At 53.9% G+C, this 115,343-nt stretch carries 104 protein-coding genes, 5 tRNA genes, 3 rRNA genes and 2 pseudogenes (2 of these 114 cut by a window edge); 71 read left to right on the top strand and 43 right to left on the bottom strand.

The window, feature by feature from the left end; translation table 11 throughout:
- Together glnD and map are read right to left on the bottom strand one after the other, a co-directional pair.
- On the bottom strand, window positions 1-1,950 hold the 5' portion of the coding sequence (gene glnD / locus ABFV38_RS03990) for a bifunctional uridylyltransferase/uridylyl-removing protein GlnD (RefSeq protein ID WP_053077067.1). The gene continues 726 nt to the left of window position 1, outside the view; the window shows 1,950 of its 2,676 coding nt (coding positions 1-1,950); the start codon lies at window positions 1,948-1,950; its stop codon lies beyond the left edge, outside the window.
- Between the two features lie 63 nt (window positions 1,951-2,013).
- Entirely contained in the window at window positions 2,014-2,808 is a 795-nt protein-coding gene (gene map, locus ABFV38_RS03995) for a type I methionyl aminopeptidase (protein ID WP_045907833.1), read from the bottom strand.
- Between the two features lie 321 nt (window positions 2,809-3,129).
- Here map and rpsB point away from each other — a divergent pair, with 321 nt between their 5' ends.
- The 20 genes from rpsB (at window position 3,130) to tilS (ending at window position 26,614) form a co-directional block, all read left to right on the top strand.
- Window positions 3,130-3,855, top strand: coding sequence for a 30S ribosomal protein S2 (gene rpsB / locus ABFV38_RS04000; RefSeq protein WP_013095653.1), 726 nt, complete (start codon window positions 3,130-3,132; stop codon window positions 3,853-3,855).
- Window positions 3,856-3,972: 117 nt separating this feature from the next.
- Window positions 3,973-4,824: a translation elongation factor Ts gene (gene tsf, locus ABFV38_RS04005; protein ID WP_014830708.1), complete on the top strand. Its 852-nt coding sequence runs from the start codon at window positions 3,973-3,975 to the stop codon at window positions 4,822-4,824.
- Between the two features lie 150 nt (window positions 4,825-4,974).
- Window positions 4,975-5,700, top strand: a complete 726-nt coding sequence (gene pyrH, locus ABFV38_RS04010; protein WP_234084214.1) for a UMP kinase — start codon at window positions 4,975-4,977, stop codon at window positions 5,698-5,700.
- A gap of 167 nt (window positions 5,701-5,867) precedes the next feature.
- Window positions 5,868-6,425 carry a ribosome recycling factor gene (frr, locus tag ABFV38_RS04015; RefSeq protein ID WP_008501909.1) on the top strand — a complete coding sequence of 186 codons (558 nt, stop codon included), beginning with the start codon at window positions 5,868-5,870 and terminating at the stop codon, window positions 6,423-6,425.
- A gap of 93 nt (window positions 6,426-6,518) precedes the next feature.
- On the top strand, window positions 6,519-7,718 hold the full coding sequence (gene ispC, locus ABFV38_RS04020) for a 1-deoxy-D-xylulose-5-phosphate reductoisomerase (protein WP_348958557.1): 1,200 nt from the start codon (window positions 6,519-6,521) through the stop codon (window positions 7,716-7,718).
- Window positions 7,719-7,904: 186 nt separating this feature from the next.
- A complete protein-coding gene (gene ispU / locus ABFV38_RS04025) occupies window positions 7,905-8,663 on the top strand; it encodes a (2E,6E)-farnesyl-diphosphate-specific ditrans,polycis-undecaprenyl-diphosphate synthase (RefSeq protein WP_047651476.1) in 759 nt (252 codons plus the stop codon).
- Between the two features lie 12 nt (window positions 8,664-8,675).
- Window positions 8,676-9,533, top strand: a complete 858-nt coding sequence (cdsA, locus tag ABFV38_RS04030) for a phosphatidate cytidylyltransferase (RefSeq protein WP_045907836.1) — start codon at window positions 8,676-8,678, stop codon at window positions 9,531-9,533.
- Window positions 9,534-9,544: 11 nt separating this feature from the next.
- Entirely contained in the window at window positions 9,545-10,897 is a 1,353-nt protein-coding gene (gene rseP, locus ABFV38_RS04035) for a sigma E protease regulator RseP (protein WP_348958559.1), read from the top strand.
- A gap of 31 nt (window positions 10,898-10,928) precedes the next feature.
- Entirely contained in the window at window positions 10,929-13,346 is a 2,418-nt protein-coding gene (gene bamA / locus ABFV38_RS04040) for an outer membrane protein assembly factor BamA (protein WP_045907837.1), read from the top strand.
- 122 nt (window positions 13,347-13,468) lie between these two features.
- The gene (gene skp, locus ABFV38_RS04045) at window positions 13,469-13,963 is read left to right on the top strand and encodes a molecular chaperone Skp (RefSeq protein WP_045907838.1); all 495 of its coding nucleotides are present in this window, start codon (window positions 13,469-13,471) and stop codon (window positions 13,961-13,963) included.
- Window positions 13,964-13,966: 3 nt separating this feature from the next.
- On the top strand, window positions 13,967-14,992 hold the full coding sequence (gene lpxD, locus ABFV38_RS04050) for a UDP-3-O-(3-hydroxymyristoyl)glucosamine N-acyltransferase (protein ID WP_023345460.1): 1,026 nt from the start codon (window positions 13,967-13,969) through the stop codon (window positions 14,990-14,992).
- A 102-nt stretch (window positions 14,993-15,094) separates the two neighbouring features.
- A complete protein-coding gene (gene fabZ / locus ABFV38_RS04055) occupies window positions 15,095-15,550 on the top strand; it encodes a 3-hydroxyacyl-ACP dehydratase FabZ (RefSeq protein ID WP_010426706.1) in 456 nt (151 codons plus the stop codon).
- A gap of 3 nt (window positions 15,551-15,553) precedes the next feature.
- On the top strand, window positions 15,554-16,342 hold the full coding sequence (gene lpxA, locus ABFV38_RS04060) for an acyl-ACP--UDP-N-acetylglucosamine O-acyltransferase (RefSeq protein ID WP_348958562.1): 789 nt from the start codon (window positions 15,554-15,556) through the stop codon (window positions 16,340-16,342).
- On the top strand, window positions 16,342-17,490 hold the full coding sequence (lpxB, locus tag ABFV38_RS04065) for a lipid-A-disaccharide synthase (RefSeq protein WP_045907840.1): 1,149 nt from the start codon (window positions 16,342-16,344) through the stop codon (window positions 17,488-17,490). Before lpxA ends, lpxB begins: the two co-directional genes overlap by 1 nt.
- Entirely contained in the window at window positions 17,487-18,083 is a 597-nt protein-coding gene (rnhB, locus tag ABFV38_RS04070; protein ID WP_045907841.1) for a ribonuclease HII, read from the top strand. The genes lpxB and rnhB overlap by 4 nt, the downstream gene beginning before the upstream one ends.
- 38 nt (window positions 18,084-18,121) lie before the next feature.
- Window positions 18,122-21,604: a DNA polymerase III subunit alpha gene (gene dnaE, locus ABFV38_RS04075; RefSeq protein WP_235403430.1), complete on the top strand. Its 3,483-nt coding sequence runs from the start codon at window positions 18,122-18,124 to the stop codon at window positions 21,602-21,604.
- Window positions 21,605-21,616: 12 nt separating this feature from the next.
- Complete coding sequence (accA, locus tag ABFV38_RS04080; protein ID WP_008501895.1) at window positions 21,617-22,576, top strand: acetyl-CoA carboxylase carboxyl transferase subunit alpha; 960 nt, start codon at window positions 21,617-21,619, stop codon at window positions 22,574-22,576.
- Window positions 22,577-22,676: 100 nt separating this feature from the next.
- Window positions 22,677-24,809, top strand: a complete 2,133-nt coding sequence (locus ABFV38_RS04085; RefSeq protein ID WP_348958565.1) for a lysine decarboxylase LdcC — start codon at window positions 22,677-22,679, stop codon at window positions 24,807-24,809.
- Window positions 24,810-24,874: 65 nt separating this feature from the next.
- Window positions 24,875-25,264: a VOC family protein gene (locus ABFV38_RS04090; protein WP_023293230.1), complete on the top strand. Its 390-nt coding sequence runs from the start codon at window positions 24,875-24,877 to the stop codon at window positions 25,262-25,264.
- A gap of 60 nt (window positions 25,265-25,324) precedes the next feature.
- Entirely contained in the window at window positions 25,325-26,614 is a 1,290-nt protein-coding gene (gene tilS / locus ABFV38_RS04095) for a tRNA lysidine(34) synthetase TilS (protein ID WP_348958568.1), read from the top strand.
- A gap of 28 nt (window positions 26,615-26,642) precedes the next feature.
- Here tilS and rof read toward each other — a convergent pair whose 3' ends face one another.
- Both rof and ABFV38_RS04105 read right to left on the bottom strand, forming a co-directional pair.
- Complete coding sequence (gene rof / locus ABFV38_RS04100; protein ID WP_024907532.1) at window positions 26,643-26,903, bottom strand: Rho-binding antiterminator; 261 nt, start codon at window positions 26,901-26,903, stop codon at window positions 26,643-26,645.
- Window positions 26,890-27,090: a YaeP family protein gene (locus ABFV38_RS04105; protein ID WP_008501889.1), complete on the bottom strand. Its 201-nt coding sequence runs from the start codon at window positions 27,088-27,090 to the stop codon at window positions 26,890-26,892. Before ABFV38_RS04105 ends, rof begins: the two co-directional genes overlap by 14 nt.
- A 196-nt stretch (window positions 27,091-27,286) precedes the next feature.
- Here ABFV38_RS04105 and ABFV38_RS04110 point away from each other — a divergent pair, with 196 nt between their 5' ends.
- Genes ABFV38_RS04110 through nlpE form a run of 3 tightly spaced genes read left to right on the top strand, consistent with a single transcriptional unit; the run spans window position 27,287 to window position 28,984 of the window.
- Window positions 27,287-27,832: a YaeQ family protein gene (locus ABFV38_RS04110; RefSeq protein ID WP_021240481.1), complete on the top strand. Its 546-nt coding sequence runs from the start codon at window positions 27,287-27,289 to the stop codon at window positions 27,830-27,832.
- Window positions 27,829-28,251 (top strand): alternative ribosome rescue aminoacyl-tRNA hydrolase ArfB, encoded by a 423-nt coding sequence (arfB, locus tag ABFV38_RS04115; RefSeq protein ID WP_348958571.1) that lies wholly within the window; start codon window positions 27,829-27,831, stop codon window positions 28,249-28,251. Before ABFV38_RS04110 ends, arfB begins: the two co-directional genes overlap by 4 nt.
- Before the next feature lie 34 nt (window positions 28,252-28,285).
- Window positions 28,286-28,984 (top strand): envelope stress response activation lipoprotein NlpE, encoded by a 699-nt coding sequence (nlpE, locus tag ABFV38_RS04120; RefSeq protein ID WP_235403433.1) that lies wholly within the window; start codon window positions 28,286-28,288, stop codon window positions 28,982-28,984.
- Between the two features lie 47 nt (window positions 28,985-29,031).
- Here nlpE and proS read toward each other — a convergent pair whose 3' ends face one another.
- The 6 genes from proS to metN all read right to left on the bottom strand — a co-directional run bounded on the left by proS (window position 29,032) and on the right by metN (window position 34,611).
- Window positions 29,032-30,750, bottom strand: a complete 1,719-nt coding sequence (proS, locus tag ABFV38_RS04125) for a proline--tRNA ligase (protein WP_048028425.1) — start codon at window positions 30,748-30,750, stop codon at window positions 29,032-29,034.
- 112 nt (window positions 30,751-30,862) lie between these two features.
- A complete protein-coding gene (gene tsaA / locus ABFV38_RS04130) occupies window positions 30,863-31,570 on the bottom strand; it encodes a tRNA (N6-threonylcarbamoyladenosine(37)-N6)-methyltransferase TrmO (RefSeq protein WP_235403434.1) in 708 nt (235 codons plus the stop codon).
- Window positions 31,567-31,971 (bottom strand): Rcs stress response system protein RcsF, encoded by a 405-nt coding sequence (gene rcsF, locus ABFV38_RS04135; protein ID WP_008501883.1) that lies wholly within the window; start codon window positions 31,969-31,971, stop codon window positions 31,567-31,569. Before rcsF ends, tsaA begins: the two co-directional genes overlap by 4 nt.
- 106 nt (window positions 31,972-32,077) lie before the next feature.
- Window positions 32,078-32,893 (bottom strand): methionine ABC transporter substrate-binding lipoprotein MetQ, encoded by an 816-nt coding sequence (metQ, locus tag ABFV38_RS04140; protein ID WP_014168729.1) that lies wholly within the window; start codon window positions 32,891-32,893, stop codon window positions 32,078-32,080.
- 40 nt (window positions 32,894-32,933) lie between these two features.
- Entirely contained in the window at window positions 32,934-33,587 is a 654-nt protein-coding gene (locus ABFV38_RS04145; protein ID WP_003856130.1) for a methionine ABC transporter permease MetI, read from the bottom strand.
- Window positions 33,580-34,611: a methionine ABC transporter ATP-binding protein MetN gene (metN, locus tag ABFV38_RS04150; RefSeq protein ID WP_348958573.1), complete on the bottom strand. Its 1,032-nt coding sequence runs from the start codon at window positions 34,609-34,611 to the stop codon at window positions 33,580-33,582. The genes ABFV38_RS04145 and metN overlap by 8 nt, the downstream gene beginning before the upstream one ends.
- Before the next feature lie 188 nt (window positions 34,612-34,799).
- On the opposite strand from metN, the gene gmhB reads away from it, so the two are divergent.
- From gmhB to dkgB, 8 genes are all read left to right on the top strand, one after another.
- Window positions 34,800-35,366, top strand: coding sequence for a D-glycero-beta-D-manno-heptose 1,7-bisphosphate 7-phosphatase (gmhB, locus tag ABFV38_RS04155; RefSeq protein ID WP_348958575.1), 567 nt, complete (start codon window positions 34,800-34,802; stop codon window positions 35,364-35,366).
- Window positions 35,367-35,734: 368 nt separating this feature from the next.
- Window positions 35,735-37,276 (top strand): 16S ribosomal RNA (locus ABFV38_RS04160).
- Window positions 37,277-37,345: 69 nt separating this feature from the next.
- Window positions 37,346-37,422, top strand: a tRNA-Ile gene (locus ABFV38_RS04165).
- A gap of 107 nt (window positions 37,423-37,529) precedes the next feature.
- A tRNA-Ala gene (locus tag ABFV38_RS04170) sits at window positions 37,530-37,605 on the top strand.
- A 171-nt stretch (window positions 37,606-37,776) separates the two neighbouring features.
- Window positions 37,777-40,680 (top strand): 23S ribosomal RNA (locus ABFV38_RS04175).
- 73 nt (window positions 40,681-40,753) lie between these two features.
- A 5S ribosomal RNA gene (gene rrf / locus ABFV38_RS04180) occupies window positions 40,754-40,869 on the top strand.
- Together the 16S, 23S and 5S rRNA genes with 3 tRNA genes alongside form the textbook arrangement of a ribosomal RNA operon.
- A gap of 56 nt (window positions 40,870-40,925) precedes the next feature.
- Window positions 40,926-41,002, top strand: a tRNA-Asp gene (locus ABFV38_RS04185).
- 160 nt (window positions 41,003-41,162) lie between these two features.
- Entirely contained in the window at window positions 41,163-41,966 is an 804-nt protein-coding gene (dkgB, locus tag ABFV38_RS04190) for a 2,5-didehydrogluconate reductase DkgB (protein ID WP_348958577.1), read from the top strand.
- 29 nt (window positions 41,967-41,995) lie between these two features.
- Here the strand turns inward: dkgB and yafC are convergent, their stop codons facing one another.
- Complete coding sequence (gene yafC / locus ABFV38_RS04195; protein ID WP_045909864.1) at window positions 41,996-42,901, bottom strand: DNA-binding transcriptional regulator YafC; 906 nt, start codon at window positions 42,899-42,901, stop codon at window positions 41,996-41,998.
- Between the two features lie 104 nt (window positions 42,902-43,005).
- Here yafC and ABFV38_RS04200 point away from each other — a divergent pair, with 104 nt between their 5' ends.
- The 3 genes from ABFV38_RS04200 to ABFV38_RS04210 all read left to right on the top strand — a co-directional run bounded on the left by ABFV38_RS04200 (window position 43,006) and on the right by ABFV38_RS04210 (window position 45,968).
- Window positions 43,006-44,181: an MFS transporter gene (locus tag ABFV38_RS04200; RefSeq protein WP_248220793.1), complete on the top strand. Its 1,176-nt coding sequence runs from the start codon at window positions 43,006-43,008 to the stop codon at window positions 44,179-44,181.
- A gap of 136 nt (window positions 44,182-44,317) precedes the next feature.
- Window positions 44,318-45,118, top strand: coding sequence for an endonuclease/exonuclease/phosphatase family protein (locus ABFV38_RS04205; protein WP_025912579.1), 801 nt, complete (start codon window positions 44,318-44,320; stop codon window positions 45,116-45,118).
- A gap of 76 nt (window positions 45,119-45,194) precedes the next feature.
- Window positions 45,195-45,968, top strand: a complete 774-nt coding sequence (locus ABFV38_RS04210) for a class I SAM-dependent methyltransferase (protein ID WP_252073873.1) — start codon at window positions 45,195-45,197, stop codon at window positions 45,966-45,968.
- A 52-nt stretch (window positions 45,969-46,020) separates the two neighbouring features.
- Here ABFV38_RS04210 and mltD read toward each other — a convergent pair whose 3' ends face one another.
- Both mltD and gloB read right to left on the bottom strand, forming a co-directional pair.
- Window positions 46,021-47,385 (bottom strand): murein transglycosylase D, encoded by a 1,365-nt coding sequence (gene mltD / locus ABFV38_RS04215; protein WP_045909861.1) that lies wholly within the window; start codon window positions 47,383-47,385, stop codon window positions 46,021-46,023.
- 68 nt (window positions 47,386-47,453) lie between these two features.
- Window positions 47,454-48,212 carry a hydroxyacylglutathione hydrolase gene (gene gloB, locus ABFV38_RS04220; RefSeq protein ID WP_126534498.1) on the bottom strand — a complete coding sequence of 253 codons (759 nt, stop codon included), beginning with the start codon at window positions 48,210-48,212 and terminating at the stop codon, window positions 47,454-47,456.
- A gap of 32 nt (window positions 48,213-48,244) precedes the next feature.
- Here gloB and ABFV38_RS04225 point away from each other — a divergent pair, with 32 nt between their 5' ends.
- Window positions 48,245-48,961: a class I SAM-dependent methyltransferase gene (locus ABFV38_RS04225; RefSeq protein ID WP_348958580.1), complete on the top strand. Its 717-nt coding sequence runs from the start codon at window positions 48,245-48,247 to the stop codon at window positions 48,959-48,961.
- Here the strand turns inward: ABFV38_RS04225 and rnhA are convergent, their stop codons facing one another.
- The gene (rnhA, locus tag ABFV38_RS04230; RefSeq protein ID WP_223540539.1) at window positions 48,962-49,462 is read right to left on the bottom strand and encodes a ribonuclease HI; all 501 of its coding nucleotides are present in this window, start codon (window positions 49,460-49,462) and stop codon (window positions 48,962-48,964) included.
- A gap of 31 nt (window positions 49,463-49,493) precedes the next feature.
- Here rnhA and dnaQ point away from each other — a divergent pair, with 31 nt between their 5' ends.
- The 9 genes from dnaQ to ABFV38_RS04275 all read left to right on the top strand — a co-directional run bounded on the left by dnaQ (window position 49,494) and on the right by ABFV38_RS04275 (window position 58,588).
- Window positions 49,494-50,225, top strand: coding sequence for a DNA polymerase III subunit epsilon (dnaQ, locus tag ABFV38_RS04235; RefSeq protein ID WP_048029949.1), 732 nt, complete (start codon window positions 49,494-49,496; stop codon window positions 50,223-50,225).
- Window positions 50,226-50,357: 132 nt separating this feature from the next.
- A tRNA-Asp gene (locus ABFV38_RS04240) sits at window positions 50,358-50,434 on the top strand.
- A 379-nt stretch (window positions 50,435-50,813) separates the two neighbouring features.
- Window positions 50,814-51,533 (top strand): FCD domain-containing protein, encoded by a 720-nt coding sequence (locus ABFV38_RS04245; RefSeq protein ID WP_045909857.1) that lies wholly within the window; start codon window positions 50,814-50,816, stop codon window positions 51,531-51,533.
- Complete coding sequence (locus ABFV38_RS04250; RefSeq protein ID WP_262823420.1) at window positions 51,530-52,543, top strand: ABC transporter ATP-binding protein; 1,014 nt, start codon at window positions 51,530-51,532, stop codon at window positions 52,541-52,543. Before ABFV38_RS04245 ends, ABFV38_RS04250 begins: the two co-directional genes overlap by 4 nt.
- The gene (locus tag ABFV38_RS04255; RefSeq protein WP_047746241.1) at window positions 52,540-53,622 is read left to right on the top strand and encodes an oligopeptide/dipeptide ABC transporter ATP-binding protein; all 1,083 of its coding nucleotides are present in this window, start codon (window positions 52,540-52,542) and stop codon (window positions 53,620-53,622) included. Before ABFV38_RS04250 ends, ABFV38_RS04255 begins: the two co-directional genes overlap by 4 nt.
- A 2-nt stretch (window positions 53,623-53,624) precedes the next feature.
- Window positions 53,625-55,139: an ABC transporter substrate-binding protein gene (locus tag ABFV38_RS04260; protein ID WP_176252847.1), complete on the top strand. Its 1,515-nt coding sequence runs from the start codon at window positions 53,625-53,627 to the stop codon at window positions 55,137-55,139.
- Window positions 55,140-55,157: 18 nt separating this feature from the next.
- Window positions 55,158-56,099: an ABC transporter permease gene (locus ABFV38_RS04265; RefSeq protein WP_008500268.1), complete on the top strand. Its 942-nt coding sequence runs from the start codon at window positions 55,158-55,160 to the stop codon at window positions 56,097-56,099.
- 2 nt (window positions 56,100-56,101) lie between these two features.
- On the top strand, window positions 56,102-56,977 hold the full coding sequence (locus ABFV38_RS04270) for an ABC transporter permease (protein ID WP_048225758.1): 876 nt from the start codon (window positions 56,102-56,104) through the stop codon (window positions 56,975-56,977).
- A gap of 9 nt (window positions 56,978-56,986) precedes the next feature.
- On the top strand, window positions 56,987-58,588 hold the full coding sequence (locus ABFV38_RS04275) for a gamma-glutamyltransferase family protein (protein ID WP_248221634.1): 1,602 nt from the start codon (window positions 56,987-56,989) through the stop codon (window positions 58,586-58,588).
- 56 nt (window positions 58,589-58,644) lie between these two features.
- Here the strand turns inward: ABFV38_RS04275 and ABFV38_RS04280 are convergent, their stop codons facing one another.
- Window positions 58,645-59,415, bottom strand: a complete 771-nt coding sequence (locus ABFV38_RS04280) for an amidohydrolase (protein WP_045909852.1) — start codon at window positions 59,413-59,415, stop codon at window positions 58,645-58,647.
- A gap of 108 nt (window positions 59,416-59,523) precedes the next feature.
- Complete coding sequence (gene fadE, locus ABFV38_RS04285; RefSeq protein ID WP_348958584.1) at window positions 59,524-61,968, bottom strand: acyl-CoA dehydrogenase FadE; 2,445 nt, start codon at window positions 61,966-61,968, stop codon at window positions 59,524-59,526.
- A 239-nt stretch (window positions 61,969-62,207) separates the two neighbouring features.
- Here fadE and lpcA point away from each other — a divergent pair, with 239 nt between their 5' ends.
- Both lpcA and ABFV38_RS04295 read left to right on the top strand, forming a co-directional pair.
- Complete coding sequence (lpcA, locus tag ABFV38_RS04290) at window positions 62,208-62,786, top strand: D-sedoheptulose 7-phosphate isomerase (RefSeq protein ID WP_010427884.1); 579 nt, start codon at window positions 62,208-62,210, stop codon at window positions 62,784-62,786.
- A 46-nt stretch (window positions 62,787-62,832) separates the two neighbouring features.
- Entirely contained in the window at window positions 62,833-63,600 is a 768-nt protein-coding gene (locus ABFV38_RS04295; protein ID WP_008500262.1) for a class II glutamine amidotransferase, read from the top strand.
- Here the strand turns inward: ABFV38_RS04295 and dpaA are convergent.
- Window positions 63,571-64,311 (bottom strand): peptidoglycan meso-diaminopimelic acid protein amidase, encoded by a 741-nt coding sequence (dpaA, locus tag ABFV38_RS04300; RefSeq protein ID WP_167214374.1) that lies wholly within the window; start codon window positions 64,309-64,311, stop codon window positions 63,571-63,573. The two genes, ABFV38_RS04295 and dpaA, sit on opposite strands and share 30 nt — an antisense overlap.
- Before the next feature lie 298 nt (window positions 64,312-64,609).
- Here dpaA and ABFV38_RS04305 point away from each other — a divergent pair, with 298 nt between their 5' ends.
- The 8 genes from ABFV38_RS04305 (at window position 64,610) to dinB (ending at window position 71,817) form a co-directional block, all read left to right on the top strand.
- Entirely contained in the window at window positions 64,610-65,953 is a 1,344-nt protein-coding gene (locus tag ABFV38_RS04305; protein WP_348958587.1) for a Na(+)-translocating NADH-quinone reductase subunit A, read from the top strand.
- 3 nt (window positions 65,954-65,956) lie between these two features.
- On the top strand, window positions 65,957-67,192 hold the full coding sequence (locus ABFV38_RS04310) for an NADH:ubiquinone reductase (Na(+)-transporting) subunit B (RefSeq protein WP_252077509.1): 1,236 nt from the start codon (window positions 65,957-65,959) through the stop codon (window positions 67,190-67,192).
- Entirely contained in the window at window positions 67,185-67,979 is a 795-nt protein-coding gene (locus ABFV38_RS04315; RefSeq protein WP_348958589.1) for a Na(+)-translocating NADH-quinone reductase subunit C, read from the top strand. Before ABFV38_RS04310 ends, ABFV38_RS04315 begins: the two co-directional genes overlap by 8 nt.
- Window positions 67,972-68,610 carry an NADH:ubiquinone reductase (Na(+)-transporting) subunit D gene (locus tag ABFV38_RS04320; RefSeq protein WP_024909466.1) on the top strand — a complete coding sequence of 213 codons (639 nt, stop codon included), beginning with the start codon at window positions 67,972-67,974 and terminating at the stop codon, window positions 68,608-68,610. Before ABFV38_RS04315 ends, ABFV38_RS04320 begins: the two co-directional genes overlap by 8 nt.
- 6 nt (window positions 68,611-68,616) lie before the next feature.
- Window positions 68,617-69,213 carry an NADH:ubiquinone reductase (Na(+)-transporting) subunit E gene (gene nqrE / locus ABFV38_RS04325; RefSeq protein ID WP_348958592.1) on the top strand — a complete coding sequence of 199 codons (597 nt, stop codon included), beginning with the start codon at window positions 68,617-68,619 and terminating at the stop codon, window positions 69,211-69,213.
- A 10-nt stretch (window positions 69,214-69,223) separates the two neighbouring features.
- Complete coding sequence (gene nqrF, locus ABFV38_RS04330; RefSeq protein WP_032646969.1) at window positions 69,224-70,447, top strand: NADH:ubiquinone reductase (Na(+)-transporting) subunit F; 1,224 nt, start codon at window positions 69,224-69,226, stop codon at window positions 70,445-70,447.
- Window positions 70,447-70,650 (top strand): (Na+)-NQR maturation NqrM, encoded by a 204-nt coding sequence (nqrM, locus tag ABFV38_RS04335; protein WP_023615899.1) that lies wholly within the window; start codon window positions 70,447-70,449, stop codon window positions 70,648-70,650. The genes nqrF and nqrM overlap by 1 nt, the downstream gene beginning before the upstream one ends.
- A gap of 108 nt (window positions 70,651-70,758) precedes the next feature.
- On the top strand, window positions 70,759-71,817 hold the full coding sequence (gene dinB / locus ABFV38_RS04340; RefSeq protein ID WP_048029970.1) for a DNA polymerase IV: 1,059 nt from the start codon (window positions 70,759-70,761) through the stop codon (window positions 71,815-71,817).
- Window positions 71,818-71,872: 55 nt separating this feature from the next.
- Here dinB and pepD read toward each other — a convergent pair whose 3' ends face one another.
- Entirely contained in the window at window positions 71,873-73,330 is a 1,458-nt protein-coding gene (gene pepD, locus ABFV38_RS04345; RefSeq protein ID WP_032646976.1) for a cytosol nonspecific dipeptidase, read from the bottom strand.
- A gap of 260 nt (window positions 73,331-73,590) precedes the next feature.
- On the opposite strand from pepD, the gene gpt reads away from it, so the two are divergent.
- From gpt to crl, 3 genes are all read left to right on the top strand, one after another.
- Window positions 73,591-74,049 carry a xanthine phosphoribosyltransferase gene (gpt, locus tag ABFV38_RS04350; protein ID WP_003863205.1) on the top strand — a complete coding sequence of 153 codons (459 nt, stop codon included), beginning with the start codon at window positions 73,591-73,593 and terminating at the stop codon, window positions 74,047-74,049.
- Window positions 74,050-74,153: 104 nt separating this feature from the next.
- A complete protein-coding gene (frsA, locus tag ABFV38_RS04355) occupies window positions 74,154-75,398 on the top strand; it encodes an esterase FrsA (RefSeq protein ID WP_348958595.1) in 1,245 nt (414 codons plus the stop codon).
- Between the two features lie 57 nt (window positions 75,399-75,455).
- The gene (gene crl, locus ABFV38_RS04360; protein WP_045909842.1) at window positions 75,456-75,857 is read left to right on the top strand and encodes a sigma factor-binding protein Crl; all 402 of its coding nucleotides are present in this window, start codon (window positions 75,456-75,458) and stop codon (window positions 75,855-75,857) included.
- A gap of 136 nt (window positions 75,858-75,993) precedes the next feature.
- On the opposite strand, the gene phoE is transcribed toward crl, so the two are convergent.
- Entirely contained in the window at window positions 75,994-77,046 is a 1,053-nt protein-coding gene (gene phoE / locus ABFV38_RS04365) for a phosphoporin PhoE (RefSeq protein WP_008501878.1), read from the bottom strand.
- A 304-nt stretch (window positions 77,047-77,350) separates the two neighbouring features.
- Between phoE and proB the strand changes: the two genes are divergently transcribed.
- The 3 genes from proB (at window position 77,351) to ABFV38_RS04380 (ending at window position 79,906) form a co-directional block, all read left to right on the top strand.
- Entirely contained in the window at window positions 77,351-78,454 is a 1,104-nt protein-coding gene (proB, locus tag ABFV38_RS04370) for a glutamate 5-kinase (protein WP_021242883.1), read from the top strand.
- Between the two features lie 11 nt (window positions 78,455-78,465).
- Window positions 78,466-79,719 (top strand): glutamate-5-semialdehyde dehydrogenase, encoded by a 1,254-nt coding sequence (gene proA, locus ABFV38_RS04375; RefSeq protein ID WP_348958597.1) that lies wholly within the window; start codon window positions 78,466-78,468, stop codon window positions 79,717-79,719.
- A gap of 111 nt (window positions 79,720-79,830) precedes the next feature.
- Window positions 79,831-79,906, top strand: a tRNA-Thr gene (locus tag ABFV38_RS04380).
- A 434-nt stretch (window positions 79,907-80,340) separates the two neighbouring features.
- Here ABFV38_RS04380 and ABFV38_RS04385 read toward each other — a convergent pair.
- From ABFV38_RS04385 to ABFV38_RS04440, 12 genes are all read right to left on the bottom strand, one after another.
- Window positions 80,341-80,967: a histidine phosphatase family protein gene (locus tag ABFV38_RS04385; protein WP_063439704.1), complete on the bottom strand. Its 627-nt coding sequence runs from the start codon at window positions 80,965-80,967 to the stop codon at window positions 80,341-80,343.
- Window positions 80,968-80,973: 6 nt separating this feature from the next.
- Window positions 80,974-82,323 carry an iron-containing redox enzyme family protein gene (locus ABFV38_RS04390; protein WP_348958599.1) on the bottom strand — a complete coding sequence of 450 codons (1,350 nt, stop codon included), beginning with the start codon at window positions 82,321-82,323 and terminating at the stop codon, window positions 80,974-80,976.
- Window positions 82,324-82,510: 187 nt separating this feature from the next.
- A complete protein-coding gene (locus ABFV38_RS04395) occupies window positions 82,511-83,626 on the bottom strand; it encodes a nucleotidyltransferase family protein (protein ID WP_348958601.1) in 1,116 nt (371 codons plus the stop codon).
- Complete coding sequence (locus ABFV38_RS04400) at window positions 83,616-84,797, bottom strand: MFS transporter (RefSeq protein WP_348958603.1); 1,182 nt, start codon at window positions 84,795-84,797, stop codon at window positions 83,616-83,618. The genes ABFV38_RS04395 and ABFV38_RS04400 overlap by 11 nt, the downstream gene beginning before the upstream one ends.
- Window positions 84,794-85,852: a M14 family metallopeptidase gene (locus ABFV38_RS04405; protein WP_196352006.1), complete on the bottom strand. Its 1,059-nt coding sequence runs from the start codon at window positions 85,850-85,852 to the stop codon at window positions 84,794-84,796. The genes ABFV38_RS04400 and ABFV38_RS04405 overlap by 4 nt, the downstream gene beginning before the upstream one ends.
- Window positions 85,853-85,866: 14 nt before the next feature.
- Entirely contained in the window at window positions 85,867-86,577 is a 711-nt protein-coding gene (locus ABFV38_RS04410; protein ID WP_196352007.1) for an iron-containing redox enzyme family protein, read from the bottom strand.
- Window positions 86,570-87,622, bottom strand: a complete 1,053-nt coding sequence (locus ABFV38_RS04415; RefSeq protein WP_348958605.1) for a hypothetical protein — start codon at window positions 87,620-87,622, stop codon at window positions 86,570-86,572. The genes ABFV38_RS04410 and ABFV38_RS04415 overlap by 8 nt, the downstream gene beginning before the upstream one ends.
- Window positions 87,623-87,634: 12 nt before the next feature.
- Window positions 87,635-88,786, bottom strand: coding sequence for an aminotransferase class I/II-fold pyridoxal phosphate-dependent enzyme (locus tag ABFV38_RS04420; protein WP_348958607.1), 1,152 nt, complete (start codon window positions 88,784-88,786; stop codon window positions 87,635-87,637).
- Window positions 88,783-89,754 carry an NAD(P)-dependent oxidoreductase gene (locus tag ABFV38_RS04425; RefSeq protein ID WP_348958609.1) on the bottom strand — a complete coding sequence of 324 codons (972 nt, stop codon included), beginning with the start codon at window positions 89,752-89,754 and terminating at the stop codon, window positions 88,783-88,785. Before ABFV38_RS04425 ends, ABFV38_RS04420 begins: the two co-directional genes overlap by 4 nt.
- A 17-nt stretch (window positions 89,755-89,771) precedes the next feature.
- Window positions 89,772-90,548, bottom strand: coding sequence for a hypothetical protein (locus ABFV38_RS04430; protein ID WP_029739717.1), 777 nt, complete (start codon window positions 90,546-90,548; stop codon window positions 89,772-89,774).
- Window positions 90,549-90,561: 13 nt separating this feature from the next.
- A complete protein-coding gene (locus ABFV38_RS04435; RefSeq protein WP_196760027.1) occupies window positions 90,562-91,500 on the bottom strand; it encodes a U32 family peptidase in 939 nt (312 codons plus the stop codon).
- Between the two features lie 23 nt (window positions 91,501-91,523).
- On the bottom strand, window positions 91,524-92,579 hold the full coding sequence (locus ABFV38_RS04440; RefSeq protein ID WP_348958612.1) for a phosphotransferase: 1,056 nt from the start codon (window positions 92,577-92,579) through the stop codon (window positions 91,524-91,526).
- A gap of 397 nt (window positions 92,580-92,976) precedes the next feature.
- Here ABFV38_RS04440 and ABFV38_RS04445 point away from each other — a divergent pair, with 397 nt between their 5' ends.
- Window positions 92,977-94,257 (top strand): hypothetical protein, encoded by a 1,281-nt coding sequence (locus ABFV38_RS04445; protein WP_196352010.1) that lies wholly within the window; start codon window positions 92,977-92,979, stop codon window positions 94,255-94,257.
- A gap of 208 nt (window positions 94,258-94,465) precedes the next feature.
- Here the strand turns inward: ABFV38_RS04445 and ABFV38_RS04450 are convergent, their stop codons facing one another.
- Window positions 94,466-94,783: a zincin-like metallopeptidase domain-containing protein gene (locus ABFV38_RS04450; protein WP_348958615.1), complete on the bottom strand. Its 318-nt coding sequence runs from the start codon at window positions 94,781-94,783 to the stop codon at window positions 94,466-94,468.
- Window positions 94,784-94,929: 146 nt separating this feature from the next.
- On the opposite strand from ABFV38_RS04450, the pseudogene ABFV38_RS04455 reads away from it, so the two are divergent.
- The 3 genes and pseudogenes from ABFV38_RS04455 to ABFV38_RS04465 all read left to right on the top strand — a co-directional run.
- Window positions 94,930-95,046: pseudogene (locus tag ABFV38_RS04455) on the top strand (toxin); the annotation flags it as partial.
- Window positions 95,047-95,556: 510 nt separating this feature from the next.
- Window positions 95,557-96,177: pseudogene (locus tag ABFV38_RS04460) on the top strand (hypothetical protein); the annotation flags it as partial.
- A 440-nt stretch (window positions 96,178-96,617) separates the two neighbouring features.
- On the top strand, window positions 96,618-96,917 hold the full coding sequence (locus ABFV38_RS04465) for a hypothetical protein (RefSeq protein ID WP_025912594.1): 300 nt from the start codon (window positions 96,618-96,620) through the stop codon (window positions 96,915-96,917).
- A gap of 314 nt (window positions 96,918-97,231) precedes the next feature.
- On the opposite strand, the gene catA is transcribed toward ABFV38_RS04465, so the two are convergent.
- The 7 genes from catA to ABFV38_RS04500 all read right to left on the bottom strand — a co-directional run bounded on the left by catA (window position 97,232) and on the right by ABFV38_RS04500 (window position 103,247).
- Window positions 97,232-97,909 carry a type A chloramphenicol O-acetyltransferase gene (catA, locus tag ABFV38_RS04470; protein ID WP_348958616.1) on the bottom strand — a complete coding sequence of 226 codons (678 nt, stop codon included), beginning with the start codon at window positions 97,907-97,909 and terminating at the stop codon, window positions 97,232-97,234.
- A 63-nt stretch (window positions 97,910-97,972) separates the two neighbouring features.
- On the bottom strand, window positions 97,973-99,904 hold the full coding sequence (locus tag ABFV38_RS04475; RefSeq protein ID WP_348958618.1) for an EAL domain-containing protein: 1,932 nt from the start codon (window positions 99,902-99,904) through the stop codon (window positions 97,973-97,975).
- A gap of 17 nt (window positions 99,905-99,921) precedes the next feature.
- Window positions 99,922-100,416, bottom strand: a complete 495-nt coding sequence (locus ABFV38_RS04480) for a molybdopterin-dependent oxidoreductase (protein ID WP_048030045.1) — start codon at window positions 100,414-100,416, stop codon at window positions 99,922-99,924.
- A 127-nt stretch (window positions 100,417-100,543) separates the two neighbouring features.
- Window positions 100,544-100,780, bottom strand: coding sequence for a hypothetical protein (locus ABFV38_RS04485; RefSeq protein ID WP_145974644.1), 237 nt, complete (start codon window positions 100,778-100,780; stop codon window positions 100,544-100,546).
- A 35-nt stretch (window positions 100,781-100,815) separates the two neighbouring features.
- Window positions 100,816-101,403: a cytochrome b gene (locus ABFV38_RS04490; RefSeq protein WP_348958620.1), complete on the bottom strand. Its 588-nt coding sequence runs from the start codon at window positions 101,401-101,403 to the stop codon at window positions 100,816-100,818.
- Window positions 101,400-102,473, bottom strand: coding sequence for a catalase family peroxidase (locus ABFV38_RS04495; protein WP_348958622.1), 1,074 nt, complete (start codon window positions 102,471-102,473; stop codon window positions 101,400-101,402). The genes ABFV38_RS04490 and ABFV38_RS04495 overlap by 4 nt, the downstream gene beginning before the upstream one ends.
- 162 nt (window positions 102,474-102,635) lie before the next feature.
- Complete coding sequence (locus ABFV38_RS04500) at window positions 102,636-103,247, bottom strand: flavin reductase family protein (RefSeq protein ID WP_348958624.1); 612 nt, start codon at window positions 103,245-103,247, stop codon at window positions 102,636-102,638.
- 276 nt (window positions 103,248-103,523) lie between these two features.
- On the opposite strand from ABFV38_RS04500, the gene ABFV38_RS04505 reads away from it, so the two are divergent.
- Entirely contained in the window at window positions 103,524-103,817 is a 294-nt protein-coding gene (locus ABFV38_RS04505) for a hypothetical protein (RefSeq protein ID WP_071884809.1), read from the top strand.
- Here ABFV38_RS04505 and ABFV38_RS04510 read toward each other — a convergent pair.
- Both ABFV38_RS04510 and ABFV38_RS04515 read right to left on the bottom strand, forming a co-directional pair.
- On the bottom strand, window positions 103,814-105,598 hold the full coding sequence (locus ABFV38_RS04510) for a diguanylate cyclase (RefSeq protein ID WP_348958626.1): 1,785 nt from the start codon (window positions 105,596-105,598) through the stop codon (window positions 103,814-103,816). The two genes, ABFV38_RS04505 and ABFV38_RS04510, sit on opposite strands and share 4 nt — an antisense overlap.
- A 119-nt stretch (window positions 105,599-105,717) precedes the next feature.
- A complete protein-coding gene (locus ABFV38_RS04515; RefSeq protein ID WP_167214419.1) occupies window positions 105,718-106,827 on the bottom strand; it encodes an AI-2E family transporter in 1,110 nt (369 codons plus the stop codon).
- Between the two features lie 363 nt (window positions 106,828-107,190).
- Between ABFV38_RS04515 and mmuP the strand changes: the two genes are divergently transcribed.
- The 6 genes from mmuP (at window position 107,191) to tauD (ending at window position 113,126) form a co-directional block, all read left to right on the top strand.
- The gene (gene mmuP / locus ABFV38_RS04520) at window positions 107,191-108,591 is read left to right on the top strand and encodes an S-methylmethionine permease (RefSeq protein WP_348958628.1); all 1,401 of its coding nucleotides are present in this window, start codon (window positions 107,191-107,193) and stop codon (window positions 108,589-108,591) included.
- Window positions 108,578-109,510 carry a homocysteine S-methyltransferase gene (gene mmuM, locus ABFV38_RS04525; protein ID WP_348958630.1) on the top strand — a complete coding sequence of 311 codons (933 nt, stop codon included), beginning with the start codon at window positions 108,578-108,580 and terminating at the stop codon, window positions 109,508-109,510. Before mmuP ends, mmuM begins: the two co-directional genes overlap by 14 nt.
- A 206-nt stretch (window positions 109,511-109,716) precedes the next feature.
- Window positions 109,717-110,679, top strand: coding sequence for a taurine ABC transporter substrate-binding protein (gene tauA / locus ABFV38_RS04530; RefSeq protein ID WP_001018397.1), 963 nt, complete (start codon window positions 109,717-109,719; stop codon window positions 110,677-110,679).
- A gap of 10 nt (window positions 110,680-110,689) precedes the next feature.
- On the top strand, window positions 110,690-111,457 hold the full coding sequence (tauB, locus tag ABFV38_RS04535; RefSeq protein ID WP_069720213.1) for a taurine ABC transporter ATP-binding subunit: 768 nt from the start codon (window positions 110,690-110,692) through the stop codon (window positions 111,455-111,457).
- A complete protein-coding gene (tauC, locus tag ABFV38_RS04540) occupies window positions 111,454-112,281 on the top strand; it encodes a taurine ABC transporter permease TauC (RefSeq protein WP_048225831.1) in 828 nt (275 codons plus the stop codon). Before tauB ends, tauC begins: the two co-directional genes overlap by 4 nt.
- Window positions 112,278-113,126, top strand: a complete 849-nt coding sequence (gene tauD, locus ABFV38_RS04545; RefSeq protein ID WP_063620912.1) for a taurine dioxygenase — start codon at window positions 112,278-112,280, stop codon at window positions 113,124-113,126. Before tauC ends, tauD begins: the two co-directional genes overlap by 4 nt.
- 105 nt (window positions 113,127-113,231) lie before the next feature.
- On the opposite strand, the gene ABFV38_RS04550 is transcribed toward tauD, so the two are convergent.
- Together ABFV38_RS04550 and hemB are read right to left on the bottom strand one after the other, a co-directional pair.
- Window positions 113,232-114,932, bottom strand: a complete 1,701-nt coding sequence (locus tag ABFV38_RS04550) for a lysophospholipid acyltransferase family protein (RefSeq protein WP_111967273.1) — start codon at window positions 114,930-114,932, stop codon at window positions 113,232-113,234.
- 127 nt (window positions 114,933-115,059) lie between these two features.
- Window positions 115,060-115,343, bottom strand: the 3' portion of a protein-coding gene (gene hemB, locus ABFV38_RS04555) for a porphobilinogen synthase (protein ID WP_045909816.1). Its footprint extends 691 nt past the window's final position; 284 of the gene's 975 nt are visible here — the last part of the coding sequence; its start codon lies beyond the right edge, outside the window — the gene reads right to left on this strand; the stop codon is at window positions 115,060-115,062.

Raw genomic sequence — 115,343 nt, forward strand, 5'->3', positions numbered from 1 at the left:
CAGCGCCAGCGCCTGCAGCTGGTGGTGACGCACGCGCTCGCGCATATCCGGCGTGTTCTGCATCCCGCGACGCAGCTGTTTTTCGGTGGCGAAGTACAGCTCGCGCAGCAGGCTCTGCTTCCAGCTGTTCCATAACGTTTCGTTGGTGGCGCAGATATCGGCCACCGTCAGGCAGACCAGATAGCGCAGGCGGTTTTCCGTCTGGACCTCTTCGGCGAACTGTTTTATGACTTCCGGGTCCTGAATGTCACGGCGCTGGGCGGTGACCGACATCAGCAGGTGATGGCGCACCAGCCAGGCCACCAGCTGCGTTTCACGTGAGTTCAGGCCGTGCAGCTCGGCAAATTTCAGCACGTCTTGCGCGCCGAGCACCGAGTGGTCGCCGCCGCGACCTTTGGCGATGTCGTGGAACAGGGCGGCAATCAGGATCAGCTCCGGATGGGTCAGGCGCGGCCACAGCTCGACGCACAGCGGGTGGCGGGAGCGCGTCTCTTCTTTCGCAAAGCTTTCCAGCTTGAGCATCACGCGGATCGTGTGTTCATCCACCGTGTAGGCGTGGAACAGATCGAACTGCATCTGCCCGACGATGTGCGACCACTGCGGCATATAGGCCCACAGCACGCTGTGACGGTGCATCGGCAGCAGGCCGCGACTGACGGCACCCGGGTGGCGGAGCATGCTCAGGAACAGCGAACGGGCTTCCGGGATATAGCACAGCGGCTCCGTCAAATGGCGGCGCGCGTGGCGCAGATGGCGCAGGGTGGTGGAGTAGATCCCGGTGATGGTGCTGTTGCGCACCATGGTATAGAACATCCGCAGAATCGCTTCCGGCTCGCGGATAAACAGCGTTTCGTCGCGGAGATCGATAAGCGTGCCGCGCAGCTGGAATTCGTCATCAATCGGGCGCGGCTTTTCGTCGGCCGTCAGGGCCAGAATGGCCTCGTCGAACAGCTGCAACAGCATCTGGTTCAGCTCGGTCACCCGGCGGGTGACGCGGAAGAAATCTTTCATCATGTGCTCAACCGGCTCGTTACCCTCGCCCTGGTAATTCAGGCGCTGCGCCACGCTGAGCTGGCGGTCAAACAGCAGACGGTTATCGTAGCGCGTAACTTCCAGATGCAGGGCAAAGCGGATGCGCCAGAGCAGGTGCAGACACTCGTTAAGCTCGTTACGCTCCGCCTCGGTTAAAAAGCCGAAGCCAACCATCTCGTCCAGCGAGGTGGCGCCAAAATGGCGTCGGGCGACCCACTGTAGCGTGTGGATGTCGCGCAGGCCGCCGGGGCTGCTTTTAATGTCAGGCTCAAGGTTATAGCTGGTGCCGTGGTAGCGCTGGTGGCGCTGGTTTTGCTCCTCGACCTTCGCGGCGAAGAACTTTTCTGACGGCCAGAAGCCGTCGCTGAAGATGTGTTTTTGCAGCTCCAGGAACAGCGCGACGTCGCCAATCAGCAGGCGGGTTTCAATCAGGTTGGTGGCGACGGTCAGGTCCGACAGCCCTTCCAGCAGACACTCTTCCAGGGTACGCACGCTGTGGCCGACTTCCAGCTTTACGTCCCAGAGCAGGGTCAGCAGCTCGCCGATTTTTTGCGCCTGTTCGTCCGGCAGCTTTTTGCGGCTTAAGATCAGGAGATCGATATCGGAAAGCGGATGCAGCTCACCGCGGCCATAGCCTCCGACGGCAACCAGCGCAACATCGCTGATTTGTCCAAACCCATAATCGATCCACAGACGCTGCAGCAGCTGGTCGATAAATTCGGTGCGCGCCTCAATCAGCTGTTCTGCCGATATGCCCGCATCAAATGCGCTGCCCAGCCAGCGGTGAAAGACATCCATGTGCGCCTTGATGCCGGCACAGGTCAGCTCGTGCTGCGGCCAGACGCCCGGGTTATCGGGCTGGTCGGGGAGGGTGGGAAGGGCTGTGTTAGCATACTGTTCGGGTAAAAGATTACTCATCGTGCGCCACCCATAAGAAAAAGCTATAGCCATTAAAAAAGCCGGCATTTGCCGGCTTTTTTATCATTCGTCGTGCGTCAGTATCGCCGGGATGGTGTCATCCTTGCGCAACGTCATAATTTCGCAGCCGTTGTCTGTTACCACAATAGTATGCTCGTATTGCGCAGACAAGCTTCTGTCTTTGGTTTTCACCGTCCAGCCGTCTTTCATGGTCCGGATGCGGTAATCACCCGCGTTGACCATTGGCTCAATGGTAAAGGTCATGCCTTTTTGCAGCACCACGCCGCCGTCATCGGCATCATAGTGCAGAACCTGCGGCTCTTCGTGGAAGACGCGACCAATGCCGTGACCGCAGTACTCGCGCACCACGGAGAACCCTTCTGCTTCGACAAATTTCTGGATTGCCGCACCGATGGTGCGCAGGCGAATACCCGGTTTCACCATTTTCAGCGCCAGGTAGAGGCTCTCTTGCGTCACTTTGCACAGACGCTCGCCAAGAATGGTCGGCTTGCCAACGATGAACATTTTTGAGGTGTCACCGTGGTACTCGTCTTTAATGACGGTCACGTCGATGTTAACGATGTCGCCGTCTTTCAGCAGTTTTTCATCGTCCGGAATACCGTGACACACCACTTCATTAATAGAGATGCAGACGGATTTCGGGAAACCGTGGTAGCCGAGGCAGGCGGAAACCGCGTGCTGCTCGTTCACGATATAGTCGTTACAGATGCGGTCCAGTTCACCGGTGCTGACGCCCGGCTTCACGAACGGCTCGATCATTTCCAGCACTTCCGCGGCCAGACGACCGGCGATGCGCATCTTTTCAATTTCTTCAGGTGTCTTAATAGAGATAGCCATGTAATCTGTCCATCGGTGTCGATTTTTTCGACAATACTAGTCTAAGTGTCGTCAATGGTATCAGTCAGGCACGCTTCGTGCCAAATTGAGAATCATTAACAGCACACTCCGCCAACAACTGTTGGTTTCTGGTCGTGTTTTGTGGTATAAAGCGCGCCGGACTTCCGATCCATCTCAGATACACAGGCTGGACGGGAGCGACAAATCTCACTTTGTGTAACAACACACACGTATCGGCACATATTCCGGGGTGCCCTTCGGGGTCGGTAATATGGGATACGTGGAGGCATAACCCCAACTTTCAATATAGAGGTTTTAAACATGGCAACTGTTTCCATGCGCGACATGCTCAAGGCTGGTGTTCACTTTGGTCACCAGACCCGTTACTGGAACCCGAAAATGAAGCCTTTCATCTTCGGCGCACGTAACAAAGTTCACATCATCAACCTTGAGAAAACGGTACCAATGTTCAACGAAGCCCTGGCTGAGCTGAACAAGATCGCTTCCCGTAAAGGTAAGATTCTGTTCGTTGGTACTAAGCGCGCTGCAAGCGAAGCTGTGAAAGATGCTGCTAACAGCTGCGACCAGTTCTTCGTGAACCATCGCTGGTTGGGCGGCATGCTGACCAACTGGAAAACTGTTCGTCAGTCCATCAAGCGCCTGAAAGATCTGGAAACCCAGTCTCAGGACGGTACTTTCGACAAGCTGACTAAGAAAGAAGCGCTGATGCGCACTCGTGAACTGGACAAGCTGGAAAACAGCCTGGGCGGTATCAAAGATATGGGCGGCCTGCCAGACGCGCTGTTCGTAATCGATGCAGACCACGAGCACATCGCAATCAAAGAAGCTAACAACCTGGGTATCCCGGTATTCGCTATCGTTGATACCAACTCCGATCCGGACGGTGTTGACTTCGTTATCCCGGGTAACGACGACGCAATCCGTGCTGTTAGCCTGTACCTGAGCGCTGTAGCTGCTACCGTTCGTGAAGGCCGTTCCCAGGATCTGGCTTCTCAGGCGGAAGAAAGCTTCGTAGAAGCTGAATAATAAGGTTTTACCCCTTATTAGTACCGTGTATGAATAGGGGCCCATTACCGGCCCCTTTTTTCAATTTACACTGTTTGGCCCCCGGCCGGGCAGTTCACATCTCCCGAGGATTTAAGAATGGCTGAAATTACCGCATCCCTGGTAAAAGAGCTGCGCGAGCGTACTGGCGCAGGCATGATGGATTGCAAAAAAGCGCTGACTGAAGCGAACGGCGACATCGAGCTGGCAATCGAAAACATGCGTAAATCCGGTGCGATCAAAGCAGCTAAAAAAGCAGGCAACGTTGCTGCTGACGGCGTGATCATCACTAAAATCGACGGCACCTACGGCATCATTCTGGAAGTTAACTGCCAGACTGACTTCGTTGCTAAAGATGGTGGTTTCCAGGCATTTGCTAACAAAGTTCTGGACGCAGCGGTTGCTGGCAAAATCACTGACGTTGAAGTTCTGAAAGCACAGTTCGAAGAAGAACGTGTTGCGCTGGTTGCTAAAATCGGTGAGAACATCAACATCCGTCGCGTTGCTTCTCTGGAAGGCGACGTTCTGGGCTCTTACCAGCACGGTGCACGTATCGGTGTTCTGGTTGCGGCTAAAGGCGCTGACGAAGAGCTGGTTAAACAGCTGGCAATGCACATCGCTGCAAGCAAGCCAGAATTCGTTAAGCCAGAAGACGTGTCTGCTGAAGTGGTAGAGAAAGAGTACCAGGTTCAGCTGGACATCGCGATGCAGTCTGGTAAACCAAAAGAAATCGCAGAGAAAATGGTTGAAGGCCGCATGAAGAAATTCACCGGCGAAGTTTCTCTGACTGGCCAGCCATTCGTTATGGATCCAAGCAAGTCTGTTGCTCAGCTGCTGAAAGAGCACAACGCTGACGTAACTGGCTTCATCCGCTTCGAAGTGGGCGAAGGCATCGAGAAAGTTGAGACTGACTTCGCAGCAGAAGTTGCTGCAATGTCCAAGCAGTCTTAATGATTGAAAAGGAGCCGCCTGAGGGCGGCTTCTTTTTGTCACCCGTCACAGGAAATCAGACAGGCTCCAGTATCGCTGTACTGATTTGCGGCATATCATGTCGCCAGAATTAACCCCCATCTTAATCGTTGACAGTCTCAGGAAAGAAACATGGCTACCAATGCAAAACCCGTGTACAAACGCATTCTGCTTAAGCTGAGTGGCGAAGCGCTGCAGGGATCGGAAGGCTTCGGTATTGACGCAAGCATCCTTGATCGCATGGCACAGGAAATCAAAGAACTGGTCGAACTGGGCATCCAGGTTGGCGTGGTCATTGGCGGTGGCAACCTTTTCCGTGGTGCTGGTCTGGCGAAAGCGGGGATGAACCGCGTTGTGGGCGACCACATGGGTATGCTGGCAACCGTGATGAATGGCCTGGCGATGCGTGATGCGCTCCATCGCGCCTATGTGAACGCCCGCCTGATGTCCGCGATCCCCCTGAATGGCGTATGCGATAATTACAGTTGGGCAGAAGCTATCAGCCTGCTGCGCAACAACCGCGTGGTGATCCTCTCCGCCGGTACGGGTAACCCGTTCTTTACGACCGATTCCGCTGCCTGCCTGCGCGGTATCGAGATCGAAGCTGATGTGGTACTGAAAGCGACCAAAGTCGATGGCGTGTTTACTGCCGACCCGGCAAAAGATCCGTCTGCAACCATGTACGAACAGCTGAGCTACAGCGAAGTGCTGGATAAAGAGCTGAAAGTGATGGATCTTGCCGCCTTCACGCTGGCTCGTGACCACAAACTGCCGATCCGTGTCTTCAACATGAACAAACCTGGCGCACTGCGTCGCGTGGTCATGGGCGAAAAAGAAGGCACTTTGATCACGGAATAATTTCCGTTGACGATAAATACAGGTAAGATTCCGCTTTATTTTGTAGTGGTATCTTACCCGGGCGCGCCTTTGGCGTTGTCATGAATTAAACGCGACTATACTTAGCACACCTGTAGCGCTGTGCTGGCGGATAGTCTGCCTGAGACAAGTTTTCAAGGATTCGTAACGTGATTAACGACATCAGAAAAGATGCTGAAGTACGCATGGAAAAATGCGTAGAAGCGTTCAAAACCCAAATCAGCAAAATCCGTACTGGCCGTGCTTCCCCAAGCCTGCTGGATGGCATCATCGTCGAGTACTACGGTACGCCAACCCCTCTGCGTCAGCTGGCGAGCGTGACGGTAGAAGATACCCGTACGCTGAAAATCAACGTATTCGATCGTTCTATGGGCCCGGCGGTTGAGAAAGCGATCATGGCGTCTGACCTCGGTCTGAACCCAAGCTCTGCGGGTGCTGACATCCGCGTTCCACTGCCACCGCTGACCGAAGAGCGTCGTAAAGACCTGATCAAAGTGGTGCGTGGCGAAGCTGAGCAGGGGCGTGTCTCCGTGCGTAACGTTCGCCGCGACGCGAACGATAAAGTCAAAGCGCTGCTGAAAGAAAAAGAGATCAGTGAAGATGACGATCGTCGTTCCCAGGACGACATTCAAAAAATGACTGACGCTGCCATCAAGAAAATTGATGCGGCGCTGGCAGATAAAGAAGCGGAACTGATGCAGTTCTGATTTCTGTCGTACACTGATAAACGCCGTTCAGAGAGACTTAGGGTCTTGCTGGCGGCGTTTTGCTTTTATCTGGTCTAACTTTTCGGGCATCTCATGAAGCATTTAACACTCCTCGGCTCAACCGGCTCTATCGGTTGCAGTACTCTCGACGTCGTTCGCCATAATCCTGAACTTTACACCGTGACAGCGCTGGTGGCCGGTAAGAATGTGCAGCGAATGGTTGAGCAGTGCCTGGAGTTTACGCCCCGCTATGCGGTGATGGATGACGAAGAGAGCGCGCGCCTGTTGAAAGCACAGCTGCTTGAGAAGGGCAGCCGAACCGAGGTGCTGAGTGGTCAACAGGCGGCCTGCGAAATGGCGGCGCTGGATGACGTGGATCAGGTGATGGCGGCCATCGTCGGGGCGGCAGGATTATTGCCGACGCTTGCCGCGATTGATGCCGGTAAGGACGTTCTGCTGGCCAATAAAGAGTCGCTGGTGACCTGCGGACGCCTGTTTATGGAGGCGGTGAAGCAGCGCGGCGCTCGTCTTTTGCCGGTCGACAGCGAGCACAACGCGATTTTTCAGAGTTTACCGCAACCTTTTCAACAGAACCTGGGGTACGCTGACCTGGAGCAGAATGGCGTCGTGTCTATTCTGCTTACCGGGTCTGGTGGCCCGTTCCGTGAAACGCCACTGTCTGAACTGCGTGCCATGACGCCGGATCAGGCGTGCCGTCATCCGAACTGGTCGATGGGGCGTAAAATCTCCGTTGACTCTGCCACCATGATGAACAAAGGTCTGGAATACATTGAAGCGCGCTGGCTGTTCAATGCGTCAGCGAAACAGATGGAAGTACTGATTCACCCACAATCGGTGATTCATTCGATGGTGCGTTATCAGGATGGCAGCGTGCTGGCGCAGTTGGGCGAACCGGATATGCGTACGCCAATTGCCCATTCCATGGCGTGGCCGAATCGAGTGAAGTCCGGCGTGAAGCCGCTTGATTTCTGCAAGCTAAGTTCCCTGACGTTCAGTGAGCCAGACTACGACCGTTACCCTTGTCTGAAGCTTGCGATGACGGCCTTTGACCAGGGGCAGGCGGCGACAACGGCACTGAATGCAGCCAATGAAATTACCGTTGAAGCATTTCTGAATCAGCAAATTCGTTTTACCGATATCGCGGCGTTGAATTTAGCGGTACTGGAGATGATGGATTTGCGCGAACCACAGAGCGTTGAAGAGGTGCTGGCGGTGGATGCAGCTGCGCGTAATATTGCGCGCCAACAGGTGACACGTCTCGCAAGCTGGTGATAAAGCAACCACTAGTCGTCGTGCTATTTGTTAGCGTTGGGCTTCAGTGATATAGTCTGCGCCACCTGATCGCAGGTATTTGACTTTACGTGGTCAGGTGAGCCGTGGTTTGACACGGCTTTTTTATGTATCGGCTTCAGTATTCCTGAGTACCGTTAAATCCTTTTCAGGGACAAAAAACGCGTTATGTTGTCTGCGAATCAACCAATAAGCGAAAACTTGCCAGCGCATGGCTGCCGTCATGTAGCAATCATTATGGATGGCAATGGTCGCTGGGCGAAAAGACAAGGGAAAATACGAGCCTTTGGGCATAAAGCTGGGGCGAAATCTGTTCGCCGCGCCGTTTCTTTTGCCGCCAATAACGGCATTGATGCGTTAACGCTCTATGCTTTTAGCAGTGAAAACTGGAATCGACCACTGCAGGAAGTGACTGCGTTGATGGAATTGTTTGTGTGGGCGCTAGACAGCGAAGTAAAAAGCCTGCACCGCCACAACGTCCGCCTGCGTATCATTGGCGATACCAGTCGTTTTAACTCACGTTTGCAGGAACGGATTCGCAAAGCAGAAGCGCTGACGGAAAATAATACCGGTCTGACGTTGAATATTGCGGCGAATTACGGCGGACGCTGGGATATTATCCAGGGCGTTCGGCATCTGGCCGAACAGGTTCAGGAAGGGCTGTTGAGACCCGACCAAATTGATGAAGAGGCGCTGAGCAAGCAAATCTGCATGAATGAACAGGCACCTGTGGATTTGGTAATTAGGACAGGGGGGGAACATCGCATAAGTAACTTTTTGATATGGCAAATTGCCTATGCTGAACTTTACTTTACGGATGTTCTTTGGCCCGATTTTGATGAACAAGACTTTGAAGGTGCGCTGCATGCCTTTGCCAATCGAGAGCGTCGTTTCGGCGGCACCGAGCCTGGTGGCGATAACGCCTGATGGGGGTAGCTTTTGCTGAAGTATCGCCTGATTTCCGCTTTTGTATTAATACCCATTGTCATTGCGGCGCTGTTTTTACTGCCCCCGGTGGGATTCGCTATTGTTACGCTGGTGGTGTGCATGCTCGCCGCGTGGGAATGGGGACAGTTTAGCGGCTTTACCTCGCGCACGCAGCGAGTATGGCTTGCGGTACTGTGTGGCTTTATCCTGGCCATAATGCTGTTTACGTTGCCTGAATATCATCATGATATTCATCAGCCACTGGTGGCCGGTTCCTTGTGGATATCGTTGGCCTGGTGGGTGGCCGCGCTGTTGCTGGTGCTGTTTTATCCCGGCTCCGCGGCGTTATGGCGTCATTCAAAAGTGCTGCGACTGATTTTTGGTTTGCTCACCATTATTCCTTTTTTCTGGGGTATGGTTGCGCTGCGTGCCTGGCACTACGACGAAAACCACTACAGCGGTGCGATCTGGCTGCTTTATGTGATGATTCTCGTCTGGGGGGCTGACTCCGGGGCCTATATGTTTGGTAAACTGTTTGGCAAACATAAGCTGGCGCCGAAGGTTTCTCCGGGCAAAACCTGGCAAGGATTCATCGGCGGTTTGTTTACGGCCGCGATCATCTCCTGGGGCTACGGCGTCTGGGCGAATCTTGAAGTGGCACCGTCAATACTGCTGGTGTGCTCGATTTTTGCTGCGCTTGCCTCCGTGCTCGGTGATTTAACCGAAAGTATGTTCAAGCGTGAAGCAGGGATTAAGGACAGTGGACACCTGATTCCAGGGCATGGCGGTATACTGGATCGCATTGATAGCCTGACAGCGGCTGTTCCCGTGTTTGCGTGTTTGCTTTTACTGGTATTCGGGACGATTTAACGGAAGGTTTTATGCTGAGCATTCTCTGGAATCTGGCGGCGTTTATAGTTGCACTGGGTGTACTGATTACCGTGCATGAATTTGGCCATTTCTGGGTTGCTCGCCGCTGTGGTGTGCGCGTAGAGCGGTTTTCCATCGGTTTTGGTAAATCACTCTGGACGCGCACCGATCGCCACGGCACGGAATTTGTCATCGCCCTTATCCCGCTGGGCGGCTACGTCAAAATGCTCGACGAACGCGTCGAGCCTGTCGCGCCTGAGCTGCGACACAGCGCATTCAACAATAAAACCGTTGGACAACGCGCCGCCATCATCGCTGCCGGACCGGTAGCCAATTTCATCTTTGCGATTTTCGCTTACTGGCTGGTGTTTATCATCGGCGTCCCTGGCGTACGTCCGGTGGTCGGTGAAATTGCCCCCAACTCCATCGCGGCGAGTGCGCAAATTACATCCGGGATGGAACTTAAAGCGATTGATGGTATCGAAACCCCTGATTGGGATGCCGTGCGACTGCAGCTGGTTGCTAAAATTGGCGATCCGCAGACCACCATCAGCGTATCGCCGTTTGGGTCAGACGCCCGTCAGGACAAAGTGCTCGATTTACGTCACTGGCGTTTCGAGCCGGACAAAGAGGATCCCGTCGCTGCGCTGGGCATTCGTCCACGCGGCGCACAGATCGAGCCGGTATTAGCCGAAGTCCAGGCCAACTCGGCGGCGAGCAAAGCGGGTTTGCAAGCAGGCGACAGGATCGTTAAAGTCGATGGTCAACCATTAACAGAGTGGATGACCTTTGTTACTCTGGTGCGCGATAATCCGGGTACGTCTCTCGCGCTGGAAGTTGAAAGGCAGGGCAGTCCGCTTTCGCTGACGCTGATCCCGGATACGAAGTCGGTCGGCAAGAAGACAGAAGGGTTTGCAGGCGTTGTGCCAAAAGTGATCCCGCTGCCAGATGAGTACAAGACAATACGCCAGTATGGGCCGTTCAGCGCCATCCTTGAAGCCACGGATAAAACATGGCAACTGATGAAGCTGACGGTCAACATGTTGGGGAAATTGATAACCGGTGATGTGAAACTGAACAACCTCAGTGGGCCAATTTCGATTGCTCAGGGGGCTGGGATGTCAGCGGAATTCGGGGTGATTTACTATCTCATGTTCCTCGCGCTCATTAGCGTGAACCTTGGGATAATCAACCTGTTCCCGCTTCCCGTTTTAGACGGGGGTCATCTGCTGTTTTTAGCGATTGAAAAGCTAAAAGGCGGACCGGTATCCGAGCGAGTTCAAGACTTTAGTTATCGCATTGGCTCGATTTTGCTGGTGCTGTTAATGGGGCTTGCACTTTTCAATGATTTCTCTCGGTTGTAAGAGAGTTAGTTAGGAAGAACGCATAATAACGATGGCGATGAAAAAGTTGCTCATAGCGTCGCTGCTGTTTAGCAGCGCCACCGTATACGGTGCTGACGGGTTCGTAGTGAAAGACATTCATTTCGAAGGCCTTCAGCGTGTCGCCGTTGGTGCGGCCCTCCTCAGTATGCCTGTGCGCCCCGGCGATACGGTTAATGATGATGATATCAGTAACACCATCCGTGCTCTGTTTGCCACCGGCAACTTCGAGGATGTCCGCGTCCTGCGCGATGGTGATACGCTGCTGGTACAGGTAAAAGAACGTCCAACGATCGCCAGTATCACTTTCTCCGGCAACAAGTCGGTGAAAGATGACATGCTCAAGCAAAACCTTGAAGCATCCGGTGTTCGTGTGGGGGAGTCTCTGGACCGCACAACCCTTTCAGACATTGAAAAAGGTCTGGAAGACTTCTACTACAGTGTCGGTAAATACAGCGCCAGCGTGAAAGCGGTTGTCACTCCGCTGCCGCGTAACCGTGTTGACCTGAAGCTGGTCTTCCAGGAAGGTGTTTCTGCGAAGATCCAGCAGATCAACATTGTCGGCAACCACGCGTTCAGCACCGACGAACTGATCTCCACCTTCCAGCTGCGCGATGAAGTGCCGTGGTGGAACGTGGTGGGCGATCGTAAATACCAGAAACAGAAACTGGCGGGCGACCTTGAAACCCTGCGCAGCTACTATCTGGACCGTGGTTACGCGCGTTTCAATATCGACTCGACTCAGGTGAGTCTCACGCCGGACAAGAAAGGCATCTACATTACGATCAACATCACGGAAGGCGATCAGTACAAGCTTTCGGGTGTTGAGGTAAGTGGTAACCTGGCGGGGCATTCTGCTGAAATCGAATCGCTGACCAAAATTCAGCCAGGCGATCTCTATAGCGGTTCCAAGGTCACCAAAATGGAAGACAGCATTAAGAAGCTGCTCGGCCGCTATGGTTATGCCTATCCGCGCGTACAGACTCAGCCGGAAATCAATGACGCGGATAAAACCGTTAAGCTGCACGTGAATGTTGACGCGGGTAACCGTTTTTACGTGCGTAAGATCCGCTTCGTCGGTAACGACACCTCCAAAGACTCCGTTCTGCGTCGCGAAATGCGTCAGATGGAAGGCGCATGGTTAGGTAGCGATCTCGTTGATCAGGGTAAAGAGCGTCTGAACCGTCTGGGCTATTTTGAAACGGTGGACACCGACACCCAGCGCGTACCGGGCAGCCCGGATCAGGTTGATGTCGTTTATAAAGTGAAAGAGCGTAACACCGGTAGCTTCAACTTCGGTGTGGGCTACGGTACCGAAAGCGGCGTCAGCTTCCAGGTCGGCGTGCAGCAAGATAACTGGCTGGGTACGGGTTACTCTGTCGGAATTAACGGTACCAAAAACGACTACCAGACCTACTCTGAATTCTCTGTAACGAACCCATACTTCACCGTTGACGGTGTGAGCCTGGGCGGTCGTATCTTCTATAACGACTTTAAAGCAGACGATGCGGATCTGTCCTCGTACACCAACAAGAGTTACGGTGTGGACGGTACGCTTGGCTTCCCGATCAACGAATACAACACCCTGCGTGCGGGCTTAGGTTACGTGCATAACGACCTGTCCAATATGCAACCGCAGGTGGCGATGTGGCGTTATCTGGATTCTATTGGCCAATCGGCAAGCAAAAACAGCGATAACAACGGTTTCGCGGCGGATGACTTCACCTTCAACTACGGCTGGACCTATAACCGTCTCGACCGTGGCTACTTCCCAACCGAAGGTTCTCGCGTCAACCTGAACGGTAAAGTCACCGTGCCGGGCTCCGATAACGAGTTCTATAAGGTGACGCTGGATACCGCATCCTACTTCCCGATCGATGACGATCATAAGTGGGTGGTTCTGGGACGTACCCGCTGGGGCTATGGTGATGGTTTAGGCGGCAAAGAACTGCCGTTCTATGAAAACTTCTATGCGGGTGGTTCGAGCACCGTTCGTGGCTTCCAGTCCAACAACATTGGTCCGAAAGCGGTCTATTACGGCGGGAACGACAAAGATAACTGCGATAAGTCTTCCTCATCTGAAGTCTGTAGTTCTGACGATGCGGTGGGCGGTAACGCGATGGCCGTTGCCAGCCTGGAGTTCATCACCCCAACGCCGTTTATCAGCGATAAATACGCGAACTCCGTCCGTACGTCCTTCTTCTGGGATGCGGGCACGGTGTGGGATACCAACTGGCAGAATACGGCCCAGATGCGTGCGGCAGGTGTTCCTGACTACAGCGATCCGAGCAATATTCGCATGTCTGCCGGTATCGCATTACAATGGATGTCACCGCTGGGGCCGTTGGTCTTCTCTTACGCCCAGCCGTTTAAGAAATATGATGGAGATAAGTCGGAGCAATTCCAGTTTAACATTGGTAAAACCTGGTAATAATCCGCAGCAAAGGAATGCGTTGGCAGTGTAGCGCTGACAACTGGCGATCGGTAAAACGATCGCCTTGCCACGCAAAGAACGGTACCTTCTGGTGCCAATGGGATGGTAAGGAGTTAATTGTGAAAAAGTGGTTATTAGCTGCAGGTCTCGGTTTAGCGATGGCAACTTCTGCTCAGGCAGCAGACAAAATTGCAATCGTCAACATGGGTAATTTGTTCCAGCAGGTTGCACAGAAAACAGGTGTTTCTGCGACTCTGGAAAACGAATTCAAAGGCCGTGCAAGCGAACTGCAGGGTATGGAAAACGATCTTCAGTCCAAAATGCAGCGTCTGCAGCGTGATGGTTCTACCATGAAAGCAAGCGACCGCAGCAAGCTGGAAAAAGACGTAATGGCTCAGCGCCAGACGTTCTCCCAGAAAGCGCAGGCTTTCGAGCAGGATCGTCAGCGTCGTTCTAACGAAGAACGCGGCAAGCTGGTGACTCGCATTCAGACCGCTGTTAAAGCAGTGGCTGCCGATCAGAGCATCGATCTGGTTGTTGATGCGAACGCCGTTGCTTTCAACAGCAAAGATGTTAAAGACATCACTGCTGATGTTCTGAAACAGGTTAAATAAGTAATGCCTTCAATTCGACTGGCTGATTTAGCTCAGCAGTTGGATGCAGAATTACACGGTGATGGCGATATCGTCATCACCGCTGTTGCGTCCATGCAATCTGCTAAAGCTGGCACGATTACCTTCATGGTAAGCCCTAAGTACCGTGAGCAACTGGCTCAATGCCAGGCGTCAGCTGTTGTTCTGACGCAGGACGATCTTCCATTTGCCACTGTAAGCGCGCTGGTAGTGAAAAACCCCTACCTGACGTATGCACGCATGGCTCAAATTCTTGATACCACGCCGCAACCGGCCCAGAACATTGCTGCCAGCGCAGCGATTGATGAGACGGCCAGGCTGGGTAACAACGTCGCCGTTGGGGCGAATGCGGTTATCGAATCCGGCGTTGTGCTGGGCGATAACGTCGTCATTGGCCCAGGCTGCTTCGTTGGGAAAAATACGAAAATCGGCGCGGGGACCCGTTTGTGGGCCAATGTGTCCGTTTATCATGACGTGGAAATTGGCGAAAACTGCCTCGTTCAGTCCAGCACCGTGATTGGTTCTGATGGCTTTGGTTACGCTAACGATCGCGGTAACTGGGTGAAGATCCCGCAGCTTGGTCGCGTCATTATTGGCGATCGCGTGGAGATCGGCGCCTGTACCACCATTGACCGTGGCGCGCTTGACGACACGATCATTGGCAATGGTGTTATCATCGATAACCAGTGCCAGATTGCGCATAACGTTGTGATTGGCGACAATACCGCGGTTGCAGGTGGCGTCATCATGGCGGGCAGCCTGAAAATTGGCCGTTATTGCATGATTGGCGGTGCGAGCGTGATTAATGGCCATATGGAAATTTGCGACAAGGTGACCGTGACGGGAATGGGCATGGTAATGCGTCCTATCACTGAACCTGGCGTCTATTCCTCCGGCATTCCGCTTCAGCCCAACAAGGTATGGCGTAAAACAGCAGCTCTGGTGATGAACATTGATGATATGAGCAAGCGCCTCAAGTCCCTTGAGCGTAAGATCGATCAACAAGACTAAGCGTCATCCGTTGAACGCTATTTTTCCCGGCCTGTCGGCTTTCTAATAAACCGGCAGGCCGTGTTATTATTGTTATCAGTACATTTTGACAGGAAGAGTATTTTGACTACTGACACTCATACTCTGCATATTGAAGAGATTTTAGAACTTCTGCCGCACCGCTACCCGTTTCTGCTGGTAGACCGTGTGCTGGATTTTGAAGAAGGTCGTTTTCTGCGCGCAGTGAAAAATGTTTCCGTGAACGAGCCGTTCTTCCAGGGGCACTTCCCTGGTAAGCCTATCTTCCCGGGTGTGTTGATTCTGGAAGCGATGGCTCAGGCTACCGGTATTCTGGCGTTCAAAAGCGTCGGCAAACTGGAGCCAGGTGAGCTGTATTACTTCGCGGGTATTGATGAAGCGCGCTTTAAGCGCCCAGTCGTGCCTGGTGATCAGATGATCATGGAAGTCACTTTTGAAAAAACGCGTCGTGGCCTGACTCGCTTCAAAGGCGTAGCGCTGGTTGACGGCAAAGTTGTTTGCGAAGCGACGATGATGTGTGCTCGTAGCCGGGAGTCCTGATACGTGATTGATAAATCCGCCTTTATTCATCCTACCGCGATTGTGGAAACCGGTGCCATCATTGGTGCTAACGTCCACATTGGCCCGTTTTGTATTGTTGGACCCCATGTCGAAATTGGTGAGGGTACAGTACTGAAATCTCACGTTGTCGTGAATGGTCACACGACCATTGGCTGCAATAATGAGATCTATCAGTTCGCCTCCATCGGCGAAGTTAACCAGGATCTGAAATATGCTGGTGAGTCGACCCGTCTGGAAATTGGCGATCGTAACCGTATTCGCGAAAGCGTCACCATTCATCGTGGAACAGTACAGGGTGGTGGGGTGACGAAGGTGGGCAGCGATAACCTGTTTATGGTGAATGCGCATATCGCGCACGACTGTACCGTGGGTGACCGCTGTATTCTTGCCAACAACGCCACGCTGGCAGGACACGTATCGGTTGATGACTTCGCCATCATTGGCGGCATGACCGCAGTCCATCAGTTCTGCATCATTGGTGCGCACGTGATGGTCGGTGGATGCTCCGGTGTGGCGCAGGACGTCCCACCGTATGTGATTGCGCAGGGCAACCATGCCACGCCGTTTGGTGTGAACATCGAAGGCCTCAAGCGTCGTGGCTTTAGTCGCGAAGCGATTACTGCCATCCGCAACGCGTACAAACTGCTGTACCGCAGCGGTAAAACGCTGGAAGAGGCGAAGCCGGAAATTGCCGAACTGGCGAAAAAGCACCCGGAAGTGGACGCGTTCATGGAGTTCTTTGACCGTTCAACAAGGGGTCTGATTCGTTAATGGTCGACAGTCGTCCGCTTACGATAGCCCTGGTCGCCGGAGAAACCTCCGGCGATATTCTTGGTGCAGGTCTCATCCGTGCGCTTAAGGCGCGTGTACCCAATGCTCGCTTTGTCGGCGTTGCTGGCCCGCTGATGCAGGCTGAAGGCTGTGAAGCCTGGTACGAAATGGAAGAGCTGGCCGTGATGGGGATCGTTGAGGTGCTGGGACGGCTGCGCCGTTTGCTGCACATTCGTGCCGATCTCACCCGCCGCTTTACCGAACTCAAACCCGATGTGTTTGTCGGTATCGATGCACCTGATTTCAATATTACCCTCGAAGGGAACCTGAAAAAGCAGGGCATTAAAACCATTCACTACGTCAGTCCGTCCGTCTGGGCGTGGCGACAGAAACGCGTTTTCAAAATCGGACGGTCCACCCACCTGGTGCTGGCTTTCCTGCCTTTCGAAAAAGCGTTTTACGACAGATTTAATGTTCCGTGCCGTTTTATCGGTCATACCATGGCGGATGCAATGCCACTGGATCCGGATAAAAACGCGGCGCGCGACGTGCTGGGCATTCCCCATGATGTGCACTGTCTGGCCTTGCTGCCCGGCAGCCGTGGCGCAGAAGTGGAGATGCTGAGCGCTGATTTCCTCAAGACAGCGCAAATTCTTCGCCAGACGTACCCCGATCTCGAAGTGGTCGTGCCGCTGGTGAATGCCAAACGCCGCGAGCAGTTTGAGCGCATCAAAGCAGACGTCGCCCCGGATCTTCACGTCCGTCTTCTGGACGGGCAAGGGCGGGAAGCAATGTATGCGAGCGATGCCGCACTGCTGGCCTCCGGCACGGCGGCGCTGGAGTGTATGCTGGCGAAATGCCCGATGGTGGTCGGTTACCGCATGAAGCCGTTTACCTTCTGGCTGGCAAAACGTCTGGTGAAAACGGATTATGTCTCCCTGCCAAACCTGCTTGCCGGCCGCGAGCTGGTGAAAGAGCTGCTGCAGGATGAGTGCCAGCCGCAGGCGCTTGCCGAGGCGCTGCTGCCGCTGCTGGCCAACGGTAAAACCAGCCACCAGATGCACGATACCTTCCGCGAACTGCATCAACTGATCCGCTGTCATGCTGATGAGCAAGCGGCCGATGCGGTGCTGGAGTTAGCAAAATGATGGAATTTGTTTATCCTCACACCCACCTTGTGGCGGGCGTGGATGAAGTGGGTCGTGGTCCTTTAGTGGGGGCCGTGGTGACCGCTGCGGTGATCCTCGATCCGGCTCGGCCGATCGTCGGGCTGAACGACTCTAAAAAATTGTCTGAAAAGCGCCGGCTGGCGCTGTTTAGTGAGATTCAGGAGAAAGCGCTGGCCTGGAGCCTCGGGCGCGCTGAACCGCATGAGATAGACGAGCTGAATATTTTGCACGCCACGATGCTGGCGATGCAGCGTGCGGTAGCGGGGCTGAAAATCGCCCCTGAATATGTCCTGATTGACGGCAACCGCTGTCCGGCACTGCCCATGCCTTCAATGGCAGTGGTCAAAGGCGATAGCCGGGTCGCAGAAATTAGCGCAGCTTCTATTATTGCCAAAGTGACACGCGACGCCGAAATGGCCGCGCTGGACCTCACTTACCCTCAGTATGGTTTCGCCCAGCATAAGGGATATCCCACACCTTTCCACCTGGAGAGGCTGGCTGAACATGGCGCAACCGAACACCATCGGCGCAGTTTTGGCCCGGTGAAACGCGCCCTGGGACGGGTGTCCTGAATCATTACGCAAGCAATTAAGTAACGCGGAATCTGAAGATGGCTGAACCACGTTTCGTACACCTGCGGGTGCATAGCGACTACTCCATGATCGATGGGCTGGCGAAGACCGGGCCGCTGGTAAAAAAGGCGGCCTCCCTTGGCATGCCCGCGCTGGCGATCACCGATTTTACCAACCTGTGTGGCCTGGTGAAGTTCTACGGAACGGCGCACGGCGCGGGGATGAAGCCCGTCGTCGGTGCAGATTTTCATGTGCAGAGCGATCTCATCGGCGATGAAATGACGCAAATCTCCGTGCTGGCGATGAACAACACGGGTTATCAAAACCTCACCCTGCTTATCTCAAAAGCCTATCAGCGCGGCTATGGCGCGCTGGGGCCGTGGATCGACCGTGACTGGCTGGCCGAGCTGAACGAAGGGCTGCTGCTGATCTCGGGTGGCCGTATGGGTGACGTCGGCAAATGTCTGCTGCGCGGCAATAGCGCGCTGGTGGATCAATGCGTCTCGTTCTATGAAGAATATTTCCCGAATCGCTATTACCTGGAGTTGATCCGTACCGGCCGTCAGGATGAAGAGAGCTATCTTCATGCCGCGGTGGCGCTCGCAGAAGAGCGCGGGTTGCCCGTGGTGGCCACCAACGACGTGCGGTTCCTTGAGGCGGGTGATTTCGACGCGCATGAGATTCGCGTGGCGATCCACGATGGTTTCACCCTCGACGATCCGAAGCGGCCGCGTAATTACTCCGCACAACAGTACATGCGCAGCGAGGAGGAGATGTGTGAACTCTTCTCCGATATCCCCGAAGCGCTGGAAAACAGCGTAGAGATTGCCAAGCGCTGCAACGTCACCGTCCGCCTCGGCGAATACTTCCTGCCGCAGTTCCCGACGGGAGACATGACCACGGAAGATTTCCTGGTCGCGAAATCAAAAGAAGGTCTGGAAGAGCGTCTGGAATTCTTGTTCCCGGATGAAGAAGAGCGTAAAAAGCGTCGCCCTGAGTATGACGAACGCCTGGACATTGAACTCCAGGTGATCAACCAGATGGGCTTCCCGGGCTACTTCCTGATCGTTATGGAGTTTATCCAGTGGTCGAAGGATAACGGCGTGCCGGTCGGACCGGGGCGTGGCTCCGGTGCAGGTTCGCTGGTGGCGTATGCGCTGAAAATCACCGACCTCGATCCGCTGGAATTCGACCTGCTGTTCGAACGTTTCCTCAACCCGGAACGTGTCTCGATGCCCGACTTCGACGTCGACTTCTGCATGGAGAAACGCGATCAGGTGATCGAGCACGTGGCCGATATGTACGGCCGTGACGCGGTATCGCAGATCATTACCTTCGGTACGATGGCGGCGAAAGCGGTTATCCGTGACGTGGGCCGCGTGCTGGGCCACCCGTACGGGTTTGTCGATCGCATCTCTAAACTGGTGCCGCCCGATCCAGGCATGACGCTGGCAAAAGCCTTTGAGGCTGAACCGCAGCTGCCGGAAATCTACGAAGCGGACGAAGAAGTCAAAGCGCTGATCGACATGGCGCGCAAGCTGGAAGGCGTCACGCGTAACGCCGGTAAGCATGCAGGGGGCGTAGTTATCGCCCCGACTAAAATTACGGATTTTGCACCGCTATACTGCGATGAAGCGGGCCAACACCCGGTTACCCAGTTTGACAAGAACGACGTAGAATACGCCGGGCTGGTGAAGTTCGACTTCCTTGGTCTGCGTACGTTGACCATCATTAACTGGGCGCTGGAGATGATCAACGCCCGCCGCGAGAAGAACGGCGAGCCGCCGTTGGATATCGCGGCCATCCCGCTGGATGACAAGAAAAGTTTCGACATGCTGCAGCGCTCGGAGACCACCGCCGTCTTCCAGCTTGAATCCCGCGGCATGAAAGATCTGATTAAGCGTCTGCAGCCCGACTGCTTCGAAGATATGATCGCACTGGTTGCCCTGTTCCGTCCGGGCCCGCTGCAGTCAGGGATGGTAGATAACTTTATCGACCGTAAGCACGGGCGCGAAGAGATTTCCTACCCGGACGTTCAGTGGCAGCACGAAAGCCTGAAGCCGGTGCTGGAGCCCACCTATGGCATCATCCTGTATCAGGAACAGGTTATGCAGATCGCCCAGGTGCTTTCCGGCTATACCCTCGGCGGCGCGGACATGCTGCGTCGTGCGATGGGTAAGAAAAAGCCGGAAGAGATGGCCAAGCAGCGCTCCATCTTTGAAGACGGTGCGAAGAAAAACGGCGTTGACGGCGAACTGGCGATGAAAATTTTCGACCTGGTGGAGAAATTCGCCGGGTACGGATTTAACAAATCTCACTCCGCCGCCTATGCTTTGGTGTCGTATCAAACGCTGTGGCTGAAGGCACACTATCCTGCTGAGTTTATGGCTGCGGTAATGACCGCAGATATGGACAACACCGAGAAGGTGGTAGGGCTGGTGGATGAGTGCTGGCGCATGGGGCTGAAGATCCTGCCGCCGGATATCAACTCGGGTCTTTATCATTTCCACGTCAATGACGACGGGGAGATCGTTTACGGGATTGGCGCGATCAAGGGCGTAGGTGAGGGGCCGATCGAGGCGATCATCGAAGCGCGCAACAACGGCGGCTATTTCCGCGAGCTGTTCGATCTTTGCGCCCGTACCGATACCAAAAAACTGAACCGCCGCGTGCTGGAAAAACTGATCATGTCCGGCGCGTTCGACAGGCTGGGGCCGCACCGTGCCGCGCTAATGAACTCGCTGGGCGACGCCCTGAAAGCGGCGGATCAGCATGCAAAAGCGGAAGCCATTGGCCAGGCGGATATGTTCGGGGTGCTGGCGGAAGAGCCGGAGCAGATTGAACAGTCGTATTCCAACTGCCAGCCGTGGCCAGAACAGGTGGTGCTGGACGGCGAGCGTGAAACGTTAGGCTTGTACCTGACGGGTCACCCGATCAACCAGTACATTAAAGAAATTGAGCGCTATGTCGGCGGCCACAGGCTAAAAGACATGCATCCGACAGAACGTGGTAAAATCACCACGGCTGCGGGGCTCGTGATTGCTGCAAGGGTTATGGTCACCAAGCGCGGCAATCGTATCGGCATCTGTACGTTGGATGACCGTTCCGGGCGTCTGGAGGTGATGCTGTTCACCGACGCGCTGGATAAATACCAGCAATTGCTGGAAAAAGACCGCATACTTATCGTCAGCGGACAGGTCAGCTTTGATGACTTCAGTGGGGGGCTTAAAATGACCGCCCGCGAAGTGATGGACATTGACGAAGCCCGGGAAAAATATGCTCGCGGGCTTGCTATCTCGCTGACGGACAGGCAAATTGATGACCAGCTTTTAAACCGACTCCGTCAGTCTCTGGAACCCCACCGCTCGGGGACAATTCCAGTACATCTCTACTATCAGAGGGCGGATGCACGTGCGCGGTTGCGCTTTGGTGCAACGTGGCGTGTCTCTCCGAGCGATCGTTTACTGAACGATCTCCGTGGCCTCATTGGTTCGGAGCAGGTGGAACTGGAGTTTGACTAATACAGGAATACTATGAGTCTGAATTTCCTTGATTTCGAACAGCCGATTGCTGAGCTGGAAGCGAAAATCGATTCTCTGACAGCGGTAAGCCGTCAGGATGAAAAACTGGATATTAACATCGACGAAGAAGTGCATCGTCTGCGCGAGAAAAGCGTAGAGCTGACGCGCAAAATCTTTGCCGATCTCGGCGCATGGCAGGTGGCCCAACTGGCTCGCCATCCACAGCGTCCGTACACCCTGGATTATGTCCGCCTGGCGTTTGACGAATTTGACGAACTGGCAGGCGATCGCGCATACGCTGACGACAAAGCTATCGTTGGTGGTATCGCGCGTCTGGACGGACGCCCGGTGATGATCATTGGTCATCAGAAAGGTCGTGAAACCAAAGAGAAAATCCGTCGTAACTTCGGTATGCCAGCCCCAGAAGGCTACCGTAAAGCCCTGCGTCTGATGGAGATGGCTGAGCGTTTTAATATGCCTATCATCACCTTCATCGACACCCCGGGTGCCTACCCTGGAGTGGGCGCGGAAGAGCGCGGCCAGTCTGAAGCCATCGCGCGCAACCTGCGCGAGATGTCTCGTCTGAAGGTGCCGGTCATCTGTACCGTTATCGGTGAAGGGGGTTCCGGTGGCGCGCTGGCGATTGGCGTGGGCGATAAAGTGAATATGCTGCAGTACAGCACCTATTCCGTTATCTCCCCGGAAGGCTGTGCGTCCATTCTGTGGAAAAGTGCCGACAAAGCGCCTCTGGCTGCCGAAGCGATGGGCATCATTGCGCCACGTCTGAAAGAGCTTAAGCTGATCGATTCCATCATCCCGGAACCGCTGGGTGGTGCACATCGTAAGCCGGAAGTGATGGCCGCGTCCCTGAAAGCGCAGCTGCTGGCCGATCTGGCAGACCTGGACGTGCTGAGCAAAGAAGATCTGCTCAACCGCCGTTACCAGCGTCTGATGACTTACGGCTACGCGTAAGCTTCACAATTATCTGAAAAGCCGCACAATGTTGCGGCTTTTTTTATACCTGCGGTTTAGCCGGACTATGCTTAGCTAATGTTTTTTAAGGAGGAAGCCCATGAATATCATTGCCGTTATGGGGCCACACGGCGTCTTTTATAAAGATGAGCCGATTAAGGAGCTGGAGCAAGCCCTGCAGTCGCGCGGGTATCAGCTAATCTGGCCGCACAACAGCGCCGATCTGCTGAAGTTCATCGAGCATAACCCGCGTATCTGCGGCGTGATCTTCGACTGGGATGAATATGACCTCGAACTGTGCAGCGATATCAACAAGCTGAACGAATATCTCCCGCTGTACGCCTTTATCAATACCCACTCAACCATGGACGTCAGCGCCAATGATATGCGTATGGCGCTGTGGTTCTTTGAATATTCACTCGGCGTGGCGGAAGACATTGCGACCCGCATTCAGCAATACACGAATGAATATCTCGATAACATTACGCCACCGTTTACCCGGGCGCTCTTCACCTACGTGAAAGAGGGAAAATATACCTTCTGTACGCCGGGCCATATGGCGGGAACGGCCTACCAAAAAAGCCCGGTCGGCTGCCTGTTCTATGATTTCTTTGGTGGCAACACGCTGAAAGCGGACGTGTCCATTTCAGTCACCGAATTAGGCTCGCTGCTGGATCATACCGGCCCGCATCTGGAAGCTGAAGAGTATATCGCCCGCACCTTTGGGGCCGAGCAGAGCTATATGGTGACCAACGGTACCTCGACCTCGAACAAAATCGTCGGGATGTACGCCGCGCCTGCGGGCAGCACCCTGTTGATTGACCGTAATTGCCATAAATCGCTGGCGCACCTGCTGATGATGAGCGACGTCGTACCGCTCTGGCTGTCACCCACGCGTAACGCGCTCGGTATTCTTGGCGGCATTCCGCGCCGGGAGTTCACGCATGAAGCCATTGAAAGCAAGGTCGCGGCAGTGCCCGGTGCAAGCTGGCCTGTCCATGCGGTTATCACCAACTCGACCTATGACGGTCTGCTGTACAACACGAACTGGATCAAAAAGACGCTGGACGTGCCGTCGATCCACTTCGATTCCGCGTGGGTACCGTACACCAATTTTCACCCGATTTACGCGGGTAAGAGCGGCATGAGCGGTGAGCGCGTGCCGGGTAAAGTGTTCTTCGAAACGCAGTCGACGCATAAAATGCTGGCTGCGTTTTCCCAGGCTTCGCTGATTCACATCAAAGGCGAGTACGACGAAGAGACCTTTAACGAAGCCTTTATGATGCATACCACCACCTCACCGAGCTATCCGCTGGTGGCGTCTATCGAAACGGCCGCGGCGATGCTGCGCGGCAATCCGGGCAAACGTCTCATCAACCGTTCGGTGGAGCGTGCGCTGCATTTCCGCAAAGAGGTTCAGCGGCTGAAAGAGGAAGCCGACGGCTGGTTCTTTGATATCTGGCAGCCGGAAGAGATTGATGAGGCGGAGTGCTGGCCCGTCTCGCCCGGCGAAGACTGGCATGGTTTCCGGGATGCCGATAGCGACCATATGTTCCTCGACCCGGTAAAAGTGACGATCCTGACGCCAGGCATGGATGAGCAGGGCAAGATGAGCGAGGAAGGTATTCCGGCCGCGCTGGTCGCGAAATTCCTTGATGAACGTGGCGTAGTGGTGGAGAAGACCGGGCCCTATAACCTGCTGTTCCTGTTCAGTATTGGTATTGATAAAACCCGGGCGATGGGGCTGCTGCGCGGTCTGATGGAATTTAAGCGCGCCTACGATCTGAACCTGCGGGTGAAGAACATGCTGCCGGATCTCTCTGCGGAGGATCCTGACTTCTACCGTAACATGCGCATTCAGGATCTGGCCCAGGGGATCCACAGGCTGATCCGTCAGCACGATCTGCCGCGTCTGATGCTTCAGGCGTTTGATGTGTTGCCGGAGATGAAGTTTACCCCGCACAAGGCGTGGCAGCGCCAGGTGAGGGGGGAGGTCGAAACCGTCGAGCTGGAAAATCTGGTTGGACGCGTATCGGCCAACATGATCCTGCCTTACCCGCCGGGCGTACCGCTCCTGATGCCAGGAGAGATGATTACCGAGGAGAGTCGGGCCGTGCTCGATTTCCTGCTGATGCTCTGTTCGGTAGGGCGTCACTACCCCGGTTTTGAGACGGATATCCACGGTGCGAAGCGCGACGAAAACGGCGTTTACTGGGTGCGAGTCCTAAAATAAGGGCGACCGCTTGCATGGTGCGGGTTTTCGGTTGTAACGTTCAGGCATCATAAAAAGGAGAAGCTATGCTGGGTTTAAAACAGGTTCATCATATTGCGATCATTGCGACCGATTACGCGAAGAGTAAGGCCTTCTACTGCGACATTCTCGGCTTTACGCTGTTGAGCGAGGCGTACCGCGAGGAGCGCGACTCCTGGAAGGGCGATCTGGCGTTAAACGGGCAGTATGTGATTGAACTGTTCTCTTTTCCTTTTCCGCCTGCGCGTCCGTCCCGTCCGGAAGCCTGCGGCCTGCGCCATCTCGCCTTCAGCGTCGATGATCTGGATAGCGCAGTAAAACATCTGGAAGCGCACGGCGTGACGTGTGAAGCGATCCGCGTCGATCCGTTCACCGACAAGCGCTTTACCTTTTTCAACGACCCGGACGGCCTGCCGCTGGAGCTTTATCAGCAGTAATCTTCGTCCTGTGTGATAATGCCCGCTCAGTTTTCGGGCATTTTTTATGTGTAATTCCCTATGACCTTACCCGCTATCGCACACGCCGTTTCACCGTACCGCCAGCTGCTGGTGGGGTTTAGCGGTGGCCTGGATTCCACCGTTCTGCTTCATCGTCTTAAGTGCTGGCGCGATCGGGAGCCTGACGTCCAGCTGCGGGCGATACATATTCATCACGGATTAAGTCCTCACGCAGAGGAGTGGGTGGCGCACTGCGAAGCCTTGTGTGCGGCATGGGCGATCCCGCTCCTCGTCGAGCGCGTCACGCTGGTAGAGGAAGGGCTGGGCATCGAAGCGCAGGCGCGTAAAGCCCGCTATGCCGCGTTTGCCGGGGCATTACATGCTGGAGAAGCGCTGGTCACGGCCCAGCATCTGGACGATCAGTGTGAAACCTTTCTGCTGGCGCTTAAGCGGGGAAGCGGACCAGCGGGGCTTTCTGCCATGCCGGCGCGTTCGGTATTTGCCGGCACAACGTTACTGCGTCCGCTGCTTGGCGAGACGCGCGCCTCGCTTGAAGCCTGGGCGCGAGAACATCAGCTGAGCTGGATCGAAGATGAGAGTAACCAGGATGACGGCTATGATCGTAACTTTCTGCGTCTGCGCGTCCTCCCGCTATTGAGCGAGCGCTGGCCGCATTTCGCCGACGCGACGGCAAGAAGCGCTATGCTGTGTGCCGAACAGGAAACGCTGCTGGACGAGCTATTGAGTGACGAGCTGGCTGAACTGATTTCTAAAGACGGGGCGCTGGCCATTGCACCGCTGACAGCGATGAGCCCGGTACGTCGCGCCGCGCTGCTACGACGCTGGCTGGCCTCTCATTACGCTGCGATGCCGTCGCGGGCGATGCTGAGCCGTATCTGGGACGAGGTTGCCCTGGCGCGGGATGATGCTTCCCCGCGCGTCCATCTGAACGGTTTTGACGTAAGACGCTATAAAGGGGAACTCTGGTGGGTGAAATCAACGCCCTGCCTGACGGATGTGGTGCTTGACTGGCTTTCTCCTGAGCTTCCGCTGATATTGCCCGCTGAGGCTGGACGTGTCTCCCTCATACCGTCTGGTCATGTGCGGCCGCCGAAGCCCGGTGAACCGGTAACGGTACGCTTTAAGGCTGGTGGCATGCTGCATATTGTCGGGCGTAACGGAGGTCGGAAGCTGAAGAAAATCTGGCAGGAGTGCAACGTGCCGCCGTGGCTGCGCGACACCACGCCGCTGCTGTTCTATGGTGAAACGTTGATTGCTGCAGCAGGGGTTTTCATCACGGAAGCGGGATGGGCGGAAGACGGGGTCAGGTTTGAGTGGCAGAAAGCGTAACGGGCAACCTGGCTGCCCGTTAGTGTCATCAGGATTCGCTCACCACGACGGTGCCGATTTGCGGGTGGCTGAAGCTGGCTATTTTATCCAGACGCAGCTCACGCGTCGCACCGGCATCTTCCACTATCAGGTATTCCACGTTCTTACGTGAAACCAGATCGTTGGCTTTCGCCTTCAACACTTCGCCATCTTTTAGCTCCAGCGTCAGTAATAAATGATGCTGGCAGGCGAGTTCGAGGTTGTCATAGTCATCACAATTGATGGGTTGATAAGTATCATTCATCGACATAATCGCTCACCAGTAAATTCGCCGCAGCATACGCTGCTTTTTCCCTGACCGACTCTGAAAGGCTCTCATCAGAGGCCACTTCATTAAGCACTTTCAATACACAGCCCAACGCGTCCGGGACATACCCCAGATCTCCGCTGGCGATTTCCGCATACCGTTTGCGAATTAACTCACAATAATTATTCACATCCCCTCCCGCCAGCGCACTGACTTACTGTGAGATATCATTAAGCCTACGAAGATAAACTCGGTTTAGCAAGGTGACTATACCATACTCATTTAAGCAATATCAGCGCCTTGATAGCGGTGTATTTATTACCCCGTAACAGCCTTTTGCCGCGGTTTTCGCTACAATGTGCGCCTGATTCGAATGGAGTTCTCTCATGGCGCTGAAAGCGACAATCTATAAAGCAGTGGTCAATGTGGCCGATCTTGATCGCAACCAGTTCCTGGACGCCTCGCTGACGCTGGCACGCCACCCCTCCGAAACCCAGGAGCGCATGATGCTGCGCCTGCTGGCGTGGATTAAATACGCTGACGAGCGTCTGCAGTTTACCCGTGGGTTAAGCGCAGAAGACGAGCCTGAAGCCTGGCTGCGCAACGATCATCTGGGTATCGATTTGTGGATCGAACTCGGACTGCCGGACGAGCGCAGAATTAAGAAGGCCTGCACCCAGTCCGCTGAAGTGGCCTTATTCGCGTATAATCAGCGTGCTGCAGAGATTTGGTGGCAGCAAAACAAGAGCAAGTGCGGACAGTTTAAAAATCTCACCGTCTGGTATCTGGATGATGAGCAACTGGCGCAGCTGAGCGACTTTGCCAGCCGGACCATGGTGTTGCAGGCGACGATTCAGGACGGTGCAATCTGGCTTTCTGATTCTCAGAATAATCTGGAAATTCATTTAACGGCGTGGCAACCGGCCTCATGATCGTCTTGTCCCGAAACGTCAGCATTCCGGACAACGAGCTGGAGATCACCGCCATCCGTGCTCAGGGGGCCGGTGGGCAGCACGTCAACAAGGCCTCAACGGCTATCCATTTGCGTTTTGACATTCGGGCCTCAAGCCTGCCAGAGTATTATAAAGAAAGTCTGCTTGCTGCCAGCCATCACCTCATCACCAGCGATGGCGTGATGATGATCAAAGCCCAGGAATACCGCAGCCAGGAGCTCAACCGGGAAGCGGCCATCGCCAGGCTGGTGGCGGTCATCAAAGAATTAACGGCAGTACAAAAAAGCCGCCGGGCAACGCGGCCAACCCGCGCATCGAAAGAGCGTCGGCTGTCCTCGAAGGCCCAAAAATCCACAGTGAAAGCATTACGCGGTAAAGTTCGTCGCCCGACAGAGTGACGAAAGGGAACACAAATTTCATAAGGAATTCATTGTGAAAAAAGCATTATGGTCAGCGCTGGCAGTGAGTACGCTGTTTGCGCTTTTCGGGTGTAACAACCGTTCAGAAACGCAGGTTTTGCAACCCACGCAAACGGAAGAATTAAAACCAATGCAGCAGAGCTGGCGCGGCGTATTGCCTTGCGCGGACTGTGAAGGCATTGAAACGTCCCTGTTCCTGCAAAAAGACGGCACCTGGGTGATGAACCAGCGCTATCAGGGCGGGAAAGCGCCTTCTTCATTTGGAACCTATGGAACATGGGCACGTACGGCGGAGAAGCTGGTCCTGACGGATACCGCCGGCGAGAAAACCTTTTTCCGCGCCAAAGGCGAGGGGATGGAGATGCTTGACCGCGAAGGAAATCCTATTGAATCCCAGTTCAACTACACGCTGGCGCCGGTGAAAGCGGCTCTGCCCGCGACGCCGATGGCAATGCGCGGGATGTACTTCTATATGGCGGATGCGGCCATTTTTACCGACTGCGCAACTGGCAAGAAGGTCAGCGTGGCAAACAATGCCCAGCTTGAACGCGATTACGCTGTGGCGCGCGGCAATGACAGCAAGCCGATATTGCTGACGGTGGACGGTCACTTTACGCTGGAGCCAAACCCGGATAGCGGAGAGATGGTGAAAACGCTGGTGGCGGATAAAGACGCGAAATTTATTGCGGGCAAAGACTGTAACAGCAAATAAGCTGACGTAGCGCCATTAAAAAACCCCGCCTGAGCGGGGTTTTTTGTTTAGCCTTTGATGGCTTTCACCAGGTAATCAAGAATGTCGCCAGTCTTGATCATCTGTTTTTCGCCGCTGCGACGGTATTTGTATTCAATCTCGTCGCTATCGAGGTTACGGTCGCCGATCACGACGGTGTGTGGGATACCGATCAGTTCCATATCGGCAAACATCACGCCCGGACGCTCTTTACGGTCATCCATCAGCACTTCGATACCCTGCGCACGCAGCTCGGCATACAGCTTCTCGGCCAGCTCCTGCACGCGGTAAGACTTGTGCATGTTCATTGGCAGAATAGCGACCTGGAACGGTGCGATGTTGTCCGGCCAGACGATGCCGCGCTCGTCGTAGTTCTGCTCAATCGCTGCAGCTACCACGCGCGTCACCCCGATACCGTAGCAACCCATGGTCAGGATCTGGTTACGGCCATCTTCACCCTGAACGGCGGCGTTCAGCGCGCGCGAGTATTTATCGCCCAGCTGGAAGATGTGACCCACTTCGATACCGCGCTTGATCATCAGGGTACCCTGACCATCCGGGCTTGGGTCGCCTGCGACCACGTTACGGATGTCAGCCACTTCCGGCGTCGCCACGTCGCGATCCCAGTTGATGCCGAAGTAGTGTTTACCGTCGATGTTCGCACCAGCGGAGAAGTCGCTCATCGCGGCTACCGTGCGGTCAATAACAACAGGAACCGGCATATTCACCGGACCGAGAGAACCTGGCCCAGCATTGACCACGGCGCGGATTTCCGCTTCCGTGGCGAACGTCAGCGGGCTGGCGACCTGCGGCAGCTTCTCGGCTTTCACTTCGTTCAACTCGTGATCGCCACGCACCAGCAGGGCAACCAGCGGGTAAGCGCTCCCTTCGGTGGATTTAACCAGCAGGGTCTTAACGGTTTTTTCGATCGGTAAGTTGAACTGCTCAACCAGCTCGGCAATGGTTTTCGCGTTTGGCGTATCAACCAGCGTCATCTCTTGCGTTGCCGCAGCACGCGGTTCTTTTGGTGCCAGCGCTTCTGCAAATTCGATGTTCGCGGCGTAATCAGAGGAGTCAGAGAAGATCACATCGTCTTCACCGCTCTGCGCCAGAACCTGGAATTCATGGGATGCGCTACCGCCGATGGAGCCGGTATCAGCCTGCACCGCGCGGAAATCCAGACCCATGCGGGAGAAGATTTTGCTGTATGCCGCGTACATTGCGTCGTACGTCTCTTGCAGGGATTCCTGAGAGGTATGGAAAGAGTAGGCATCTTTCATCAGGAATTCGCGAGAGCGCATGACGCCGAAACGTGGGCGAACTTCGTCACGGAACTTGGTCTGGATCTGGAAGAAGTTCAGCGGCAGCTGTTTGTAAGAGCTCAGCTCATTACGAATCAGGTCGGTAATGACTTCTTCATGCGTTGGGCCGAGAACGAACGGACGCTCGCCGCGATCGACGAAGCGCAGCAGTTCAGGGCCATATTGTTCCCAACGGCCACTCTCCTGCCACAGGTCAGCGGGCTGAACCACAGGCATGGACACCTCGATAGCACCGGCGTTGTTCATCTCTTCACGCACGATGTTTTCGACTTTTTTCAGGACGCGCACGCCGGTCGGCAGCCAGGTGTATAACCCGGAGGCCAGCTTGCGGATCATCCCGGCGCGCAGCATCAGCTGATGGCTGATCACTTCGGCGTCGGCAGGCGTCTCCTTCAGAGTGGAGAGCAGATATTGGCTAGTACGCATGTTGTTACGGTTCCATTTCGACGATTGGAACAGGCTGAAACACCAGCCTGACACAAAAAAAGTGGTTTAGTTTACCAGTGTGGCAAAGATGCCAAAAGAGAGGAGAACAAAATTACCTGGGTTCCAGGGCAAACACTTCAAAACCTGCCCCGGTGACGCGCCAGCGAACGTTAAAATCCAGCAGCCAGACGGCGTACGTTTTTCCTGCTTCCTCTTCTTTACGGTAGGCCGGACGCGGGTCCTGTGCCAGCACTTCGGTGATGAAATCCCGTAAGCGAGGATAGCGTTTCTCCAGTTGACCGAGTTGCGAGGCGAGCTCAGGGGTAAAATACACCGGCATATCCGCCTGTGGAGCGTCCTGGGCATAGCTTGCACGCGCCTCCGGAAGGGCTTCGGCGAAGGGCAAATAGGGTTTGATGTCGATCACCGGCGTGCCGTCGACCAGGTCCAGGCTACCTAACTCGAGTATCACCTGATCTTTCTGGCAGCGTATGCCTTTCAGTTCAACCAGCGACATGCCAACCGGGTTTGGACGAAAGGTCGAGCGCGTCGCAAACACCCCCATTCTCGCATTTCCGCCAAGACGAGGAGGACGCACGGTAGGACGCCAGCCGCCTTCCATCGTCTGGTGAAACACGAACACCACCCACAGATGGCTGAACGCCTCGAGCCCGCGTACCGCATCGGCCTGATTATAAGGCGCAACCAGGTGAAGCTCACCGCGTCCGCTGGTGACAAGACCGGGCTGGCGGGGGACGGCGAACTTCTCTTTATAAGGAGAGTGGATAACGCCTATCTGCTCGAACTGAAATGCACTCATTTCGCCGTAATGTTCAGCGCAGAACCGATGCAAACCGCCTGACGGTAGCAGCCCGGCGTGCCGCTGGTGACTTCACAGCTGTGCAGCAGGACCGCGTTAGCTTTCATTTTTGCGGCATTAATCTGCATGCGTTTACGCGCAGTCGGAATATTCGGTGGTGAGTCCTGATTAGTCGCCTGACAGGATTCGCCGCTCACTTCGCCCAGTTCACGGAACGGTTTACCGACGAGTTCGTCCGCTTTCGTGATAATGCGAACCGGCGCAGGGCGAACCACTTTCGGTTTCGCAGGCTCGGTCTTTGGCGGGGTTGCCGTGCTTTGAACAGGTTCAACGGGAGATCTGCTTAGCATAGAACAGCCGCTCAGCATGAGTGCTAAAAGACAGATCGGTAAAGCACGCATAATATTTCCTCAATGGATAATCAAAACGTCAGATATTGAATCAGTTGACTGCACAAATGACAAGACGGGCATAAGCCCGTCCTGATGATATTACACTGAGGTGAGATTACCAGCCTTTAACAGCGCCGCCGTTAAACACTTTGTTGGCTTCCTGGTAAACTTCGTCTGACTGATAGGCCTGAACGAATTTCTTCACGTTTTCCGCGTCCTTGTTGTCTTCGCGAGTCACGATCAGGTTAACGTACGGGGAGTCTTTATCTTCAACGAAGATACCGTCTTTGGCTGGCGTCAGGCCAATCTGGCTGGCGTACGTGGTGTTGATAACGGCCAGAGCAATCTGCGCATCGTCCAGAGAACGTGGCAGCTGCGGTGCTTCCAGTTCAACGATTTTCAGATTTTTCGGGTTCTCGGTGACGTCCAGAACGGTTGGCAGCAGGCCAACACCGTCTTTCAGCTTGATCAGGCCCACTTTCTGCAGCAGCAGCAGGGAACGACCAAGGTTAGTTGGGTCGTTAGGCACGGCAACCTGAGAGCCCGGCTGCAGTTCGTCCAGTGATTTAATTTTCTTAGAGTAACCGGCAATCGGATAAACGAAGGTGTTACCGACACCAACCAGTTTATAGCCACGATCTTTGATCTGCTGGTCCAGGTATGGCTTATGCTGGAAGGCGTTCGCGTCGATATCCCCTTTGCTCAGAGCTTCGTTCGGCAGAACGTAATCGTTGAAGGTCACCAGCTCCACATCCAGGCCATACTTCTCTTTTGCCACTTTCTGAGCAACTTCCGCAACCTGCTGTTCTGCACCTACGATAACGCCCACTTTAATGTGGTTTGGATCCTTTTCGTCCTGACCGCAACCCACCAGTGCCAGAGAGCCGATCAGCGCGCCTACTGCTGCGAAGGTCTTTAATTTAAACGCCATGTTTTATCCTTAACTCGTAGAGTTTGTGTTGTGTGTAACGTTATTTATGCGTAACAGCCCGGACGATGCGATCGCCAGAGAACTGGATTAAGTAAACCAGAACAACCAGCAATACCAGAACGGTATTCATCACGGTCGCGTTATATCCAATATAGCCGTACTGGTAACCAATCTGACCTAAACCGCCCGCGCCTACGGCACCGCCCATCGCCGAATAACCGACCAGGGTGATAAGCGTAATGGTTGCCGCATTCACCAGCCCTGGCAGTGCCTCCGGCAGCAGAACCTTGCGGACGATCTGCATCGGCGTGGCACCCATCGCACGGGAAGCTTCGATCAAACCGGTTGGGATTTCCAGCAGGGCGTTTTCCACCATACGGGCGATAAACGGCGCAGCGCCAACGGTCAGCGGAACGATCGCCGCCTGCAGACCGATAGACGTTCCGACGATCACGCGGGTAAACGGAATCATCCACACCAGTAAAATAATGAACGGGATAGAACGGAAGATGTTCACCAGCGCAGAGAGCGTACGGTACAGCTTCGCATTCTCAATGATTTGACCCGGACGCGTCACGTACAGCAACACGCCGACCGGCAGGCCAATCACAAAACCAAAGAAGCCAGAGACAAAGGTCATTGCCAGCGTTTCCCAAACGCCGCGAACCAGCAGCCACATCATCGGCTCAGACATAACCCAGTACCTCTACTTTTACGTGATGTTCTTGCAGCCAGGCAATGGCTGCCTGGGTTTCTTCTTGTGTGCCGTGCATTTCTGTCAGCATGATGCCGAACTTGACGCCACCGGCGTAATCCATCTGCGCGCTGATGATGTTGTTGTTCACGTTAAAGCGACGTGCGGTTTCGGAAAGCAGGGGGGCATCAACGGACTGGCCGGTGAACTCCATGCGCAGCATCGGGACGCTGTCAGCAGCGGGTTCGGTTTTCAAACGCTCCAGATAGTCTTCCGGAATATCCAGATGCAGCGTGGACTGGATGAACTGCTGCGCCAGCGGGGTTTTCGGATGCGAGAACACTTCACTTACCGTGTCTTGCTCGATCAGTTCACCGTTGCTGATGACCGCCACGCAGTCACAGATGCGTTTCACCACGTCCATCTCATGCGTAATAAGGAGGATCGTCAGGCCCAGGCGACGATTAATGTCCTTCAGCAGTTCCAGAATCGAACGCGTGGTTGCCGGATCCAGTGCGCTGGTGGCTTCATCGCACAGCAGTACCTTAGGATTGCTTGCCAGCGCGCGGGCAATGGCCACACGTTGTTTTTGCCCACCGGACAGATTTGCCGGGTAGCTATCATGTTTGTCGCCCAGACCCACGAGGTCGAGCAGCTCGGTGACGCGGCGCTTCACTTCATCTTTCGGCGTGTTATCCAGCTCAAGCGGTAAGGCAACGTTGCCGAACACGGTGCGGGAGGCCAGCAGGTTAAAGTGCTGGAAAATCATGCCAATCTGACGACGCGCTTTGGTGAGTTCTTTCTCTGAAAGGGCGGTAAGTTCCTGGCCGCCAACTTCTACGCTGCCCTGGGTTGGGCGCTCAAGCAGGTTAACACAACGGATCAGCGTGCTTTTACCTGCACCCGATGCGCCAATGACGCCATAAATTTGACCAGCAGGAACATGCAGGCTGACGTTGTTCAGCGCCTGAATGGTTCGGTTCCCCTGCTGGAACACTTTGGTGATATTGGAAAGTTTAATCATTAGATTATTTTTATCGTATGTAAGTTAGCCGTGGCATTTTCTTCTGCCAGATACGGGTGATGACCGTAAACAAAACGGATGTTAAGGCATCCAGACGTCTAAATCAATCCAACTCTGTACGATGAGCACTTTATTGCGCTGCGATTCATGAGATACTAGTCGAACATGCCTTTTTCAGGAGCAAACCGGTGGCAAAATCAGTATCCGCAATTTTCCTCGATCGTGACGGCACTATTAATGTGGATCACGGTTATGTCCATGAGATTGATGAGTTCGAGTTTATCGAGGGCGTAATAGATGCCATGCGCCAGCTGAAAGAGATGGGCTATGCGCTGGTGGTGGTGACGAACCAGTCCGGTATTGCACGCGGTAAATTTACCGAAGCGCAGTTTGAGACGCTGACGGAATGGATGGACTGGTCACTGGCCGACCGCGGTGTGGATCTCGATGGTATCTACTATTGTCCGCATCACCCACAGGGAACCGTAGAAGAATATCGTCAGACCTGTGATTGCCGTAAGCCGCATCCGGGGATGTTCATCTCTGCGCAGGAGTTCCTGCACATTGATATGGCGGCTTCTTATATGGTGGGCGATAAACTGGAAGATATGCAGGCAGCTGCAGCAGCAGGTGTAGGGACCAAAATATTAGTGCGCACCGGCAAGCCTGTGACGCCAGAAGCTGAGAATGCGGCGGATTGGGTAATTAATAGTCTGGCCGAGCTACCAAAAGAGATTAAAAAGCACCAAAAATAGCCTTTCTGGTGAAAAGATGAGCGATTGAAATAAAAATGCATTTTTCCGCTTGTCATTCCTCGGCGGCCCCCTATAATGCGCCTCCATCGACACGGCGGATGTGAATCACTTCACAAACAGCCCGGTCGGTTGAAGAGAAAAAATCCTGAAATAACGGGTTGACTCTGAAAGAGGAAAGCGTAATATACGCCACCTCGCAACGGTGAGCGAAAGCCGCGTTGCACTGCTCTTTAACAATTTATCAGACAATCTGTGTGGGCACTCAAAGTGACATGGATTCTTAATGTCTTCGGACAATAAATGAATGCCAAGTCTCTGAGTGAACATGCGTAATTCATTACGAAGTTTAATTCACGAGCATCAAACTTAAATTGAAGAGTTTGATCATGGCTCAGATTGAACGCTGGCGGCAGGCCTAACACATGCAAGTCGAGCGGCAGCGGAAAGTAGCTTGCTACTTTGCCGGCGAGCGGCGGACGGGTGAGTAATGTCTGGGAAACTGCCTGATGGAGGGGGATAACTACTGGAAACGGTAGCTAATACCGCATAACGTCGCAAGACCAAAGAGGGGGACCTTCGGGCCTCTTGCCATCAGATGTGCCCAGATGGGATTAGCTAGTAGGTGGGGTAACGGCTCACCTAGGCGACGATCCCTAGCTGGTCTGAGAGGATGACCAGCCACACTGGAACTGAGACACGGTCCAGACTCCTACGGGAGGCAGCAGTGGGGAATATTGCACAATGGGCGCAAGCCTGATGCAGCCATGCCGCGTGTATGAAGAAGGCCTTCGGGTTGTAAAGTACTTTCAGCGGGGAGGAAGGCGGTGAGGTTAATAACCTCATCGATTGACGTTACCCGCAGAAGAAGCACCGGCTAACTCCGTGCCAGCAGCCGCGGTAATACGGAGGGTGCAAGCGTTAATCGGAATTACTGGGCGTAAAGCGCACGCAGGCGGTCTGTCAAGTCGGATGTGAAATCCCCGGGCTCAACCTGGGAACTGCATTCGAAACTGGCAGGCTAGAGTCTTGTAGAGGGGGGTAGAATTCCAGGTGTAGCGGTGAAATGCGTAGAGATCTGGAGGAATACCGGTGGCGAAGGCGGCCCCCTGGACAAAGACTGACGCTCAGGTGCGAAAGCGTGGGGAGCAAACAGGATTAGATACCCTGGTAGTCCACGCCGTAAACGATGTCGACTTGGAGGTTGTGCCCTTGAGGCGTGGCTTCCGGAGCTAACGCGTTAAGTCGACCGCCTGGGGAGTACGGCCGCAAGGTTAAAACTCAAATGAATTGACGGGGGCCCGCACAAGCGGTGGAGCATGTGGTTTAATTCGATGCAACGCGAAGAACCTTACCTACTCTTGACATCCAGAGAACTTTCCAGAGATGGATTGGTGCCTTCGGGAACTCTGAGACAGGTGCTGCATGGCTGTCGTCAGCTCGTGTTGTGAAATGTTGGGTTAAGTCCCGCAACGAGCGCAACCCTTATCCTTTGTTGCCAGCGGTTAGGCCGGGAACTCAAAGGAGACTGCCAGTGATAAACTGGAGGAAGGTGGGGATGACGTCAAGTCATCATGGCCCTTACGAGTAGGGCTACACACGTGCTACAATGGCGCATACAAAGAGAAGCGACCTCGCGAGAGCAAGCGGACCTCATAAAGTGCGTCGTAGTCCGGATTGGAGTCTGCAACTCGACTCCATGAAGTCGGAATCGCTAGTAATCGTAGATCAGAATGCTACGGTGAATACGTTCCCGGGCCTTGTACACACCGCCCGTCACACCATGGGAGTGGGTTGCAAAAGAAGTAGGTAGCTTAACCTTCGGGAGGGCGCTTACCACTTTGTGATTCATGACTGGGGTGAAGTCGTAACAAGGTAACCGTAGGGGAACCTGCGGTTGGATCACCTCCTTACCTTAAAGAACCTGCCTTTGCAGTGCTCACACAGATTGTCTGATGAAAAACAGCAGTAAAAATCTCTGCAGGCTTGTAGCTCAGGTGGTTAGAGCGCACCCCTGATAAGGGTGAGGTCGGTGGTTCAAGTCCACTCAGGCCTACCAAATTTTCCCTGATACTGCGTTGCGGCAACGCTCACATACTGATGTATGCTTCGCGTTACCACGCCTTGTCTCAGGAAAAATTACCGGTACAGAGATTGCAAAACGATGGGGCTATAGCTCAGCTGGGAGAGCGCCTGCTTTGCACGCAGGAGGTCTGCGGTTCGATCCCGCATAGCTCCACCATCTTTTACTGCGAACCCAAGAAAACTTCAGAGTGAACCTGAAAAGGTGCACTGCGAAGTTTTGCTCTTTAAAAATCTGGATCAAGCTGAAAATTGAAACGACACATCTTAATGGTGTGTTCGAGTCTCTCAAATTTTCGCAATCATGAAGTGAAACATCTTCGGGTTGTGAGGTTAAGCGACTAAGCGTACACGGTGGATGCCCTGGCAGTCAGAGGCGATGAAGGACGTGCTAATCTGCGAAAAGCGCCGGCGAGGTGATATGAACCTTTGACCCGGCGATGTCCGAATGGGGAAACCCAGTGTGATTCGTCACACTATCGTTAACTGAATACATAGGTTAACGAGGCGAACCGGGGGAACTGAAACATCTAAGTACCCCGAGGAAAAGAAATCAACCGAGATTCCCCCAGTAGCGGCGAGCGAACGGGGAGCAGCCCAGAGTCTGAATCAGCTTGTGTGTTAGTGGAAGCGTCTGGAAAGTCGCACGGTACAGGGTGACAGTCCCGTACACGAAAACACACAGGCTGTGAACTCGAAGAGTAGGGCGGGACACGTGGTATCCTGTCTGAATATGGGGGGACCATCCTCCAAGGCTAAATACTCCTGACTGACCGATAGTGAACCAGTACCGTGAGGGAAAGGCGAAAAGAACCCCGGCGAGGGGAGTGAAAAAGAACCTGAAACCGTGTACGTACAAGCAGTGGGAGCACCCTAGTGGTGTGACTGCGTACCTTTTGTATAATGGGTCAGCGACTTATATTCTGTAGCAAGGTTAACCGTATAGGGGAGCCGAAGGGAAACCGAGTCTTAACTGGGCGTTAAGTTGCAGGGTATAGACCCGAAACCCGGTGATCTAGCCATGGGCAGGTTGAAGGTTGGGTAACACTAACTGGAGGACCGAACCGACTAATGTTGAAAAATTAGCGGATGACTTGTGGCTGGGGGTGAAAGGCCAATCAAACCGGGAGATAGCTGGTTCTCCCCGAAAGCTATTTAGGTAGCGCCTCGTGAATTCATCTTCGGGGGTAGAGCACTGTTTCGGCTAGGGGGCCATCCCGGCTTACCAACCCGATGCAAACTACGAATACCGAAGAATGTTATCACGGGAGACACACGGCGGGTGCTAACGTCCGTCGTGAAGAGGGAAACAACCCAGACCGCCAGCTAAGGTCCCAAAGTCATGGTTAAGTGGGAAACGATGTGGGAAGGCACAGACAGCCAGGATGTTGGCTTAGAAGCAGCCATCATTTAAAGAAAGCGTAATAGCTCACTGGTCGAGTCGGCCTGCGCGGAAGATGTAACGGGGCTAAACCATGCACCGAAGCTGCGGCAGCGACACTATGTGTTGTTGGGTAGGGGAGCGTTCTGTAAGCCGTTGAAGGTGTGCTGTGAGGCATGCTGGAGGTATCAGAAGTGCGAATGCTGACATAAGTAACGATAAAGCGGGTGAAAAGCCCGCTCGCCGGAAGACCAAGGGTTCCTGTCCAACGTTAATCGGGGCAGGGTGAGTCGACCCCTAAGGCGAGGCCGAAAGGCGTAGTCGATGGGAAACAGGTTAATATTCCTGTACTTGGTGTTACTGCGAAGGGGGGACGGAGAAGGCTATGTTAGCCGGGCGACGGTTGTCCCGGTTTAAGCATGTAGGCGGAGGTTCCAGGTAAATCCGGTACCTTTTAACGCTGAGGTGTGATGACGAGGCACTACGGTGCTGAAGTAACAAATGCCCTGCTTCCAGGAAAAGCCTCTAAGCATCAGGTAACATCAAATCGTACCCCAAACCGACACAGGTGGTCAGGTAGAGAATACCAAGGCGCTTGAGAGAACTCGGGTGAAGGAACTAGGCAAAATGGTGCCGTAACTTCGGGAGAAGGCACGCTGATATGTAGGTGAAGCCCCTGCGGGTGGAGCTGAAATCAGTCGAAGATACCAGCTGGCTGCAACTGTTTATTAAAAACACAGCACTGTGCAAACACGAAAGTGGACGTATACGGTGTGACGCCTGCCCGGTGCCGGAAGGTTAATTGATGGGGTTAGCGGCAACGCGAAGCTCTTGATCGAAGCCCCGGTAAACGGCGGCCGTAACTATAACGGTCCTAAGGTAGCGAAATTCCTTGTCGGGTAAGTTCCGACCTGCACGAATGGCGTAATGATGGCCAGGCTGTCTCCACCCGAGACTCAGTGAAATTGAACTCGCTGTGAAGATGCAGTGTACCCGCGGCAAGACGGAAAGACCCCGTGAACCTTTACTATAGCTTGACACTGAACACTGGTCCTTGATGTGTAGGATAGGTGGGAGGCTTTGAAGCGTGGACGCCAGTCTGCGTGGAGCCGACCTTGAAATACCACCCTTTAATGGCTGGTGTTCTAACGTAGACCCGTGATCCGGGTTGCGGACAGTGTCTGGTGGGTAGTTTGACTGGGGCGGTCTCCTCCCAAAGAGTAACGGAGGAGCACGAAGGTTAGCTAATCCTGGTCGGACATCAGGAGGTTAGTGCAATGGCATAAGCTAGCTTGACTGCGAGAGTGACGGCTCGAGCAGGTGCGAAAGCAGGTCATAGTGATCCGGTGGTTCTGAATGGAAGGGCCATCGCTCAACGGATAAAAGGTACTCCGGGGATAACAGGCTGATACCGCCCAAGAGTTCATATCGACGGCGGTGTTTGGCACCTCGATGTCGGCTCATCACATCCTGGGGCTGAAGTAGGTCCCAAGGGTATGGCTGTTCGCCATTTAAAGTGGTACGCGAGCTGGGTTTAGAACGTCGTGAGACAGTTCGGTCCCTATCTGCCGTGGGCGCTGGAGAATTGAGGGGGGCTGCTCCTAGTACGAGAGGACCGGAGTGGACGCATCACTGGTGTTCGGGTTGTCATGCCAATGGCACTGCCCGGTAGCTAAATGCGGAAAAGATAAGTGCTGAAAGCATCTAAGCACGAAACTTGCCCCGAGATGAGTTCTCCCTGAGACTTTAAGTCTCCTGAAGGAACGTTGAAGACGACGACGTTGATAGGTCGGGTGTGTAAGCGCAGCGATGCGTTGAGCTAACCGATACTAATGAACCGTGAGGCTTAACCTTACAACGCCGAAGATGTTTTGGCGAAGAGACGAACAATCAAAATTCAGCCTTGATACAGATTAAACAGAATTTGCCTGGCGGCTTTAGCGCGGTGGTCCCACCTGACCCCATGCCGAACTCAGAAGTGAAACGCCGTAGCGCCGATGGTAGTGTGGGGTCTCCCCATGTGAGAGTAGGGAACTGCCAGGCATCAAATTAAGTAGTAAGCCGGTGCATTAATCCGGTGGTTACAAGCAGTCTTCGGTGGAGCGGTAGTTCAGTCGGTTAGAATACCTGCCTGTCACGCAGGGGGTCGCGGGTTCGAGTCCCGTCCGTTCCGCCACTTATTAAAAGCCCTGAGTTAACGCTCAGGGCTTTTTTCTTATCTGACGTTTAATTATTGCGAAATCAGCAAAAATCCTCTGCGTTTTACGATCTTTTTCTCTATAACACCGCCAGCGATAATCGTCCTCAGTTTACGAACATAACGATTGAGGAAAATTATGACTCTCCCTGCATTTGGTCTGGGCACTTTCCGCCTGAAAGACGACGTTGTTATCGCATCAGTTAAAACCGCACTCGAACTGGGCTATCGCGCAGTTGATACGGCGCAGATCTATGAAAACGAAGCTGCCGTTGGACAAGCTCTCGAAGAGAGCGGTGTACCGCGTAATAAGCTGTTCATTACCACGAAAATCTGGATTGAGAATCTCAGCAAAGACAAGCTGATCCCAAGCCTGAAAGAAAGCCTGAAAAAACTGCGTACTGACTACGTCGATCTGACGCTGATCCACTGGCCATCACCAAACGATGCCGTCTCCGTGGAAGAATTCATGCAGGCGCTGCTGGAAGCGAAAAAGCAGGGCTTAACCCGCGAAATTGGGATCTCCAACTTCACGATCCCGCTGATGGAAAAAGCCATTGCGGCTGTGGGTGCAGAAAATATTGCGACCAACCAGATTGAACTGTCTCCTTACCTGCAGAACCGCAAAGTCGTGGACTGGGCAAAACAGCACGGGATCCACATCACCTCATACATGACGCTGGCCTATGGTAAAGCGCTGAAAGATGAAGTGATTACGCGTATCGCTGAGAAACATAACGCGACTGCCGCGCAGGTCATTCTGGCATGGGCAATGGGTGAAGGTTATGCCGTGATCCCATCTTCAACTAAACGTGAAAACCTGGCGAGCAACCTGTTAGCAACGGATCTTCACCTGGATTCTGACGATAAAAAAGCGATCGCAGCCCTGGAGTGCAACGATCGCCTGGTCAGCCCGGAAGGCTTAGCTCCTCACTGGGATTAAGTTTGCCCCACCCTCTGTAACCTGAACCCTCACACAGCTCCTCCGGGAGCTGTTTTTATATGTTCACTCAGAAAATCAATAAAGGCACGAATGCGCGTACTCACCGCTCTGTCACTGTAATACACCGCGCTAAAAGGCATTTCGACCGGCAGGCGTTTATCGGCCATCAATTCCACCAGTTCACCCCGCGCAATCTCCTTATCGATCATATAGTCTGACAGGCAGGCGATACCATTGCCTTCGAGGCACAGCTGCTTCAGCGTTTCCCCGCTGTTAGACGACAATCCGCTAGTAATTTCATGAAGTTGCCCATCATGGCAGGCGACAGGCCAGGTGTTCAGCGATACCGGCTCCGTAAAGCCCAGGCACAGATGCTGCTTCAGTTCTTCAACCGTCTCCGGTTTACCATGTTCAGCAATATACTGTGGCGACGCGATAATTTTTCGGTAGCTGGCAAACAGAGGGCGGGCACGCAAGCTTGAATCGGTCAGCGTTCCCGCCCGGATAGCCACATCTACCTTTCGCTCGATGAGGTTGATAAACGTCTCTGAGGAGACCAGAGAGAGCGTCATCTCCGGATAACGTTCGCGGAAAGGTTTAATCAGCGGCATCAGAAAGTGAAGTACAACCGGCGTGGCCGCATCAATGCGCAGTAACCCACGCGGCGTGCTGCGGGTCTCCATAATCTCCGTCTCCGCTGCGGCCATCTCCTGCAGTACCGACTGCACGCGGCGAAAATAACGCTCTCCTTCTTCCGTCAGGCTCAGCTGCCGCGTCGTTCGGTTGAGCAGGCTCACTCCAAGCTTCATCTCCAGCTTTTTTACCGAGCGGCTAATGGCTGAGTTAGCCTGCCCCAGCTGTTCGGCCGCGCGGCTAAAGCTGCCGCTTTCGACGACGGCGACAAAGATTGTCAGCTCTTCCGACGTTGCTTTCATTGTTGCACCACCCGCAAAATTCTATTGATATTTTGACCATTTTTGTTATTTAAGCACTGGCGCATACTGCCTGTCATCTTAATCCTGATGATACGGAGTATTTTATGCCACTGGCGCTTCTTGCCCTGACGATCAGTGCCTTTGCAATTGGCACGACCGAATTTGTTATCGTGGGACTGGTTCCCACCATTGCTAACCAGCTTGCGATCTCATTGCCCTCCGCCGGATTGCTGGTGTCCATCTATGCCCTGGGCGTTGCCGTCGGTGCCCCCGTGCTGACGGCCCTGACCGGACGCTTTCCGCGTAAGCAGCTGTTAGTTGCATTAATGGTGCTGTTCACCGCCGGGAACGTGCTGGCCTGGCAGGCGCCGGACTACACCACGCTGGTTATCGCTCGTCTGTTGACCGGCCTTGCACACGGGGTGTTCTTCTCGATTGGTTCCACTATTGCAACCAGCCTGGTACCAAAAGAGAAAGCGGCCTCCGCCATTGCGATCATGTTCGGTGGGCTGACCGTTGCACTCGTCACAGGCGTACCATTGGGCACGTTTATCGGACAACACTTCGGCTGGCGTGAAACGTTCCTGGCCGTCTCCTTACTGGGCGTCATTGCCCTGGTGACCAGCCTGCTGCTGGTGCCGTCGAATATTCCTGGCCGGGCCAGCGCCAGCCTGAGCGATCAGCTGAAGGTGCTCACGCATCCGCGTTTGCTGATCATCTACGCAGTTACGGCGCTGGGCTATGGTGGCGTATTCACCGCCTTCACCTTCCTTGCACCGATGATGCAGGACTTGGCGGGCTTCTCCCCCAATGCCGTGAGCTGGATTTTGCTGGGATACGGTATTTCCGTTGCGATTGGCAATATCTGGGGCGGCAAGCTTGCGGATAAGCATGGTGCGGTACCGGCGCTGAAATTCATCTTCGCCGCGCTGGTCGTTCTGTTGATGATTTTCCAGTTCACGGCTTCGATACAGTACGCCGCGCTGGTCACCGTGCTGGTCATGGGGATCTTCGCCTTTGGTAATGTGCCCGGGCTTCAGGTTTACGTTGTACAGAAAGCCGAGCTTTATACGCCCAATGCGGTGGATGTGGCTTCCGGCCTGAATATTGCCGCTTTTAATATTGGTATCGCGCTGGGCTCCATCATTGGTGGGCAAACCGTCGAACATTTCGGATTAACCCAGACGCCATGGATTGGCGCGGTGATTGTCCTGGTCGCTTTCCTGTTGATTGGGCTGAGCGGACGTCTTGATAAACCCGCCCGCGTCGCGCTGGGTTAACATCAGTAAGCGCTTGCTTACAAAACTGGAAAGCGGTTTCTCAGAAATTGCGTTGAAAGTGTGACCTAAAGTCCCTATAACATTAGAACCAGTCCGTTTTCCGGACTGGTTCATGTTACAGAGGCTGTTTCCAAAAGTGCGAAAAAATACCTATGCCATGCGTTATGTAGCCGGAATGCCCGCGGAGAGGATCTTGCCTCCGGGGTCATTTGCGAGCATAAGCCAGGCATTACCCGCCGGCACACCGTTAAGCAGCGATGAAAAAATCCGTGTACTGGTGTGGAATATCTTTAAGCAGCAGCGTGCGGAGTGGTTATCGGTCCTCAAGAATTTTGGCAAAGATGCCCATCTGGTCCTGCTCCAGGAGGCGCAAACCACGCCTGAACTCGTTCGGTTTGCTACCACTCACTATCTTGCCGCCGACCAGGTACCCGCCTTTGTTCTGCCGCAGCATCCCTCGGGCGTGATGACGCTTTCAGCGGCACATCCCGTCTATTGTTGTCCACTGCGCGAACGAGAGCCTATTCTGCGCCTGGCGAAATCGGCGCTGGTGACGGTCTATCCGCTGCCGGATACCCGTATGCTGATGGTCGTGAATATCCACGCGGTAAACTTCAGCCTGGGCGTGGATGTGTACAGTAAGCAGTTACTTCCGATTGGCGATCAGATAGCGCATCACAGCGGGCCCATCATTATGGCCGGCGATTTCAATGCCTGGAGCCGTCCGCGCATGAATGCGCTGTACCGCTTTGCGCGCGAAATGTCGCTGCGTGAAGTTCGTTTTAGCGATGACCAGCGCAAAAAAGCCTTTGGTCGTCCTCTCGACTTTGTCTTCTATCGTGGGTTGAGCGTGCACGATGCCTCCGTGCTGGTGACGCGCGCCTCCGATCATAACCCTCTACTCGTCGAATTCAGTCCCGGCAAACCTGATAAATAATGGTGTGTCAGGTCTGCCGTGGGGCAGGCCTGTGCAGGTGCTGCCCTTTTATTTTTAACCCACAAAGGACAGTACGATGACAACAACACACTCCCATCATGACAACGTAGAAAAACAGTTTGGTTCGCAGGCAAATGCGTATCTGAGCAGCGCCGTACACGCTTCAGGCCGCGATCTGGTACGCCTCGGTGAGCGCCTGTCGGCATTTCCGCAGGCGCACGTGCTGGATTTAGGCTGCGGGGCAGGGCATGCCAGCTTCACGGCTGCGCAGCAGGTGGCGCAGGTTACCGCATATGACTTATCCAGCCAGATGCTGGAGGTGGTTGCTGAAGCGGCGAAAGCGAAGGGGCTGGACAATATTGATACGCGTCAGGGCTATGCCGAATCCTTACCTTTTGATGATGCCGCGTTTGAGGTGGTGATCAGCCGTTATTCCGCGCACCACTGGCATGATGTTGGCCAGGCATTACGCGAAGTCAAACGCGTTCTGAAGCCGGGTGGCATCCTCATTATTATGGATGTGATGTCGCCTGGACATCCGGTGCGCAATATCTGGCTGCAAACGGTGGAAGCGCTGCGCGACACCTCGCATGTGCAAAACTACGCCAGCGGAGAGTGGTTATCGCTTATCACTGAAGCGGGACTGATTACACGCTCGTTAATCACAGACCGTTTGCCGCTGGAGTTTAGCTCGTGGATTGCGCGTATGCGCACCCCGGAAGCGTTAAGTCAGGCAATCAGGCTGTATCAGGAGAGTGCCTCCGCAGAGGTGAAGGCGTACTTTGAACTGCAGGACGATGGTTCATTTACCAGCGATACCATCATGGCGGAAGCGCAAAAAGCGGGATAAACAAAAAAGGCACCGAGGGGAATCGGTGCCTTTTTATCTTTCGGTCGTGTTATCAGGAGTCTGGCGTCGCGCTGTTCTTCACAAACAGCGTCAGCTGGTCGCCTGGTTTCAGATTGTCAGTATCATTGTTCCAGCGCATCACATCTTTGATGTTCACGCCGTGACGTTTTGCGATACTGGACAGCGAGTCACCCTTACGCACGCGATAGGTAATGCTATCGCTGTTGTTGGCAAGACGCTGCGCACTGCTACCTGCGCCAACCGTCAGATTCTGACCCACTTTCAAGCCCGATCCGCGCAGATTGTTCCACTGCTGGAGATCTTTTGCGCTCACGCCAAGACGTGATGCAATGCCTGAAAGCGTATCACCTGAACGAACCTTATAACTGCGGCTGTTGACGGGTGAGGCATCCGCGATCAGCGTTGACTGAACGGCAGCGATTTCACCCGAAGCTAAAGACTCACGTAACTGCTCAGCATGTTTCTGCGGAACCATTACATACTGCGGACCACTCGCCCCCAGGGTTGAGCCTTTAACGCCAGCATTAAAGGTTTTCAGTTTACTTACCGACATACCCGTCATATCAGCAACCTGTTGAATATCAACCGGATTGCTGAGGCGAACACGCGCCAGTGCACGACTTTCGTCTGGTGTTGGCAGTTGCACACCGTAACGCTTGCTGTTCTTGAGAATATCGCTCAGTGCCAGCATTTTCGGTACGTAAATCTTTGTTTCCTGTGGCAGTGAGAGCGACCAAAAATCGGTGGATTTACCCCGTGCTTTATTCGCTTTCATTGCCTTCAGTACACGACCTTCGCCGCTATTGTACGCTGCGACCGTTAACAGCCAGTCGCCGTCAAACATCTTGTTCAGACGTTGCATCATGTCGAGAGCGGCTGTCGTTGAAGCGACAACATCGCGACGCGCATCATAGTTGCGGGTCTGTTTCAGACCATAGTTTCGCCCGGTGCTCGGAATGATCTGCCAAATGCCTGCGGCATTGGCGCCAGACGTCGCGTGTGGGTCAAAAGCGCTCTCCACTATGGGTAGGAGTACCAGCTCCATAGGCATGTTACGTTTCTTAACTTGCCCGGCTATCCAGTACATATACGGCTCTGCCCGTAACGTTACATCGTGGAGATAGCTCTTATTACTTAAATACTTCTGTTTCTGTTCGCGAATCCGGGTATTTTCCGGAATTCCCATCTTTAGCTCGTCGCCAATAGAGGTCCACAAGTCTTGATCCTGCGCGAAAGATGTTCCATCGTCCATCCAGCGCGCCGAACTTGTAAACTTCCCTGCTTCCCCTTGACCAGCTGCAGAAAGGCTCTGTGCGTGCTGTTGTACGTTGCTGCCGTTCTGCGACTGGCAACCTACAAGCAGGACAGAGGCGAGTAATATCGCTTTTGCCTTCATGTGTGTGTCAATAGTTGCTTAAAAGACGAGCGATGATAACGGCGAAATTTTGAAAAGGCAACCCGCAATTATCTGAAGTTATCTTTCTTTGACCTTAACCATGCAAATCGCTGTTCTGGTTGTTGCAAATTTGTTTCTTGGTTAATTTTATTAATTAAATCAATATCATCTGTTCGTAAAAATAAATTAATTTGGCGCTCGTTTTTCAGAATTACGGGGAGTGTTTTTTGGTTTTTTGCACGTAACTCCTTCACTTTGTGATAATAATCCTGAATCGCCCGATCCTCAGGCAACAGGCTGACGGCAAACTTCATATTTCCTAATGTATACTCATGCGCGCAACAAATAACGGTATCATCGGGTAATGCGTTAATCTTCTGTAAAGACTGATACATTTGTGCTGGTGTGCCTTCAAACAGTCTTCCGCAGCCTCCGGAGAACAGCGTGTCGCCGCAAAAAAGATAAGGCTTACTGTAGAAACACAGATGTCCCAAAGTGTGACCCGGTGTAGCAAATACGGAAAACTCCCACTCACGTATGAGGATTTTTTCGCCTTCTTCGACTACTTGCGTGAGTCCCTTATCTTGTGCCTCTGCCGGTCCGTAAACCACAATATGCGGAAAGTGGGCGCGCAGTTCAGGCACGCCGCCCGTATGATCGTGATGATGATGCGTTAACAGAATGGCTTCCGGCTGCCAGCCGTTCTCTTTTATTGCGCGCAGTACGGGGGCGGATTCTCCGGGATCGACAATGACGCATCGACGTTCATCGTCCACCAAAACCCAGATGTAATTGTCCTCAAAAGCGGAAATACTGATAAGATTCATACATTACCTCTAATAGCGTGGCGGGTGTGTTGATGAAACCGGCAAGGATACCTCAGACTGTCGCAGCACCGGAACGTTGGGCGGAATTGCCCTGGGGTGAATACTATCGCGAAGCGTTAGAGCAACAGCTGAAGCCCTGGCTGGCGAAAATGTATGGCTTTCACCTGCTTAAGATTGGCAATCTCAGCGCGGAAATCAATACCGAAAGCTGCGCTATCTCGCATCAGGTCAACGTCTCTCTCGGCGGATCGCCGGTTCAGGTGAAAGCAGACCCGTTACATCTGCCGTTTGCGGAAAAATCCGTTGATGCGTGTTTGCTCGCACATACGTTACCCTGGTGCAGCGATCCGCACCGTCTGCTTCGCGAAGCCGATCGCGTGCTGATTGATGACGGCTGGCTGGTACTGAGCGGATTCAATCCGCTGAGCCTGATGGGCCTGCGTAAGCTGGTACCGGTGCTGCGTCGGACGCCGCCTTACAACAGCCGGATGTTCACCATGATGCGCCAGCTCGACTGGCTGTCACTGCTGAACTTCGAAGTGCTCTGCTACGGCGGTTTTCAGGTGCTGCCCTGGGCGCGGCAGGGGGGCGTCTTGTTGAGCACGCATTTGCCTGCCTTAGGCTGCATGCAGTTTATCGTCGCGCGTAAGCGAACCATTCCCCTTACGCTTAATCCCATGAAGCAGAGCAAATCGAAAACGCCAATCCATCAGACCGTTGGCGCCACGCGGCAATACAAAAAGCCCTGATCAGGATTCAGGCTGATAGCCCGCGTCCTCATGCGCAGGGTTAGCGGCCGCCGCACGCGCCAGCTCGTCACAGCGTTCGTTTTCCGGATGGCCGGCGTGCCCTTTAACCCATTCCCACTTAATCTGGTGCTGGCCCAGCGCAGCATCAAGACGTTTCCAGAGATCGACGTTCTTGACCGGTTTCTTATCGGCAGTCTTCCAGCCGCGTTTTTTCCAGTTATGGATCCACTGAGTAATTCCCTGGCGGACGTACTGACTGTCGGTACTTAACACCACGTCACAATGTTCTTTTAACGCCTCCAGCGCCACAATGGCCGCCATGAGCTCCATCCGGTTGTTGGTGGTCAGAAAATAGCCTTCGCTAAAAGTTTTTTCGTGCTGGCGATAACGCATAATCGCGCCGTAGCCGCCGGGACCTGGGTTGCCGAGACAAGATCCATCGGTGAAAATTTCTACCTGTTTACGCATCTCTGGTAGACTTCCTGTATTTGAAACGTTCAGTTAAACGATAAGTCTGACATAAATGACCGCTATGAGCACTGCAATTACTCGCCAGATCGTCCTCGATACCGAAACCACCGGTATGAACCAGATCGGCGCGCACTACGAAGGGCATAAGATCATCGAGATCGGCGCCGTTGAAGTGGTGAACCGTCGTCTTACGGGGAACAACTTCCACGTCTACCTCAAGCCCGATCGGCTGGTGGACCCCGAAGCGTTCGGCGTTCACGGTATTGCCGATGAGTTCTTGCTGGATAAGCCGACGTTTGCGGATGTGGCTGACGAGTTCCTGGAATACATCAAGGGTGCCGAGCTTGTCATCCATAACGCCTCGTTCGATATCGGCTTTATGGACTATGAATTCAGCAAGCTTAATCGTGATATCCCGAAGACGAACACCTTCTGTAAGGTAACAGACAGTCTGGCGCTGGCGAGGAAGATGTTCCCCGGCAAGCGTAACAGCCTGGATGCACTTTGTTCGCGCTACGAGATAGACAATACCAAACGAACGCTCCACGGGGCGTTGCTCGATGCCCAGATCCTCGCCGATGTCTATCTGACGATGACCGGCGGGCAGACGTCAATGAAGTTCAGTATGGAAAATGAGTCTCAGCAGACGCAGGGCGAAGCGGGTATTCAGCGTGTTGTCCGTCAGGCAAGCCGGCTACGGGTTGTTTTAGCCAGTGATGAAGAGCTGCTTAACCACGAATCCCGTCTTGATCTGGTGCAGAAGAAGGGCGGCAGCTGTCTCTGGCGTGCCTGAAAAAACGCCGGAATGCCTGTAAAATCATCGTTTGGGCGATTTTTGCAGCAAACGATTCAAAACGCGAGAAAAAGCGTTGACGAGATCGGAGGCGCACCGTAATATGCGCCTCGTTCCCCAAACGGGAACAGTGGAGCGGTAGTTCAGTCGGTTAGAATACCTGCCTGTCACGCAGGGGGTCGCGGGTTCGAGTCCCGTCCGTTCCGCCACTATTCAGAAGGCCTGAATCAGAAATGATTCAGGCCTTCGTCGTTTCAGCGTTCTGTAATCCCATACTTTCACTTATCGTTAACAAAAAGTTAATATCAATGGTGCAATTAATTAACAATTGCACGGTTGCAGTGCGTTATTTGCACTATTGTTGTGCATTTTGCCACCATGACTCTCTTCAGACCTCATTCAGAATGTGTCTTTCTGTAAAAATAATTCACGCAGAATCATTTGGTTATCTCCCGCTTGCCAAAAAAATACCGAACCAATTACGTATTGGTTTGGTTATTGCTTAATCATTAGCACGATAATCTTCATTCCATATCAATAACTTATCGTTAATAAAAATAAAGCAATGATGAAAGCGAGCGAACCAATATGGAAAAACCGTCACGGTTTCTGGCCAATTCCAGCACCGCGCTTGAGCAGTTGCGCGGGCTAATCAACCAGCATGAGTCAACACCAGGCATTCCGCTGCCCACGGAACGTGAGCTGTCGGACACTCTCGGCGTAGGACGACGTGAAGTCCGTCGTGCGCTGGACGTGCTGGAAGAGGAGGGGCGTATCTGGCGTAAGCAGGGCAAAGGGACCTTTATCGGCCCGTCAGCACCTGTTGAACCGCTGGCCCTTCAGGGACTGGTGCAGCAAACCAACCTTCTGGAAGTGATGGAAGCTCGTCTTCAGCTTGAACCCGGCCTGGCCCGGCTTGCGGCACTGCGTGCCACCAGGGAAAACCTCGCGCTTATGCAGCGCATGCTGGAACGCATCGATAAGGTCAGCCCGGATGACCGCGATCTCAACGAACTCTGGGATAGCGCCTTTCACCGGGCGATTGCCGAGGCGGCGGGCAACCGTCTGATGCTCGGCCTGTTTGATGCCATTGATGCCGTCAGACGTGAACCGGGCTGGCAGCATCTGCGCGAATTAGCCCGCACGCCCGAACGTGTCGATAGCTATAACGACCACCACCACAAGATCATGGCGGCGATTATCCATCGCCAGCCTAATGAAGCTGCGGCCGCCATGCGCGAACACCTGCTCAGCCTGCAAACCGCCCTGATTCAGGCTATCCACCTTGAGGACGACTTCACGCCATGACGACAATCCCCTTTAAGGACGCCACGCCCGTACTGCAAGTACAAAACCTCAACGTTACGTTCGCGGGCTCGCCGGTTAGCGTGCTTGACGGTATCTCATTGACCGTCAGGGCGGGTGAAACGCTGGCGCTGGTGGGAGAGTCCGGCTGCGGGAAAAGTATCACCTCACTGGCGCTGATGGGGCTACTGCCCGCCAGCGCACGGATCGTCAGCGGGGAGATGCAGTTTCGCCGCCACGATCTGCGCAAGCTCTCGCCGCGGGAGTATGCCGATCTGCGCGGCAGCGAGCTGGCGATGATTTTCCAGGAGCCGATGACCTCGCTCAATCCGGCGTTTACGCTGGGCGATCAGCTGAGTGAAGCTGTCATGCGACACCAGGACGTCTCGCGCGCAGAGGCGATGAAGGTCGCGCTGCAGATCCTCGAGAAAGTGCAGATCCCGGCGGCAGAGATGCGTCTCAAGGCTTATCCTCACCAGCTTTCCGGCGGCATGCGCCAGCGCGTGATGATTGCCATGGCGCTGATTAACCATCCCAAATTGCTGATTGCCGACGAACCGACCACCGCGCTTGACGTCACCATCCAGGCGCAAATCCTCGCCTTGCTCAATACCTTGAAAGAGGAAACCGGCACGGCGGTGCTGATGATCACCCACGATTTAGGCGTGGTGGCCGAAGTGGCGCAGCAGGTGGCGGTGATGTATGCCGGACAGGTGGTAGAGCAGGGCAGCGTTGAGGCGATATTTGCCGATCCGCAGCACCCGTACACCATCGGCCTGATGGGGTCGATTCCCTCCCTTGGCGCACGTAAAGGCCCGCTTTCCACCATTCCCGGTTCGGTACCTCTGCCGGAATCCATGCCGAAGGGCTGTCGTTTTGCCACCCGCTGTCCGTTTGCGCAGGCGCGCTGCCATGATGAAAAACCGCAGCTCGCCACGCTCGGCGCGGGCCATCAGGTTGCCTGCTTCCGCGTGCCGCTCGAACACCACATCGCCCTGGGAGAGACCGCATGACCACGCCCATTCTTGAAGCACGGGACCTCAGCAAGCTGTTCCCTGGTCCGAAAAAACTCTTTACCCCGGCCCGGTTCGTCACGGCGGTCGATCGCGTGTCGCTTGCCGTGATGCCAGGTGAAACGCTGGCGATTGTCGGCGAGTCCGGTTCCGGAAAATCCACGCTTGGCCGCCTGCTGCTGCGCCTGCTGGCCGCCAGCGAAGGGCGCGTGTTTTATCAGGGGGAAGAGATCACCCACGCCTCGGGCGCGCGCCTCAATCAGCTCCGCCGCGAGCTGCAGATCATCTTCCAGGATCCCTTCGCCTCCCTGAACCCGCGCATGACGGTGGAGCAGATCGTCGGCGAGCCGCTGTGGCTGCACCAGAACATGAAGAAAGCGGACCGCCAGTACCGCGTTGCCGAGTTACTTAAAACCGTAGGCCTGCCCGCCGCCTGGGCCGGGCGCTACCCGCACGAGTTTTCCGGCGGGCAGCGCCAGCGTATTGGCATTGCGCGCGCGCTGGCCTCGGGACCGAAGCTGCTGCTGGGCGATGAGCCGGTATCCGCGCTGGACGTCTCCGTTCAGGCGCAGGTGGTCAATTTGCTGGAAAGCCTGAAGCACCAGCTGGGGCTGACAATGGTGATTGTCGCCCATGGTCTGGCGGTGATCCGCCACATGAGCGACCGCGTGGCGGTCATGTACCTTGGGCAAATCGTCGAGCTCGCCACCGTGGATGAGATCTTTGACGCGCCGCTGCATCCTTATACGCAGGCGCTGATCGCCTCGGCGCCGCAGATGCAGCCGGGCGCTGAACGCGCCGCGCCGCTGCTGCAGGGGGACTTACCGAACCCTGCCAGCCCGCCGTCCGGCTGTCGTTTCCACACCCGTTGCCCGTACGTCACCGACGAATGCCGCCAGGTCGAGCCGATTAATCAGGTGCTCGATGGCGGGCGTCAGGTTGCCTGCCACCGCTGGCAGGAGATCAACCGCGATCGCAGCGTTATCCAGATCGCACCGCCATCCGCCGCTTTTCTGCGCCGCCGCGCGCTGTTTGAACACGCGGCCACCCACTCATCCCTTCCTTCAAGGAACTCATGATAATGACAATGCGTAATTCTCTTTTGACCGTACTGGGAAGTGTTATGTTACTTGGCGCGGCGCTGCCCGCCCATTCTGAAAGCGTGCTGCGTATTGGCCTGGGGGCAGATCCGGACATGCTCGACCCGCACCTGGCGCGCACCTACTATGGCCGCTTCGTCTTCGCATCCCTGTGCGACAGGCTGGTGGACGTGGATGAAAATCTGAAGGTCGTACCCGGTCTGGCTAAAGACTGGGCGTGGAGTGAGGACGGTAAAACCCTGACGCTCAATCTGCGCGAAGGCGTCACCTTCCACGACGGTGAGAAATTCGATGCCGCTGCGGCAAAATACAACCTCGACCGCGCCCTGACCCTCAAAGGCTCCCTGCGTAAGAGCGAGATCTCCTCCGTTGAATCGGTCGAGGTCACCGGCCCGATGCAGATAGCGCTGCACCTGAAGACCCCCGATGCCGCGCTGCTGATGCAGCTCACCGACCGCGCGGGCGCGATGATGGCTCCCGAGGCGGCGAAAAAGCCTGACTTTGCCGCCCATCCCGTCTGTTCCGGCCCGTATAAATTCGACAGCCGCGTGTCCCAGGACCGCATTGTTCTGACCCGCTTCGACAACTACTGGAACAAAGACGCCTACCACTTCGACAAAATTATCTACCTGCCGATCCCGGATGCCTCCGTGCGTCTGGCGAACCTGCGCGCGGGCGATCTCGATCTGACCGAAGGCATCGCTGCCAGCGACGTGAAAACCGTCGAGGCCGACAGTAAGCTGGCGCTGGCGAAGGTAACGGGCCTGGGCTATCAGGGCATCACCTTCAACATCAACAACGGCAAGGTGCCGGCCAACGACCCGTTCAAAGATGCCCGTGTGCGCGAGGCTTTCTCGCAGGCTATCGACCGCGATGCGCTAAACCAGGTGGTCTTTGAAGGACTGTATACGCCAGCCAACCAGGCGTTTTCGACGGTCAGCCCGTATCACGTCAACCTGCCGGTCCCGCCGCGTGACGTCGACAAGGCCAAAGCGCTGCTCAAAGCGGCTGGTGTCAGCGCGCCGCTGACCGTCAACCTGCTGGTGCCGAACAACCCCACCTCACAGCAGGTGGGGCAGGTGCTGCAGGCGATGGTCGCCGAGGCGGGCTTTAACCTGAACCTGCAGATGACCGAATTCGCCACGCTGCTGGATCGCCAGCAGAGCGGGGACTATCAGCTGAGCTTCTCAGGCTGGTCGGGGCGCCCGGATCCGGACGGCAGTATCTACGGCTTTATCAACAGCAAAGGCACCCTGAACGACGGCCGCTACAGCAATGCGCAGGTCGATGAGTGGCTGACCCAGGCGCGCCAGAGCACCGATCAGGCCGCGCGCCAGCCGCTGTACGACAAGGTGGTAAAGCAGCTGCAAACGGATATGCCGATTGCCTACCTCTACTTCGAGCCGCGTATTTTTGGCCTGAACAAAAGCGTGCAGGGCTTTAAGCCTTACCCGGACGGCATCGTACGTCTTGCTGGCTTAACGCTGGCGAAATAACCGTCCTGAGGAGAGCCCATGCTGGAACTGATTTGCAAACGTCTGCTGCTGGCCGTCCCGACGCTACTGCTGGTGAGCATGATGGTGTTTGGGCTGCAAAAGCTGCTGCCCGGCGACCCGCTGATCGCCATGGCCGGCGAGGAGCGCGACCCGGCAGTTATCGCTCAGCTGCGCGCGGAGCTGAACCTCGATGCGCCGATCCCCGTGCAGTATTTCCACTGGCTGACGCGGGCGCTACAGGGCGATCTGGGCGTCTCCTTACGCACGCACGAGCCGGTGACGCAGCTGATTGCCAGCAAGCTGCCGGTGACGCTCGAGCTGTCGCTGCTGGCGATGATTATCGCGCTGGTGTTTGGCATCAGCATGGGGATCCTCGCGGCGGTGAACAAAAACAGCTGGGTCGATCACGGGGCGAATTTCGTGGCGATCTCGGGGATCTCGATCCCGCACTTCTGGCTGGGGATCCTGCTGATTCTGGTCTTCTCGGTGAACCTGCAATGGCTCCCCGCGTCCGGCTATGTGCCGTTCAGCGAAGATCCGCTTCAGAACCTGCGCACGCTGCTGCTGCCCGCGTCCGTGCTCGGAACGGGCCTCGCGGCAACGCTGATGCGCCATACCCGCGCCTCGATGATTGCCGTGCTGAAAGCGGATTACATCCGCACCGCGCGGGCGAAAGGGCTACTGCCGAAAGCGGTGATCCTGAAGCATGCGTTTCGCAACGCGCTGGTGCCGGTAATCACCCTCACCACGCTGCTGTTTGGCGAGCTGCTGGGCGGTGCGGTGCTGACCGAGCAGGTTTTCACCATTCCGGGCTTTGGCAAGATGATCGTCGACTCGGTTTTCAACCGTGACTACGCGGTGGTGCAGGGCGTGGTGCTGATCGTGGCGATCGGTTTCCTGATGCTCAACCTGCTGGCCGACGTGCTTTACGTCCTCATCAACCCGAAAATGCGAGGTTAACCATGGCAGAACTGACGACGCAAACCGTTGTGCCTGCGCTGCCGCGGGCGCAAAACCGGGTACTGAAAAAATTCCTCGGCAATAAAAGTGCGGTCATTGGCGCGGCGGTGGTGGGCTTCTTTGTACTGGTGGCGCTGCTGGCGCCGTGGATCGCCCCGTTCGATCCGGTCAAGGCCAACTTCCTGGCGGTGCGCAAAGCGCCGTCGGCGATGTACTGGTTCGGCACCGACGAGCTGGGGCGCGATATCCTGTCCCGCATTATCTGGGGGGCGCGCACCTCGCTGATGGCGGGCTGTATGTCTGTGGTGATTGCCGTGGTTATCGGCGTACCGCTGGGGCTGGTGGCGGGCTACTTCCAGAAGATGTGGGACGGCGTCATCTCGCGCGTGATCGAGGCGCTGCTGGCCTGCCCGTTCCTGATCATGGCGATCGCGCTGGGGGCATTTTTGGGCCCGAGCCTGACCAACGCGATGATCGCCATCGGTCTTTCGGCGATGCCGATCTTCGCCCGCCTGACGCGCGGGCAGGTGATCGCCATTCGCAACGAAGAGTATATCGACGGCGCGCGGGCGATTGGCCTGCCGGATCGCTGGATCATCATCAAGTATGTCCTGCCCAACGTGATGTCGCCGATCCTGGTGCAGGCCACGCTGGCTATTGCCTCGGCGATTATCGCTGAAGCCAGCCTGTCGTTTTTGGGGCTGGGACAGCAGCCGCCCAATCCGTCCTGGGGATCTATGCTCAACACCGCCAAAGGTTTTCTTGAGCAGGCCCCGTGGATGTCCATTTTCCCCGGTGTGGCGATTTTCCTTGCCGTGCAGGGCTTTAATTTACTCGGCGACGGGCTGCGCGATGCGCTCGATCCGCGCCATGACTAAGGAGTCATGATGACCAAAGCGCTTGATTTTACGTCCGGTTACGATTCACGACGCCCGCCGATGCTGGGCCATAACGCCGTTGCAACGTCTCAGCCGCTGGCGGCGCAGGCGGGAATGAAGATGCTGCAGCTGGGCGGGAATGCCGTGGATGCGGCCATTGCCACCGCGATGGCGCTGACGGTGGTCGAGCCGACCGGCAACGGGATCGGCAGCGATGCCTTTGCCATCGTCTGGGACGGTGAAAAGCTGCACGGCCTGAACGCCTCCGGTCGTTCTCCGGCGAGCTGGCATGCGGATCTGTTTGCCGGAAAAACCGCAGTGCCGGAAATCGGCTGGGACGCGGTGACCGTGCCGGGCGCGGTATCCGGCTGGGTCGCCCTGGCGGAACGCTTCGGCACGCTGCCGCTGACCACGCTGGCGCAGCCCGCCATTGACTACGCGCGCAACGGTTTCCCGGTCTCCCCGCTGATTGGGCATCTCTGGCAGCGCGGCTATCACAAGCTGAAAGATCAGCCGGGCTTCAGCGCCTGCTTCGCGCCGGAAGGCCGCGCCCCGCGCGTGGGGGAGATCTTCCGTAACCCGGCGCAGGCAAACTCGCTGGAGCTGATTGCGAAAACTAACGGCGACGCCTTTTACCGCGGCGAGCTGGCGCAGAAAATTGCCGCCTTCGCCAAAGAACATGGCGCGCACCTGACGGCTGAGGATCTGGCCAACCATCGCGTGGACTGGGTAGAGCTGCTGTCGCGCGACTTCGCGGGCGGTTCGGTGCAGGAGCTCCCGCCTAACGGTCAGGGGATCGCCACGCTGATTGCGCTCGGCATTCTTGAGCAGTGCGGCATTGAGAAGCATCATCCGGATTCCGTGCAGTCTCTGCATCTCTCCATTGAGGCGATGAAGCTGGCGCTGGCGGATCTCGACCGCTACGTGGCGGACGAAGAACACATGGCGTTCGCGGCAAAAGAGCTGCTGAGCGACCATTATCTGAAGTCACGTGCGGCGCTGATCAACCACGACAGCGCGTCTGATTTTGTCTACGGTTCCCCGACGCAGAGCGGCACGGTCTATATCAGCACCGCGGACGCCAGCGGGATGATGGTCTCGTTTATTCAGTCCAACTATATGGGCTTCGGTTCAGGCATTGTGGTGCCGGATACGGGGATCAGCCTGCAAAACCGGGGCTGCGGATTTGTGCTGGATCCAAAGCACCCGAACGCGCTGGCGGGCAGCAAGCGCCCGTTCCATACCATCATTCCGGGCTTTGCGATGGACGGCAACGGCCAGCCGCTGATGTCCTTTGGCGTGATGGGCGGCCCGATGCAGGCGCAGGGGCACATGCAGATGGCGCTGCGCATCATGCTGCACGGGCAAAACCCGCAGGCGGCAATCGACGCCCCGCGCTGGCGCGTGGTGCAGGGCAGGGAGGTAATCGTTGAATCGACGTTCGATCGCAACACGATTGCCGCTCTGCGCGAGCGCGGGCATCAGATCGTGGTGGAAGATCCGCTTCAGGATTACAACTTCGGTGGTGCGCAGGTGATTTACCGCCTGCCGGAAGGACACTACGTGGCCGCGACGGAAAGCCGCAAGGACGGGCAGGCGCTGGTGAGTTAAAAGAAGCGAGCAACGTTGGTGGGCCGGGTAAGGCGTAGCCGCCACCCGGCTTTTTTTCACTCAATGCTAAAAGGATCCGCATCCTGCCACGCCGGAAACTTCTCCCGGTACTCCTTCAGCGCCGTTAACGATAATTCGGCATCAATACGCGTCGCCTGATGCGGCTCGGCGGTGGCGATGATCTCGCCCTGCGGATTCACCACCCGGCTGTCGCCGCGATAGTGATGCCCGTTGCCGTCCGTCCCCACGCGGTTGCAGCCCACCACGTACGCCTGGTTCTCAATCGCGCGCGCCACCAGCAGCGATTGCCAGTGCAGGGAGCGCGGTGCAGGCCAGTTGGCAACATACAGCGCCAGGTCGTAATCGTTGCGGTTACGCGACCACACCGGGAAACGCAGATCGTAGCAGACCAGCGGCAGAATACGCCAGCCGCGCCATTCGAACACCACGCGCTCGTTACCGGCCTCATAGTGATGATGCTCATCCGCCATGCGGAACAGGTGGCGTTTATCGTAAAAATGCACGTTCCCTTCCGGCTCCACCAGCAGGAAGCGGTTCACCGGCCCGCGTTCGGTCTGCAGGGCGGCGCTGCCGGCGATCAGCGCATTAGTCTGCTGCGCTTTGGCGTGCATCCAGGCGACCACCTCATCCTGAGGCATTGACTGTTTTGCCGCTTCCATGGCGAAGCCGGTGGTGAACATTTCCGGCAGGACAATCACATCACGCCCGGTAATGTCTTCCAGTTGGCGATCAAAGTGGCGCAGGTTGGCGGGGCCATCCATCCACACTAAAGGTTGCTGCAAAATAGAAATCTTCAGACCAGGCACAATTCAGACTCCTCAAACGACCACTTTTTGACACTGTAGCACGACATAACGAGAAAATGTGGCAATAAAAAACCCCGCGCGAGGCGGGGTTTGTATAAGCGAAACGCGTTATGCCGCTTCAGGTTTGCGGTGCTTCTCCGGCAGCTTTACCGGCTGCGTCGCCAGCTCATCCGGTTCGAAATCATCCACGTTAATGCTGCGCAGACGGCTCTCTTCGGCTTTCACCAGCAGAGCGGCCTCATCTTTACTGATAATGCCACCGGCCAGCGCCTGTTTTGCCAGTTCGTCCAGACGGGTAAACGGCAGGTTTTTGCCCAGCTGTTTACAGATCTTCTGGTGAATCGGATCGGCGGCCATCACGTCAAGCAGCGCCTCTTCCAGCAGACCCACCGGGTTATGCGGCGTCGGCGCCAGATACTGACCGCGACCGATGCGGGAGCGGGTTGCGCTCGGAACCTGCAGGATCTTCGCCACTTTGTGGTCCAGCTTGTCGGACGGCGCCAGATGGTGACGACCGGTCGGGAAGATCACCGCGCGCAGGGCGCCTGCCACGAAGCGGTTCGGGAAGTTCGCCAGCAGATCGTCAATCGCCTGTTCAGCCTGATACAACGCATCCTGCACGCCCCAGTGCACCAGCGGCAGATCCGCTTCCTGACGGCCTTCATCGTCGTAACGTTTCAGGACCGCAGAGGCCAGGAAGATCTGGCTCAGCACATCGCCCAGACGGGCAGAGATACGTTCGCGACGCTTCAGGCTGCCGCCCAGCACCGCCATGGAAACGTCAGACAGCAGGGCCAGGTTGGCGCTCAGACGGTTCAGATGCTGATAATAACGTTTAGTTGCATCGCCGGTCGGCGTGGCGCTGGTAAGGCCGCGCGTCAGGCCCAGCCAGAAGCTGCGCACCTTGTTGCTGCCCACGTGACCGATATGTTTGAACAGCAGCTTATCGAAGGCATCCACGTCGTTGTTCTGCGCAGCGGCCATCTCTTCCAGCACGTAAGGATGGCAGCGAATTGCGCCCTGACCGAAGATCATCATGCTGCGGGTCAGGATGTTTGCCCCTTCCACGGTGATGGCAATCGGTGCGCCCTGATAGCCGCGCGCCAGGAAGTTGCCTTCGCCGAGCATAATGCCTTTACCGCCGGCGATATCCATCGCGTCAATGATTGACTGCTGCGCGCGGTGGGTACAGTGGTACTTCACAATGGCGGACAGTACGGCCGGTTTTTCGCCCAGCATAATACCGTAGGTAATCAGCGTGGCGGCGGCGTCCATCACGTAGGCGTTGCCCGCGATACGCGCCAGCGGCTCTTCGATACCTTCCATCTTGCCGATGGAGATTTTGAACTGACGGCGGATGTGCGCGTAGGCACCAATCCCCATCGCCACTGACTTCAGACCGCCGGTTGAGTTCGACGGCAGGGTAATGCCGCGGCCCACCGACAGACATTCCACCAGCATACGCCAGCCCTGACCGGCCATTTTCGGACCACCGATGATGTAGTCAATCGGCACAAAGATATCCTGGCCGCGGGTCGGACCGTTCTGGAACGGCACGTTCAGCGGGAAGTGACGACGACCAATTTCGACGCCTGGGGTAGAGGTTGGGATCAGTGCACAGGTAATGCCCAGCTCTTCTTCGCCGCCCAGCAGTCTTTCCGGATCAGAGAGCTTAAAGGCCAGACCCAGCACGGTGGCGATAGGGGCCAGCGTGATATAACGCTTGTTCCAGGTCAGGCGCATGCCCAGCACCTGCTCGCCCTGCCACTCGCCCATGCAGACCACGCCGGTATCCGGAATCGCGCCCGCATCGGAGCCTGCTTCCGGGCTGGTCAGCGCGAAGCAAGGGATTTCCTGACCGCGTGCCAGACGCGGCAGGTAGTGATCTTTTTGCTCTTCCGTACCGTAATGCTGCAGCAGTTCGCCCGGGCCTAAGGAGTTAGGCACGCCAACGGTAATCGCCAGGATCCCGGAAACGCCTGCCAGCTTTTGCAGCACGCGAGCCTGAGCGTAAGCGGAGAACTCCAGACCGCCGTACTCTTTCTTAATGATCATCGCGAAGAAGCGATGCTCTTTCAGGTACGCCCACAGTTCTGGCGGCAGATCGGCCATTTCATGGGTGATAGCAAAGTCGTTCGCCATACGGCAGGCTTCTTCTACCGGGCCGTCAATAAACGCCTGTTCTTCCGCGGTCAGGCGCGGCTGCGGGTAGTTATGCAGCTTTTTCCAGTCCGGATTGCCCTGGAACAGGTCGCCTTCCCACCAGGTAGTGCCCGCATCAATCGCTTCTTTCTCGGTACGCGACATTGGCGGCATCACTTTGCGGAAGCCTTTGAACACCGGCGCAGAGATCATGGATTTACGCATCGGCGCCAGGTTAAACGGCAGAAGAATGATGGCAAGAGGGACTAAAAGCCAGATATTCCAGAGACCTGCGACGCCAAGCGCAGCCGTCCAAGCCAGAAGAATCAGGCTGCTCAGGAATAAACTTACGCGGTGATAGAACAACACACCGAGCAGAACAACGGTTGCGAGAATGCTCAAAATCATCATAAAGAAAAGCTCCCTTGCTTGTAGGAGGTCTGACCACTTGTGATGATATGGTTGTAGTTGATGTAAATTCCTTTAGCAATGTGTTTACAAAATAATTACAACCTGGTTCACATTGTTCGTGTTTTAGCCGGCACAAAAAATCAAAACGCCGGACGATTCGCATGGCTTTAGCTTCTCGCTTTTCGCGCTATCCGGTACACTCCACTGTGTTATTTCATCAATACTGAAGGATTATCCTCATGTACCAGGATCTTATTCGTAACGAACTGAACGAAGCGGCGGAAACGCTGGCGAACTTTCTGAAAGATGATGCCAATATTCACGCTATTCAGCGCGCAGCGGTCCTGCTGGCCGACAGCTTCAAAGCCGGTGGCAAAGTGCTCTCCTGCGGTAACGGCGGTTCCCACTGCGACGCGATGCACTTTGCAGAAGAGCTGACCGGACGCTATCGCGAAAACCGCCCGGGCTACCCGGCGATTGCGATTTCAGACGTGAGCCACATCTCCTGCGTAGGCAACGACTTCGGTTACGACCACATCTTCTCCCGCTACGTTGAAGCGGTAGGCCGTGAAGGCGACGTGCTGCTGGGGATTTCTACCTCCGGCAACTCCGGCAACGTGATCAAAGCGATCGCCGCCGCGCGTGAAAAAGGGATGAAAGTCATCACCCTGACGGGTAAAGATGGCGGTAAGATGGACGGTACTGCGGATGTTGAAATTCGCGTTCCGCACTTCGGTTATGCTGACCGTATTCAGGAAATTCACATCAAAGTGATCCACATCCTGATCCAGCTGATCGAAAAAGAGATGGTTAAGTAAGACTTCGCTGGGGGCACTCTTGCCCCCGCTGTTGTGGAGGTGACGTATGTGCGAACTGCTCGGGATGAGCGCGAATGTGCCAACCGATATCTGCTTTAGTTTCACCGGGCTGGTGCAGCGCGGTGGAGGAACCGGGCCGCATAAAGACGGCTGGGGCATCACCTTCTACGAAGGCAAAGGGTGTCGCACGTTCAAAGATCCACAGCCCAGCTTTAACTCACCGATTGCCAAACTGGTGCAGGACTATCCCATCAAGTCCCGCTCGGTGATCGCCCACATTCGCCAGGCTAACCGCGGCGAAGTCGCGCTGGAAAATACCCATCCGTTTACCCGCGAGCTGTGGGGCCGTAACTGGACCTACGCGCACAATGGGCAACTCACGGGCTATAAGTCGCTGGAAACGGGCAATTTCCGCCCGGTTGGCGAAACCGACAGCGAAAAAGCCTTCTGCTGGCTGCTGCACAAGCTGACGGAGCGCTATCCCCGTACGCCAGGCAACATGGCTGCCGTGTTTAAATACATCGCGACGCTGGCGACCGAGCTACGTGAAAAAGGCGTGTTCAACATGCTGCTCTCTGACGGCCGCTATGTGATGGCGTTCTGCTCGACGAATCTGTTCTGGATCACCCGCCGTGCGCCGTTTGGCGTGGCGACGCTGCTGGATCAGGATGTGGAGATAGACTTTCAGAAGGAGACCACACCGAACGATGTGGTCACTGTTATTGCAACGCAGCCGCTGACGGGCAACGAAACCTGGCAAAAGATTATGCCAGGCGAGTGGGTGCTATTTTGTCTCGGGGACCGTGTAATTTGACGCCAGCTGTGGATGGACGACTTCGTGGCTCAGCGGTTTGCTGACCACGTAACGGCCATCTACGATAGAGACCACCGGTGGCTTGTGGGTCTGCTCAAAGTAGTCATAACCCGGCTTCAGCTGTTGCCAGAAATCCGCGTAGTATGAGTACTTGTGACGTGCCATGTTGGCGTCCGTCATGCGGAACGGATAGATGCTGACCTGTACGCTAGGCTGCCCAAAGACCAGCGCGCCGGTCACGAACTGGAAGATCTCATCAATGCCGGAATCGGTCATCGCATAACAGCCGATAGACACGCAGGCACCGTGGATCATCAGGTATTTACCTTCATAACCGTGCGCACGGTCATAGGCATTCGGGAAGCCGATGTTAATGGCTTTATAGAAGCGGCTGTCAGGCTTGAGCTGGCTGCGCTGAACGTTGTAGAACCCTTCCGGACTTTTGAAGTCGCCCTGACGTTGTTTTGGCCCCAGTCCGCCGGAGTAGTTACAAATTTTGTAACTATCAAGCAGCTGGTATGTCTCGCCCATCTTCACAAACAGATCGAGAGTGCGTTCTTCCTTGAAGATTTGAATATAAACCGGCGATCCCATTAACTGCTGTTTATATTCCTTGCTGACCGGCGTCGTTGAGCTATTACTGCTGAGCAGTCCGGCAAACGACATGCACGGAATCAGAAGCATCGCAATGAACAATGCGATTTTACGCATACTACTAGTTCCTTGATAAAACCATGACCAACTTGCCAGGACGGCAAAAGAGACCCGAAATCAGATTATTCTGTTAGGAGCGCTCACATTAGCACCGCTATAGATTTTCGCAAGAGCCGGGCGGTGAGTTTACAAATTAGTTTTACTTTATAAACCATCAAAATCGCGATGGCTCCAGGAACTTTGCGCATTAGCTCGCAATTTGGCGCGCGCGACGGCGGTTTCCCTGCCCGCGAGAAGGGGAAAATGTTACACTTCGCGGCCACTGGATTGTTGTTCATGGAAACCTGCTAACCACATGTTTAAAATAAAAAAAGGACTTGATCTGCCGATTGCAGGCGTGCCCGCGCAGCACGTTTCGACAGGCGCACGTGTCCGTCATGTCGCCATTGTGGGCGACGACTACCTGGGAATGCGACCTTCTATGCTGGTACAGGAAGGCGATCGCGTGATCACAGGACAGGCGCTCTTTGAGGACAAAAAAAATCCCGGCGTGATGTTCACGGCCCCCGCAAGTGGCACCGTTGTGGCGATTAACCGTGGCGAACGACGCGTTCTGCAGTCGGTGGTTATCCGCCTTGAAGGCAACGAACAGCGTGAATTCGCCCATTACGATGCCGCAGACCTCGCGTCGCTGAGCCGTGACGCTGTTCAGGCTCAACTTCTGGCATCCGGTTTATGGACCGCGCTTCGTACCCGTCCCTTCAGCAAATCCCCTGTGCCGGGCACGGAACCGGCCGCGATTTTTGTCACGGCAATGGACACCAACCCGCTCAGCGTGGACCCGCAGCCGGTTATCCTGGCGCAGCGCAAAGCCTTTGATGCCGGGCTGACCGTGTTAACCCGCCTGACGTCGGGGAAAGTCCACGTTTGCCAGGTCGGCGGCGGCAAGCTCGGCGGACATCCGCAGGGGCAGGTCACGTTTAATGCGTTTGCGGGCCCGCATCCGGCGGGTCTGGTTGGAACGCACATCCACTTTCTTGAGCCGGTAAGCCTGGCGAAACAGGTCTGGCACCTTAATTATCAGGACGTCATCGCCATCGGGAAGCTCTTCACCACCGGAGAGCTGTGCGCGGAACGCGTCATCGCCATCGGGGGGCCGCAGGCGGTTAACCCGCGTCTGGTGAAAACGCTGATTGGCGCGGATATCAATGAACTGCTGACTGACGAAACCAAAGCGGGCGAAAACCGGCTGATTTCCGGTTCGGTCCTCAGTGGCCGCCATGCCGTGCAGGCGCACGCCTATCTGGGACGTTTTCATTTGCAGGTCAGCATTGTGCAGGAAGGGCGCGACAAAGAGCTGTTCGGCTGGGTGCTGCCCGGTGCGGAAAAATACTCCGTCACCCGGACCACGCTGGGCCACTTCCTGCGTAACAGGCTGTTTAACTTCTCGACCACTACGCACGGTGGCGAGCGCGCCATGGTCCCGATTGGCAACTACGAGCGCGTCATGCCGCTGGATATTCTGCCGACCATGCTGTTGCGCGATCTGCTCGCCGGTGACACCGACAGCGCGCAGGCGCTGGGCTGCCTGGAACTGGACGAAGAAGATCTGGCGCTCTGTACCTATGTCTGTCCGGGAAAATACGAATATGGACCGGTATTGCGCGAGGTGTTAACCCGCATTGAGCAGGAAGGATAACCGATGGGCTTAAAACACCTCTTTGAAAAAATGGAGCCGCACTTTACCGAAGGGAAGCTCAAAAAGTACTACCCGCTGTATGAAGCAACGGCAACCATTTTCTATACGCCGGGTCTGGTGACGAAGGGGGCGGCGCACGTTCGTGACGCCATCGACCTTAAACGGATGATGATTCTGGTGTGGTTTGCAGTCTTCCCGGCGATGTTCTGGGGAATGTACAACGTCGGTTTGCAGACCCTTCCGGCGCTGCACCACATGTACGATGCGCAGCAACTGGCGCAGGTGCTTCAGTCTGACTGGCACTACCGCCTGGCCCAGTCGTTAGGGGTGAACTTTGCGCCAGACGCGGGCTGGATCAGCATGATGACGCTGGGCGCGGTGTTCTTCCTGCCGATTTACCTCACGGTATTTATCGTGGGTGGCTTCTGGGAAGTGCTGTTCGCCATCATCCGTAAACATGAGATCAACGAAGGTTTCTTCGTGACCTCGATTCTGTTTGCCCTGATTGTCCCGCCAACCTTACCGCTCTGGCAGGCGGCGCTGGGCATCAGCTTTGGCGTGGTCATTGCTAAAGAAATTTTCGGCGGCACCGGGCGAAACTTCCTCAACCCGGCGCTGGCGGGACGTGCTTTCCTCTTCTTTGCCTATCCGGCGCAAATCTCAGGCGATCTGGTCTGGACGGCGGCAGACGGTTTTTCCGGTGCGACGCCGCTTTCACAGTGGGCGGCACACGGCGGCGAAACGCTGGTGAACAACGCGACGGGTCAGCCCGTGACCTGGTTTGATGCCTTTATTGGCAACATTCCCGGCTCTATCGGTGAAGTCTCGACGCTGATGATTTTAATTGGCGGGGCGATCATCCTGTTTGGGCGCGTGGCCTCCTGGCGGATTGTGGCAGGCGTGATGATCGGCATGGTGCTGACCGCCACGATGTTCAACCTTATCGGTTCGTCCACTAACCCGATGTTCTCCATGCCCTGGTACTGGCATCTGGTGCTGGGGGGCTTCGCGTTCGGCATGATGTTCATGGCAACGGACCCCGTCTCGGCCTCGTTTACCGATAAAGGTAAATGGAGCTATGGCGTGCTCATTGGCGCGATGTGTGTCCTGATCCGCGTGGTCAACCCGGCGTATCCGGAAGGGATGATGCTGGCGATTCTGTTTGCCAATCTGTTTGCGCCACTCTTCGATTACCTGGTGGTGCGGGCCAACATCAAGCGGAGGAAGGCGCGTGGCTGAAGTCAAAAATAACGACAGCATCAGCAAAACGCTGCTGGTGGTGCTTGTGCTCTGTCTGGTCTGCTCCATTGTCGTGGCCGGTTCTGCCGTGGGGTTAAAACCCCTGCAGCAGGAGCAACGTGCCCTGGATAAACAGCGCAACATTCTGGCCGTGGCCGGGCTGATGCAGGAGGGGATGAACGCAGATGAGGTTTCGGCCGTCTTTGCCGAACGAATTTCCGCGCGGCTGGTGGATTTAAAAACGGGTGAACTGCTGGATAAAGACCCGGCAACCTTCAACCAGGCGCTGGCGCTGAAAGATCCGCAGATGAGCCTGACGCTCGAGGCATCGCAAGACCCCGCCGGGATTAAGCGCCGCAGCAATCTCGCCGAAATATACCTGGTGCGTGACACCCAAAAACGCATTCAGGAAGTGGTGCTTCCTGTCTACGGCAACGGCCTGTGGTCAATGATGTATGCCTTTGTGGCCCTTGATACGGATGGCCGCACCGTTAAAGGCATTACGTATTATGACCAGGGCGAAACGCCGGGGCTGGGCGGCGAAGTGGAAAATCCGAACTGGCGGGCACAGTTTGTCGGCAAGAAAGTGCTCGACGATAACGGTCTGCCTGCGCTGAAGGTGATGAAAGGAGCGGCACGTCCCGGTGACGACTACGCGGTCGACGGGCTTTCCGGCGCCACGCTCACCTCAAACGGCGTGCAGCACAGTTTTGATTTCTGGATGGGCGAGCTGGGCTTTGGTCCTTTCCTGAAAAACGTACGTGAAGGAGCGCTGAACAATGGCTGATACCGGTGAACTGAAAGAAGTGAAAAAGGTGCTCATTGGCCCACTGCTCGCCAATAACCCGATCACGCTGCAGGTGCTGGGCGTCTGTTCAGCCCTGGCGGTGACCACCAAGCTGGAAACAGCGGTGGTGATGACGCTGGCCGTCACGCTGGTCACGGCGTTCTCCAGCATGTTTATCTCGATGATCCGCCACCACATTCCCAACAGCGTGAGGATCATCGTGCAGATGGCGATCATCGCCTCGCTGGTGATCGTGGTCGATCAGCTGCTGCGCGCCTTCGCCTATGAAACCTCCAAACAGCTCTCGGTGTTTGTCGGGCTGATTATCACCAACTGTATCGTCATGGGGCGTGCGGAAGCCTACGCCATGAAAATGCCGCCGCTGGCGAGCTTTATGGACGGCATCGGCAACGGGCTGGGCTACGGCGCGATCCTGCTTACCGTGGGGTTCCTGCGAGAGCTGATTGGCAGCGGTAAGCTGTTTGGCATCACGGTGCTGGACACGGTGCAAAACGGCGGATGGTATCTGCCAAACGGCCTGTTCCTGCTGGCCCCTAGCGCATTTTTCATTATCGGTTTGTTGATCTGGCTGATTCGTACGTTGAAACCAGAACAGCAGGAAAAGGAGTAACCGACGATGGCTCATTACCTGAGTTTGTTTGTGCGCGCGGTGTTTGTTGAAAACATGGCGCTCGCGTTTTTCCTCGGCATGTGTACGTTCCTTGCTGTGTCTAAAAAGATCTCCACGGCATTTGGCCTGGGCGTGGCGGTCACCGTTGTGTTGGGGCTTTCGGTTCCGATTAACAATCTGGTGTACAACTTCGTGCTGCGGGATGGCGCGCTGGTGGAAGGGGTTGATCTCAGCTTCCTGAACTTCATTACCTTCATCGGGGTGATCGCGGCGCTGGTGCAAATCCTGGAGATGATCCTCGATAAGTACTTCCCTTCACTCTACAACGCGCTGGGGATCTTCCTCCCGCTGATCGCGGTGAACTGCGCCATCTTCGGCGGCGTCTCGTTTATGGTTCAGCGTGATTACAACTTCAGTGAATCCGTGGTGTACGGTTTTGGTTCCGGCATCGGCTGGATGCTGGCGATTGTCACCATGGCGGGGATCCGCGAGAAAATGAAATATGCTAACGTGCCTGCGGGTCTGCGTGGCTTAGGGATCACCTTTATCACCACCGGGCTGATGGCGCTGGGCTTTATGTCCTTCTCCGGTGTGCAGCTATAAGGGCTAACAGATGGAAATTATTCTTGGCGTGGTGATGTTCACGCTGATTGTACTGGTGCTGTCAGGACTCATTCTGGCGGCGCGCGCGAAGCTGGTCAATTCCGGCGACGTGGTGATTGATATTAATGACGATCCGCAGAATCAGATCCGCACGCCTGCGGGAGATAAACTGCTCAACACCCTCTCCGGTAACGGTATTTTTGTCTCCTCAGCCTGCGGCGGCGGCGGCTCCTGCGGGCAGTGCCGCGTGACGGTAAAAGAGGGCGGTGGCGATATTTTGCCCACCGAGCTGGCGCATATCACGAAGCGTGAGGCAAAAGAGGGCTGCCGTCTGGCCTGCCAGGTCGCGGTGCGTCAGAACATGAAGATTGAACTGCCGGAAGAGATTTTCGGCGTCAAAAAATGGGAATGTGAAGTTATCTCTAATGATAACAAAGCCACCTTTATCAAAGAGCTGAAGCTGCGCGTACCGGAAGGGGAAGATGTCCCGTTCCGCGCCGGCGGATACATTCAGATTGAGTGTCCTGAGCATACCGTGGCATATGCGGACTTCGACGTTCCGCAGGCGTACCGCGCCGACTGGGACAAATTCAATCTCTTCCGCTTTGTATCAGAGGTAAAAGAGCCGACGCTGCGCGCCTACTCGATGGCCAACTACCCGGAGGAGAAGGGCATTATCATGCTCAACGTGCGTATCGCCACGCCGCCACCGAATGTGCCGGATGCGCCGCCGGGCGTGATGTCGTCATACATCTGGTCTCTGAAGCCGGGAGATAAGGTGACCATCTCCGGTCCGTTCGGGGAGTTCTTCGCGAAAGATACCGACGCGGAGATGGTCTTTATCGGCGGCGGTGCCGGTATGGCCCCGATGCGCTCGCACATTTTTGACCAGCTCAAGCGGCTCGGCAGCAAGCGTAAAATCAGCTTCTGGTACGGGGCGCGCTCGCTGCGCGAAATGTTCTACGACGACGAGTTTGAACAGCTGGCACGTGAAAACCCGAACTTTACCTTCCACGTAGCGCTTTCCGATCCGCAGCCGGAAGATAACTGGACGGGCTATACGGGGTTCATCCACAACGTGCTGTATGAAAACTACCTCAAACAGCACCCGGCGCCCGAGGACTGCGAGTTCTATATGTGCGGTCCGCCGATGATGAACGCCGCCGTGATTAAGATGCTGAAAGATCTCGGCGTCGAAGATGAGAACATCATGCTTGATGACTTTGGAGGCTGATGATGCTGACGTTTCTGGCAACCTTTGTGGTTTTTGTGCTTGTCATCTTCGGCATGTCGTTAGGCTGGATCGTTAAGCGGAAAAGCATTCAGGGCAGCTGCGGCGGTATTTCCTCCATTGGTATGGAGAAGGTCTGCGACTGCCCGGAACCGTGCGACGCCCGCAAAAAACGCATGGCGCGCGAGCAGCAGCGCATTATTTAAGTTTTTGTAGGCCGGGTAAGGCAACGCCGCCACCCGGCATTCTTACATCTGCTTCTCAATTCTCATTTATTTACTGTATACTTATCCAGTGATGAGTGAGGGCTTACTATGCGCAAAATAATCCATGTTGATATGGACTGCTTTTTTGCCGCAGTGGAGATGCGAGACAACCCGGCGCTGCGGGATATTCCCATCGCCATTGGCGGCAGCCGCGTTCAGCGTGGTGTCATCAGCACCGCCAACTATCCTGCGCGCAAATTTGGCGTGCGAAGCGCCATGCCGACGGCGATGGCCTTAAAGCTTTGCCCTCATCTCACGCTTCTGCCCGGGCGGTTTGACGCCTATAAAGAGGCTTCCCTTCATATTCGGGAAATTTTCTCCCGCTATACCTCTCTGATAGAGCCGCTGTCGCTGGACGAAGCCTATCTGGATGTGACCGACAGCGTGCACTGCCACGGCTCCGCCACCCTGATGGCGCAGGAGATCCGCCAGACGATTTTCAACGAGCTGAATCTGACGGCATCGGCGGGTGTGGCGCCCGTTAAGTTCCTTGCCAAAATCGCCTCGGATTTAAATAAGCCCAACGGTCAGTACGTCATTACGCCGGAAGAGGTGCCTGCATTTTTAAAAACGCTGCCGCTCGGCAAAATCCCCGGGGTAGGAAAAGTCTCCGCCGCAAAGCTGGAAAGCATGGGGTTACGCACCTGTGAAGACGTTCAGCGAAGCGATCTCGCGATGCTGCTTAAGCGCTTCGGGAAGTTTGGCCGCGTGCTGTGGGAGCGCAGCCAGGGGATTGACGATCGCGATGTGAACAGCGAACGGCTTCGGAAATCCGTTGGCGTCGAGCGCACCCTCATTGAAGATATTCATGACTGGTCCGAGTGCGAATCTATTATCACGGAACAGCTCTACCCGGAGCTGGAACGACGCTTAAGCAAGGTAAAGCCGGACCTGCTCATCGCCCGTCAGGGTATCAAATTAAAATTCAACGATTTCCAGCAGACCACGCAGGAACACGTCTGGCCGCGTCTGAATAAAGACGATCTTATCGCGACGGCAAAAAAGGCATGGGAAGAGCGACGAGGTGGGCGAGGGGTGAGGCTGGTGGGATTGCACGTCACGCTGCTGGATCCGCAGTTAGAGCGACAGCTGGTATTGGGATTGTAGATTGTTTTAATCGTAGGCCCGGATCGCTACGCGTCACCGGGCATCAAACGGCGAATTACTTAACTGGGATCGCTTTCAGCAGTTCAGTCAGCAGCGTCCAGTAATGGCCAACGCTTTCGATATGAACCTGCTCATCCGGCGAGTGCGGACCGGTAATGGTTGGCCCGATAGATACCATGTCCATGTCCGGGTACGGTTTCTTGAACAGACCGCATTCCAGACCCGCGTGGATCACCTGAATGTTCGGCGTGCTGTTGAACAGACGCTGATAGGTTTCACGCACCAGCGCCATCACCGGAGAGCTTGCATCCGGCTGCCAGCCCGGGTAGCTGCCTTTGGCTGAGGTTTTTGCTCCCGCCAGCGTGCCCAGAGATTCCAGCATGCTCACCACATACTCTTTACCGCTGTCGATAAGGGAACGGATCAGGCAGATGATCTCCGCGCTGTCGTCGCTCATGGTTACCACGCCCACGTTCAGTGAGGTCTCCACCACGCCTTTCGCCACGTCAGAGTTGCGGATCACGCCGTTTGGCGTCGCGTTCAGCAGCTGAACGAAGGTGTCACGAGACTTCGCGGTCAGCGCGGCTTTATCCGTGGAGACGGATTCCAGCACCACTGTCAGATTCTTCTCTTTCGCCGACAGTTCGTTTTTCAGGATATCCAGGTACACGGTGGAGAGTTTTTTCAGCTCGTCGGCTTTTGCCGCTGGCACTGCCACGGTGGCGAAGGCTTCGCGTGGGATCGCGTTGCGCAGGGTACCGCCGTTGAAGTCCACCAGACGCAGATCCAGCTCAGCCGCATGGCCTGCCAGGAAGCGGGCCAGCAGCTTGTTGGCGTTGCCCAGACCCAGATGAATATCACCGCCGGAGTGGCCGCCTTTCAGCCCTTTCAGCGTCAGCTTGAAGGTCTGGAAACCGGCAGGGATCGCTTCGCGTGACAGCGGCAGGGTAGAGATGAAATCAATCCCGCCCGCGCAGCCCATGTAGATCTCACCTTCTTCTTCGGAGTCGGTGTTGATCAGGATATCCGCCTGCAGCCAGTTCGCCTGCAGACCGAACGCCCCGTCCATGCCCGCTTCTTCGGTCATGGTCAGCAGCACTTCCAGTGGACCGTGCTCAACGCTGTCGTCAGCCAGCACGGCCAGCGCAGAGGCCATACCGATGCCGTTATCCGCGCCCAGGGTGGTGCCGCGCGCTTTCACCCAGTCGCCGTCGATGTACGGCTGGATCGGGTCTTTGGTGAAGTCATGAACGGTGTCGTTGTTCTTCTGTGGCACCATGTCCAGGTGCGCCTGCAGCACAACCGGTTTACGGTTTTCCATGCCTGCGGTGGCGGGTTTGCGGATCAGAATGTTGCCAACCTGGTCACGTTCCGCATGCAGACCTTTTTCCTTCGCCCAGCCCATAATATGTTCGGCAAGCTGTTCTTCATGGTAGGAAGGGTGTGGAATGGAACAGATTTTGGCAAAAATATCCCACAGCGGCTGCGGAGATAGTTGAGACAGTTCAGACACGATAAGTCTCCTTGTCGAGGCGCTGCAAACAGGGTTGCAGGTCACAGGGTTAGCAGGTTAATAGTTACCACAAGTCAGGCTTGCGAGATGAAACTGAGAATACCACTTTCTCTGCTGGCTGGTAGCATAAAGCATGTAAAAACTCAGGCTGAGGGCGCTAAACACTGGTTTTTAGTGCGTCAGATCTCTATAATCTCGCGCAACCTATTTCCCCCTCGAACACTTTTTAAGCCGTATAAAAACAGGCTGGGACACTTCACATGAGCGAAAAATACGTCGTCACCTGGGACATGTTGCAGATTCACGCACGCAAACTGGCTGCGCGTCTGATGCCTTCCGAACAGTGGAAAGGCATTATTGCCGTCAGCCGTGGCGGTCTGGTACCGGGGGCGCTGCTGGCACGTGAGCTGGGTATTCGTCATGTCGATACCGTCTGCATCTCAAGCTATGACCATGACAACCAGCGTGAGCTGAAGGTGCTGAAACGCGCGGAAGGCGACGGTGAAGGCTTCATCGTTATTGATGACCTGGTGGATACCGGCGGTACCGCGGTCGCTATCCGCGAGATGTACCCGAAAGCGCACTTCGTCACTATCTTTGCGAAGCCTGCTGGCCGTCCGCTGGTCGACGATTACGTGATTGATATCCCGCAGGATACCTGGATTGAACAGCCATGGGATATGGGCGTGGTCTTCGTACCGCCAATTTCAGGCCGTTAATACCAGTACGTAACTTTACACGCCCGGCTATGCCGGGCGTTGTTCTTTTTGGCCTGCCACGCGTTACAATAGTCTTCATATGACGTATTCATGGAGGCAACGCAATGACGCAGGCGAATCTCACCGAGACACTTTTCAAACCCCGTTTCAAACACCCTGAAACGTCGACGCTGGTGCGTCGCTTTAATCCGGGGACCCAGCCTGCCGTCCAGTCCGCGTTAGACGGTAAAAACGTGCCCCACTGGTATCGTATGATTAATCGCCTGATGTGGGTCTGGCGCGGTATCGATCCTCGTGAAATCCTTGATGTGCAGGCGCGTATCGTGATGAGTGAAGCCGAGCGCACCGACAGCGAACTCTATGATACGGTGGTGGGGTACCGGGGGGGAAACTGGATCTACGAGTGGTCTAAACAGGCGATGCTCTGGCAGCAAAAAGCCACCCAGGAAGAGGATGCCACGCGCAGCGGCAAGCACTGGCTGCATGCGGCCAATCTCTACGCCATTGCCGCGTATCCCCATCTGAAAGGTGATGAGCTGGCTGAGCAGGCACAGGCGCTGGCGAATCGCGCTTACGAAGAGGCGGCTCAACGCCTGCCGGGCCAGATGCGCGAACTCGAGTTTACCATTCCGGGTGGGTCATCCATCACCGGGTTCCTGCATATGCCTGAAGGTGAAGGTCCGTTCCCGACCGTCCTCATGTGCGGGGGGCTGGATTCGTTGCAGATCGATTATTACAGCCTGTATGAGCGTTACTTCGCGCCAAAAGGGATCGCGATGCTGACGCTGGATATGCCCTCAATTGGCTTCTCATCCAAATGGAAACTGACGCAGGATTCCAGCCTGCTGCATCAGCATGCGCTAAAAGCGCTGGAAAACATCCCGTGGGTTGACCACACCTGCGTGGCGGCATTTGGCTTCCGCTTTGGTGCAAACGTCGCGGTGCGTCTGGCTTACCTTGAATCCTCCCGCCTGAAAGCCGTCGCTTGTCTTGGTCCGGTCGTTCACGCCCTGCTCAGCGATCCCGCCCGCCAGGGGAGCGTGCCCGAAATGTACCTTGATGTGCTGGCCAGCCGTCTTGGCATGCATGATGCATCAGACGAAGCGCTGCGCGTGGAGCTCAATCGCTACTCGTTAAAAACGCAAGGGTTACTGGGACGTCGCTGCCCAACGCCGATGCTGTCGGGTTTCTGGAAAAACGATCCGTTCAGTCCGGAAGAAGAGTCGCGCTTAATCACGTCGTCATCTGCGGATGGCAAACTGCTCGAGGTGCCGTTCAGCCCGGTCTATCAGAATTTCGATAAAGCTCTGAAAGAGATTACGCGCTGGATCGCTCAGAGATTGTGTTAATAGATTGCTAAATTTCGCTGGTTTGGTAAAACAGTGGCTTCACAAAAGGAGATCGCAATGACGTTACCGAGTGGACACCCGAAAAGTAGATTGATTAAGAAGTTCATGGCTCTTGGCCCGTATATTCGAGAAGAGCAGTGTGAAGAGAATCGCTTTTTTTTCGACTGCCTGGCTGTATGCGTCAACGTGAAGCCTGCACCCGAAAAACGTGAATTCTGGGGCTGGTGGATGGAAATGGAAGCAGAGGAAAAACGCTTTACGTATAGCTACCAGTTTGGTCTGTTTAATAAAGACGGCAACTGGCAGGCGACCACCATTAAAGATCAGGAAGTGATTGACCGCCTGGAATACACGCTGAAAGAGTTCCACGATAAGGCACGCGCGCTGCTGGCCACTCTGGATCTCAGGTTCGAGCCAGCGGATGACTTTTCCAGCGAAGCGGTGAAGCTGACTGCCTGATAGCGTCACAGCGCCGGGTGGCGGCTTCGCCTTACCCGGCCTACAGAATGCACTATCCCGTAGGCCCGGTAAGCGCAGCGCCACCGGGCAAAAAAAATCCCGGCTTATCTGTCGGGATTTTCTTATTCGGATAATTTTAGAACTGGTAGGTCATACCCAGAGCAACAATGTCATCGCTGCTCACGCCCAGTTTATTATCGTCGTCAATCTGGTTGATTTTATAATCAACAAACGCGGACATATTTTTGTTGAAGTAATAGGTCGCGCCAACGTCAATATATTTCACCAGATCTTCGTCACCAATACCTTCGATATCTTTGCCTTTAGACTGGACATAACCCAGGGAAGGACGCAGACCGAAATCGAACTGATATTGTGCGACGACTTCAAAGTTCTGCGCTTTATTGGCAAATCCGCCAGAAATTGGCGTCATATTGCGGGTTTCTGAATACATCGCTGCCAGATAAATATCGTTCGCGTCATATTTCAGACCGGTAGCCCAGGCTTCGGCTTTCTGCCCCTGGCCACGCGCCAGCAGGTTTTGCGCATTGGTGCGGTCAGAGTTCGTGTAAGCACCGCTGACGGCGAAATCGCTGCCGCCGAAGTCATAGCTCAGAGAGGTACCAAAACCGTCACCATTTTGTTTCTTGGCGTCACGGTTTTCGTTTTTGCCCTGGTACTGAAGGGTCATGTCCAGACCGTCAACCGCGCCGAAGAAGTCGGTGTTACGGTAGGTAGCAAGACCGGTCGCACGCTTGGTCATGAAGTTATCGGTCTGCGCCGAAGAGTCGCCGCCGAACTCAGGGAACATGTCGGTCCATGCTTCGACGTCATACAGGGCACCCAGGTTACGACCGTAATCCAGAGAACCAAAGTTTTTCAGCTTCAGGCCCGCGAACGCCAGACGGGTTTTCTGAGAGGAGTCGCTCTCGGCTTTGTTACCGGCAAATTCAGATTCCCAACGACCATAGCCCGTCAGCTGATCGTTAATCTGGGTTTCGCCTTTAAAACCGAAACGCACGTAAGTCTGATCGCCATCTTTGGTGGCATCATCGCTGATGTAGTGCATGGCTTTCACTTTGCCGTACACGTCCAGCTTATTACCATCTTTATTATAAACTTCAGCTGCGTGAACGGATGCAGAAGCCACTACGCCCATAACCATTAATGCCAGAGTGCTCTTTTTCATTTTCGATCCTGTCTTATAAACGCGCTAAAAAATTCGCTGGACGATAAGCTCATGCTTAAGTCCCGTGAAAAAACAGGAAGGGTTTTATCGTTCTGGAATGAAACTTTTATGACAAACTAAGAATAATTTTAAAAAACTGTGATTTATTATTTCGGTAATAAAAGTGTCAAATTCTCCCGCTACGCTTCCTGATCCCGCGCAACAAAGTGTTTCGCGATGTGCTAAGGCAGTTGGCAACGGGGCTGACTCCTGCTAAAACGTTCGTTCGACATTACTTTCCCTTATCGTTGAACGGCAGAGAATCATGAGTGACAGCCAGACGCTGGTGGTAAAACTCGGTACCAGTGTTTTAACAGGCGGATCGCGCCGCCTAAATCGCGCCCACATTGTTGAGCTTGTACGTCAGTGCGCTCAGTTACATGCCGCAGGGCATCGTATTGTGATTGTGACCTCCGGGGCGATTGCCGCCGGGCGTGAACACCTGGGTTACCCCGAACTCCCCGCGACGATCGCCTCCAAACAGCTGCTGGCCGCCGTGGGACAAAGCCGACTCATTCAACTCTGGGAACAGCTGTTCTCTATCTATGGCATTCACGTCGGGCAGATGCTGCTGACGCGTGCGGATATGGAAGACAGAGAGCGCTTCCTGAACGCCCGCGATACCCTGCGCGCGCTGCTGGACAACAATATCGTTCCGGTCATTAACGAGAACGATGCCGTTGCTACCGCTGAAATCAAAGTGGGTGATAACGATAACCTCTCTGCGCTGGCCGCCATTCTGGCCGGCGCCGATAAATTACTGCTTCTGACCGATCAGCAGGGGTTGTTCACCGCCGATCCGCGCGCTAACCCGGAAGCTGAGCTGATTACCGACGTTCATGGTATCGACGATGCGCTGCGCGCCATTGCCGGTGATAGCGTGTCTGGCCTCGGAACGGGCGGGATGGGGACCAAGCTGCAGGCCGCCGACGTGGCGTGCCGCGCCGGTATCGACACCATCATTGCCGCGGGCAGCCGCCCTGGCGTGATTGGCGACGTGATGGAAGGCATCTCCGTTGGCACCCGCTTCCACGCTCAGGAATCCCCGCTGGAAAACCGTAAGCGCTGGATCTTTGGCGCGCCGCCTGCGGGCGAACTCGTCGTTGATGAAGGGGCGACCGCCGCGATTCTGGAACGAGGAAGTTCATTACTTCCTAAAGGAATTAAAAGCGTGACAGGCAACTTCTCCCGTGGTGAAGTGATCCGTATCCGTAACCTCGAAGGCCGCGACATCGCCCACGGCGTAAGCCGTTATAACAGCGATGCCCTGCGCCGCATCGCGGGTCACCATTCGCAGCAGATCGACGCCATTCTGGGCTATGAATATGGCCCGGTTGCCGTGCATCGCGATGACATGATTATTCGTTAAGGAGCCAGAACATGCTGGAACAAATGGGCGCCGCCGCGAAGGCCGCCTCTTATAAACTGGCGCTCCTTTCCAGCCGCGAGAAAAACCGCGTGCTGGAAAAAATCGCTGATTATCTGGAATCTCAGTCCCAGGAGATTTTGCTCGCCAACGAGCAGGATTTACTGGAAGCGCGTCGCAACGGTCTGAGCGAAGCGATGCTCGACCGTCTGGCGTTGACCCCGGCCCGCCTGAAAGGCATCGCCGACGATGTTCGTCAGGTCTGCAATCTGGCCGACCCGGTAGGGCAGGTGATTGACGGTGGGCTGCTGGACAGCGGTTTACGCCTGGAGCGCCGTCGCGTGCCGCTCGGCGTTATCGGCGTTATTTATGAAGCCCGTCCAAACGTGACGGTGGATGTTGCCTCCCTGTGCCTGAAAACCGGTAACGCCGCGATTCTGCGCGGTGGGAAAGAGACCTGGCGCACCAACGCCGCGACGGTGAAAGTCATTCAGCAGGCGCTGGAAGAGTGTGGCTTACCGGCGGGTGCCGTGCAGGCAATTGAGAGCCCGGACCGCGCGCTGGTCAACGAAATGCTGCGCATGGACAAATACATCGACATGCTGATCCCACGCGGCGGCGCGGGCCTGCACAAGCTGTGCCGCGAGCAGTCGACGATTCCGGTGATCACCGGCGGTATTGGCGTGTGTCATATCGTGGTAGACGACAGCGCTGAGATTGCTCCTGCGCTGAAGATTATCGTGAACGCGAAGACCCAGCGTCCTAGCACCTGTAACACCGTGGAAACGCTGCTGGTGCATCAGGGCATAGCGAACACCTTCCTGCCGGCCCTGAGCAAACAGATGGCAGAGAGCGGCGTGACGCTGCATGCTGACGTCAGTGCGCTCGCACTGCTGCAGGATGGCCCGGCTTACGTCGTTCCCGTCAACGCGGAGCAGTACGACGACGAGTTCCTGTCACTGGATCTGAACGTGAAAATCGTGAGCGATCTTGACGACGCGATTGCGCACATCCGTGAGCATGGCACGCAGCATTCTGACGCCATCCTGACGCGTACGCTGCGCAATGCCGATCGCTTCGTGAACGAAGTGGATTCCTCTGCCGTGTATGTAAATGCCTCCACCCGATTCACCGACGGCGGCCAGTTCGGCCTCGGCGCTGAGGTAGCGGTCAGCACGCAGAAACTGCACGCGCGCGGTCCGATGGGGCTGGAAGCGCTGACCACGTACAAGTGGATCGGCTTCGGCGACGATACGATTCGTGCGTAAATAATCACGGGTGATGCAAAAATAGCCGTTTGATTCAAAAGGGCATTGACGCATCACCCGGATAGATCTAACCTTTTGCCCCGTGGTTACACTCGTAACCGGCCTCTCAGGGCCGATATAGCTCAGTTGGTAGAGCAGCGCATTCGTAATGCGAAGGTCGTAGGTTCGACTCCTATTATCGGCACCATTTCAAACTCTTCCCAAATATACCGAAATCAACTAAAAGCCCGTATACTGCGCTTTCTGGCCGCATCTTATCTCCTGATATCAACTTGCCGCCACGCGCAATCACGACATCGTGACGATCATCCTGAATGAGGACCGGGTGATTCCGGCGATATTTGAGGCCATGATCGGCGAGGGAGTCTATACGGATAGCTGGCGCAAGCGGGCACTGCCCGCGTCAGCACACTGCAGGCACTCAATAAGCCATACCCTGGGTGATGTTCTGGCGGAGCCTGCCGCGTTGTGCTTCGGAATGGGCCAGGAAACCGGGCAACGCGCGTTGCTGATATTGGTGTCGTACACGCTTATCTATTATAAGCAGCCAGAGAGCAGGATTCGGTGACGCTTAACCGTCTCTCAGATACTGGCGCACCGCGCTTGTCTTTCCCCATTTGTTCACTCAGCACTGGACAGCTTAAGCAAGTGGGAAGCGATCCCCCAACGGAGGGTCATATCCTCCCCTCCGCCCGCCTCCAGCACGGTATAACTCGCGTTCGGTTGTGCGTAGCGGTTGAAATGATCGATGTTTCCCTCTTTAAGCAACGCAAGCATACCCTGCATGACATGTCCGTGAGTGACAACACAGAACGTCTGATGCGTTGTGGTTGCCATCTTCTTGTGCAAAAAATGGATAATACGCTGAGAAGCGTGGGCAAGCGACTCGCCGCCAGGAGGACAAAACGCGGCATTCTGTGAAAATAACGCGAGAAACTGACTCGGATATTCCTGCTCTAATTGTGCCTTCGTCATGCCTTCATATTGACCAAATGACTGTTCTTTTAGGGCCTCTTCGATCACCAGCGGGCACTGAAAATGGCCCGCCAGTGCCTGACCCATTTTCCACGCACGTCCAAGAGGTGAAGTAAAGACACATTCCACCGGATAAGCAGCATCCGTTAAAGCCGTCAGTAATGCCGATGTTTCCAGCGTGCCGCGGGCAGTCAACGGGCTATCCTTGTGTCCCTGGATAACACCGTGCTGATTCCATTCTGTTTCTGCATGCCGCACTAAAATCACTTTCATTAGAAATTACAATTGCTCCAGTAGCTGGCCTGCATCCACAAGAGGCAATGATGGCAAGGCATGCCATGCATTCCAGATTGACCCAATTATATCCTCTTCACGGTAGTCCGAAACGGTACCCTGAACGAGCTGTTCAAGCCATTCAAGCGTATTAGTATAACGAGCAAGATCTGTACAGGCGGTTTTCCAGAGAACATTCTCCAGCATTAGCATTAACAACTCTTCGTCTTTATTGATATCAAATTCAAACACTGGAAGTTGCTTAAGCGTGCACAGCGTCTTCACCAGCTTATCACTTTGTGACAGCGTGGCCCTGGGGATTGCAATCGGTAATGTGCTCATTTTCAACTGAGGAAGCATTTCACTCAGTGTTTGCAGGAAAAGCACCTTATCCACGCCGGCAAAGCTAATGCCGCCTAAGAGCCAGGGTGTAATAGCCCGGCGTATAGCATAAAATTCACGGACAGCTTTCTTGGCAATAACTAAATCATTTACGCTAAGAGCATTAATATGCGAGAAAATTTCACGCCCTTCATTACCATGCTCACCTTCAATATTAATCTTCTCATGGACTATCTGGCTACGTATTGCTTCTGGAGCGAGACCGGAGTTCTCCAGTACGTCAATATAGGCCTGACTTTCTTCACTGGTCCCTTCCATCAGTGCCACCAGCGTGACGAAGGTCGGCAAATGAAAATGAGCCGCTTTGAGTAACATGGCCATTGTAGCCTCAGTGCAGAGATGAGGACTGGTAGATTCAATTTCCTCGTCGCTCATCCCAAAACCCAGTAACGACCGGCGCAGTAATTTTTCATGACCGACTTCATCAAAGAAGAAGTCACGGATCGCCATCGTCAGGTCGTCATTACCATAGTCGCGCAAAGATGCGGTAAGTACCCGTTCTGCAGCCCGAGTGACATGGTAATATTCAACGGACCAGCGCTTTAACGCCGCGTCGTCTATAGTTTTGGTGAATACTTTGCGGCTAAATTCATCCTGTTCAAAAGCAGGTAAAACAATATTGTAATAATAATTCTCAATCTCACAGATAAACGCCTTGCCTGAAATGACGTCATTTACAGATTGAGCGTCAGAAAGTAGATGTTGCTCATCGAGCATAGAGAGAAAATCATTAACCGTATATGGCTGCATTGCCGAACCCAGCCTTTCATTCAGCGCTGGAACATTAATATCAGCATCCGTCAAATGTTTAAGAATATCTCCGGCGGCCTGGGCCATTATTTCATTCTCAAAATCAATGGTGAAACTCTCGCTGGGAGTAATAAAAATAACTTGCTGGCGATCGAGTCGATAGGTGATATCTTTTGCGAGGCATGGATTGTTTTGATAAATCATAAAGAAACCCTCAAAAAAGTAAAGGCACTCTATCGAAACAGAGTGCCTGGTTTGATCTATTACAGACGAGCGTTCATAACTGGAATAACACGACGAGTAACTTTCATGTTAGTCTCCTTGTTGAAGGTTAATAATCCTCGAAGAGGGCCTGTTTTCATACACCGATTTTCGGGTTAAATACCCAAAACTAATAAATAAAACGGTCACAAATCTTATAACGTTCCAGAAACGTGAAACCTGCATTCGCTGGCTCATATTTAGCGACAACAGGCATTCCTTTTTCCATCCACAGCGTCATTTCTTCGGTGGAGTATTTTCTTGTCGTCTGCCTCGGTGAATCGTAAAGCAAGCCGTGAAGCTGTACCAGTTCATCGAAATCCTGACGAGCCATCCCAGACTGTTGCTGATAAGGCCATGATTGATGTTCAATAATAGAATAATGTCCATCCCAGCGTACCGCGTGGTATTGCTCATACAGCCATGCCAGAAGAGGAGGCATTGGCTCATGAATTTCCTTCTGCCAAAAATCAGCCAGCAATAATAACGGCGCTTCAAGTTTAGCCTGTTTTAATAAGTTGCTTAAAGAATCCCATTCCTCTTTTTTTATCAGATTAAACGTCAGCTTTACATCCATCATGTCACGCAATGTGAATTTTTTTGTCACACCATCACGGAAAGTAAATTCAGCAATCAATAATACAACCAATCTCATTGCTTCTGTCAAGGCGCATAATTGATTAAAATATAAATTTGAAAAATTTGACACAGGAAATGCATTAAAATGAATCTCAACATACACATCATCAAGAGCACGTTCGCCAGCATTATTCCTCAGTCGAAACTTGGCAGAACTTGCAATGCTGTTATTCGTTTTCCGCACCCAGACAAACATTTCTTTGAAGCCAAGAGACAAAAGATAATCATGTGCCTCGATAAAGTCTTTTTCATTTTTATATAAGATATCAACATCACGAGATTCACGCTGAAAACCTTGAGGATAAAAATGCTTAAAACTTTCCCCCTTAAGGGTTATCAGAGAATCAGACTTACATTTCTGCGTTAGTCTTGCAAGTAATTTCTCATGCAGCAAGGTTTTTTTTCGATAGATATCCAGTCTTTTTTGCGCCCATGAAGAAAGTGTATTTTCTTTGCACCAAAATTCAAGCCAGGCATAAAGTAATTTATTTCGATACAGTTCTTCCCAGTGTTCTTCATCGATAGACGGTAATACAGCATCGCGACCAGAAATAAGATACTGACTGAAATAATCGTAGAAGCTCAACAATTCTTTATTAAATTTCATAGACAGACTTCCTGTGTGATTTCAGTGCCCATATGGTAACGGGAACAGTTAACACTAACTCAACGACTGCTGTGAGTAGATAGACCTGCCGTACCCCCATCCGCCAGGCTATATACCCACCAATCAAGGTCGCGACAGGGATCCCACTTTTCACAAGAGCCCCTGAGATACCTAGCGTGGTCCCATAGCTGGCAGGATCAGAACAGAGCTGGCGTAATGTTCGAAATGAGACCGCTGAAATCACTATCGATAGTGATTCGATAAACATTGAAATCACCAGTACTGGGTAGCTGTTTAGTTCATAAACAAGGAAATAGAGCAGTGCGTTGATGAGCATTGACGCCACCAGAAGCCCCAGCAGCATTGAGGGCCTTTTACTGATAAAACCTAACAGCCATGCCCCGACAATGCCCCCCACCCCTGCTGCTGTAATGATACTCCCGGTATCAAGAGCGCTCAGCTTTAACTCATGGGTAGCGTAGAAAACCATCAATGTCGCTGGTACAGTTTCGACAGCATTCACGAGCAAAATAATAAATGAGAGATGCATCAAAGCACGGTTCGCTCTGAATGCCTTAATTCCCTCCTTAATACGTAAGAAAAACAGCGAATACCAGGGCTGGTGCACGCCTTCCCTTTTTTCATAACGAGGGGTAATCAGCGACACCCCAAAAGAGAAACCAATTAGCAGAAACAGCGTCCACTGCAAAGACCAGGTTAGCGCCCATCCCATTGCAAGGGGAATAACGACGGTAACAATCTGTTCAAACAGTGATGTTCTCGTATTAAAATCGCCCCATTTTTCTTTTGGCAGCACATCATAAGCAGTTCGGCTAGTCCCTGCAGAGACGCTGTAGGCAACAGCCGACATAATAAATAGCGCGACATAAAGCGCCTGGATAGGTAACCAGTTGTTATAGACCAGGACCATCAACCCCAGCGGGAGTATATGGAGATAAAGACTCCAGCGCATAATGATCCCCGCCCCCCAGGAATCAATTGAAGCCCCAACAATAATACCAACCACAATATATGGAACGTATTCCATCGCACGGTAAGTGGCGAAGACATCAGCATCGGCAATCTGCTGAGCCAGAAAAATGGGAATCAGCACCGAGAGGCCGACAGCGATAATTTTGGAGTAGGTAAATTGCAAGAGTAGCCGGGTCATGAAGATACCTCCTGCACCGGGCAAGAAGCATTCAGAACTTTGATGGCACCCTCTACCGTCTCGTAAATAGCCTCTCTGGCCTGTGCCAGCCATTGAGGATCCGAGGGGAAAAATACCTCGCGAAATTCCTCTCGTACCTTGTCGTATTGTGGTCCGGAACTGATCTGCCGTTGCCATAACCAGTTCTCTCGCTGCATCGCAATCATGACTTCCAGCGCTGGACTGGTACCTAGCTCCAGAACATAACCTTCTGCCCGACCGCCTGGAAAAAGGCTATCGACATAGCCGGTCAGCGTGCCCTGGAGTAGAGAGGAAACCGCATTATGACTGGCGTGATTAATGGCCTGAGCGAGAACCGGCTCTTTGCCGATACCACGTCCACCTTCACGGATGATACTTAGTTGTCCCTTTTCACCCAGCCCCGTATGAATATCGAGCACCAGAAAATGGCGGAACTGGCGGGATAAGGTCAGGCATACTTCGCGTACAGCTATCTGGCTCGGCGTGATCTTATCCCCGCCATAAAAGAGTCCTTCAGGGTGATGATACTGCCCGCTGGTGATCACCGACTGTACACGTTGAAGCCCGTCGTGCGTAATCCATTCAAGCAACTTTGATCGAAGCTGCGACTGGTCGGGTAGCTCAGAGCCAGCAGGACAAATTATTTCACGCGCGCGATCATAATCCCTGTTGCGCTGGGGGACAGACCCACCAATAAAATTTCTGTTGAGATCGATATTTGTTTCATTCACTCGCCGAAGCTCATGCATACCCCAGGGATTGACGGCATGCACCAGGCAAATCGCTATATGTTTTGGCGTTGGGAAATCCCTGAGAAGGGTTTCCTGTATAAGTGCACCAGGTAGTCCCTCAACGCCATGCACACCAGAAAAAACAACAATGCAGGTGTTCGCCTGAAGATCACCGAGCACCGTATACGTTAAATGAAGAGCACTACCGTCCTGCCCCAGTGTCACGGGGATCTGTGTTACTTCTACTCCACGTTGCTGCGCAAGACGACTAAATTGCGCTCTGCTTTCGGTATACATGCTCATGTTACATCACTCCATCAGGCCACATTATCGATATCAGATTGATCAAAGGTCAGATGATAGAGCTCTTCGTAATACATAACGAAAAGCTTGTAGACATTATCAATATGCGAAAGGATCTTCTCTTCATCTTCAGGAAGATTCGCTGTTTTGACCAACACATCCCAGACAAAGTCGACATGATCATCATCATCGTCATGATCAACATGTGCGCGCTGACCCCTGACATACTCTTTGCCCATAACCTGCTCAATATTGTCAATAATATCGGGTTGCGTTTTTTCAGATGCTGATTCAATAAAATACGAACTGCAGAGTGATGCTAACGGGCGACCTTCATGTTCAAGACCGTAATAGAAATATCCCTGAAGCAACTTTGTGGATAGAAGTGGCTCGGTTGAATAAATCTCATCTGGTGACACGCCAACTTTCTTCAAATCAGCAGCAAACATGGAATCATGAAGCATTTCATCACCCGTATACTCGCACCAGCGTTTGGCAAGTCGCGGATCGGTTTTTGTAAAATAATGAATAGTTAAACCATCAATCGTGCGCTTCATCCGCAAACGCAGAATTATTTCAATTAAATTACGTTTGTAATATTCAAGATTAATATTTTTGGCGTCTTTCTGGTGTGATGCGCCAGGCACAGTAGTAAGAAATTTATTTACACGATCTGCAATAAATTTATCGACCCGCTGTCTGAATTCACTATGATTATTACTCATAAAACCCCTCAGTCGTGTTATGCATTGAACTGTTGAATGGAACGTGTTTACCTTTACCTGCAAGCCAGTCATCAAGTCCATCACCACGCATTAATGCAAACTCCAGCGCGTAACTGTGATGAATCAAGTTGGTACAAATAATCATGAATGCAACATTGCTGAGGTGGATATCAAGCTTGTGAAGCTTGTTCTCCAGTTCCCTCACGGATAACGCTTTACCCGCGGGCATGCCATGCAAAAGCCACTGTTCAATGTCAGCAAGCAATAGGTTAGCCTCTGTCGGAAACGGGCAAGTGCTGACTGAAGATTGTAGTTCTTCCAGCGCCTTGGGCCAGTTGAAATCATTTTCAGAAAAGCGTGATGTTTTTCCATCTAAATAATCAGCAAGTTGTGCCGATTTATTTTCATGAAAATTATCAACAATCTCCTGAAAAAAATCATGGCGTTCCTCTGAACTAAACAGTATTCCAGATTCCCTGATAATATCAGCGGGCTCATCTGTGGTATGGACAAATTTAAATAAACGATTATGACTCTTCAAAATCGCTCGTAACTGATCTGGCTTATGTAATTCCGGTAAAGAACTTCCCTTCAGGGATTGAAGGCGTACCGTACCCGGCAACTCACGCTCCTGGCTATTATCACGAAATACAACCATAGTACAATCGTCACTGGTAAGCAGCTTTTCATTAAGAAAAATTCGGTCCAGTGAAAACTGATTCAGTTGATAGCGCCAGTCTTCCCGCATTGTCCAGTGATTATAACGAAACTCTCGCCACGTAATCGGCGTAAAGTTTTGGCGCTGCAAATAATCAAGCGCAGCCTGACATTTCCTGGCCATGAATGCATCGGGTTTGAATACCAGAACAGCAATATTTTGCAAATAGGAGACGGTATTTTCACCAAAAATCTTCCGCGCGTCACTCCAGGCTTCCCTGAAGTATACATCTCGAGAATAAAATATTTTTTTCTCCGGCATGACAGTTAGACCTTCCCAACTATCATGACCAACCTCATCAATAATATCTTCACCGGTATTATACATTAAGGACATCACTTACCTCCGACTGAACCAGGAAATAAGAATCTCAGATGCTGAGGTTATCGTCGCCAAATCTGCAGCAAAGGAAAAACGAATGAATTTGTGCCCATTATAAGGGTCAAAATCAACACCCGGGGTAATGGCAACTCCCGTTTCCTCAAGTAACTGTTTACAGAAAGCCACACTGTCATGGGTTAAATGTGATACATCAGCATAGATATAAAAAGCCCCCTGAGGGTAGGTAATGTTTTGTAATCCACACTCTTTCAATGCTGCATACAGGATATCTCTTTTTTGTTGATATCCGGATACATATTCGTCCATTTGCTGATACGCTTTAAAAGCGTGAATGGCGCCCACCTGGCTCAGCGTTGAGGTAGCGATAAACAGATTCTGGATCAGTCGTTCAACGGTTCGCAGCCAGTTATCCGGTACAATCATCCAGCCAATGCGCCAGCCTGTCATCGAGAAGTATTTTGAAAAACTATTGACCACAATCGCTTTCTCGGAATATTGACGTGCGCTGGTTGCTTTAGTACCGAAAGTAATACCATGATATATTTCGTCTGAAATCAGAGTAATAGCGTTACTGTCACAATACACCGCCAGTTCATCCAGCACAGCAGCGTCATACATGGTACCGGTAGGATTATTCGGTGATGAAACAATGATTCCGTCTACCGGCTCCGTCAGGTCCCTGAGATGACGCGCAGTAATCAAATAATCAGTCTCCGCGGTGACGTGAATATCAACCGGGATTAAATCTAGTGCTAATAAAATGTTGCGATAACAGGGGTAGCCCGGAACCGGTACAGCAACCCGAGCCCCTTTGTCAAAGCCTGACAAAAATGCCAGGATAAACGCAGCCGATGAGCCCGGGGTGACAATAATGTTTTCAGCTGGGACTGAGATCCCGTAAAAATCAGCATAATGCTGAGAAATATTTTCACGCAGTGCACTCAGCCCTGCAGCGACCGTATAACCCAGCGTCTGTTGCGGTAATGCGATTTTTAATGCCTCAATGACGGGGGCCGGGGCGGAGGTACCAGGTTGCCCCACCTCGAGGTGCCATACGATCTTGCCGTGGGCCTCGCGTTCGGCAGCTGCCTGCATAACGTCCATAACAACAAAAGGTGAGATATCTGAACGTTGGGATAAAGATTTCACGCCTGGTTCTCCTGTAATACGTATTCAGCACTATTGCACGACTCCTCGTTGATATAACGCGCAAGGATCGCGGCCCGATCGGCGATGACCTTTCTGGTCCAGGCCGAAATATGTGGGGTCATGTCGACATTATCGAGTTGCCTAAAATCTGCCGCTGATGGTCTTAATGCCTGGTCTCCTTTTTGAGGATAAAACTGCCATACATCGATGACAGCTCGGCCGATTTTTCTGTCGTGGCAGGCTGCGGCCAGGGCCTCATAATTTACACATTCAGCCCGGGCGATATTAATGAGTAATGTATCCGGCTCCATCATAGTGATGGCGTGCTGGCCAATAATATTTTGGGTATCTTTATCAACACCACAAGCGACAATTACGACATCACATCCCCGGATAAAGTCATCCCGTTCAGTTCGTGGGAAAAACAAAACTGAACCTGAGGTTTCGTATGGATAGCGCGTCAGGCAGCGACAGGATGAGCCAAAGAACGAAAAAACCTCAATTACCTTGCGACCAATTCTCCCACCACCGATAACACCAACAGTGAGTTCATTGAGTTGTTTTCGCGCAATGCCTCCCAGCCGTGAACAATCCCGCCAGTCATAGCTGGATTTAAACCTTTCCCCAATACTATCCAGTTCTCGGAAATATGAGATGACGTAACTGAGAATATATTCCGATACGGCCATCTCGTGTGCTGCACAAGTTAAAACCTCAACATTCTCAGGTAATTGTGAAAAGTTAATTTTATCAACGCCAATTCCCGGAACAAGAACCTTTTTAAGACTGCTGGTTACAAAACGCTGGTCAAATACCATGGATACTAAAATATCTGTATTCTGACAATGAGAGGCAATCTCCGCGTCTGTCGCAGACTCATCCAAAAAGGTCATAACGTGCTTTTCTGCACACAAATGCATCTGGCGGCTCAAGTAGCAGGCCATATTTCCAAAGAAAAAAATTTTCACTCGCTCTCCAAAAATCATTATATGACTTTGAATCGGCTGTATAGCTGTGCTCTCGCATTAGCATCAGAAAGATGCAATATACAGATCATCCGGTCTGACAGTGTCAGGTTGGCGGAGAAAAACTCATTAACAACAGCATCACGGCATTGTGGCATTTGTTGATAGAAATCATCAGGCACTTCACCACTTGCGTTATATATCACACCATTTTTTTTATTATATCTAAATCCAGGATGCAGATAGTTAGCCAGTTGTATAGAGAAGTCAGCCAGTTCGTTATCATTGCTCAATAATATCTGCGGAAAGAAAGCAGAATTTTGAATGTCTGAAAAAGAAGCAAGTATTTTGAAAGAACGAGGGTTAACGGTTTTCAAAATAATATACTCATAATCCAGGCCTATTTTTTGAGACAATGTCGAAAAGAGACTTTGCAATATGGAATAAGTGACGCGAGTTCCATGTTGTTTTTCCGATATCAGCAATGTGTAAAGCATGATACATGTTTTACCGGCGATCTCAGCGACGTTGCAGCTTAAAAAACCACAACATTCATTTGTCTCTTTTGTATAGCAAAATAAGCACAGATCAGTCCTGGCAATGGTTTCAGGCTTGGCCATAAAGTAACTGTTAACCTTATGCTGTGGCATTGCCAACGCCAGCTCTCTTACCGCCTTCTCAATGTAGTCTGCTCCTGGCTTTTCAGGCCCAAATATGTCGACGTACACCGATCCTCTTTGCATCATTTCGTAGAGCCCAGCACTGCTGGAGCTCTCGCGGGCATGAGATACTTTCATTACGATGCAACCATTACATCTGCTGTGGTAAGCAAACCGTAGGATCTGCGTGGTCAATTTTTTGTAGTTCAGGTGCAACCTGCTGAAGATGATCCAGTACCAGGCCCAGGCGACGCACACGTTCTTTGGCAACCGGCGCACCAACGCTGTCATAAGGATGGGATTGAGCGCTTGCGCCGACTTTCAGATACATCGGGGCAGCAATCTGAGCCAGTTCACCCACTTCATAGAAACGCAGATACCCACCTTTTGATGCATAGACATCAATCGGAATATCAATCACCAGGTCCGGGTTGAAACGTCGTATTTCGTACATCGTAGCGAGAGAAAGATCATGGGCTGTAGTAATACTGTCAGCCCCCGCATCAGCCATCAGACGAGCAATAATAGCGTTGGTTACCATGCAATGTGAGGACGTTTTAAACTTCATATTTGCAGGCAGGATCTCTTTTTTACGAAGCTCATTAAGAATAAACAGCACACCCGGATCGTAAACGATGAGGCCACGGCAGCCCAGCTCACTCAAGCGCAGCGCTTCTTCAATGGAGTGCGAAATGGCATCATTGTTATTGAGCTGGCGACCCTGTTCCATTCCGAACTCGGTACGGTAAAAAGAGGACTTAACATCATATTCCGGGCGCGGTCCCAGACCGAAGAGCATGCCATAGTTATTTTCATGACACAGTTGTAGCATTTCTTTAATTTCACGGTCGGAACGCAAAAAAGAGCCATGCGTTTCATTAAACCGGGTGCAATAGATTTCGCTTTCGCGCAGTGCCGAGACTATTGTTTCCAGCATCATCAGATTATTGACTGCAGGTATTTCTACACCATATTGCCCCCCCTTCGGAAATGAACGCCCCGAAGGCTCTAAGGTCACATCATCAGAAAAAGGAAAACCATTATCACGGAGAATAGTCCGCGCTTTATCAGCACTACGTTTTAAGCTCATATTTAATCCTTCCTGTATGAAAACTAATGTGTGAATGCAACTTCGTTAAAAATGAAATCAAGAGAAAACAGATTCTTAGTTAAAAGGTTAAGGGCTTTCTTTCTAATTGTATTTTTATGGCACTCATTCAGATAGTGCAGCGTTGACTTCCCGTCAACTCTTGCCAGCATCAGTACTGGAATGAGTGCCGCTATCCGTTTCTCAAGTCCCGTACGATCTTCCCAGTTCACTTTTTGCAGATATGACGTAGCAAGCAGTCTGGACATCAAGATAAAACGGGCATCCCCTAACCGATAAAATTTTAATAGCAAATGATTAATACAAAATGCGATATCAAAAGCCGGATCAGCATAACAGGCACATTCTGCATCTAAAAAAACGGGTTTCGAATCACGATTAAGAATATTTTTTGGACTCAAATCCCCATGTATCACCGAGATACGATTCGCCAGAACCGACTCGCCAATCTCAACGAGGCGTTCACTCATGTCTGGAAATGTGTCGATCAGTGCAAAGATATATGGCTCAATGCGCGTCGCACGTAAAATGTCAGCACTATTAAACTCTCTGGCATAATTCTGGCTACCTGCCGTCATCTCGTGAAAAATGGCAATTTGCTCACCTAATTGTTGAACAAATAGCAAGTCGAACCGCCCAGAGAACAGCTGCCTTTGCCAGACTTCAGCTTCCGTAACGTCTATGTACTGAGTCACTAATAGCGGTTTTTTTTCATCAAAATAATAAACGTGAGGAACACTTTCCGCTGACACACGGCTGGCCATTTCCAGCCATAAATTCTCATATAATGCTCGTTTTAGCGGGGCTGACCAGTTCTTCTGAACCCGTAATGTTGCTAAAGGCTGTTTAATAACATAACGCTTAAGATTATTCCCTTGCAGGCAATCCATAAGCCATACATCGGAGGAAACGCCTCCCTGAAGTCGTCTTACATTTTGGCTGGAAAACAATTCAATGCCAGTGCCATTCATTAACTCAAGCACGTAATCAACTTCATCAGAATCAATTTCTACAATTCCCCCAGCATGGGGAAATGGCATATCGGTATCCATTAGAGCCATAACATTGTCCGGTTGGATTTTGGCGTTTGTTATTTACAAGCTGTATCAGTGAGCGAATTTGAATCTACAAGGTGATATTTAACATGTAAAGCATTTTATTTACATTTCTTTAAAATGCAAAAAAAACTTAAGAATTGTCTTATGCCAAAAATAGTAGGGGGCTAATGCAGCCTGCTGTTTTTTATGATTTTTTTAAAAGATATATTTTGGTCATAATTTTTAATTATGAAATTAAATGTGAACATAATCACTTTAACTCGGGTGTTAATGGGACCCTCCTAATTTTCATAGGTATTAATCTTTTGACTAATAGCCTTTTTCTTTTAGCATTCTTTTGGCAAACATTTCCCATATGAACTTACTTATCTAACCGCAAGTTACAACGAGACCAATAGCCATGGTGAAAACAGCTATCACTGCATTAATAGCACGTAAGGTCTGGAGTTCTTCAGGCTTGCCCGCGCTTGAGATTGAGGTTTTTATTGATAAACGGATCTCAGCCAGAGCTATTACGCAGTCGGGTCTGTCAGGTGGTTATGTTGACCCAATATTAAATAGCGAAAACATATGCGCCAACTTACATAAAATGCTGGATTGTAAAATCCAATACATTGACAAAATACTCACCCCGCAGTTGCTGGGACAGCGTATCGACAACCAACTTATCATTGACTCTATTTTGAGCTTAAGTACACAAAATAATAAACTCTCGCATGCTGACACTGCAGCAATTTCTATTGCGGTTGCGGACCTTGCTGCCAGGTACTATGCCATTCCGTTATGGAAATACATTCAACAAGAATATATTGAACCCGTTATGCCGTTGCCAGAAATTGAAATATTCGGCGGTGGTGCTCATGCATCTTATGCTTCAACAGTACAGGATGTAATGGTGATTGCCCCCGGCGCAGAAAACTATCAGCATGCACTCTGCATCGGGGCAGAAATATTTCAGCGTATTAAAAATCAGCTGGTGAAGGCAGGAAAACCCACAGGGCTCTGTGAAAAAGGGGGACTTTGGCCAAGCTACGACCATTTTCGCCATGCTTTAGAGATGGTAAGCGAAGCCGTTGCGCATTCGGGTCTTACGGCTGGTAAAGATATTGGCATAGCAATCGATTTCGCAGCAGATGGTTTTTACGAGACAGGCCATTACTGGCTGAACGGAAATGAAGGTTGCGGTCAGACTTCAGATGACTACATTGCAACATTGACTTCGTTGATCAAAGAATTTCCGATCATGTCACTTGAAGACCCGCTGGCGGTAGAAGACAGGGCGGGATATCGTAAGTTGATGCAGCTGTCAGGCAAGCAAGTACAAATTATCAGCGACGATCTGTTGGATTCCGATCCGCGACTGGTGCAGTCCGAGGATGCAGCTTTACTGTGCAATGCCATCATGATCAAGCCGGCAAAGTCTGGCACCTTAACAAAGACGATTTCAGCGTTAAGTCATGCGCGAAGCAAAGGCTGGGGAGCCATCATGGCAGGGCGCTCTATTGACAGCGAGGATACAGCTGTAATGCACCTTGCGGTAGGCTTGGGGGTTGGTCAGTTCAAAATCGGTTCGCTGGCACGCGCTGAGCGGAGTGCAAAATTCAATGAGGGGATCCGCATCGCAGAAGCATCACGCGACCTTGTATTTGCTGGGGCAAAAGAGTTGCCAAAAGGCATGTAGTGAATTATTTATTTGTAAATGACCTGTCGCAGCTACCCAGGCAGCATATTTACATTGTCAAACACAGGAGAGGCGCATACTTTCCACCTATTACACTTGCGTTAAATTTTGTCTATACGCAGTTAATGGAGCTGAACGTTGGGTGCTGCAGGATCAGTTTTCCTTCAGCGCGTAGGGGGATCAATACACCGCGCAGCCGGTCTGTTGTTCAGGTGGTAATTACAAATAGGATACAGGAAATCAGCCATGGCACATGATAGCGCTCATGCTGCACCTCCCCCGGTACGCCTAAGTAGGCTATTAAAAATGCACGGCCCAGCTCGGCAATTAGTTCCTCAAAAGCATATTCCTCTGATTCGAAGCGGGTAGGGTGAATAAGATTTAAGTTGTGCGCCGCTCCCGCCCAGTGAACCAGCTCATGTAGTATCGTGGCGTAGAAATTATCTGCCTTTTTGAAGCGAAACCGAGCCGATAAGACGGTCTCATCCGCCGCAGGCCGGTAAAACGCCGAGCGTACTCTTTCCATAATTTCGCACCGGTACGCTTTATCAGGGCCACCACCTGCGATAGCGGGTCAAATGTAATGTGCGTCTGCGGAAGCGCATCGAGAAGCAGGACGTCCTATAATGCTTCCTGATTCGCCAGACCTCTGGCAATGACTATCGAGATACCGTACAAGTGCCATATTTGACCGTTACAGATATCCTTCATGCCAGGAGAGCATGCGGATTAATGAACAGTTGTTCGTATCGGGAAGTAAGTAATATTGTTCTTAGCCGATCGCTGTAGTGAGAAAGACTTCAAGAGCCGAGAAGATTTGTACGGTCTGTGAACGCATAAAAAACAAAATGGGGGCACAAAAGGGGGCATTTATAAAGATTAAACAAGAAAATATCTATACTTATCAATGGTTCTATAGGTTGTGTTATGTTCCTATTATCTCCTCAAACGTCTGTATTCATCCATAAAGTCCCTGATTTAAATGCTTTTTAGTCCATTATTTTCCGTAACCTTCCAGTAAAATCGATGCTGAATCTGTATAGGATTGTGTATATGTTCCTGTTCGGTTTGCGCCGTCCGTGGTTAAACAACAAACAGATCTTCGTCATCATTTGCGTTCGGATGGGGCGCTAATGTGGGATGTCTGTCATCTTCCGCAAGCAGTGTGCTTTCTTCTCAGCGTGCAGAACCCGTTGCTTACAGCCACACAACTGGCCATTACCTGCTATATTCGTGTCTTTGCCAGATTTCCGGAATGAGCGATAATGTGGCGCATAATGGCAGCGTAAAAGGGGCAATATGCTTCATCACAGCCAGGCAATGTCACTGGATGACATCTACCTTGAGGACATTCCTCACATTATTCACCCGGATACGGCGGCAGGAGACCTCGCAGATACTGCAAGGCCTAACCGCATCATTCAGGAGTGGAATTTGCCACAGGGCTACACCCGGTTTGTCAACCGGTATCAACTATACCACTGGCAACATCCCTGGATGGCATACCGTGACATGCTCGACGACATCAAATCCGGTAAGCTCGTTCTGCTGAGAAAAGACATCACCGGCCATGCCATTTCGGGCGTGCTGACGACATCCGGTGACCTTCGCAATGACCTGCCTTTGTTCCTTCAAACTCGACTCCGACACATCCTGTCCCGGCAACTCAAACGCCCGAGATATCAGGTCCGCCATGCGGCACCGGTGCAACATGCCCAGGCCGCAAAAACCCTCAACAGCAAAACTGCCGGTCGGTTGCTGGCCGCGGGCGGGATCTATAATGGCAATATCGAGGGATTCCGTCAGACCGCGCAGCAGCTCGGTGGTGATGCACCGGCGGGTTACGATCAGGTTATGGATAATAAAGGGCTGATTATCGCTGGTGCTTCTGTTGCTGCGGGCCTTGGCCTGGGCAGACTGGGAACGGCGAGTGAGCTTAGCAATCTTCATGTTCTGGGAAAAGTCGAGGGTGAATACTCGATGATAAAACCCGGACCATTACCTAAAGAGCTGGCTGCAACCTTCTCCAGTGGTACATATAAAGAGATCACGCTATCAACAGACACGAGTTTCTACAGAGGTGGTATTGAGGGCCGACCATTAGGTCAGTTTTTCGGATATGAACAACCTCAGGGAGTGCTCCAGACCAGAATAGATAAGGCTCTGCTCCCCAAATGGCCTAACGGAAGTGAATCCCCTCTTGATAGCTATCACAAGATACAAATACCCGCATGAACGAAAGTATATGTTGGAGAAGTTGGCTATCAAACAGACCTTTTTTCCGGTGGCTCTGAGCAAGTTGTGATACCTACCCCGTGGAAAATACCTGGCGTTAAGATACTTGGAAGTGGTGGTTTGAAATGAAAAATGAAATAAAGAAAACGGTAACTGATATCATCAAAATCCTCTCCTCAAATGATGAGGATTCATGGGCAAAAACATTCGAAAAACTAGCCATTGAGCTCGATGTTGATTGCGAGTCATCCATTTACTCGTTGAAAAAACTCTACGGCGGGATGGGATCATTTAACGATATTGTTCTTCATAAAAATGGCATACCTCTCATTCGGGAAAATGACGAGTTAGACGATTTGAGACACAAACTCTACAAGCAGCTTGACCATGCAATCGTTTTGTTAAAAGCAGGTGATTTACCATAGCGTTAGTTTCCAGCGCCGTCAGTAAATTATTGGGTACGCCTCCAGCCTGACAGGGGAAGCGCAGAACCTTACAACAGCCTCAGGTGTGTTCGTCTCGTCAGCATCGATGCCCCCGAAAAGAACCTGCCCTTTGGGCAGCGTTCCCGGCAGACATTCTCATCGATAGTGGCGCAGTGTGCCGTCTCCATAACGTGCAGGAACGCAGATTTCTATGGCCCTTGTGGCCTCACATGGAAAGCGCATAAAATAATGAAAGCCCGGTAGGCTTCTCACACCCACTCCTGCAGATGGAAACCATCAGCACTTCTTACGCATCATGCGCCAGGTTCCTCTGACAGCTCCGACAAACCATCACACATCTCCTGCAACTCATTAAACATCCTTGCCACATGGAAGCCATCGCACACCGAATGATGAACCTGCACCGCGAGCGGCAATAGCACTTTTCCATCCTGCTCGTAGTATTTTCCAAACGTGAACATAGGCGAAAAGAAGTTCTTCATATGCGCAATGTTCATCGTAAAGTTCGTAAACGTTACCCACGGAATAGACGAGACGAAAAAGACATTTTCCCGTGACTCTTCCTTAGGCCAGTAGGAAAGGCTATTTCCATAGCGGGCCGTATCTTCTGCATACGTGTTCTGAAAGTGATAAATATTGCCGTCATAGTGGCTCCACAATGACGAAAACGTCTCCGTTTCTGGGTGGAAAATGGTGTAGCTGGGATGAACTTCATTCCATATGACAAGCTCATTGTCCTTCATGGCCATACGGAACTCAGGATGCCGGTTCATGATGTTAGACAGGAGAAAAATGATCGTCGGGTAAAACTTCCAGCCCACCGCTTTGATATGTTTTCGCAGCGCGGTAATGTCGATCAGAACGGTTTGGTTAATTGTGCATTCAGCGAATGACTGGAAGACGTCAAAATGCTCCTTCCTTGGCCAACGAGATAAATCAACAGGCGTATACTCCGGGGTTGTTTTTTTCATTGTTTAACCTTTGATTATCAACCATCTACGTGATTTTGGGCCAGAAAAAACCGCACAACCATTTCAACCGTATCTAATCTTCCTGTCAATCTCAGCCTGTGGTTTTCCGAACAGGTATCCCTGCACGAGATCGCAACCAAGCGCCTGAAGACGTTCAAGCTGCGCTTCGGTTTCAACACCCTCTGCAATGACCCGCATGTTGAGGCTCTTCGCCATCCCGGTAATTAACTTAACGATATTAAGGGCATCATCCTGCGTGGATATCGGATTCACAAAGGATTTATCTATTTTAATTTTATCAAAATTAAGTTCACTCAGTCGCGAGAGCGAGGAATATCCCGTTCCGAAATCATCGATGGAAATTTTGACACCCAGTGCCCGGAGCTTTTTGAGAATGGTGATCGGCATGTTGCTGTCACTGAAGAGTGAAGACTCTGTTACCTCTAACTCGAGTCGGTTGGCCGGTAGCCCCGTCTCTTTCAGAATTGACTGCACCATCGTGGTAAACGATTTCGTGCCTAGCTGAACGGGTGAGACGTTCACCGAGATCCTGGCCGGCACCGCCCAGGACACCGCTTCCCGGCAGGCCATCTCAAGCACCGACTTGCCGATCTCATTGATCATCCCCGTTTTTTCAGCGACGGAAATAAAATAATCTGGCGCGAGTATCCCTTTCACCGGGTGTATCCAGCGAATAAGCGCTTCATAGCCGTAAATTTCATTGCTGAACGAATCGACAATAGGCTGGTAGTACACAACGAATTCATTGTGATCGATTGCCAGAGCCATATCATGTTCAAGGGTCCTGCTTTCCTGCAGTCTTTGCAGCATCCACTGCCGGAAGACCTTGATCTGCTGCGAACCTTCTTTTTTCGCTTCGTAGAGGGCCAGATCGGCAAATTTATAAAGATAATCAGAGCGTCGTTCATTATCAGATAAAACGATGCCCACGCAGGTGGCAATTTTTATCAGCTGGTTATTAATCGTATAGGGCTGGCTGATGTGATCGCTGATTTCTTTGGCGCGCGAAACGGCGGCGGTTTCCGTGAGTCCGCTGGAGAGAAGGGCGAATTCATCGCCGCCCAAACGGTAAAACGTATCCGTTGCGCTGCTCATTGAGGTCAGCCGTCGGGATACCTGATTCAGCAACAAATCTCCCGTATCATGGCCATAGGTATCGTTGACCTCTTTGAAGCGGTCTAAATCAAATAACATTACGGTGACGGGGACGTGGTTTTTATCTGCCTGAAGATTAATTTTGTTGAGATCGTCCCAGAAGAAAAGGCGGTTTTTCATGCCGGTGAGGGAGTCATGATAAACATCATACTCCAGCTTCGAGTTCTGAATTTGCAGTTTTTCTTTTGATATTTGAAGTTCATCAGCCAGGCTTTTAACCTGCATGTGTGCTTTCAGAATGTTTTTATTCTGGTAGATCATTAAGAAGCCAAGAATAAAGCTTAAAATCACCAGAAGCAAAGAAAGTGCGGAATAAATATAATACAGGATTTGTATTTTGGTGTTGGATTCATTAACCGTGTTAATATCTTTTGTTAATGCCGTTGCAGACAGCTGGCTGAGCGGTGCGTCGAGCTCATGCATATTTGTCAGGTACGCCTGTAACTCCGGATGGCTCATTTTTTCAAGATGACTATCCAGATAGGCCAGTATTTTTTCTAAGCGTAAAGCGAGTTCCTGATGCGTTTTATCGCTGTCAATGTAGCGACCTAAATCGCCCCCCTTCATTAAATCGCCCTGACTGAGCATAATTTCGAGGCGCATGCGGACCTGGTCTATCGTAACGTCATCAGTATCGGTTGCGTATAGACCAAGCCATGATTCAAAACGGTAATACTCTGATACCAGTTGTGCCACGGACCAGGACTCAGTGTATTGAGTCAGTTTTTGCAATTCCTGCTGTCGATCATAAACAAGGTATGCAATATATCCTGTCGTGATAAAAAGAGAAAAAATGATACCAACCAGTATCCTGTTCATTATGTTCTCCTGAACGGCTACTCAATCTTCATTTTGCTTACCTGCCATGCTGATCGTGAGTAATAAATCTGATTATTCAACTCAGGAAGACTGTCATAGGGGTATACAATGAACGATGGGCCTTTATCGCGGATGCGCATATATTCGCCATTGACCTTTAAGGCAAGGATGGCGTTGTATTTTTTAAAGTCGCTGAGAGGGATGATGGTTGAGTAATCATTGAGCGCAATAACATTCACGTTCGTACCTTTTGCACCCACATAATCCATGAGCTTGCTCATGGGGACACCCTCAAACTTCGTACGACCGTTATACCAGGGAGAGGTCGTCTCGAAACTCACTACTCCGAGTTTTTCAAGGCTGGCGAGATCAAACACTGCTTTTCCATTTTCGTTGGTATTTTCTATATTACCGTAAATCGTTAAAATGGGTTTACCAACTGGTTTTGGCAGGTCGCCAGCCCAGGTTACACTTTGTACCAGACAGCATAACAGCAGTAGGGTTAATCGCATTTTGACCTCCACCTTTTTAACAGAAGTATAAGAATTATAATTTAGATATCACACGAGTTGATATATTTTGTTGGGGAGTAGGGGCTTTTATCGTTTTTATTGATGTAAAGTCATTTTAATCAATGAGTTATGTGTTGCGGGTGTCAGGGTGTTTGATACGCGAGCGACGCTTAACTTTTTGATAAAAGCTAAAATTGCGGGCATAAATGCTCTTCTGTTTAAAAAATAATCGCTTTAATTGAGAGATATTATCTTCCACGATAATTGTGGGGTGTCCATGGCTTTTTGGCGCGCGGAATTTAGCGGCTAAATACGCGCCCCGGTTGTGTGGCTGTTTCAGGATGGCGATGATAAGCGAGGACACGAACATTCTGATTGTGCGTGTCCCTGGCGCTTGCCTTACTTCAGGTCATCCCGGATGGCTGACGCCGGCTTACCCCCTTTCGCCATGCTGGCAAACACTGCGTCCCGGTAGATCCACGCATGAACGAGTGCGGCGGAAAGATGGACCAGCACCACGGCAAAAAGCAACTTTGCCAGAAGGCTATGGGCGTCGTGACACCAGGCAAAGAGTGCCGGACTGGTCGGGACAATTGCCGGCAGGTTGACGCCATCAAACATGACAATTGGCAGGCCCGCTGCCGACAGTTGCGCCCAGCCCAGCAGCGGCATTGCCAGCATTAACCCATACAGCATCCAGTGTGATGCCTTTGCGGCAAGCACCTGCCAGACGGGCAAATCGGCAGGAAGTGGGGGCGTCCGGCTCAGGAGCCGGTTGACCAGACGAACCAGTGCCAGCAGTAAAATGGCGATCCCCAGCGGCCGGTGGAGGTCGATTAGCCAAATCCGGTGATGTAACGACGTCATCATCGCGACACCGATGAAAAGCATGGCCAGGATCATCACCGCCATCAGCCAGTGCAGGCTTCGCGCCAGGGTATTGAAATGCTGCGGCGCGTGCTCTCGCCTGTCTTTATTTGAGCTCATTTTACCTCCTGCTTTTGCACGGCTTCGGTGGCTTTGCCGTAGCCGATTTCCCGCTCGCGGCGGCTGAAAGAGTGGGAGTAGGCCGCGGAGCGGGCGTTTAAGATGGGATCATCAGACACCGCAACGCCTGCAGGAACGACAGAAGGATCAAAGTTAACGTCGCGGCACGCGCCTGTGGATTGTGCTTCGACCCGCGTCACTTCCAGCGTGCCGGCTACCACCTTTTTGCGATCGTCCGGCCATGGCTGGGAAGGGTCATCCACCGGATCGCCCGGCTGTGCGAGCTGCAAAACGTAATCCCAGTAGAGTGGCTTCTGCGCCAGGCGCTGACGCAGGTTTTCGAACAGGAAGTTATCATCGGCTTTCTGTCGTTGCTCATTGCTTATCGACAGGAAAGGCTCGTGCGGAAGCATCATCCAGCGAACGGCTTGACGTTCCCCCTGCGCGTTCACAAGGTAAAAGGCGTTAATGCTGTAAAACGTCGCGCCTGCGAAGCTGCCGGGTGCGGGTTTTTGTGCCGCCCATTTAAGGTATTTCTCCGCCTCCGGGTACGCTTTTAAAAAGTCTTTGAGACGCTGCGGATCCGGTTTCCCGGTGGCCGCATCAACGGCCGTGGCTTTTCGCAAGGCCAGAAAACCTTCCGGGCTGTGCGTGGCGAAGAAAGGCTCGTTGTTCATCGCCATCCGCCATTGTTGCTTGTCATCTGTTTTTAGCAGTAGCGCCATGCTCAGGGTTTTGGTCGTACTATCCGGGGCATGCGGATCGCCGGTACCAATAGAGAATCTACCCACTACGGGCACTTCCTGCTGTGAGAAGAGGCGGGAGGTTGAAAGGGAATCCGCCGAGCCGTTTGGCGTAAAGGTGCCGGCAAAGCAGATGCCTTTTCCATGCGCGCGGCGAAAACCCGGCGGGAAGGGTTTCGGTGTTTCCCCTACCAGTGCCTGGCTGACCGTGCGTGACCCAAGCCAGCCCGCCGTCCATGCAAAAGCAGATGCCAGCGTACCGGCGACAACGGCGATCGCTGCCAGCGCGCCCCAGGTTTTTTTGGACCTCAAATCCAGTTTCGACATAGACGTTTTTCCAGAACAAAATATCTTCACCTGTCATGCGCAACGTATTGCGCGTGACAGGTGTTAATACAGTGGCGAATATGGCTCGAGTATAGGAACTAAGGGGCGTAAAGAAAGAATATCACGAAAAGTTTAAACCTTTCCGCTGTCAAAAAGACCGGGTTACTCATCGTGTCGGAAGTTGTGACCGAGTCGGTGACCCAGCGAGAAATAGTGGCGAAATAGATAATAGAGGGGGTTCCATTTCTTCACATTAAATTTTACTCCTCTCTGAGTATGAATTAATAATGCCTCAGATATGTGGACGCAGGTTATCGTGGCATCAACGGACACCAGGTTTCCCTGCGAACCGGTCAGGGGCGATATCCCGCAAACCTTAGCCTCTATTTGTACAGGACACTCTTTAATTCTCAAGGAGTTAATCGTCACCGCCTTTTCCTTATGGAAATTCCCGCAGCGAAACTTGTCCTGTTCAAAAACATATCCCATCTTTTTCTTCCATTCCGGTGGCGATGCTTTTCCCGTTTTATTTGCGATAGCTTCAATATTCTGCCAGAGCCTGCTGTCCGGTATGTTCAGAACAATATCGGGGTTACCTGTGATATTTTCATAACACTTTCCGGAGGTGCCAAGCCCGAACACGATATTCCGGTCAAGGATCCACCACGAGGAGACCGGGCTCAGGTTGGTTGAACCGTCAGGATTTTGGCTGGAGATAATGGCGACCGGTGTACCAAAATATAAAGAAGCAAAATCGACCTGCTGGGTTTTCATTTTATCATCCTCTGATTAACGAAGGACCAGTCTACGTTTTGCTAACGTGCGTTACTTCGGTGAAGCGTGAAGTAAAACGCGGCAGGCTAAAATTCCCAGGGGAACTGCAATAGCTGCCTTGTACCCAACTGAGCGAGAACGTGCATAATGTGTCCACCTTTTGCGAGAACGCGTAAGGTTCGTTGTCCCTGCCGGAACAGATTTATTGACTTAAATCATGATGTCTCTTTCATTCGCCGCCTATCGTGTGCACCCCCTCCTTAAAACGAATCAAAAATGAAAAAAAGACCGTTCCTGATGGTGCTTTGTGCTGTGTGCTGCTTTTTTGTAGCGGACATCGCCATGGCAAAAAACAGTTCAGTTTCCAGTGAACAGGTTAAAGAGAACGTTATTGCAGAGTCGATAGCATCTTATCCCGGGGTATGCGCTTGTCCTTTTAACCGGGCCAGAAACGGAAGCGCTTGCGGGAGACGCAGCGCATGGAGTAAGGCGGGAGGCTATGCTCCCATTTGTTATAAAAATGAAGTAACAGATGAGATGGTAAAGCAGTGGCGGGAAAATAATAGCTAACCCGCCTCCAGCATCCCAAAACTCACAATCCGCGCGCGTCCCAGCTCTTTTGCCCGGTATAGCGCCACATCCGCGGCGCGCAGCAGGTTGTCGGTCTGGGCATGTTGTGGGTAGCTGGCAATGCCAATCGACACGTCCACCGGCCCAATCTCGGTCAGCCCGTAGCGAATCGACAGCTCATGCACGCCAGTGTAAATCTTCTGCGCGCAGGCGTACGCTTCTGCTTCATCGGCACCGGAAAGCAGTACCAGAAACTCCTCGCCGCCGTAGCGGAATGCCAGCCCGTTGTCATGTGCGGCCCGCTGAACAATTGACGCCACGCTTTTAATCACCAGATCGCCCGCTTCATGGCCGAAACGGTCATTAATGCTCTTGAAGTGATCGATATCAATCATCATGCAGCTTAACGGCACACCAGTGCGTATCGCCTGTGCCGTTTGGGTTTGCAGGGTATCTTCCAGATGATGACGGTTACGCAGGCCGGTGAGCGGGTCAAACAACGCTTTTTCCAGCAACGCGTCGCGCAGACGCTGGTTGGCCAGCGCCAGCCCGAGCGCCTCAGCCATCAGCTCCAGATATGCGCGGGAAGGGGCATTATCCGCCGTGATATTCTGGAAGGAGAGCAGGCCAATGGCCTCACCCTGAGCGATAAGCGGCACGCAAAGCGCGCTTTCCGCCTGGGATGCCGGAAGATGATAACAGGCAATATCCGGCTCGCCGTTCACCGGCGGGTGACTCTGCCCGCGACGCACGGCCCAGCACTCGTCCGGGTGGAACGTCGTCTCTTCACCAACCGGCGAAAGCCATTGCGCGACGCAGCGCATCTGCCACGGCTCGCGGTCAAGGACGTAGAGTCGGCCCGCGATCCCCGGCGCGATATTGGGGGCAAACAGCTCCGCCACGTTAATCACATCGTTAAAGTTCTCACAGCCCTGCAGCCGCTGGGTCATGCGCGCCAGCAGCTCGCGGATGGCCCAGTCGGCATCGCGCTCTTTTTCCAGACGCTGCCGCACCAGGCCGTTTTCACGGAAGATGCTAATGGCCTGAGCCATATCGCCAATCTCATCGATCTGGTTGAAATTGGGCGTTTCAACCGCGTAATCCTGGGATGCCAGACGGTGCACCACGTCGCTCAGGCGCACCACGGGACGCAGCACGCGGCGCTTTAATATAAAGCCGAGTACAAACAGGAACAGCAGGGCGGTCAGGCCGACCGTCAGCTCAGAGGCGGTACGCAGCGCTTTCGATTTTTTTGTCGCATCTTCTACGGAGCCGATAACGCGCTTGTCGAGTATCTGGCGGAAGTGATCGAGCTGGTTCTGCGCGCGCTCAAGCTCCTGCTCATAGGGCTGGCCATAGAGCAAGGCTACGGCCTGGGCGTCTTCACCGCGTTCCAGGCTTTCGAGGGCGGTTTGCTGTTCGTCCTGCAGCTCATCGACGATCTTTATTCCTTCATGCAGCAGGGCCAGTTCTTCATCCGATGCGCCGTTATCCTGCAGCTTTTCCAGCCGAAGCTCGATGCGCTTCAGGCTGTTTTCTGCCTGGTTATATTCCTTGAGTACCTGAGGATCTTTTTTAATGACGTACAGCCGCGCTAAATCAGACTGCGCCCAGATATCGGTTTCGATATCTTCCGTCAGCTGATCAAATTTCTGCCGTTGTTCAACGGCCTGACGTTCGAGGGTATCCGCACTGGACGCCATCAGCATGATGATGCCGGAGGCGATGGTCAGGCAGACCGTGGCCCCATAGGCCCAGTTTGTTATCGTCGCGATTCGCACCAGATGATCCTTTTACGACATGAGTAGGATGGCGTTCTTCAAATTATAGAAAACGTCTGATTTAAGGCGAAAAAAAAGGCGGCACAGTGCCGCCTGGTGTGGTCTTTATCGTCACGTCCTTACAAATCTGGAGGATTTTTTCCTTCTTCGATGAAATCCGCGTCCAGCTCTTCGGCGTTGCCTTCGTGATCGCGTCCGGAGAAGAGGTTCCAGCAGGCGATAAACAGCGCGGCGATGAGCGGCCCGATCACAAAGCCGTTAATGCCGTACAGCTCCATGCCGCCGAGAGTGGAGATCAGAATCAGGTAGTCCGGCATTTTGGTGTCTTTCCCCACCAGCAGCGGGCGCAGAATATTGTCCACCAGCCCGACGACGATCACGAAGAAACCGACAATAAACAGCCCCTGCCAGATCTGGTGCGTGGCGAACAGGAAGATAGCGGCGGGCACCCAGACAATCGCCGAGCCGATGGCGGGCACCAGGGAAAGGAACGCCATCAGTGCGCCCCAGAGCACGCTGCCGTCGATACCGGCAATGGCAAAGGCAATCCCGCCGAGGATGCCCTGAACCACGGCCACCGCTGCCGTCCCTTTTACCGTGGCGCGTGACACGCCGACGAATTTGGCGAACAGGTGCTGCTTCGCGAAGTCGGACAGGGGCAGGGAGTCGAGGATCTGGCGTACCAGATACGGGCCGTCTTTCAGCAGGAAGAACAGCAGATACAGCATGATGCCGAAGCTAATCGCAAAGCCAAACGTCCCCTTGCCAATCAGAAACGCGCTGCCGGCGAGATACTGTCCGCCCTGCAGGGCGACATCGGAGAGTTTTTTCTGGATCTGCGCCGCGTTGGTCAGGTTGTGATCCGCGAGGAAGCCGCTGGCCCAGTCAGGCAGGTGGTTGAAGATGCTCGCCACCACTTCCGGGAACTGGGTGTTGTTCTCCTGCAGTTTGGTGTAAACCACATTCAGCTCAATGGCGAGCGAGGAGAGGATCACCATCAGCGGAATAAAGACGATCAGGCAGATAATGCCGATGGTCAACAGCGAGGCCAGCCCGTTGCGCTCCCCCAGCGCGGTGCGCAGCTTGTTTTTTACCGGGTTGAAGATGACGGTCAGAATGGCGGCCCACAGTATCGCGGAGAAGTAGGGCGACAGCACGTCGAAGAAGGCCCAGGTCACGAGGGCGAGAATGAAAATAAAGAAACCTTTAGTCAGTCCGTTAAAGCGCATCAGTCATTCCTGGTTACTAAGAAACTGTGACGACTATAGAACCGATTGTGAGAATTACCAACCTTGCACCGGGTGGCGGCTGCGCCTTACCCGTCCTGCGGGCAGTGTTACGGTATGACTTCGCGCTTTACTGATACCACTTTCGACTGACCGAAGATCGCCTTTTCCCGCACCATGCTGTAAGTATCTGCTTGCGGAGGTGCTTATGGCCTGGCGTCCGATTCTCTATGTCATCCTCACAACCCACCCCAGACTCAGCGCGCGGCGCGCCCGTTTGCGTCTGGTCATCTAGCTTTTTATTAACAATCGCGGTATAACACACCTTCTTTGGATGTTTAGATGTCCATACGTATAGAAGGTAATATGCAAACACAACAAGAAAATGGGCAGCTTAAGCGCACCATGAAAACACGCCACCTGATCATGCTCTCGCTGGGTGGCGTGATTGGGACAGGGTTATTCTTCAATACCGGCTACATCATTTCCACGACCGGGGCAGCGGGCACGCTGCTGGCCTATCTGATCGGCGCGCTGGTGGTCTGGCTGGTGATGCAGTGTCTGGGCGAACTCTCCGTGGCGATGCCGGAAACCGGCGCGTTCCACGTCTATGCCGCGCGCTATCTTGGCCCGGCGACGGGCTATACCGTGGCGTGGCTTTACTGGCTCACCTGGACGGTGGCGCTCGGGTCGAGCTTTACCGCCGCCGGGTTCTGCATGCAGTACTGGTTCCCACAGGTGCCCGTCTGGGCGTGGTGCGTGATCTTCTGCGTGGTGATTTTTGGCCTGAACGTCATTTCCACGCGCTTCTTTGCGGAGGGTGAGTTCTGGTTCTCCCTGGTGAAAGTCATCACCATCATCGCCTTCATTATTCTTGGCGGCGCGGCGGTCTTTGGCTTTATCCCGATGCAGGACGGTTCCCCCGCGCCGGGCTTAAGCAACATCACCGCCGAGGGCTGGTTCCCGCACGGCGCCCTGCCGATCCTGATGACCATGGTGGCGGTGAACTTTGCCTTCTCCGGTACCGAACTCATCGGTATCGCAGCAGGGGAAACGGAAAACCCGCACAAGGTGATTCCGGTCGCGATCCGTACCACCATTGCGCGCCTGATCATCTTCTTTATCGGCACCGTGTTTGTGCTGGCGGCGCTGATCCCGATGCAGCAGGCGGGCGTGGAAAAGAGCCCGTTCGTGCTGGTGTTTGAAAAGGTCGGTATTCCTTACGCGGCGGATATTTTTAACTTTGTGATCCTGACGGCAATCCTGTCGGCGGCGAACTCCGGACTGTACGCCTCCGGGCGCATGCTGTGGTCGCTCTCTAATGAGAAAACGCTCCCGCGCTGTTTTGCCCGCGTAAATAAAAACGGCGTGCCGCTGACGGCGCTGTCGGTTTCTATGCTCGGCGGCGTGCTGGCGCTGTTCTCAAGCGTCGTGGCGCCTGACACGGTGTTTGTCGCGCTCTCGGCGATTTCTGGCTTTGCGGTGGTGGCCGTCTGGATCAGCATCTGCGCGTCGCACTTCGTTTTCCGTCGTCGCCATCTGCAGTCCGGGCAGCCGCTCTCTGCGCTGCAGTACCGCGCGCCGTGGTATCCGCTGGTACCGGTGCTCGGTTTTATCCTCTGCGTGGTGGCTTGTGTCGGCCTGTGGTTTGACCCAAGCCAGCGTATTGCCCTTTATTGCGGGATTCCGTTTGTCGCCCTGTGTTATGGTGCCTACTACCTGACCCGAAATATGACATCGCAGGAGCCCGAACATGTCGCAGAATAATCCGCTTACCGCCCTCCTTGAAAAGCAGCCGTTTGTGGTGCTGGATGGCGCGATGGCGACGGAGCTGGAAGCGCGCGGCTGTAACCTGGCAGACAACCTCTGGTCTGCCAAAGTGCTGATGGAAAACCCGGAACTTATCCGCGAAGTGCATCTTGATTATTACCGCGCAGGTGCGCAGGTGGCGATCACCGCCAGCTATCAGGCCACGCCTGCGGGTTTTGCGGCGCGCGGCCTGGACGAGGCGCAGTCTCGGGCCCTGATTGGCAGAAGCGTGGAGCTGGCGCGTAAGGCGCGCGAAGCGTATCTGGCTGAAAATCCGCATGCGGGCACGTTGCTGGTGGCGGGATCCGTTGGACCGTATGGTGCCTATCTGGCGGATGGCTCAGAGTATCGCGGCGACTACGTGCGCAGTGCGGAAGCCTTCACCGACTTCCACCGTCCGCGCGTGGAAGCGCTGCTGGATGCGGGCGCTGACCTGCTGGCCTGCGAAACGCTGCCGTCTTTTGCCGAGATTAAGGCGCTGGCGGCCCTTCTGGCCGGGTATCCCCGCGCCCGGGCGTGGTTCTCCTTTACCCTGCGGGACAGTGAACACCTGAGCGACGGCACGCCGCTGCGTGACGTAGTCAGCGCGCTGGCCGACTCTCCGCATATCGTCGCTCTGGGCATTAACTGCATCGCGCTGGAAAACACCACGGCGGCGCTGAAGCATCTGCAAAGCCTGACGCCGCTGCCGCTGGTGGTCTACCCGAACTCGGGCGAGCATTATGATGCGGTGACCAAAACCTGGCACCACCACGGCGAAGCGTGCGAGACGCTGGCGGGGTATCTGCCCCAGTGGCTGGACGCCGGAGCGAAGCTGATTGGCGGCTGCTGTCGCACTACGCCGAAGGATATTGCTGAGCTTAACGCGAAGCGCTGAGTTTTTTGCCGGGTGGCGGCTGCGCCTTACCCGGCCTACGGATCGCACAGCGTAGCGCCACCCGGCATAAACAAACGCACAAAACCAACTATCCTTTCCCGCTTTTTATCTAAAAACGAATCGTTATGAGCGATTCATTTTTATTCCTTTATCAAAATTCCCGCGTTGGAAATACTGCCCTCATAACAACAAGGGGAGCAGGCACTATGGCAATTTCATCGCGAATCACACTACTCGGCGCACTGGCGCTGTGGGCATTTCAGGCGCAGGCGGTGGACGTCACCGTCGCGTATCAAACTTCTGCGGAACCGGCGAAAGTCGCGCAGGCGGATAACACCTTTGCCAAAGAGAGCGGCGCGAAAGTTGACTGGCGCAAGTTCGACAGCGGCGCGTCCGTGGTGCGTGCGTTAGCCTCCGGCGACGTGCAGATCGGCAATATCGGCTCCAGCCCGCTGGCGGTCGCGGCCAGCCAGCAGGTGCCGATTGAGGTGTTCCTGCTCGCCTCGCAGCTCGGTAACTCTGAAGCGCTGGTGGTGAAGAAAAACATCACCAAACCGGAAGACCTGATCGGCAAACGCATCGCCGTGCCGTTTATCTCCACCACCCACTACAGCCTGCTGGCAGCGCTCAAACACTGGGGCATCAAGCCGGGCCAGGTTCAAATCATCAACCTCCAGCCGCCGGCGATTATTGCGGCCTGGCAGCGCGGCGACATTGACGGGGCCTATGTGTGGGCACCGGCCGTGAACGAACTGGAAAAAGACGGCACCGTGCTGACCGACTCCGAAAAAGTGGGCCAGTGGGGCGCGCCAACGCTCGACGTGTGGGTCGTGCGTAAAGACTTCGCCGAGAAACATCCTGAGGTGGTGAAAGCCTTCGCGAAAAGCGCGATTGACGCCCAGCAGCCGTACATCAGTAACCCGGATGAATGGCTGAAGCAGCCCGCCAACCTGGAAAAACTCTCCCGCCTGAGCGGCGTACCGGAAGCGGACGTACCGGGGCTGGTGAAGGGCAATACCTATCTGACCCCCGCGCAGCAGGTGCAGCAGCTGACCGGGCCGGTAAACAAAGCGATTGTTGATACCGCCACCTTCCTGAAAGAGCAGGGCAAAGTGCCCGCGGTAGCGACGGATTACAGCCAGTACGTGACCGATCGTTTTGTGAAATAAGGAGTCCGCCATGCTGAATATTACAAATCTGTCTGCTGATTACGGTGGCAAACCCGCGCTGGAGGAGATCAACCTGACGCTGGACAGCGGTGAACTGCTGGTGGTGCTGGGTCCGTCCGGATGCGGAAAAACCACGCTGCTGAATCTGATCGCCGGGTTTGTCCCTTATCAGCATGGCTCCATTCAACTGGAAGGCAAAAAGGTGGAAGGCCCCGGCGCCGAGCGCGGCGTGGTCTTCCAGAATGAAGGCCTGCTCCCGTGGCGCAACGTGCAGGAAAACGTGGCGTTTGGGCTGCAGCTTGCGGGTATTAATCGTGAACAGCGGCTGGAAACGGCGCGGGCGATGCTGAAAAAAGTGGGGCTGGAAGGTGCGGAAAAACGCTATATCTGGCAGCTTTCCGGCGGCCAGCGACAGCGTGTCGGGATTGCCCGCGCGCTGGCAGCGAATCCGCAGCTGTTGCTGCTGGACGAGCCGTTCGGGGCGCTCGACGCCTTCACCCGCGAGCAGATGCAAACCCTGCTTCTGCGCCTCTGGCATGAGACGGGCAAGCAGGTGCTGTTGATTACCCACGATATTGAAGAGGCGGTATTTATGGCCACCGAACTGGTGCTGCTCTCGCCGGGGCCGGGCCGCGTGCTGGAGCGCTTGCCGCTGGATTTCGCCCGCCGCTACGTCGCGGGGGAACCCGTGCGCAGCATCAAATCCGATCCGCTGTTTATCGAACAGCGTGAGTACGTTTTAAGCCGCGTGTTTGAACAGCGGGAGGCCTTCTCATGAGCATCGTTTTCAGTGAAAAAACGCGCCGCACGCGTCTGGCGCTGCGCTGGCCTTTCTCACGTCAAATCACGTTGAGCGTCGGCACGCTGCTGGTGCTGCTGGCGGTGTGGTGGGCAGTTGCTGCCCTGCAGTGGGTCAGCCCGCTGTTTCTGCCGCCGCCGGGACAGGTGCTGGCCAAACTCATTACCATCGCCGGGCCGCAGGGCTTTATGGATGCCACGCTCTGGCAGCACTTAGGCGCCAGCCTGGCGCGTATTCTGGTGGCGCTGCTGGCGGCGGTGATTATCGGCATTCCCGTGGGGATTGCGATGGGGCTGAGCCCGACGGTGCGCGGCATCCTCGACCCGCTGATTGAGCTTTACCGCCCGGTCCCGCCGCTGGCCTATCTGCCGCTGATGGTGATTTGGTTCGGCATCGGTGAAACGTCAAAAATCCTGCTGATCTATCTGGCGATTTTCGCCCCGGTGGCCATGTCTGCACTGGCGGGTGTGAAGAGCGCCCAGCAGGTGCGGATCCGCGCGGCGCAGTCGCTGGGAGCCAGCCGTACGCAGGTGCTGCTGTTCGTGATTTTACCGGGCGCACTGCCGGAGATTTTAACCGGGCTGCGCATCGGCCTTGGCGTGGGCTGGTCCACGCTGGTGGCGGCGGAGCTGATTGCGGCCACGCGCGGCCTTGGGTTTATGGTGCAGTCGGCGGGAGAGTTCCTGGCGACTGACGTGGTGCTGGCAGGGATCGCGGTGATCGCCGCGATCGCCTTCGGATTAGAACTGGGGCTGCGCGCGTTACAGCGCCGTCTGACGCCCTGGCATGGAGAAATACAATGAGTGAACGTCTGACCATCACCCCGCTGGGGCCGTACATTGGTGCGCAGGTGTCGGGCCTGGATGTGACCCGTCCGCTGAGCGATAACCAGTTTGAGCAACTGTACCACGCGGTGCTGCGCCATCAGGTGGTGTTCCTGCGCGAGCAGGCGATCACCCCGCAGCAGCAGCGCGCGCTGGCCCTGCGCTTTGGCGATCTGCATATCCACCCGGTCTATCCGCATGCGGAAGGGGTGGAGGAGATTATCGTCCTCGACACCCACAATGATAACCCGCCGGATAATGATAACTGGCATACCGATGTGACCTTCATCGACACGCCGCCTGCGGGGGCGATTCTGGCGGCGAAACGGCTGCCGGAGACGGGGGGCGATACGCTGTGGGCCAGCGGGATTGCGGCGTATGAGGCGCTCTCCGCGCCGTTCCGGACGCTGCTGAGCGGGCTGCGGGCGGAGCACGACTTTAAAAAATCGTTCCCGGAGTACAAGTACCGTAAAACGGAAGAGGAACATCAGCGCTGGCAGGAAGCGGTGGCGAAACATCCTCCGCTGCTGCACCCGGTGGTGCGGACCCATCCGGTGACGGGCAAACAGGCGCTGTTTGTGAACGAAGGGTTCACCACGCGCATCGTGGACGTGACGGAAAAAGAGAGTGAGGCGCTGTTAGGTTTCCTGTTTGCGCATATCACCAAACCGGAGTTCCAGGTGCGCTGGCGCTGGCAGGAGAACGATCTGGCGATCTGGGATAACCGCGTAACGCAGCATTATGCCAATGCGGACTATCTGCCGCAGCGCCGGATTATGCAGCGGGCGACGATTTTGGGCGATAAGCCGTTTTACCGTCCTTAACCCGTCGCTCCCGTAGGCCGGGTAAGCGCAGCGCCACCCGGCGAAAACGGTGCACAATTGCCGGGTGGCGGCTACGCCTTACCCGGCCTACAAAATACCGCACATTTAAAGGTGCGCCTCAATATACCGCTGATAGCGGTTCGCCTTCAGGTAACACAAATCCACCAGCACCAGCCCGTCGACGCAGTTGTTGAATGCCGGGTCGCTGCCAAAATCAATAAACTGCACGCCGCCGGGCTCGCACAGCTCGGAATATTGCTTGTAGAGCGGCGGAATGCCGCAGCCAAGATTGCCGAGCAGGGATTTCAGCTTCGTCAGATCGTCCACGTAATCCACGCCGCCAAACTGCGCCAGCACGTCCGGCAGGGACGCGGGATACGGCTGGCGCGAGGCGGCGAGCGGGTGCGTCGCCGGAAACCACAGGCGGTAAAAGGCGACCAGCAGATCCCGCGCGGCAGGCGGTAAGCCACCGGAAATCGAGACCGGGCCAAACAGGTAGCGGTAGTGCGGATAACGCGCCAGATAAGCGCCAATGCCGGACCATAAATAGTCCAGGCCGCGGCGCCCCCAGTAGCGCGGCTGAATAAAGCTGCGCCCCAGCTCAATGCCGTGTTCCAGCACGTCCTGCATTTTGTCGTCGTAGTGAAACAGGCTATAGCTGTACAACCCCTCAACGCCGCGCTTTTCGATCTGCATGGCCGTCGGCATAAAGCGATACGCCCCGACGATCTCCAGATCGTCCTCATCCCACAGGATCAGGTGCAGATAATCATCGTCGTAGCTGTCGGTGTCCCGACGTTTGCCGCTCCCTTCCTCCACCGCGCGAAAGGCAATCTCGCGCAGGCGGCCCAGCTCGCGCAGCAGCGGGGCGTCTTCCTGACCGTTTCGCTGCCAAAGATAGATGGTTTTACCGTCGCTGGTTTTGCCCAGACATTCGGCCTGCGCCAGCGCGCGTTTCAGGGTGGCCCGGTCTTCCGGACGGGCAATGGCGCACTGGGTTTTAAAGACGCCGGGCACTCCCTTGCCAAGACGCATCACGTGCTGACGGCACTGCTCGGCCATCTCACGCGACGAAAGGGTAGCGCTGTGCCAGTGATGCCACGCAATCTGCTGGCCGATTTTGATCGGCAGCTGGCTGTGGCGGCGGCGGAACATCTGCTGCATCAGCAGCAGCATCGACAGCGTCGGGGAGACCAGCGTGCTGGCATAAAAGAGCAGGCTGTTATGCGCCTGAATATGCACCGGCAGCAGCGGGGCGCGCAGCTTGCCGGCAAGTTTGATAAAGCCGGAGTGCCATTTTTTATCGCGAATGCCTTTGCGCGTGGGGCGGGAGACTTCGCCTGCCGGGAAGAAGATCAGCACGCCCGCGTTTTGCAGATGCTGTTCCATCTGCACCAGAGACGTTTTCGCCGTCCTGCCGCCCATATTGTCCACCGGAATAAACAGCGAGCTGAGGGGCTCAAGGTGGGTCAGCATCCGGTTGGTCACGACTTTAACATCGCGCCGCACGCGGGAGACGGCATACAGCAGCGCCAGTCCGTCCAGCGTACCCGTCGGGTGGTTGGCAATGATGACCAGCGGGCCATGTTCGGGGATTTGTTCGAGATCGCGGGCGGAAACGGTGCAGAGAATATCCAGGTGTTCCAGAACCTGCTCCACCATATCCAGGCCTTTCAGGTGGCGGTGGGCTGCGGCAAATTGCTGAAATTCATCTTCGTAGAACAGTCTTTTTAACAGACTTTTTTGCCAGGGTGCGGGCCTCGCCTGAGGCCAAAGATCGTCGAGAACGCTATCGAGGCTAAACATGGTCACTCCTCCTGCCGTCTTGCGAAGACAGTAGAAGGCGCAGATGTCGGTTGTATTGCAGTTGGGTGAAGATTTGAGCAGAGCGTAGGCCGGGTAAGGCGAAGCCGCCACCCGGCGCTAAAGCGGATTAACGCAGAATTTTCTTCTCGGCCAGGTCCAGCGCGAAGTAGCTGAAGATCAGATCCGCGCCCGCGCGTTTGATCGCCCCCAGGCTTTCCAGGATCACTTTCTCTTCATCAATGGCACCCGCCAGGGCGGCGAATTTGATCATCGCGTACTCACCGCTCACCTGATAAGCGCCCAGCGGCAGCTCGGTGCGCTCGCGGATGTCGCGCAGGATATCCAGGTACGCGCCAGCCGGTTTTACCATCAGGCAGTCTGCGCCCTGGGCTTCATCGAGCAGGGATTCAC

It is taken from the genome of Enterobacter cloacae complex sp. Mu1197 (assembly GCF_040059225.1).
GTDB classification, from domain to species: Bacteria; Pseudomonadota; Gammaproteobacteria; order Enterobacterales; family Enterobacteriaceae; genus Enterobacter; species Enterobacter quasiroggenkampii.

Bases quoted from the DNA above. Each gene is read 5' to 3' on its own strand.
- map (WP_045907833.1), bottom strand. From the start codon at position 2,808: ATGGCTATCTCTATTAAGACACCTGAAGAAATTGAAAAGATGCGCATC.
- rpsB (WP_013095653.1), top strand. From the start codon at position 3,130: ATGGCAACTGTTTCCATGCGCGACATGCTCAAGGCTGGTGTTCACTTT.
- tsf (WP_014830708.1), top strand. From the start codon at position 3,973: ATGGCTGAAATTACCGCATCCCTGGTAAAAGAGCTGCGCGAGCGTACT.
- pyrH (WP_234084214.1), top strand. From the start codon at position 4,975: ATGGCTACCAATGCAAAACCCGTGTACAAACGCATTCTGCTTAAGCTG.
- ispC (WP_348958557.1), top strand. From the start codon at position 6,519: ATGAAGCATTTAACACTCCTCGGCTCAACCGGCTCTATCGGTTGCAGT.
- ispU (WP_047651476.1), top strand. From the start codon at position 7,905: ATGTTGTCTGCGAATCAACCAATAAGCGAAAACTTGCCAGCGCATGGC.
- rseP (WP_348958559.1), top strand. From the start codon at position 9,545: ATGCTGAGCATTCTCTGGAATCTGGCGGCGTTTATAGTTGCACTGGGT.
- bamA (WP_045907837.1), top strand. From the start codon at position 10,929: ATGGCGATGAAAAAGTTGCTCATAGCGTCGCTGCTGTTTAGCAGCGCC.
- lpxD (WP_023345460.1), top strand. From the start codon at position 13,967: ATGCCTTCAATTCGACTGGCTGATTTAGCTCAGCAGTTGGATGCAGAA.
- lpxB (WP_045907840.1), top strand. From the start codon at position 16,342: ATGGTCGACAGTCGTCCGCTTACGATAGCCCTGGTCGCCGGAGAAACC.
- rnhB (WP_045907841.1), top strand. From the start codon at position 17,487: ATGATGGAATTTGTTTATCCTCACACCCACCTTGTGGCGGGCGTGGAT.
- dnaE (WP_235403430.1), top strand. From the start codon at position 18,122: ATGGCTGAACCACGTTTCGTACACCTGCGGGTGCATAGCGACTACTCC.
- accA (WP_008501895.1), top strand. From the start codon at position 21,617: ATGAGTCTGAATTTCCTTGATTTCGAACAGCCGATTGCTGAGCTGGAA.
- ABFV38_RS04085 (WP_348958565.1), top strand. From the start codon at position 22,677: ATGAATATCATTGCCGTTATGGGGCCACACGGCGTCTTTTATAAAGAT.
- ABFV38_RS04090 (WP_023293230.1), top strand. From the start codon at position 24,875: ATGCTGGGTTTAAAACAGGTTCATCATATTGCGATCATTGCGACCGAT.
- tilS (WP_348958568.1), top strand. From the start codon at position 25,325: ATGACCTTACCCGCTATCGCACACGCCGTTTCACCGTACCGCCAGCTG.
- rof (WP_024907532.1), bottom strand. From the start codon at position 26,903: ATGTCGATGAATGATACTTATCAACCCATCAATTGTGATGACTATGAC.
- ABFV38_RS04110 (WP_021240481.1), top strand. From the start codon at position 27,287: ATGGCGCTGAAAGCGACAATCTATAAAGCAGTGGTCAATGTGGCCGAT.
- arfB (WP_348958571.1), top strand. From the start codon at position 27,829: ATGATCGTCTTGTCCCGAAACGTCAGCATTCCGGACAACGAGCTGGAG.
- proS (WP_048028425.1), bottom strand. From the start codon at position 30,750: ATGCGTACTAGCCAATATCTGCTCTCCACTCTGAAGGAGACGCCTGCC.
- tsaA (WP_235403434.1), bottom strand. From the start codon at position 31,570: ATGAGTGCATTTCAGTTCGAGCAGATAGGCGTTATCCACTCTCCTTAT.
- rcsF (WP_008501883.1), bottom strand. From the start codon at position 31,971: ATGCGTGCTTTACCGATCTGTCTTTTAGCACTCATGCTGAGCGGCTGT.
- metQ (WP_014168729.1), bottom strand. From the start codon at position 32,893: ATGGCGTTTAAATTAAAGACCTTCGCAGCAGTAGGCGCGCTGATCGGC.
- ABFV38_RS04145 (WP_003856130.1), bottom strand. From the start codon at position 33,587: ATGTCTGAGCCGATGATGTGGCTGCTGGTTCGCGGCGTTTGGGAAACG.
- metN (WP_348958573.1), bottom strand. From the start codon at position 34,611: ATGATTAAACTTTCCAATATCACCAAAGTGTTCCAGCAGGGGAACCGA.
- dkgB (WP_348958577.1), top strand. From the start codon at position 41,163: ATGACTCTCCCTGCATTTGGTCTGGGCACTTTCCGCCTGAAAGACGAC.
- yafC (WP_045909864.1), bottom strand. From the start codon at position 42,901: ATGAAAGCAACGTCGGAAGAGCTGACAATCTTTGTCGCCGTCGTCGAA.
- ABFV38_RS04200 (WP_248220793.1), top strand. From the start codon at position 43,006: ATGCCACTGGCGCTTCTTGCCCTGACGATCAGTGCCTTTGCAATTGGC.
- ABFV38_RS04210 (WP_252073873.1), top strand. From the start codon at position 45,195: ATGACAACAACACACTCCCATCATGACAACGTAGAAAAACAGTTTGGT.
- mltD (WP_045909861.1), bottom strand. From the start codon at position 47,385: ATGAAGGCAAAAGCGATATTACTCGCCTCTGTCCTGCTTGTAGGTTGC.
- gloB (WP_126534498.1), bottom strand. From the start codon at position 48,212: ATGAATCTTATCAGTATTTCCGCTTTTGAGGACAATTACATCTGGGTT.
- ABFV38_RS04225 (WP_348958580.1), top strand. From the start codon at position 48,245: ATGAAACCGGCAAGGATACCTCAGACTGTCGCAGCACCGGAACGTTGG.
- dnaQ (WP_048029949.1), top strand. From the start codon at position 49,494: ATGAGCACTGCAATTACTCGCCAGATCGTCCTCGATACCGAAACCACC.
- ABFV38_RS04245 (WP_045909857.1), top strand. From the start codon at position 50,814: ATGGAAAAACCGTCACGGTTTCTGGCCAATTCCAGCACCGCGCTTGAG.
- ABFV38_RS04250 (WP_262823420.1), top strand. From the start codon at position 51,530: ATGACGACAATCCCCTTTAAGGACGCCACGCCCGTACTGCAAGTACAA.
- ABFV38_RS04255 (WP_047746241.1), top strand. From the start codon at position 52,540: ATGACCACGCCCATTCTTGAAGCACGGGACCTCAGCAAGCTGTTCCCT.
- ABFV38_RS04260 (WP_176252847.1), top strand. From the start codon at position 53,625: ATGACAATGCGTAATTCTCTTTTGACCGTACTGGGAAGTGTTATGTTA.
- ABFV38_RS04265 (WP_008500268.1), top strand. From the start codon at position 55,158: ATGCTGGAACTGATTTGCAAACGTCTGCTGCTGGCCGTCCCGACGCTA.
- ABFV38_RS04270 (WP_048225758.1), top strand. From the start codon at position 56,102: ATGGCAGAACTGACGACGCAAACCGTTGTGCCTGCGCTGCCGCGGGCG.
- ABFV38_RS04275 (WP_248221634.1), top strand. From the start codon at position 56,987: ATGACCAAAGCGCTTGATTTTACGTCCGGTTACGATTCACGACGCCCG.
- fadE (WP_348958584.1), bottom strand. From the start codon at position 61,968: ATGATGATTTTGAGCATTCTCGCAACCGTTGTTCTGCTCGGTGTGTTG.
- lpcA (WP_010427884.1), top strand. From the start codon at position 62,208: ATGTACCAGGATCTTATTCGTAACGAACTGAACGAAGCGGCGGAAACG.
- ABFV38_RS04295 (WP_008500262.1), top strand. From the start codon at position 62,833: ATGTGCGAACTGCTCGGGATGAGCGCGAATGTGCCAACCGATATCTGC.
- dpaA (WP_167214374.1), bottom strand. From the start codon at position 64,311: ATGCGTAAAATCGCATTGTTCATTGCGATGCTTCTGATTCCGTGCATG.
- ABFV38_RS04305 (WP_348958587.1), top strand. From the start codon at position 64,610: ATGTTTAAAATAAAAAAAGGACTTGATCTGCCGATTGCAGGCGTGCCC.
- ABFV38_RS04310 (WP_252077509.1), top strand. From the start codon at position 65,957: ATGGGCTTAAAACACCTCTTTGAAAAAATGGAGCCGCACTTTACCGAA.
- ABFV38_RS04320 (WP_024909466.1), top strand. From the start codon at position 67,972: ATGGCTGATACCGGTGAACTGAAAGAAGTGAAAAAGGTGCTCATTGGC.
- nqrE (WP_348958592.1), top strand. From the start codon at position 68,617: ATGGCTCATTACCTGAGTTTGTTTGTGCGCGCGGTGTTTGTTGAAAAC.
- nqrF (WP_032646969.1), top strand. From the start codon at position 69,224: ATGGAAATTATTCTTGGCGTGGTGATGTTCACGCTGATTGTACTGGTG.
- nqrM (WP_023615899.1), top strand. From the start codon at position 70,447: ATGATGCTGACGTTTCTGGCAACCTTTGTGGTTTTTGTGCTTGTCATC.
- dinB (WP_048029970.1), top strand. From the start codon at position 70,759: ATGCGCAAAATAATCCATGTTGATATGGACTGCTTTTTTGCCGCAGTG.
- gpt (WP_003863205.1), top strand. From the start codon at position 73,591: ATGAGCGAAAAATACGTCGTCACCTGGGACATGTTGCAGATTCACGCA.
- frsA (WP_348958595.1), top strand. From the start codon at position 74,154: ATGACGCAGGCGAATCTCACCGAGACACTTTTCAAACCCCGTTTCAAA.
- crl (WP_045909842.1), top strand. From the start codon at position 75,456: ATGACGTTACCGAGTGGACACCCGAAAAGTAGATTGATTAAGAAGTTC.
- phoE (WP_008501878.1), bottom strand. From the start codon at position 77,046: ATGAAAAAGAGCACTCTGGCATTAATGGTTATGGGCGTAGTGGCTTCT.
- proB (WP_021242883.1), top strand. From the start codon at position 77,351: ATGAGTGACAGCCAGACGCTGGTGGTAAAACTCGGTACCAGTGTTTTA.
- proA (WP_348958597.1), top strand. From the start codon at position 78,466: ATGCTGGAACAAATGGGCGCCGCCGCGAAGGCCGCCTCTTATAAACTG.
- ABFV38_RS04385 (WP_063439704.1), bottom strand. From the start codon at position 80,967: ATGAAAGTGATTTTAGTGCGGCATGCAGAAACAGAATGGAATCAGCAC.
- ABFV38_RS04390 (WP_348958599.1), bottom strand. From the start codon at position 82,323: ATGATTTATCAAAACAATCCATGCCTCGCAAAAGATATCACCTATCGA.
- ABFV38_RS04395 (WP_348958601.1), bottom strand. From the start codon at position 83,626: ATGAAATTTAATAAAGAATTGTTGAGCTTCTACGATTATTTCAGTCAG.
- ABFV38_RS04400 (WP_348958603.1), bottom strand. From the start codon at position 84,797: ATGACCCGGCTACTCTTGCAATTTACCTACTCCAAAATTATCGCTGTC.
- ABFV38_RS04405 (WP_196352006.1), bottom strand. From the start codon at position 85,852: ATGAGCATGTATACCGAAAGCAGAGCGCAATTTAGTCGTCTTGCGCAG.
- ABFV38_RS04410 (WP_196352007.1), bottom strand. From the start codon at position 86,577: ATGAGTAATAATCATAGTGAATTCAGACAGCGGGTCGATAAATTTATT.
- ABFV38_RS04415 (WP_348958605.1), bottom strand. From the start codon at position 87,622: ATGTATAATACCGGTGAAGATATTATTGATGAGGTTGGTCATGATAGT.
- ABFV38_RS04430 (WP_029739717.1), bottom strand. From the start codon at position 90,548: ATGAAAGTATCTCATGCCCGCGAGAGCTCCAGCAGTGCTGGGCTCTAC.
- ABFV38_RS04435 (WP_196760027.1), bottom strand. From the start codon at position 91,500: ATGAGCTTAAAACGTAGTGCTGATAAAGCGCGGACTATTCTCCGTGAT.
- ABFV38_RS04440 (WP_348958612.1), bottom strand. From the start codon at position 92,579: ATGGCTCTAATGGATACCGATATGCCATTTCCCCATGCTGGGGGAATT.
- ABFV38_RS04445 (WP_196352010.1), top strand. From the start codon at position 92,977: ATGGTGAAAACAGCTATCACTGCATTAATAGCACGTAAGGTCTGGAGT.
- ABFV38_RS04450 (WP_348958615.1), bottom strand. From the start codon at position 94,783: ATGGAAAGAGTACGCTCGGCGTTTTACCGGCCTGCGGCGGATGAGACC.
- ABFV38_RS04465 (WP_025912594.1), top strand. From the start codon at position 96,618: ATGAAAAATGAAATAAAGAAAACGGTAACTGATATCATCAAAATCCTC.
- catA (WP_348958616.1), bottom strand. From the start codon at position 97,909: ATGAAAAAAACAACCCCGGAGTATACGCCTGTTGATTTATCTCGTTGG.
- ABFV38_RS04475 (WP_348958618.1), bottom strand. From the start codon at position 99,904: ATGAACAGGATACTGGTTGGTATCATTTTTTCTCTTTTTATCACGACA.
- ABFV38_RS04480 (WP_048030045.1), bottom strand. From the start codon at position 100,416: ATGCGATTAACCCTACTGCTGTTATGCTGTCTGGTACAAAGTGTAACC.
- ABFV38_RS04490 (WP_348958620.1), bottom strand. From the start codon at position 101,403: ATGAGCTCAAATAAAGACAGGCGAGAGCACGCGCCGCAGCATTTCAAT.
- ABFV38_RS04495 (WP_348958622.1), bottom strand. From the start codon at position 102,473: ATGTCGAAACTGGATTTGAGGTCCAAAAAAACCTGGGGCGCGCTGGCA.
- ABFV38_RS04500 (WP_348958624.1), bottom strand. From the start codon at position 103,247: ATGAAAACCCAGCAGGTCGATTTTGCTTCTTTATATTTTGGTACACCG.
- ABFV38_RS04505 (WP_071884809.1), top strand. From the start codon at position 103,524: ATGAAAAAAAGACCGTTCCTGATGGTGCTTTGTGCTGTGTGCTGCTTT.
- ABFV38_RS04515 (WP_167214419.1), bottom strand. From the start codon at position 106,827: ATGCGCTTTAACGGACTGACTAAAGGTTTCTTTATTTTCATTCTCGCC.
- mmuP (WP_348958628.1), top strand. From the start codon at position 107,191: ATGCAAACACAACAAGAAAATGGGCAGCTTAAGCGCACCATGAAAACA.
- mmuM (WP_348958630.1), top strand. From the start codon at position 108,578: ATGTCGCAGAATAATCCGCTTACCGCCCTCCTTGAAAAGCAGCCGTTT.
- tauA (WP_001018397.1), top strand. From the start codon at position 109,717: ATGGCAATTTCATCGCGAATCACACTACTCGGCGCACTGGCGCTGTGG.
- tauB (WP_069720213.1), top strand. From the start codon at position 110,690: ATGCTGAATATTACAAATCTGTCTGCTGATTACGGTGGCAAACCCGCG.
- tauC (WP_048225831.1), top strand. From the start codon at position 111,454: ATGAGCATCGTTTTCAGTGAAAAAACGCGCCGCACGCGTCTGGCGCTG.
- tauD (WP_063620912.1), top strand. From the start codon at position 112,278: ATGAGTGAACGTCTGACCATCACCCCGCTGGGGCCGTACATTGGTGCG.
- ABFV38_RS04550 (WP_111967273.1), bottom strand. From the start codon at position 114,932: ATGTTTAGCCTCGATAGCGTTCTCGACGATCTTTGGCCTCAGGCGAGG.